This is a genomic window from Lentzea sp. NEAU-D7 (assembly GCF_026242055.1).
Classification (GTDB): Bacteria; Actinomycetota; Actinomycetes; order Mycobacteriales; family Pseudonocardiaceae; genus Lentzea.
In genome coordinates this window covers 1-113476 of the sequence record NZ_JAPJDL010000031.1, presented here as the reverse complement: position 1 = coordinate 113476, position 113476 = coordinate 1, and the positions used below count along the sequence as shown (strand labels likewise).

The window sequence follows — 113476 nt, the reverse complement described above, 5'->3', positions numbered from 1 at the left end:
GCCTAGTCGGACCGCGAATCGGAGATCGTCTCACCCGTCCTATCGACGATTTTTCCACCGGTTCCGCCGGGCCACGAGATCCGGCGGCCTGGTCTCCGGCGGTTCCGTCCAGCAGTTGCCGGACCACGTCGAGGTGCGCGAGCACCCGGTGGACCGAGACGGTCCGGTCACCCGGAACGGCACCTCGGCGTCGCGTCGACGTCCGGGAGGCCCTCGACCTCCAGCCCGATCGCGGCGTTCAAGCAGGTCCAACGGGGCCGCGCACGTCGCACGTTCATCAGCGACGAAGGGCGGTACAACCCCACTGCCTGTCGCACCTCAACCGTCCCTTGTGGACGTTCAGGCGACCCTGGAGTACTTCCTTCGGGTGACAACGACCGATCCGGCTAATACCGCGAGTGGCTGTCCGATGAGCACGGTAGTCGTTCATCACCAGGAGGCATGTCTTGGCACCCGCACCCGCGTCCGTGCGTTCGCTCGTCGTCGAAGCGATCGTCCTGGAACTCGTCACGAGCAGGCTGGGCAGCCTCGTCGTGCGGGTCGCGATGGCGCGGCTGAGGCCGAACGGCTAGCACGACACCCAGGAGAACCCCTTGTGCTCCCAACCGATTCATCGGTCCTCGAACCGGCGGTCCCGCCGGCTCCCCACGCCGTCACGGCCACCGGCACCACGGCGATGACGAGCACGACCTCGAACTGAAGGACCTCAGTGGAAACTCTTCCACCGGTAGTGACCATCGGACCGGAGTCGCCGCCGAAGCGCCGGCCACCGTGGCTCGCGATCGGGTTCACCGTGGTGGCGCTGACAGCGGGCGGGCTCGGCTTCGGCCTGGGCAGGGCCACCGGTCCCGACCTGCTGCGCTCCGGCGGCACGAGCCCGGCCTCCACCTCGTCCTCGCCGAACGTGTTCACGATCAGCGGGTCGATGACCGTCAACGGCCGGTGCGGTGCGGGTGGCTACACGGACATCACGCTCGGCGGGCAGGTTGAGATCGTGAACCAGGACAACGAGGTGCTGGGCGTCGGCACGCTGCAGGGCGGCACCGGCTCGTGCTCCTTCAGGTTCACCGTGAGCGGCATCCCCGAGGGGGAACGGCTCTACGGCGCGAAGATCGGCAACGCCAGCCGCGGCGTCATCTGGCACTCCGAGCAGGACGCGAAGCACCAGGGCTTCCACCTGACGCTCGGCTGAGCGCCAGGCCGCGCCTAGGAAACCGTGGCCAGGTCCGGCGACGACACGTCGTAGGTCGTGCCTGGCCGCGAGAGCAGCACGAGCAGCACGGCCGCCTTGCGTGCCGTGTCGTCGGAGCTGCCCCACTTCACCACGCGGTTCCCCGACAGCGTCAGCTTCACGTCGGCACCGGTCGTCGCCGCCACCGACACCACGTCGGGCCGCAGCTTCTCCGGCAGCTCGTTCAGGACCCCGACCACGGCGCGAGTGGCCGGGTCCGAGGACGACGGCAGCGTCAGCACCAGTTCGGGCACGCCCGGCGCGGCGGCCGGGAGGACCGCGTAGTCCTTGCCGGTCGAGTCGACGAGGTGGAAGCCGTCGGGCAGCTTCACCGAGCCGATCGGGGCGCGTTCGGTGAGCAGCAGCCGGACCGTGCCCGGGAGCTGGCGCTCCACCTCCACGGCGGCGACACGGGGAATGCCCGCCACGCGGTCGTGGATCTCCTTGAGGTCCAGGCGGATCAGCGGTGAGCCGGCCTCGATCGCCGCGACGGCGCGGACCTCGTCCTCGGTCAGCACGCCGTTGCCGCGGACGTCGACCTGCCGGACGCCGAGCAACGGGGTGAAGAAGACGCAGTAGGCCAGCCCCACCACGGACAGCACTGTCAGCAGCGCCACCAGGCGGCGGCGCAGGATCACCCTGCGCCGCGCCCGGTACTCAGCGCTCTTCGGTCTCCGGTTCGCGGAGCGAGCTCGCGTGGACCTGCCACGAACCGGTGCGCTCATGACAGCGCGCTGACGATCTCGGGACCGAGCATCGTCACGTCACCGGCGCCCATGGTCACCACCAGGTCGCCCTCCCGCGCCAGCGAGGCCACCAGCCCCGGCACGCGGTCGAACGACGGCTCGTAGTGCACGGACGCCGTGACCTGCTCGGCGATCAGCCCGCCGGTCACACCGGGTTCCGGCTCCTCGCGGGCACCGTAGACGTCCAGCACCACGACCTCGTCCGCCAGCGACAGGGCGGCGGCGAACTCCGTGGCGAACGTGCGCGTCCTCGAGTACAGGTGCGGCTGGAACACCACGATCACCCGGCCAGCACCGGCGACCGGACGCGCGGCACGCAGCTGCGCGTCGACCTCGGTCGGGTGGTGCGCGTAGTCGTCGTACACCGACACGCCCTTGCCGCGGCCCTTGAACTCGAACCGCCGCCGCACGCCACCGAACGCCGCGAGGCCTTCGAGCAGCCCGGCCTGGTCCGCGCCGAGCTCCAGACCGGCCAGCAGAGCGCCGATCGCGTTCAGCGCCATGTGCTCGCCCGGCACCGCGACCCGGACCTCGACGGCCACGCCGTCGATCTCGACGGACGCCAGGCCGCCGGACTCCAGCGGCTTGTAGTCGACCAGGCGCGCGTCGGACGCGGTGCGGCCGTACTCGCGCACCCGGATACCACGCGCCCGCGCCTCGGCGATCAGGCGAGCAGCGCCAGGATCGTCCACACAGGACACCAGCACGCCGCCCGGCACGATCCGCTCCAGGAACGAGTCGAACACGGCCGTGTAGGCCTCGACGGTGCCGTGGTGGTCGAGGTGGTCGGCCTCGACGTTCGTCACGACGGCGACGGACGGCGAGAAGAACAGGAACGAGCCGTCGGACTCGTCCGCCTCGGCCACGAACACGCCGCCGGTGCCCTGGTGGGCGTTGGCGCCGGACTCGTTCAGGTCACCACCGATCGCGAACGACGGGTCGACCCGGCAGTGCTGCAACGCGACGGTGAGCATCGACGTGGTCGACGTCTTGCCGTGCGTGCCGGCGACGCACACGACGCGGTGGTCTTCCATCAACGCCGCGAGCGCCTCGGCCCGGCGCAGCACGGTGATGCCGCGCTCACGGGCCGACGCGTACTCGGGGTTCGTGTCCTTGATCGCGGTCGACACGACGACCTCGGTCGGACCGCCCACGAGCTGGTCCAGGTTCGAGGCGGCGTGACCGACGGCGATCCGCGCGCCCTGGGCCCGCAGGGCCAGCACGGTCCGCGAGTCCTTGGCGTCCGATCCGGACACCTGCACGCCGCGCGCCAGCAGGATGCGGGCGATACCGCTCATGCCGGCACCACCGATGCCGACGAGGTGAACGCGTTCGAGGGTCATTTCTTGATCACATCCAGGACGGAACGGGCCAGGATCTCGTCCGCCTCACGACGGCCGGTGCCGAGCGTCGCGCGGGACATCTGCGCGAGCCGGTTGCGGTCCGCCATGAGCGGCACCACCAGCGATGCGACCTTCTCCGGCGTGAGCTCGGCGTCCGGCACCAGCAGGCCGCCGCCCGCGGAGACGACCGGGCCGGCGTTCAGCGCCTGCTCACCGTTGCCGATGGGCAGCGGCACGAACACCGCGGGCAGGCCGACGGCCGACACCTCGGCGACGGTCATCGCGCCCGAACGGCACAGCACGGCGTCCGCGGCGGCGTACGCCAGGTCCATGCGCTCCAGGTACGGCACCGGCACGTACGCCGGGGCGCCCGGGATCTGTTGCACCGCAACCGAGTTCTTCGGCCCGTAGGCGTGCAGCACACCCACGCCCGCACGGGCGAACTCCGCCGCGACCGGCGCCACGGCCTCGTTGATCGAACGCGCGCCCTGGGAACCGCCGAACACCAGCAGCACCGGAGCGTGCGGGTCGAGGCCGAAGAACCGGCGGGCCTCGTCGCGCAGCGCGGCGCGGTCCAGCGACGTGATCGACTGGCGCAGCGGGATGCCGATGATCTGCGCGTCCACCAGGCCGGAGTCCGGCACGGCCGCGGCGACGTGCGCGGCGAACTTGGCGCCGACCTTGTTCGCGAGACCGGCCTTGGCGTTCGCCTCGTGCACCACGATCGGGATGCGGCCGCGCGCGGCGAGGTAGGCGGGCAGCGCCACGTAGCCGCCGAACCCGACGACGACGTCCGCGCCGACGCGCTCGAGCACCTCACGGGTCTGCTTCACGGCGCCGCGCACGTTCAGCGGCAGCTTCAGCAGGTCCAGGGTGGGCTTGCGCGGCATCGGCACCGGCGGGATCAGCTCCAGCGGGTAACCGCGGGCCGGCACGATCTTGTTCTCCAGGCCGCGTTCGGTGCCGAGCGCGACGACACGCGCGTCCGGTCGCAGCCGCATGACCGCGTCGGCCAGCGCCAGTGCCGGCTCGATGTGGCCCGCGGTACCACCGCCGGCGACCACGACGCACGGACCACTGGGGGCAGGGTGCCCGGTCAAGACTTCTCCCAAGTTTGTGTCGGCTGGTCAATCACGTCAGTTCGATCGCCCGCGACCGCGGGTCGACCGGCCAAGCTCAGAACGGCCCTGTGTGCGCCGCGAGTCGCGGCGACGGTACTCCGAGGGCGGAGCGGACCTTCCAGCCATACGACGTTCGTCCATGACCGGAAGTTGCTGCGTGCGTGAACGGCCTGGTGCGCGGGGAGGCGTGGACGGGCGGACCGGCTTGCGCTTGGCCGGTGGCCGGTACGCCTCGGGCGCGGGCAGCCTGAGCAGTCCGCCGACGCGGCCGGGACCGAGCGAACGCAGCGCCGACACGGCCTCGGGCTCGTGCCGGGCGCAGTTCGCCAGGATGCCGAACACGATCATGGTCGTCACGATCGAGGTACCGCCGGAGGAGATCATCGGCAGCGTGAGGCCCGTGACGGGCAGCAGCTGCACGACGTAGCCGATGTTGATCGCGGCCTGTGCGACGAGCCACACCGTCAGCGTCGCGGCCACGATCCGGATCCACGGGTCGGTGTTGCGCGACGCGATCCGCAGGCCGACCCACGCGAGACCGCCGAACAGCACCAGCACCAGCCCGCACCCGACGAACCCGAGCTCCTCGCCGATGACGGCGAAGATGAAGTCCGACTCGACGTTGGGCAGGTACCGCCACTGCGAGCTGCCCCGCGCGAGTCCCTTGCCGAACAGGCCACCGTCGGCGAGCGCGAACATCGCCTGCCGCGCCTGGTGACCGGCTCCGTCGGGATCGGCGTCGGGGTTGAGGAACGACGTGACGCGCTGCAGGCGGTACGTGGCACCGATCGCGAGCACTACGGCACCCGCCACCGCGCCACCGGCGATCACGCCGAACAACCGCATCGGCGCGCCCACGAACCACAGCAGGCTGATCAGCACGACGCCGAGCGTGATCGTGCCGCCGAGGTCGGGCTGCAGCATGACCAGCGCGAACACCAGCATCGCCACCGGCACGACGGGGACCAGCAGGTGCCGGTACTGCGACAGCAGCGCCCGCTTGGTGACCAGGACGTGCGCACCCCACAGCGCCAGTGCGAGCTTCACGGCCTCGATCGGCTGGAACGAGATGGGCCCGAGCGTGAACCACGACCGCGCGCCACCGCGGACGTCACCGAGCGGCGTCAGCACCAGCGCCAGCAACAGCACGCCGATGCCCATCGCGGCCGTCGAGAAGTGCCGCAGCTTGCGCAACGGGAACCGCAGCATCACCCAGAACAGCACCGCGCCGATGCAGACGTAGATCAGCTGCTTCTGGAACACGCTGTACGCGGACACGCCCGACGCGACCTGCCCCGGCGCCGACGCCGACAGCACCATCACCAGGCCGAGCACGGTGAGCATGCCGAAGATCGCGAGCAACAGGTGGAAGTCGGCGAGCGGGCGGCTGAGCCACGAGGTCATACCGCTGCGCAACGACGCGACACGGCCCGCGGGACGAACCTTCCGCTTGTTCCTCGGCTTGTCGGCGACGACGGTCACCGGATCATCGTCTCCTGTGTCAAGCGCTCGAACGGGGATTCCTGGGGCGTGTCGCCCCTTTCGCTGGAGCGTGCCGCCCTTTCGAACCCTACCGGCCACCCGTGAGGCGCTTGACGGCGTCCGTGAACGCCTGCCCCCGGTGCGCGTAGTCGGTGAACATGTCCATCGACGCCGCCGCGGGCGCGAGCAGCACCGTGTCACCGGGCTGTGCGAGCTCCTGGGCGGCGCGGACGACGTCGAGCATCGGGTCGTCGGCGTCGGCGAGGTCGAGCGAGCGCACCGGCACGTCCGGCGCGTGCTTCGCCAGCGCGTCCGCGATGACCTGCCGGTCCGCGCCGATCAGCACAGCGCCCCGCAGCCGGCGGGCCTCGGTCCGCACCATCTCCTCGACCGACGCACCCTTGAGCAGTCCGCCGGCGATCCAGACGACGCTGTCGAACGCCCGCAGGGACGCCACGGCCGCGTGCGGGTTCGTCGCCTTCGAGTCGTTGACGTACTTCACGTCGGCGGCGTCCACGGTGACGAGCACGGCGCGGTGCGCCGCCGGTTCGAACGCCTCCAAGCCCTCGCGCACGGCCTCGGACGGCACGCCGTAGGCGCGTGCCAGGGCCGTGGCGGCCAGTGCGTCCGCGATGCCGGGAGGGCCTGCCGGACGGATCTTCGCGACCTCGACCAGCGCCTCGTCGTCGGCGAACGCCCGGTCGACCAGCCAGCCGTCGCGCACGCCGAGCTGGCCGTCCTCGGGCTCGTCGAGCGTGAAGCCGATCCGGTCCCGTGCGGGCGAACCCTCCAGCAGGTCGCCGACCAGCTCGTCGTCGAGCCAGCCGATCGCCACGTCACCGGTGAGGATCTGGGCCTTGGCCGCGGCGTAGGCCTCCATGCCGCCGTGCCAGTCGAGGTGGTCCTCGGCGAGGTTGAGCAGCGCACCGGCCTGAGGGCGCACCGACGGCGCCCAGTACAGCTGGAAGCTCGACAGCTCCACCGCGAGGACCCGGCGTCCGGCCAGCAGCGCGTCCACGACGGGCAGGCCGACGTTGCCGCAGGCCACGGCGTCCGCGCCGGCGGCGTGCAGGATCGACTCCAGCATGCCGACCGTCGTGGTCTTGCCGTTCGTGCCCGTCACCGCGAGCCACACCGGCGGGTCGGCGAGCTCGGTGCCCATCCGCCAGGCCAGCTCGACCTCGCCGATCACCTCGATGCCCGCCGAGGCGGCGGCCGCGAGCAGCCGGCTCGACGGCTGCCAGCCGGGGCTCGTGACCACGAGGGACGTGCCGGCCGGCGGTTCCGTCAGGCCGGGCACCAGTTCCACGCCTTCGAGCAGGGTCTCCAACGCCGCGAGGCGTTCCGGCGACGAGTCCGTCACCACGACCTCGGCGCCCGCCGCGAGCAACGCCTCCGCGGCGGACCGGCCGGTCACTCCAGCACCGGCCACCAGCACCTTTGAACCGGCCAGCTTGGTCATAGCTCTAGAAACCGCCCGTCAGCCACTCGCTGTAGAACACACCGAGCCCGAACATGCAGCAGATGCCCGCCATCAGCCAGAACCGGATGATGACCGTGGTCTCCGCCCAGCCCGCGAGCTCGAAGTGGTGGTGGAACGGGGCCATGCGGAACAGGCGCCGTCGCGAGGTGCGGAAGACCGCGACCTGCAACGCCACCGACAGGGCCTCGACCACGAACAGACCACCGATGACGATCATCAGCAGCTCGGTGCGGGTCGCGATCGCGAGACCGGCGACGAGGCCGCCGAGCGCGAGCGACCCGGTGTCACCCATGAAGATCTTGGCCGGAGCGGCGTTCCACCAGAGGAAGCCGATGCAGCCGGCCATCGCGGCCGCGGCGATCACGGCCAGGTCCAGCGGGTCGCGCACGTCGTAGCAGCCCGCGACGGCGTAGCTGGAGCAGTTGTAGCGGAACTGCCAGAAGGAGATCACCACGTAGGTGCCGAACACCATCGCCGACGAGCCGCCGGCCAGGCCGTCGAGGCCGTCGGTGAGGTTCACGGCGTTCGACCACGCGGCGACCATGCCGTAGCAGAAGACGATGAACCCGACGACGCCGAACGAGACCACGGTGATGTCGCGGACGAACGACAGGTTGACCGACGCGGGCGTCAGGCCGTCCTTGTTCGGGAACTGCAGCACCAGGATCGCGAACGTGATGGTCGCGATGAACTGGCCGACCAGCTTCGCCGTCTTGTTCAGGCCCAGGTTGCGGGCCTTGCGGATCTTGATGAAGTCGTCGAGGAAGCCGACGACGCCGAGCGACGTGGTCAGCATCAGCACGAGCAGGCCGGACGCCGACGGGGTCTGCCCGGACGCCGAGGCCGACATCGAGTTCACGAGGTGCGTGCCGAGGTAACCGGCCCACATCGCGACCAGGATGGCGAGGCCACCCATGGTCGGCGTACCGCGCTTGGTCTTGTGGTGCTGCGGACCGTCCTCGCGGATCTCCTGGCCGAAGCCCTGGCGAGAGAAGATCTTGATCAGGTAGGGCGTCAGCAGGATCGACACTGCCAGTGCGATCGCTGCGGCGATCAGGATGCTCTTCACTTGGTTCCTGCCTCCAGCAGGGCCTCGGCAATGCGCCACAGGCGATAGGCGTTGGATGCCTTGACCAGCACTACGTCACCGGGCCGGACTTCCCCCTGCAGCAACTCGATCGCCGCGTCCGCGTCCGGCACCCTGACGGATTCGTCTCCCCAAGATCCTTCCAGGTGCGCACCCTGGTGCATCGCGCGGGCCGCTTCACCGACGACGACCAGCTTGCTGATGTCGAGGCGCACCACCAGACGGCCGATCTCGTCGTGCTCGCGCACCGCGTCGTCGCCCAGTTCCGCCATCGGGCCGAGGACGGCCCAGCTGCGGCGGGCGGGCGTGGTGGCGCGCGAGATCGACGCGAGTGCCTTCAGGGCCGCCCGCACCGAGTCGGGGTTCGCGTTGTAGGCGTCGTCGATGACCGTCACGCCGTCCGCGCGGTCGGTGATGACCATGCGGTGTGCGGAGACCCGTTCCGCCGCGCCGAGCCGCTGCGCGACCTCGGCCGGCGTGGCGCCCAGTTCGAGGGCGATCGCCGCGGCGACCAGCGCGTTGCCCACCTGATGCGTGCCGTTGACCGCGAGCTTGACCTGGGCGTCGCCCTGCGCGGTCTTCAGCGTGAAGCTCGCGCGGGCCTGCTCGTCCAGCTCGATGTCGACGGCGCGGACGTCCGCGTTCGGGTTCTCGCCGACCAGGACGACCTTGGCCTTCGTGCGGCTCGCCATGCCCGCGACCAGCGGGTCGTCGGCGTTGAGGATCGCGACGCCGTCCTCCGGCAGCGACTCGACGAGCTCGCCCTTGCCCTGCGCGATGCCCTCGCGCGAACCGAACTCGCTGAGGTGCGCGCTGCCGACGTTGAGCACGGCACCGAAGCGCGGCGGCGCGATCTCGCAGAGGTGCGCGATGTGGCCGATGCCGCGCGCGGACAGTTCCAGCACCAGGAACTTCGTGTTCTCGGTGGCCCGGAGCGCGGTCCACGGGTGGCCGAGTTCGTTGTTGAACGAGCCGGGTGGCGCGATGGTCTCCCCGACCGGCGCCAGCACCTGCGCGATCAGGTCCTTGGTGGACGTCTTGCCCGCGGAGCCGGTGATGCCGACGATCGTCAGGGCCTCCAGCCGGTCCGTGACGTGGCGGGCGAGCTTGGCCAGGGCCTCCAGCACCGCCGCGCCCTCGCCGCCGCGGTCGCCCGCGAGCACGTAGGCGTTGGCGTGCTTGGTCTCCACCGGCGGCGCGATGACCGCGGGGGCGTCGACCTCGCGGCCCGCCAGCACACCGGCCGCGCCCGACGCCACGGCCTGCGCGGCGAAGTCGTGGCCGTCCACGCGTTCGCCGGGCAGCGCCAGGAAAAGACCCCCCTCGGTGACCTTGCGGGTGTCGAACTCGATGGTGCCGGTGACCACCGGACTGCCATCGGTCGCGTGCAGGCGTCCGCCGACGATCTCAGCGATCTCGGCGAGCGTGAGTGCGATCAACGGTGCGCCTCTCTGATCGCGGCGGTCAGCGTCTCGACGTCCGAGAACGGATGGACCACGCCGGCGATCTCCTGTCCCGTCTCGTGCCCCTTGCCCGCCACGACGACGACGTCACCCGGACGGGCCAGCTCCACGGCCTTTTCGATCGCGAGCCTCCGGTCGCCGATCTCGAGCACCTCGCCCCGGTTCGCGGTGGCGAGGGCGCCCTCGAGCATGGCGGCCCGAATGGAGGACGCGTCTTCGGTCCTGGGGTTGTCATCGGTGATGATCAACACCTCGGCGCGTTCGGCGGCGGCCTCGCCCATCATCGGCCGCTTGGCCCGGTCGCGGTCGCCACCGCAGCCGAGCACGACGATCACCCGGCCGTCGGTCTTGGCGCGCACGGCGTCGAGCGCGAGCGCGACGGCGGCGGGCTTGTGCGAGTAGTCGACGACGGCCGTGAAGGGCTGGCCCTCGTCGACGCGCTGCATGCGGCCGGGCACCTGGACGTTCTTCAGGCCTTCGGCGATCGCGTCCGCACCGATGCCCTCCAGGTGCAGGCAGGCGATGGCCAGCAGGGCGTTCGCGATGTTGAAGCTGCCCGCGAGCGGGAGGTGGATCCGGATGTCGCCGCCGGGGCCGTGCGCGGTGAACGTCTGCTCACCGGTCGGGCTCACCTCGACGTCGCTCGCGGTCCAGGTGGCGGGCTTGGTCGTGGCGACGGTGGTGGTGCCGGGCTTGACGAGCCGCTCGCCCCAGTCGCCGTCGACGCAGACGACCTCCTTGCGCGCGCGGCCGTCGAACAGCTGCGCCTTGACCTGGAAGTACTCCTCCATGTCGGCGTGGAAGTCGAGGTGGTCCTGGCTCAGGTTCGTGAAGGCGCCGATCTCGAACTCGGTGGCGGCGACGCGGCCCATGTGCAGCGCGTGGCTCGACACCTCCATCGCCACGTCGGTGACACCGCGTTCGGCCATGACCGCGAACAACGCCTGCAGGTCCGGAGCCTCGGGCGTGGTGTGCGAACTGCCGAGCTGCTCGGTGCCGATGCGGGTGCCGACCGTGCCGATCAGGCCGGTGTTCTTCCCGGCGGCGCGCAGCACCGACTCGATCATGTAGGTGGTGGTGGTCTTGCCGGACGTGCCGGTGACCCCCCACAACCTGATCTTCGTCGACGGCCGTCCGTAGACGTGCGCGGCGAGCAGGCCCACGACCTCACGGGGGCGCGGGTGGATCAGCACGGGCACGTCCTTGAGGGAGTCGCGCGCGGCTCCGGCCTCGTCCGTCAGCACGGCGACGGCACCGTTCGCGATCGCCGTCTCGGCGAAGTCGGCACCGTGGACGTGGGCACCGGGCAACGCGGCGTACAGGTCTCCGGGGACCACGTGCTGTGCACGCAGAGTCACCCCCGTCACCTGGACGTCGGCATGCGCTGGCCTGGTCAGGTGCACGTCGGCGACCGCGGCGAGAGCAGCCACGGAAGCAGGGCGAATGGCGTTGGGGCGGGGCGGGGCGGTCGCGACCTTGCCCTCGAGCTTGGCAGGCACGGGCAAGAGGCTACCGGCGTGCACGGAGTGGCCGAGCGGCGCGTTGGCGTTCGGGTGATGATCGGCGGATCTGGGCCGTTCGAGTGGCCCGCCGCGCTGGTCTTCGTGGGCGAGCCCGTCCGGCCGCACAAGTTCCTGCCCGCTTCGTGACTTAGTGCCCTGTGAGCGCTCGTGCGGCTGCGGTGAGGTGGAAGGCGGCAGGAGGCGGCGATGAGAACCAGCTCGGCGGTGCAGCCCAGGAGGTTTTCCTTCTGGGCACCGGATTTCAGTCGTTCCGTGACGGTCGGGGTGGACGCGTCCGAAACCGCGTACCACGCGTTCGAGTGGGCCGCGCGGCACGCGTGGTCGCTCAGGACGGATCTGCAGGTGTTCCTGGCGGACCCCGGCGACACGACGGTCCAGCGGGTCCTGGAACGGCTCCCGATGCTCACCGCCCACTTCCGCCCGAGCGGAGACGACCCGGTGGCCGCACTGGTGAGGGCGTCGGACTCCAGCGCGACCTTGGTCTTGGGGTGCAAAGGCGAACAGCACCGCAGCCTGGGGCTGGGTTCCCTCGTCCTCCCGGTGTTGCGCCGCGCGCGGTGCGGAGTCGTGGTGGTGCGCGGCCGTCCCAAGGCGATCCGCGGCGAACACGGCTGGATCACCGCTGCCGTCGGCGGGTGCGAGGACCCGGTCGTGCTGCGGCGCGCGGTCGAGCTCTGTCGCACCCGCCGAGCGAGGCTGCGTCTGCTGCACGTCCACCCGCCGGCCCAGCACGGCGCGACCGTGCCGCGGGACGAGGCGGCGGTCCGCCGGGCCGTGCTGTTCCTGCGCACCACCGCTCCCGAGCTGACGCCCGAGGTGCTGGTGGAGTCACGGCATCCGCACGAGGCCTTGGCCGAACTGGACTCGGACCTGGTGGTCGTGGGACGCGGCGGGCAGCACGACGGCGTCGGTCTGATCACGCGGGCGGCGCTCTACCACTCGTCCTGCCCCGTGCTGGTGGCCCGGCCGGAGCCGTTGCAGGACGACCGCGCGACGCTCTAACAGGCCTTGCGCAGCACTGTTCCCGTCGTGCCCGGCAAGGCCACGGAGGTCACCGGCGCGCCCGTCTCGTTGGTCTGCGTCTCGTCGAGCCTGATCGTCACGGGCGCGCTACCGGTCCTGTTGGCGTTGACGATCACGGTGCCGCACTCGAAGTCGCGCTGGTGCACGTTCTTCGCGATCTCGTGGTGGGCGCCGAGCGGGGTGCCGAGGTCCCAGTCGTACTCGGTGCGCCACTGCGAGGGGTTGTCGTAGCGGTCGATCTCCGAGATCGCCGCGTGCTCGCCCTTGGCCAGCAGGTAGCTCGCGAAGGCGTAGCGGAACGGCTGCTCGGCACCGCTGTGGTGCGGCTGGACCCAGGTGATCTTGCCCTTGGCCTCGTTGGCGGTGATCTCCTCGATCTGCCTGCTCCAGCCCTGCGGGTACTCGGAGAGCAGGTCCTCGTCGCCGAAGGTCAGCCACCACTCGTCGAAGCCGCCGTCGAGGTGCTCGACGTAGGAGTTCCAGGCGCCGTCGTGCAGACGGGCGTTCGACATGTTCGCGACGGTCTTGAGGCCCGCGTCCACGAACTTCTGCCGGGTGCCGGCGAGCATCGAGCGGTAGGCCTCGCGCATCGACTCGTCGGTCGGGTACGCGGCCGGGCAGACGCCGTCGTGGTAGGTGTCGCAGGCGAACAGCGCGTTGTCCATCAGGACGCCGTCGAAGACCTCGGCCGAGGACGCGATCACGTTGTCGGCCCAGGCGTTCTGGTACGCGGTGTTGCCGACGTCCATCTGCCAGTGGCCCTTGTAGCCGTCGTACTCGAGGCGGTTGCCGGCGGAGTCGCGCAGGAACCACGACGGGTCGGCCGCGCAGTAGCCGACGCCGGTGGGCAGGTCGGCATCGTCGACACCGTTCGAACACGCGTAGCTGCGCGTCGACGAGAGATCCTTGTAGACGAAGGTCTGGATCTTCGGATTGGCCTTCTTGAACTTCGCGGCCAGATCGCTTTCCCAGGCGTTCAGCACCACGTACGAACGGCGTCGCGCTTCGGTTTCGATCATTTGATCGCTTACGGGGGTGCTGTTCATGTGGAGCCAAAACGACTCAGCCGTCAATTCGTTCTCACCTGCTTGACCTGCGGGAACCATGGTCACCGCCAGAACTCCCGCCAAGATCGAAATGCTGGATGAACGCACGCCGAACCCCATCTCGCCTTGCCACTCCGGTTTGGGAGCATTAGACGTGATGGATTGCGTCTCATTACGAAAAGTTTTTCACTGTCAAAACAGAAATGCCTTGTGTCACGCCTGGGCGTGGTTTACATCACTTGCACGACAGGCGCTTCCTGCCGACAATGCGCTTCCGCCGCGCCCAGCTACATCTGCAGCTGGACGAACGGGGTCTGCTCGACTGACATCGGCACCTGGAACCGCTGGGTCAGGTAGGTCGCGATGTCGTGGAACAGCGGCGCGGCCGACCCGCTGAACGGGGTGCCCGTCGGCGCGTCGAGCATGATGCCGACGACGTAGCGCGGGTTGTCGGCGGGGAGGATGCCCGCGAACGTGATCCAGTACTGGGACTGGGAGTAGCACTTGCAGTTCTGGTCGATCTGCTGCGCCGTGCCGGTCTTGCCCGCGATCTGGTAGCCGGGCAGGGCGGCCTGCTTGCCGGTGCCGTTCTGGTTCGCGTCGCGCGGGTCGGACTGCGTGACCGAGCGGAACATGTCACGCACGGTCTTCGCGGTCTCCGGCGACACGACGCGCACGCCCTCGGGCCGTTGCTTCTCCGACCGCGCGCCCTCCTCGCCGATCTCGGCGCGGATGAGCCGCGGCGGGATGCGCACGCCGTCGTTGGCGATGGCCTGGTACATGCCGGTCATCTGCAGCAGCGTCATCGAGAGGCCCTGGCCGATCGGCAGGTTGCCGAAGGTGGAGCCGGACCACTGGCCGAGCGGCGGGACCTGGCCCGCCTCCTCGGCTGGGACGCCGGAGTTGGTGCGGCGGCCGAGACCGAACTTCTGGAGCATCTCGGCGTAGCGCTCCTTGCCGACCTCCTGGGCGGCGATCAGCGTGCCGACGTTGGAGGACTTCGCGAAGACGCCGGTGAACGACATCGGCACGGTCCCGTGGTTCCACGCGTCCTTGATCGTCCGGTCGGCGACCTTGATCGACCCCGGCACCGACAGGACGTCGTCCGGCTTGAACAGGCCGTACTCGACGGCCGCGGCGGCCGTGACGATCTTGTTCACGGAGCCGGGCTCGAAGCTGTAGGCGACCGCGGTGTTGCGCTTCTGGTCCTCGGAGGCCTGACCGAAGTCCGTCGGGTCGTACGTCTTGTCGTTGGCCATCGCGACGATCTCGCCGGTGCGGCTGTCGAGCACGACGGCGGAGCCGTTCTTGGCACCGGACTTCTTGGTGTAGTCGCTGACCATCCGCTGGACCGCGTACTGCGTGTCGATGTCGATCGTCAGCTCGAGGCTCTTGCCGGGCTGCGGCTTCACCAGCTCGCGCTCGGTGTTCGGGATGACGAGGGTGTCGTCGCCCGACATCGTGTCGACCACGCGGCGGCCCGTCCGGCCCGCCAGCACGTTGTCCTGGGCGTTCTCCAGGCCGAGGATGCCCTGGACGGTCGGCGGCTTCTCCTCCTGGCGCCAGTTCGCCGCGCCGATGATGTTCGACGCCAGGTCGCCGTTGGGGTAGATGCGCTTGGAGCGGTACTCCGAACCGATCTCCGCCGGGTACTTCGCGACGATCTTCGCGGCCTTGGCGGGCTCGGCCTCGCTGACGAGGACCTCGTAGGAGATGTCCTTCACCAGCTGCTGGTAGACGGTCTCCTCGTCGGTCTTCTCCCCGTTGACCTCGGGTCCCAGCGTCGACGAGATGAACTTCGCCATCTCGCGTGCGCGGTCCTCATAGGTGCCCGGGTACTTCTTCTCGTCCTTCTTGTGGGCGTCGTCCCAGTTCTTCCGCGCACGCTGCGGAAGGATGTAGAGCGCGCGCACCTCGATCGAGAACGCGAGCTGGTTGCCGTTGCGGTCGAGGATCGAGCCGCGCTCGGCGGGGATGTCGATGGGCGTCGTGCGCTGCTTCTGCGCCTGCAGCGAGAGCTCCTGCGCCTGCAGGCCCTGCACCTGCACGAGCTTGACGCCCGCGATCACCAGGGCGCCGATCAGCAGGACGCGGCCGACTCCGATGCGCAGCCTGCTGTTGCCGCCCAGCTTTGCGGCAGGGCGGGAGCCGCGCACCGACAGCGGGCGGCGCGGCCCCCTCTGCTGCGGACCGGGCATCAGCCACCCGCCGGAGGAGTCGTGCCGGCGGGAGGCTGACCGGAGGCCGGGGGCTGGCCGGACGCCGGCGGCGCGGGCGGCTCGGAGGACGGCGGTGGCGGAGGCGTCGACTTGGTCGGCGCGCTCGGCTTGCCGAACTCCTCGATCGAGCCGTCCGGGTTCTGCCGCAGCCGTGCCGGGTTCGACGGCTGGACGAGGCCCATCTCGGTGGCGCGGCGCGCGAGGTCGGTCGGCGACTCGAGCAGCGCCACCTCACGGCGCAGCTGCTCCATCTGCAACGTCAGCCTCTCGGCCTCCGCCCGCGCCTCCTGCAGCCGGTAGGTGTCGGCGGCGGCCTGGGTGGAGAAGTACATGATCCCAGCGACGCCCGCGCCCAGCACGAGCATCACGAGCACGACGAAGGGCGCCTTGGAGGCGGCCTTCTGCTGCGGGTTCGCGGAGCCGCCCCGCAGGTTCGAGGCGCGCTGGGCCCGCCGCGCGTAGGCGCGCTCGGCACCGGCGGTCCGCCGCCGGGCCTTGTCCTTCTGCGCGGCCTTGTCCTTCGAGGGGTCGCGGGGCGACGGCCCGCCGACCCGTGCGGGTGCCGTCATCGCGGTGCTCCGATCCGCTCCGCCGCGCGCAGGCGCACCGGCGCCGCACGCGGGTTGTCCTCGATCTCCTGCTCGTTCGCGACTTCCGCGCCCCTCGTGAGCAACTTGATCTCGGGCCCGTGGCCCGGCAGCTCGACCGGCAGGCCCGGCGGCGTCTTGGACTTCGCCAGCTCCGCGAGCGCCTGCTTCACCATCCGGTCCTCCAGGGACTGGTACGACTCCACGACGATCCGCCCGCCGACGGCCAGCACGCCCAGGGCGGCGGGCAGCGCGAGGCGCAGGGACTCCAGCTCGCCGTTGACCTCGATCCGCAACGCCTGGAACGTGCGCTTCGCGGGATGTCCGCCGGTGCGCCGCGACGCCGCGGGCACGACGGCGTAGAGCAGCTCGACGAGCCGGCCGCTGTTGGTGAACGGCTCCTTCTCGCGCTCGCGCAGCACCGCGGAGGCGATCTTGCCCGCGAACCGCTCCTCGCCGTAGGTGGAGAGGACCCGCGCGAGGTCGCCGTGCGAGTACGTGTTCAGCACGTCCGCCGCCGTCATGCCGGTGCCCTTGGACATCCGCATGTCGAGCGGCGCGTCCTTCGAGTACGCGAACCCGCGCTCCTCCTCGTCGAGCTGCAACGAGGACACGCCGAGGTCCATCAGCACACCGTCCACGTGCGAGTAACCGAGGTCTTCCACGGCTTCGTCGATGTGGTCGTAGGTGACGTTGACGAGGTGGACGCGGTCGCCGTGGCGCGCGAGCCGCTCACCGGCCATCTCGATGGCCTGCGGGTCGCGGTCGAGCCCGATGAGCGTCAGCTCGGGGTGGGCGCTCAACAGCGCGTCGGAATGGCCGCCCATGCCGAGCGTCGTGTCGACGACGACGGCGGGCTTGCCGGAGAGCGCTGGAGCGAAGAGTTCCAGGACGCGGTCCAGCAGCACCGGAACGTGCCGCGGCTGATCCATCGTCCCTCTACTCCCCTGATGCGCGTTTCGGGTGACGTCAGGTCCCCGCCCGCCCGTCGAACCTGGCGCCGGGGAAGGTGCGCCAGGGCCGATAGTCGAGCGGACCGAGGCCTCACGGCACCCGAATCGCGTGTGGAACATCCGGCCTGTTGCTCGGCTGACCGCCATCAGAAGACGCCCGGTATGACCTCCTCGCGAGCGGTGGCGTAGCCGTCCTCGTGCTCGTCGAGATAGGTCTGCCAGGCCGCCGCGTCCCAGATCTCCATCCTGGTGAACGCGCCGACGACCACGCACTCCTTGGTCAGCCCGGCATACCGGCGCAGTTCCGGTGCGATCAGGACGCGGCCCTGACCGTCCGGACGCTGCTCGTCCGTTCCTGCGAACAGATAACGCTGATAGGCGCGTACGGCGTCGTTGGTGAACGGCGCCTCGGCGACCTTCTTCGCCATCTGCTCGAACTCCGCCCGGGGGAACACGTACAGGCAGTGGTCCTGGCCCTTGGTGACCATGAGACCTCCCGCCAGTTCGTCCCGGAACTTCGCAGGCAGTGTCAGCCGGCCTTTGTCGTCGAGGCGCGGGTAGTGAGTGCCCAGGAACACGGCAACCACCTCCCTTGCCGGACGACGCGACCGGCAGTGGAGCCCCCGTCTGCCCCACCGGCCGCCACAGTACCCCACTTTTCACCACAGTCAACGTTGAAACAGGTGTCCGCACACCATGTCGCGACCTGTTTGCCCTGGTAGACGCCTTGTGATGGCGTGGGGGGACGGTGGGGGAGCTGGTGCGTCACCACCTTCGCGGGTGAGTGTTCAGCCCCGAATAAGCACTCGAACGGCCTAGAAAATTCGGCGAAAACAGCGCGTGACGGCGAGATGGTGGGGGAAGGTGGAAACTGGTGACGCGAACCCGATGTAGCCCGCAGGTGTAGGGCACTTAGCCGTGGTTTGACACACTGCGTGAAACGCTCACACGTCCGTGTTCCGGACACGGCTGCTGGAGGTTTAGTGACGCCGGGAAGCCCAAGCGCGAACAGTCACGCGCCGGTCGATCAGGTTCTGGGTGAGTTGCACGGCGCCGTCCAGCGGATCGCCGCGAACGTCGAGCGCGTGCTCGTCGGCAAACCCGACGTGGTCCGCCTCGCCCTCGTGACGCTGCTCGCCGAAGGGCACCTGCTGGTCGAGGACGTGCCGGGTGTCGGCAAGACCTCGCTGGCGAAAGCGCTTGCCCGCTCGATCGACTGCACCGTGAGCCGCGTGCAGTTCACGCCGGACCTGTTGCCGAGCGACATCACCGGCTCGTCGATCTACAACCGGCAGGAGAACGACTTCGAGTTCCGGCCAGGTCCGATCTTCGCGAACATCGTCGTCGGCGACGAGATCAACCGCGCCTCCCCCAAGACGCAGTCCGCGCTGCTGGAGTGCATGGAGGAGCACCAGGTCACGGTCGACGGCAACACGTACCCGCTGGGTTCGCCGTTCATGGTGATCGCGACGCAGAACCCGATCGAGATGGAGGGCACCTACGCCCTGCCGGAGGCGCAGCGCGACAGGTTCACCGCGCGCGTGTCGATCGGGTACCCGGACCCGCAGGCCGAGCTCGCAATGGTCGACGAGCACGCGGGCCACAACCCGCTCGACGACCTGCGGCCCGTCTCGGACGCCGCGCAGATCCTGCGGCTGGTCGAGGCCGTGCGCCGGGTGCACCTGACCCCCGAGGTCCGCAGGTACGCCGTCGAGCTGGTCTCGGCGACGCGCCGCCTGCCGGAGCTGCGGCTCGGTGCCTCCCCGCGGTCGACGCTGCACCTCGTCCGCGCCGCACGCGCCCAGGCCGCGCTGGCCGGCCGTGACTTCGTGGTGCCGGACGACATCCACGCGGTGGCGATCCCGGTGCTGGCCCACCGGCTGGTGCTCACGGCCGAGGCGCAGGCCGCTCGCCGGTCCCCCGCCGAGCTGATCAGGGCGCTGCTGCAGCGCGTGCCGGTGCCCACCGCGGCACTCGACCCGAGCGCGGCGTTCGTCCGCAGCATGAACAACAACAACGCAGGGACGCCACGCTGAGATGCGCACCGCACTCTCCGGTCTGACCACACGCGGAAGATGCTTGCTGGCCGCGGGGTTCGCAGCCGGAGTGTGCGCCGCGGTGCTGAACGAACGCGACCTGCTGCGGGTCGCCGCCTTCGTGATCGCGCTGCCCCTGCTGGCCGCGTGGCTCGCGACGAGGGCTCGGGTGGGGTTGCACGCCGCCCGGTTCCTCGCCCCGAGCCGGGTGCCGGTGGGTGCGGCGTCCGAGGTGAAGCTCGACCTGCGCAGCACCGGCCGGCTGCCCACGGGCGGGCTGATGCTGGAGGACACCGTGCCGTACGCCCTGGGCGCGCGGCCGCGGTTCCTCGTGGAGCGGTTGCCCCGCAACACGCCGACGTCGTTGCGCTACCCGCTCAAGCCGGTGATGCGCGGCATCCAGCAGGTCGGCCCGCTGATGGCGCGGATCACCGACCCGTTCGGCCTCGCCGAGTTCGACCGCGAGCTCGCGGGCCGTTCCCGGCTGGTCGTGGTGCCGCGGGTGGTGCGGCTGGCGGGTCTGCCCGGCGGGTCCGGCATGGGCGCGGGCGACGACGGCTCGGTGCGGCTGCGGGCCGGTCAGGGCGAGGACGACGCGGTCGTGCGGCCGTACCGCCAGGGCGACGACCTGCGGAAGGTCCACTGGCGGTCCACCGCCCGGCGCGACGAGCTGATGGTGCGCGTCGAGGAGCGGCCGTGGCGTGGCGGCACGACGGTGCTGCTGGACCACCGGGTGTACGCGCACCGCGGCAGCGGGCCCACGGCGTCACTGGAGTGGGCCATCTCGTTCGCGGCGTCCATCTGCCTGCACCTGCACCACTTCGGCCACCAGGTGCGCCTGGTCTCCGAGGACGGGCGGGTGCTCGCGGGCGGGTCGTCCGACGGCGGGCACAGCGACCACGTGGTGCTGGACGCGCTCGCGGCCCTGCAGGGCTCGCACCGCCGTGAGCTCAGCGGCGGCGTGGACCCCGGCGCGGGTCAGGAGGTCATCGCGGTGCTCGGCGGTCTCTCGCCGGCGTCGGCGGAGGAACTGGTCCGGTACCGGCCGCGCGGCACCCGCAGCCTCGCCGTGCTGCTGGACGTGAACGCGTGGTCGGGCGGTACCGACGCCGCCGCCCCGGATCCCGAGGACGCCCGGCGGTTGCTGAGCGGCGCGGGCTGGGGCGTGGCGATCGCGAAGCCGTCCGCCTCGATGCAGCAGGTGTGGCAGGAGCTGTGCGCCTCGGCCGGAACCCGGGGCCCGTCATTTCGCTCGGAGGTGGGCTGATGGGGTCCCGTTCCGCTACTTCGAAGGGCACCGAGCCCGAGTGGTTCACCTCGGCGACGCCGTGGATCGCGGCGCTGGCCGTGCTCTGCGCGTCCACCGCGCTGTCCGGCGTGATCGAGGGCGACCTGTGGCTGGTGCGCATCGGCGTGGTGATCGTCGCGATCACCGTGACCGGCGCGTTCCTGCGGGCGACCCGGCTGACCCCGCCGCTGGTCGCGATCGCCCAGGTCTTCGTGCTGTTGTGCCTGCTCACGGCCCTGCACACGCGGTCGGGCATCTTCCTGTTCCTGCCCGGTCCCGACGCGCTGAGCGAGCTCGGCGACGTGCTCGCGGACTCCGTGACGCAGGTGCAGACCGGGGTACCGCCGGTGCACGCGTCGCCGGCGATCCAGGCGCTGGTGGTGCTGGCGATCGGCCTCGTCGCGGTGCTGGTCGACACGCTGGCCGTGGCCGCGGCGGCTCCGGCCGCGTCCGGCCTGGTGCTGCTGTGCGTGTTCGCGGTGCCCGCGTCGCTGGCCGACGAGATGCTGCCGTTCTGGACGTTCGTCCTGGGCGCGGCGGCGTTCGCGATGCTGCTCGCGGTCGACGGCCAGCACCGGCACGAGGCGTGGCGCGGCAGGCTCGGTTCCGGGTCGGCCAGCGGGTCCGGCGGGTCCGCGACCTCGGTGGCGGCGATCGCGATGGTGATCGCGCTGGTCGTCGGCGCGGGCTTCACGCTCGTCGGCACCGTCGGCAGGCTGCCCGGCAGCGGTGGCGGTGGAGGTGGCAAGGGCGGCATCGGCCTGAGCGAGATGACGTCGTTGCGCGGCATGCTCAACCGCGGCCGCAGCGCCGAGGTGTTCTACGTGCGCGGCATGACCGACCCGATGTACATGCGGGCGTCCACGCTCGCCCAGTACGTGCCGAACAAGGGCTGGGAGCGCGGCACTCCTCCCGGCGGCCAGCCCGCGCGCGGTGAGCTTCCGCCGCAGCCGGGCGACCGCGGCGAGGGCAAGACCACCCGGATCAACATCGAGCCGCGCGACTGGCGGAGCTTCTGGCTGCCGACCTACGGCGCCGTCCGCCGCATCGACACCCCGGACGACGACTACCAGTTCGACCCGAAGAAGGGCGTGATCTACACCCAGCGGGAGCGCGAGCCGGAGGCGTACGAGATCGACACGGTGATGACCACCCCGTCGAAGCAGGCGCTGCGGCTGGCACCCACCCAGGCGAACGCGGTCGATCGCGAGTACTACAAGTTCGACGGGGTCGAGCAGCCGATCGTGGACCTGGCCAAGAAGGCCGTCGAGGGCGCCACGAACGACTTCGACAAGGCGGCCGCGCTCACGGCCTTCTTCAACGGCCCCACCAGCGGGTTCACCTACGACCTCAAGACCGGCGGCGACGTCACCACGGACGCGCTGACCGACTTCGTGCTGCGGGGCAAGGTCGGCTACTGCGAGCAGTTCGCGTCCGCGATGGCCGTGATGGCCCGCGTGGTGGGCCTGCCGTCGCGGGTGGCGATCGGCTTCACCGCCGGCGTCCCGTCCGGGGACGGCTCCTACCGCGTGATCAGCACCGAGGACGCCCACGCGTGGGTCGAGATCTTCTTCCCGAACTACGGCTGGATGACGTTCGACCCGACCCCGGTCAACGACGGCCGCGGGATCGTGCCGCCGTACCTGCGCGAGACCGCGCCGGGCCAGGAGGAGGTGCCGACCGCGAACACGCAGACCGAGTCGACCTCCCCCTCCACGACCGGGTCGGCCCAGGCCTCCACGTCGGCTGACGGCACGGACGGCGACCAGGGGCTGCCGGCGGCGAGCTCCGAGGGACCGCCGTCGTGGCACCTGTGGGCGCTGGGCATCGTGCTGGTGCTGGCCGCGCTGCTGTCGCTGCTGCTGGTGCTCGCGTTGCTCGGGGTGGTCAGCGCGGGCCTGCTGGGCGTGTCGTGGGCCCGCAAGCTGCTGATACCGGCCGCGGCCGGGCTGTGGCTGATGGGCGTGGGGCTCGCGGCGGCGTTGCTGTCGTGGTGGCTCGCGGCGCTGCTGGTGATCGCCGGGGTGGTGCTCACGCCGATGCTGATCCGGGGCGTGCGGCGGCGGAACAACCTGCACGCGGTCATGGCGCTCGGTCCCGGCGCGGCCTCGGCCGCCTGGAAGGAGCTCATGGCGGAGTCGATCGACCGCGGTGCGCCCGTGCCGGCCGCCGAGACGATCCGGATCGCCGCCCGCCGGTTGGCGCGCGAGCACAACCTGGACGACGCGGGCAAGGACGGCCTGCGGACGGTGATCGGCGCGATCGAGCGGTCCTGGTACAGCCCGAACCCGGCCGCTGACCCGTCGCTGCCCGGCGCGGTGGCCGCGGTGCGGCAGTCGTTGCGGCAGAACGCGCCGCTGTCGTTGAAGGCGAAGCTGTTCCCCAAGTCGGTGGTCAAGCCGTCGCCCGCGCCGGCGGCGGCCACGCCCGAGCGGGAGCCCGTCGGGGTGTAGGTGCGAGACAGAGCGAAGGGCCCGCTCCCATCCGGGAGGCGGGCCCTTTCGCTTCGAAGCTCTGGTCGGGTTACTGCTCTTCGTCGAAGCGACGGCGGAAGCGCTCTTCCATCCGTTCGGAGAACGAGCTGCGGCTGCGCGCTGGCTTGCCGTCCTCCTGCGCTCCCTCGGCGACCTGGTCACCGCGACGCAGCGTCGTCAGGGTGATGAGGGCACCGAAGAACATGAGCAGGAAGCCGAAGACACTCACCACGGGGATGCTGGCGATCGAGAGCTGCGGGAGCATCACGCCGGTGATGAGCGCGGCCACGCCGACCACGAACAACACGATGCCCTGCACGCGGCGTCGCTTGGACGGCCGCCGCAACTTGGCGCCCCGTACGGTAGATGCGAACTTCGGGTCCTCGGCGTAGAGCGCGCGCTCGATCTGGTCGAGCAGTCGCTGCTCGTGCTCGGAGAGTGGCATCGTTCCTCCTCCGGCACAGCGGTCGCGGGCGCCGGGTGTTTTCGGTTTCCGCCGAACCCGGCGGACGACCCACCCTGGGGACGTCACCTTCCAGGATACGATCCACACGCCCCGGCGACTAGCCAGTCGGCCTTCTCATACGGTCTGTTCTGTCACCATCATCCTCCTGGGGCAGTGGTGAGGCCTTCGTGAGGCTCGTTCCAGCCCCTTGTGGCCTTCCGTTCACACCTCGTTCGGCCGTGCGCCCCGTCCGCGACAGCCCCGCTTGCTCGGATCAGCCGCATGACCGAACTCATCGTCAACGGCGCCGCCGAGCAGGGCCTGAGCGGCTGGCGCGTCGTCGCGGGCGCCCCCGTCGTGCTGCGGTACGACACGGGCCAGGGGTATCCGGGGCCCGGTGATCCCGGCCCGGCGCAGCGCGGCTCGTCGTTCTTCGGCGGCGGCGACACGCCCCTGAGCACGCTGCGACAGAGCGTGACCCTGCCGCGCCGATCGTCTCAGTTCGCGGTGTCGGCGTGGCTCGGCGGCTACGCCTCGCAACAGGACGGCGCCCGGCTGTCGGTGGAGTTCCTCGACGCCGGCGGCACCCCGCGCGGCCTGGTGGTGCTCGGCCCGGTGACCGCGGAGGAGCGCTCCGGCCGCACCGGCCTGCTCGAACGGTCGGCACGAGGCACCGTGCCGCCGGGCAGCCGCACCGCCGTGGTGACGCTGCAGATGACCCGATCCGTTGGTGGTACGTCGAACGACGGCTACGCGGACAACATCTCGTTCACGGTCGGAGGCCGCTGATGCTGAACCGACGTGATCTCCTGCGCGCCGCGGCCGCCGCCGGCGCTCTCGGCACCGTGTGGCCGCTGTCGGCAGGCCTGTCCCCCGCCGAGGCCCACGCGGCCGCCCTCGACCTCGGCGCGTCGTGGGACCCCGCGCCGTTCACGCTGGGCGTCGGCTCCGGGGACCCGTTGCCGGACAGCGTGGTCCTGTGGACGCGCCTGGCCCCCGAGCCGCTCGCGTTCGAGCAGCCGCTGCCCGAGATCGTCGAGGTCGAGTGGACGATCGCACTGGACCGCACGATGCGCTCGCGCGTGGCGAGCGGAAGCGTCGCTGCCTCGAACCTGTTGGGGCACAGCGTCCACGTGCCCGTGCAGGACCTCCGGCCCGGCCGCACCTACTTCTACCAGTTCTCGGCTCTGGGCAAGCGTTCTCGCGTGGGCCGCACCCGCACGGCCCCTGTCGGCCCGGTGTCCCGCGTCAGGTTCGCGACGGCGAACTGCCAGGCGTTCCACGACGGCTTCTACGCCGCACACCGCGGCATCGCCGCCGAGAACCTGGATTTCGTCGTGCACCTCGGCGACTACATCTACGAGCACGGCCAGGTCGGCGGCGCACACGTGCGTGACCACGAGGGCCCCGCCGTGCTGTCCCTTGCGGACTACCGGCGCCGCCACGCCTTGTACAAGGGCGACCCGTCACTGCGCGACGCCCACGCGGCCCACCCCTTCTACCTCACCTGGGACGACCACGAGGTCGTCAACGACTACAGCGGCACCGAGGGCGCGGCACCGTTCGTGAAACGCCGAGCCGCCGCCTACCAGGCCTGGTACGAACACCTGCCGATCCGCTCCGGGAGCGCTCTCGAACCGCAGATCCACCGCCGCCGCCAGTGGGGCTCCCTGGTCGACCTGACCGTCCTCGACCTGCGCCAGTACCGCTCCGCGCAGAACCTGCCCGGCGGCACGATCCTGGGCGCGGAACAGAAGAAGTGGCTGCTGGACGGCATCTCCGGCGCCCGCGAGGCGTGGCAGGTGTGGATCAACTCGATCATGCTGTCCCAGCTCGCCCGCACCGGCGGCGGCTACTACTTCACCGACCAGTGGGACGGCTTCCTGGCCGAACGCCGCGAGGTGCTCGGCCACGTCGCCGCCGAGGGCATGAAGGACCTCGTCGTGCTGACCGGCGACTGGCACTCGGCGTTCGTGGACGACATCCGGCCGGACTTCGACGACGTCTCGTCGCCGGTCATCGGCACGGAGTTCACCGCGCACTCGGTCACGTCGGGCGCGTACTCGCCGGAGTGGAACGCGGTGAACGGCCCGGTGATGGGAGCGGCGAACCCGCACCTGAAGTACTTCGAGGGCAACAGGTACGGGTATGACGTGTACGAGGTGACGCCCGAGCGGTTCACCACGCACATGAGGGTGATCGGGGACCGGCGGGACGCCTCGTCGCCGGTGTCGACGCTGACCACGTTCCACGTCGATCGGGGGAAGGCGGGGAGCTACGAGGACCCGGCCACCGTTGGGTCGCCTGCGCAGTACCGGCGTCCCTGAACTTGTCGGACCTGGTGAGTACGCTCGGATTCGGGGGGCCTTGGGGCCTGTGGGCCGGAGGGTGGATCCCCCGAATCCGATGCTACTCAGCGGGTCTGACAGTTTTGGCCGGTCGGTGTCGGCCGGTCGGTGTCGGCCGGTCGGTGTCGGCCGGTCGGTGTCGGCCGGTCGGTGGTCAGCTTGGCTGGTCGGTTCCAGCAGTCTGATTTGGCCGCTCGTCTCGGCCCTGCGGTTCGGCCGCACCTCTCGGGCTGCCAGTTCCAGCCATCGGTCGGGCCGCACAGCTCTTGGTGGTCAGTTGCGGCCGTCGGCTCGGGCCGCTCGGTTCGGCCGTCAGTTCTGACCGTCAGTTCTGACCGTCAGTTCTGACCGGCAGGTCTGACCGGCAGGCTGGTCGTCGGTGCCAGCCGGTCAGTCGTGCCGCCGTGACGGCCGGACCTGGCCGTCAGTTCTGACATTCAGGTCCGGCCGTTACTTCCAGCCGGTCAGCTCGCGATCTTGTAGGCGCTGATGATCGTGACCTCGCCGGTGTTGCCCGCCGCGTCCGTCGTCTTCGCGCGCAGCGAAGCGGACTTCGCGCCCTTCGGGTGGTGCAGGACCACCTTGTCACCGGCGACCTGCGCCTGCTTCCAGGTCCTGCCGTCGTCGTAGGACACCTCGACGGTGAGGCGCTTGACCTTCGGCGTGTTCTGGGCCTGCTCGACCTTCAGCGGGACCAGTTGCACCCGGCCGTGCGCGGTGTCCTGCGCGTCGAGCTTCGGCAGGAAGCGGACCACCGTGAGCGGGAGGTGCGTGATCTCGTTGCTGTGCTTGGACTTGAAGGTCCAGGCGCCGCTCACCTTCTTCGACAGCTCCGCGTCGCGGCTGTGCTCCATCTCCGCCCGGTAGGTGCCTTCCTCTGCCGGGACGTCGAAGACCGCGGCGGGACGGTTCGACTCGCCGAGCTTGGTGCCGTTGTGGGACAACGAGGTCTTCGCCGTTCCGGTGCTGACCCTGCCCTCGCCGCCGTTGCTGTCGGTGAAGAGCGGCACCCTGACGGCGATCTGGTCCTCGAGCCTCGCCAGGCCGAAACCGGGCGCCGACGGGACGGACGGGCCGAGGATCGCGGCGCCGAACGTCTGCGAGTACTTCTTGCCGCCCTTGAAGGAACGTGCGGGCGTCTCGGTCGTGTACTCGTTGTTGTTGTCCGGGCCGACTCGGTCGTAGACCCAGCTCCACTGGCCGGTGGCGGTCGAGACGTGGTCGACCGCGCGGCCGCCTTCCGGCACCTGCGTGAACCAGCCGAAGCCGCCGCTGCCGTCGACCGGGTGCGGCAGCACGGCGATGCCGTGCTGGCGGCCCTCACCGGCGTTGCGGAAGCTCGTCGTCATCTCGGCGAGCTCGTTCGCCTTGGCGGTGCGCTCGTAGCCGGTCGGCATGCCCTTCTCGGTGTACATCAGGCGGTAGCTGACCGGGGTCTTCTCGTCGCGTGCCGTGCCCTGGAACTGCTCGGCGATCGTCGTGGAGAAGCCCGGTGCGTCCGGTCCGATCTGGGCCGTGGACACCTGGCCCGCCAAGCCGTCGAAGAACGCCCAGCCGTGCCCGGTCGTCCTTCCCGCGATCGGGATGGAGTAGCTGACGGTGCCGATCATGCTCTTGGCCGCGGCGTCCGGGGTCTTGAGCGCGACCGGCTTGGCGTTGCGCGCGTCGATCGTGATCGAACCCTTGCCGGTCACCTGGAACTTCGGCTGCACCTGGAACGCGACCTTGAAGTCCGGGCTGATGACGCCGCTGTCCACGAGGTACTCGCCCTTGGGCAGGCGGACGTTCTTGGCCAGGCCCGAATACGACCTGCCGGTCGTGGTGTTGACGAAGACCGTGCTGTGGGACTCGGCCGGGTTGCCGTCGGCGCCGAGCACCGTGACGGCGGTGTCGTAGCTCTCGACCTCGCGGTTGACGCTGACGAGCGTGCGCAGGCCGTTCGACGCGACGATCGCACCGCTGTAGGCGCCGTCCGGCGCGTTCACCTTGGTGTCAGCGGTGACCGTGGCCTTCGCCTCGCCGCCGGCGGGGACGGTGATCTTCGCCGGGGACACGGTGAACAGACCGGCGGGCGAGGGCTTGCCGTCCGGTCCCTTGACGTCCGCGCTCAGGTCCAGCGTGACCGGTTCCTTGCCGGGGTTGCGGTAGGTGACCTCGCGAACGATCTTCTGGTCGTCGTCGTGCGGCCACTGCTGCAGTCCGAAGTTGATGTTCGCCGGGTCTGCGATCACCTGCTGCGCCAGCATCTTCGGCACGTCGACCCGCCCTGCGCCCTGGTCGAACGCCGTCAGGGCCGGGTTCGCCGTGGCCGACGCCATGACGGTCGCCTTGAGCCGGGTACCGGTCCAGTCCGGGTGCTGCTGCTTGAGCAACGCGACAACGCCCGCGACGTGCGGCGTCGCCATCGACGTGCCGTCCATCGCGACGTGGCCCTGAGTGCCGGCCTCGGCCGCCACGATGCCGACGCCGGGTGCGGTCACGTCCGGCTTCACCGCGCCGTCCGCGGCCGGGCCGCGGCTGGAGAACGGCGCGATGCCGTCGTTGCGGTCCACCGCCCCGACGGTCAGCGCGGACTCGGCGCTACCGGGTGAGCCGATCGTCTCCGGCCGCCCGGAGTTGCCCGCCGCGATCACGAACAGCGCGCCGGTCTCCTGGGAGATCCGGTTGACGGCCTCCTCGAGCGGGTCGATCTCCGGCGTGTCACCGCCGCCCAGGCTCATGTTGATGACGCTCGCGCCCTGTTCGGCCGCCCACTGCATGCCGCCGAGGATCGCCGACTCGCTGCAGCCACCCGGCTGGCAGACCTTGCCGTCGAGGATCTCGGCGTCCGGAGCGACACCGCGGTACTGCTCCCCCTTGCTGGCGATGGTCGACGCGACGTGCGTGCCGTGCCCGACCTCGTCGGTGTTGTCGGGTGACTCGGTGAAGTTCTTCTCGGCGATCTGCCTGCCCTGCAGATCCGGGTGCTTCTCGTCGACGCCCGTGTCGAGCACCGCGACCTTCACGCCCTTGCCCGTGACACCCGCCTGCCACGCTTGCGGAGCGCCGATCTGCTTGGTGCTCCGGTCGAGCGACACCTTGCGAAGGCCGTCGAGCCACACCTTCTCCACCGCACCGCCGCGCAGCGACTCCCAGGCGCTGCCCGACTTCTCGACCGTGCCGGTCACCAGGTCGTCGACCGACCCCTTCGCCGCCAGCGCCGTGATGCCCGATCGCGCGCCCGCCGCCGGCCGCACGATCACAGGAACGGTGCTGCGCCGCGAATCGTCGTAGCCGAACTCGGCCAGCGACGTCACGTCGAACAACCGCGGGTCGAGCTTTCCTCCGTCCACCAACGCGATCGCGTCAGCGGGCACCACGTGCTGATGCCCGTCCCGCGTGAAGGTGCGCACCGGGATCCCTCCACGCCCCGGCCCCGGCACGACCCGCACGACGCGGTTGCCGGCCAGCTCCACCCGGTCACCGGTGATCAGCGTGACGCTCCGCTCCCCCTGCCCTGTTGCGTGCTCCTCGGCATGCGCGGCAGCCGTTGTCACCGTGATCGTTCCCGTGGTGACGAGACCTGCCGACAGCGCGAGCGCGGTGATCCCCCGACGGGCACCTCGCTGTCCTGCTCTCACTGGTTACCTCCAGTGCTCGATGAGGTGTTGCGCCAGTGACCGTAGGGACACCGAGCGTCACCTCACCTCCGCCTGAAGGCCGGAGCTGCACAGGCGGATGTCATCCCGCAGAGGTACCCGCACTGGCCGATCGGCTGGTTGACACACCCCGGCCGGGTCGGGCCGGCCGTCTTTCGGGATTGAGTCGGGACCGGGTTCTCGTGCACACTTCGTGCTGCCGTCATCTGGGGGCGGCGCTGGGGGAAGGTCGCTCTGCTCATGCGTGTTTCGTTGCGTGCTGCCATTTCGGTGACGATGCTCGTCGGTTTCTACGCCTTGGCCTTCGGGTTGATCGGTGGCCTGCTCGCGCTGGAGACCTACGCCCTCGTCGAGCGCCCGTTCGTCGGCGTGAAGCTGGCCCTGTTCGTCGCGCCGGTGGTGTACGCGCTGGTCAAGGGCCTGATCTCGCTGGAACGCCGCACGCGCGACGAGGTGCCGGGCACCCTCGTCACGCCCGAGCAGCAGCCCGCGCTCTGGGACCTCGTCCGCCGCCTGGCGGCCGACGTCGGCACCCGCCCGCCGGACGAGATCCGGATCCTCGCCGCGGTGAACGCCGGAGTCGCCGAGGACACCCGCTTGCTGGGGCTGCGCGTCCTCAAGCGCAGGATGTTCATCGGCGCACCTCTTCTCACCTCCTTGACCGAGAAGCAACTCATCGCCGTGCTCGCCCACGAGCTCGGGCACTACGCCAACAAGGACACGCGCCTCGCCGGCGTCGTGGTCTCCGGCCGTGACGCCGTGCTGCGCGCCGGTTCCCACATGAACGCCGAGCACTGGTTCCAGCGCATGATCGCCAAGCTGTTCCGCGGTTACGCCAAGCTGTACCTCCGTGTCTCCCAGGCGATCAGCCGTCGCCAGGAGTTCGCCGCCGACCGCGTCGCCGCCACGCTGGCGGGCTCGTCCGCCGCCGCGTCCGCCTGGCGCGAGCTGCCGGTGATCGACGCCGCGTGGGACCTCTTCACCAACCGCCACCTGACCGTCGCGTGGGAGCTCGGCTACCTCCCCACGACGTTCTTCGACGGATTCGCCCGCCTGCGCACCTCCCCCGAACTCCACGAGGAGCTGGAGGAGATCCGCCAGAACCCGCACGACCCGGACCGCGGCCCGTACGACTCCCACCCACCGCTGCAGGACCGCATCGCCGCGATCGAGGCCATGGCCCTCGAACCGGAGTCGGGCTGGGGCGACCGCCCGGCACTGGAACTGCTCGCCGACCCGATGCCGCTGCTCGACGCCGCCGTGCTCAACACGCTCGTCTCCGACGCCGCCTCTAAGGAACGCGTCGACTGGGCCACGCTCAGCCACATCGGCGCCCGAGCCCGCGTCGTGCGCGGCACCGAACGGCTGCTGCAGGCATCCGCGGCGGTGATGAACCAACCGCCGTCACTGACCACCGTGCTCGACGCGCTGGACGCGGGACACCTGGCGGGCCTCGCCTCTCACCTGCCCGGCAACAGGAACGCCGGTGCCCGGGCCCGCCGCGAGATGGCTCGCGGCGAGGTGCTGCCCGAGCTGTCCGGCTTGGTGGCACTGGCGTTCTCCGACGCGGGCCTCGCCCACTGGGAACTGGACTGGCTGGGACGAACCACGTTCGTCACCTCCTCTCACGACTTCGACATGGCCGAACACCTCGAGGCCGCGGTCGCCGACCACGGCAGGACCGAAGGACTCCGCGCCGCGCTCGCCACCGCCGGTGTGGCCCCTGACTACCGCCCCGCGCGCTGAGCGTTCAGGAGGAACCCCGTGGTGCTCTCACTTCTGTTCAAGCCCAAGCAACTCATCACCGTCGTCCGCCTGATGCGCGAGGCGAAGCGGCTGGGCGTGGAGATCGACGACCTCCCTTCCGACGTGGTGGCGTCGTACGTGCTGCCGAAGACCCACCCGGAGCGCTACGGCCTCGTGCCCGACGCCGAGGTGACCACCACCTCGCCGATCGAGGACCTGGCCCTCGCCGCCGTGAAGGACGACGTCCGAGCCGGCAACTGGGAGAACGCGGCCGACCTCGTCACGTCGACCCACGGCGACTGGGACCGCCGCCAGCGCGTCGTCTGGGCCCTGGCCGACCTCGCCGCCAAGGACGACGCCTGGATGGACGCCTGGCAGACCGCCCGCCCAGGCGACCCGCACTGGATCGTCGTGCACGCGATGGCGCTGGTCGCCCTCGCCTGGGACATCCGCGGCAGCGCCACCGCGTCCCAGACCACCCGCGAACAGTTCGAGGGCTTCCACCGCGTCCTGTTCGAGGCTCGCGAGGCAGCGGGCATCGCCGCCGCCGTGCTGCCGGACGACCCGACGCCGTGGACCACGATGCTGACCCTCGCCCGCGGCCTGCAGGTAGAGCACGACGAGTTCCGCGCGATCTGGGCGGAACTGATGTCGCGCGATCCCCTGCACCACAACGGACACACGCAGGCACTGCAGTACTGGTGCCGCAAGTGGCACGGGTCGGACGAGATGGCTTTGGCGTTCGCGGTCGAAGCCGCTGCCAAGTCGCCCAAGTTGCTGGCCCTGCCGTTGCGGGCTGCCTACGAGGCTGAAGCAACCTCGCCTGACGTGTGGAAGTCGCCCGCCGTTGTCGGGGCCCTGGACGCGCTGCTGGATCGGCTGGCGGACGAGGGTGCCGACACCTGTGCGCTTCGGGACGACCGCGGGTATGCGATCTACGCTTTGCTTGAGCTGCAACGGTTCGAGGAGGCTGTGGGGCAGTTCCGGGCTTTGGGGGCGTTGGCGGACGCGGGGCCCTGGAACTACTTCGAGGAGCCTCGGCTGAAGTTCTTGAGCCTGCGGGGAATCGCGGTCAAGGCTGCGGCCAAGGGCAGAGGGGTCAAGGCTCCGGTTCGGTAGTGGCTCCTTTCGGTGTGGTGGCTGGATTTGGGTGCCGCACCCGGTGGGGGTGTGGTGCGGGTGCCAGGTGCGCGTGGGATGTGGTGCGGGGCCCGGTGCGCGTGGGTGCGGTGCCACCGGGCGCGGTGGGGCTGCGGTGCCGGGTGCCGGGTGGGATGCGGGTGCAGCACCAGGTGAGGTTGCAGCGGTGAGGTTGCAGCGCCAGGTGGGTTGCAGCGCCAGGTGGGTTGCGGGTGCGGTGCCGGGTGCGGTGCGGGTGGGATACGGGTGCGGCGCCAGATGGGGTGCGGCGCCAGACGGCTTCGGGTGCGGCACGGCGCTGGGTTGGCTGGTGTCCGCTACGGGTGGGCGGGTCCAGGTTGGGGCGATAGTTGGTGGATGTGGGCGATGGGATGGGTGTTGGCACCGCTGCCGGACTCCTGTGCGGCGCTGCCGCAGGGCTGTGAGTTGCAGACCGAGGCCGTCCGCCCCCGCGGCTCGGCCCATGAGCCGTGGCGCTGCCGAACACCGTTGCGGGGCAAGGGTCTTGGACAGAGCTGGTGGTCTGGCTGCTGAACACGGTGCTGGGCGAGATTGTTGAGCGGAGCGGTTGGCCGGTTGCCGAACTGCCTTGCGGCAACACTGCGGGACCGGGCCGGGCGACGCTGCTGGAACGACGTCGCCGGCGCGGCTGTCTGGACGATGGGTCGGCGTGAGGCGAAGCCGCTGCGGGGCGGGCTCGCCCTGCGGAGAGCACGAGGCAGTGCGCGGCCGTGCCTGGATGCCTTGTGGGCCCGGTGGTCAGCCGACTGGTTGTGGGGTTCGGGCCTGTGGGACTGACGGTGGGCGGTGGTCCATCACGGCCAGTTCCAGCTGGCGGGCCGGGGAGTCGCCCAGGAGTTTGCGGGCCAGGGTGGTGCCCTTGCGCGGGGCCATGGCCAGTTCGGCTCTGAGGGCCTGGATGCCGACGTAGTGCGACACCTCGTCGAGGATGGCCTTGGTGTCCGGGATCGAGCGGGTTCGGCGGATCGCGTCCACCGCCGCGCGTTCCAACGGGGCCACGTGGAAGCCTCGGCGGAGGGCTGGTTTGGGCAGGCGGTCTGTCCGTTCCAGGCGCAGGGTGCCGTGGCCCCAGGCGCTGGAGTGGCGTGGGGCCAGGACGTGGATGGCGTCCGCCGTCGGCAGGACCGACCTCATGCCGTGCAGGTAGAGGGCGTCGAACGCGGTGAGCACCGCGCCCTCACCCGCGTAGAGCAGGGCCGCCTGCACCAGCTGTTCGCGGGAAGGGCCTGCTCTGGACAGCAGGAAGATGCCGGGGAACAGGCGCTGCCAGGGGCCGCCCGGGCGGGAGCGCTGGTCGATCAGGGACGACGACAGTCCGATGTGGATCAGGGCTGCCACTGGGGCCACTCGGTGGAGGAAGAGGGTGCCCAGTGCTTCCAGGTCGATGGGGTGGCGCATGGGTCAATGGTGGGGCTGGGGATGGCGGGGGATTTCGGGGGTGCGGGGATCTGTGGACAAGTCGGTGGCTGTGGACAAGTCGCGATCACTCGGGCTTCGGTTCGAAGTCCGCTGTCCTTTCTGGACTGTCGCGGAGCAGTGAAGCCGGACGGACGGCTAGCGAGCCGAAGCGGGAACGGGCCTGGTCGGCGGCTTGTTCGGCTTCGCGCCAGCCTCGCTCTGGGGCGTCGAAGATCAGTTGCTGGGCGGAGTCGGCGTTGTCAAGGCCCTCTATCCGGACGCCGATCAGGCGAACGTCGCCGGGCGGGACCTGGGTGTCCAGCAGCTCGGCGGCCACCCGGTAGACCTCCTGGGTCACGTCCGTCGACACCGGCAGGGTTCGGGAGCGGGTGATCGTCGTGAAGTCGGAGAAGCGGACCTTGATCGACACCGTCCGGCCGTGCAGACCCTTGGCCCGCAACGAACCCGCCGAGCGCTCCGACAGCCGCAGCAACTCGCGGCGCAGCAGCGCGCGGTCGGCGACGTCCACCTCGAAGGTCTCCTCTGCGCCGATCGACTTCTCCCGCGACTCCGGCACCACCGCGCGGTCGTCCACCCCGGATGCCAGCGCGTACAGGTGCTCCGCCAGCGCCACGCCGATCTTGCGGCGCAGGCGCGGGAGAGGCATGGCGGCCACGTCGGCGACGGTCTCCAGGCCCAGCGCCTCCAGCCTCGCCGCGGTCTTCGCGCCCACGCCCCACAAAGCGGAGACCGGCAGCGGGTGCAGGAACTCGAGAGAAGCAGCAGCGGGGACGACCATCATGCCGTCGGGCTTGCACATGCCCGAAGCGAGCTTCGCGAGGAACTTCGTCGACGCCACCCCGACCGAACAGGACACGCCCTGGTCGGCCAGCACACGTGACCTGATCAACTCGCCGATGCCGCCGGGTGTCAGGCCGAGCCGGCGGAGCGCGCCACCCACGTCGAGGAAGGCCTCGTCCAGCGACAAGGGCTCCACCAGCGGGGTGATGTCGCGGAAGATCGCCATGACCCCGCGCGAGACCTCCTGGTAGAGATCGAACTGCGGCGGCAGGTACACGGCGTGAGGCGCCAGACGGCGGGCGTGCGCGGTGGGCATCGCGGAACGCACGCCGTACTCACGCGCGAGGTAGTTCGCGGAACTCACGACGCCCCGCCCACCGACGCCACCGACCACGACGGGCACGGACTCAAGCTCAGGACGTTCGCGGATCTCCACCGACGCGTAGAAGGCGTCCATGTCGACGTGCAGCATCCGGCAGCCCGTGTCGTCAGGCCAGACGCCATCACGCGCACGGAACCGGTCGACCAGGCCGCGTGGCAGGTTCGCACTGCGACCCATGAACACCCCTTTCGAACGTGAGTTCGACGCAAATCCTACAGTTTGTACACCCGCGAGGCGTTCTCCGACGCTATGAGCCGTGCGATGCGATGCGCGTCGTCGTCCGCAAACGCATCACTCCGCAACCCATCGGCCAAGAAGTCCGACAACGCGCGCCGGAACATCAACGCGCCGAGGTAGTACAACTCGGGCAGAGCGAAGGCATCAGAGGAGAACAGGAACTTCCCGTACGGCACGATCTCCAACGCCTCAGCGAACACCCGCGAAGCCTGATGCCCCAGCCCGTGCGTCGCCAGCCCGAGATCGCAGAACACGTGCGGGAACACCTGCGCGAGGTACCCGGCCTGCCGGTGGAACGGGTAGTTGTGCAGCAGCAACACCGGAACACCAAGAGCAGCGGTCGCCCGCAGGAACGGCGTCAGCAACGACGGATCGCACAAGTGCAGATCGAGGTCCGAGTCGCCGTACCCCACGTGGAACTGCAACGGCAGCCCGGCGTCCAACGCCTCCCAGGCCAGCCAGGCGATCACCACCGGGTCCTCCAGCCGACCGGATGACCACGCCGCCACCGCGCGCTCCACCTCCGCGTCGGCAGGTCGCACACCGGGAAGACCCAGCCCGATCCGGTACGCCGCAACGGACTTCGCCCCCACCGCCGACGACGAGGCGAGCCGCGAGCGGACGAGGTCGACGAACTCCGAGGGCGAGACCGAAGGCCTCACCGCCTCCGCCAGCGCCTCCAGGCGCACGATGTCGTGCGCGACACCCCCGCCCAGCGCGGCCAGCTCGGTCGCCGACAGCAGCCGATCGGGCTGGAACCCGCCGTCCACCAGGAACGTGTGGATCCCGGACGCCATCAGGAACGTGCGCGACACTTCGGCGATGTGCAACGAGTTCCGCCGTTCGAGGTACTCGTCGGCGGACGCGTGACGGGGCAGGTCCAGCAACGGCGCGCACCAGCGCCGCACCGCGAACCCGAGGGCCGAGTCGAAGAACGACCCGCCCAGCGGGGACACCGCATCGGCCTCCAGCAACAACGACTCGAACTCCGGACGAGCGCTGTCGGTGCGCAGCACACCGTGGCAATGGTGATCTATCAGCCCGAGTTCGGCGACGAACGGCAAGATGCCCATAACCTCAGGATCGTGGACTCTGCGGAACGGGACCAGCGGTTCGATCGGGCGACGGAGCTCTTCGACGGGCTCAACGCGCGGGACGTGAGCGTCGTGGCGCTCACCTGGGTCGACAACAGCGGCATCCTCCGCACGAAGTCCGTCCCCCTGCGCAGGCTGGCGCACGCGGCGGCGCACGGCGTGGGCGCGTCACCGGTGTTCGACGTCTTCCTGTTCGACGACTTCATCATCCAGGGCCGGTTCGCCGGCGGTCCGGTCGGCGACCTGCGGCTGCACCCCGACCTCGACCGCCTCACCGTGCTCGCGGGCCAGCCGGGCTGGGCGTGGGCCCCCGCCGACCGCCACTTCCAGAGCGGTGTCCCCTACCCGATGGACCAGCGCCTGCAGGCCCGCAAGGCCGTCCAGAACCTCGCCGACGCGGGCCTCACCGCCCAGGCGGGCTTCGAGATCGAGTGGTGCCTCGGCAGGACCGGCACCGACGACTGGGTCCCCGCGACCAGCGGGTCCGCGTACGGCCACGCCCGCCAGGTCGAGCTGTCCGACTACTGCGTCGACCTCCTCGAAGCCCTGGACCAGCAGGACGTCGAGGTCCTCCAGTTCCACCCCGAGTACGCCGCCGGCCAGTTCGAGGTCTCCACGGCGCCGGAGGACCTCGTGGCCGCCGCGGACACGGCCGTGCTCGTCAAGGAGACCATCCGCGCCGTCACCATCCGGCACGGCATGCGCCCGTCGTTCTCCCCCAAGGTCGTCAACGGCGGTGTCGGCAACGGTGGTCACCTGCACCTCAGCCTCTGGCGCGACGGCACGAACCTCTTCGACGGCTTCCAGGACGAGGCGAAGCAGTTCAGCGCGGGCGTCCTCAACCACCTCCGCGCGTTGTGCGCGATCGGTGCCCCCTCTCTCGCGAGCTACCTCAGGCTCGTGCCGAACACATGGGCCGCACCGTTCGTGGCGTGGGGCGAGGAGAACCGCGAAACGGCGCTGCGCCTGATCCGGGACAACCTGGAAATCAAGTGCTTCGACCTGACCGCGAACCCCTACCTCGTCGTCGCGGGTGTGGTCGCGGCCGGTCTGGACGGCATCGCCACCCAAGCCGCGCTGCCCGAGGGCCTCAACGTCGACCCGGCGCTGCTCGGCGACGTCCAGCGCCTGCCCACGTCGCTCAGGGAGGCCGTCGACGAGTTCGAGAAGGACGCCGTGCTGACCCAGGCGTTCGGGCAGGAGCTGGCGGGCACGATCGCCGACGTGCGGCGCGGCGAGATCGAGCGGTACAAGGACGCGAGCCCGCAGGGCATCGCCAACATCACTCGCTGGCGGTATTGAGCTCCTTGCGCAACCGCGACAGCGCGCGGTGCTGGGCCACCCGGACCGCACCCGGCGTCGACCCGACCGCCTCGGCCGTCTCCTCCGCCGACAACCCCACCATCACGCGCAGCACGACGATCTCGCGCTGCTTCTCGGGCAGCACGCGCAGAAGCGTCGCCATCTGCTCCGAGAGCTCTCCTTGCATCGCGCGCTGCTCAGGCCCGGCCGCGGTGTCCATCGACTCCGGCAGCTCGGACACGGCCTCGGCGCGGTTGCGCGAGAAGCTGCGGAACGAGTCGGCCACCTTGTGCGCCGCGATCCCGTAGACGAACGCCAGGAACGGACGCCCCTGGTCGCGGTACGACGGCAACGAGGTCAGCACGGCCAGGCACACGTCCTGCGCCACGTCGTCCGCCGACGCGAACGATCCGACGCGCGCACGGCAGTACCGCACGATCAACGGCCGGATGGTGCCGAGCAGCCGTTCGACGGCGGCGCGATCACCGGCGACAGCGCGCGCGACGTGCTCGTCCGCTGTCTGCGGGCGGCTCGAGTAGTAGGAGGGTGCCGGCGGGTCGACCGGCTCCTTGACGCCACCGGTGGTCCGCTCGACCAACGCGTCGAGGGTCCCCCTGGAGGCAGAGACCGGCCCACCCACGGACGAGCCCTGCACGGCTTCCGCGGGCACCTTGCGGTGCAGGCCGGGTGTGAACTCCACGCAGATCACCGTTCCTCTTCTGGACGCCGGCGCACCGCGTGACGCGCCCGCCGGATCCGTCCTTCGACCGCGCGCGGGGTGAGTCGCATCAACTCGCCGATCTCCGCATGCGAATAGCCCTGGTCATGAAGGAAGAGCAACCGCTTGCTGTCCTCGCTCAGCGTGGCGAACGCGGCGTTCGCCGCCGCCTGCTCGATGACCGCGTCCTCGGGATTCCCCTCGGCCACGACGTTCTCGAGCGAGGCCAGCGTGTCCACGAGCCGTACGTCCTGCCAGCCGTGTGCATGCGTCTGCCAGCGGCGGTACACGTTCGGGAACGCGAGCACGCAGGCGTTGACGAAGTACTCGTTCAACGGCTGCCCGTGCTCGACCGACCACTCCCGGCCGAGCAGACCCCGGTCCCGGAAGTAGACGAACCCCTCGTACACCGCGTCGCTCGCCAGTTCCTCGGCCTCCTGCCGCGAGATGTCCTGCTGGTGCAGGTAGCGGCCTTGCCGCCCGCAGCGGGAGAAGATGGCGCCGGACCACACGAGCTTCGTAACGATCGTGAGTCCGTGCCCGAGAAGCTGACGGTGGAACTGGTCCCAGCGAGGCCCGGACAGCCCTGACTCGCGAAAGTGCTGAACCAGCACCCCATCGATGCGCAGCCGGTCGGCGGCAAGCGCTGAGTCCGAACTTCCCATGCCCCCTGGTCCCTATGTCGGTGTCTTCCTGCCCTCTAGGTATGTCGTTTGGGTGCGTCCACCCCACGCACTCGCCACGACTCGTAACAAACGCAAACGAATGTCACCCGATCGGGACAGCCATCGACGCGATTTCCTTGCGAAGGCGACTGAGCGCCCGGTGCTGGGCGACACGGACCGCACCCGGCGTCGAGCCCACGGCTTCCGCGGTCTCCTCGGCGGACAGACCCACCACGACGCGCAGCACGAGGATCTCGCGCTGCTTGTCCGGCAGGACGTGCAGCAGCCGGCCGAGCGTGCCGTTCAGCTCGTCGTGGAGGACGAACTCCTCCGGCCCGACACCCCGCACGGCTTGATCGGGCACCTCGGCCACCGGCTCCGCTCGGTTACGGGCAAGCGCCCGGTGAGCGTCGGCGACCTTGTGCGCGGCGATGCCGTAGACGAACGCGAGGAACGGCCTGCCTTGCTCCCGGTACTTCGGAAGGGCCGTCAGCACGGCCAGGCAGACCTCCTGCGCGACGTCGTCCGCAGTTGTCGCCGAGCGACCCACACGCGCGCGACAGTACTTCACAACCAGCGGTCGCAGGTAGCGAAGTAGCTGGTCAGTGGCCCTGCGCTCGCCTTGCACGGCCAGGCTGACCAGTTCTGCGGATAAAGCCGAACTCTCCATTCGAAGCGTCCCCTCGTCGACGTCCCGTGGAGGAGACGTGCGACGCGTCACTCCTTATGCGGAAAGTAGGGAGAAACTTCAAACGTCACCCGTTTGCAGCAACGAGCAGCGGCGGGTGATAGGCGCGGAGCGACCACTCCACGTAACCGAAACCCGCGCGTTCCGCCAATTCGGTGATTTCATGACGAGCAACCACCCAATACCGTGCCTTGCCCACCACGACGCGCCACGAGCCGGCCTCCTGGCCGCAGGACCCGCGTGGTGGAAGGCACCGGTCAGATCAACTCCTCGACCCCCACGGACGTGCGGAGCTTGGCCAGCGCACGGTGCTGAGCCACCCTCACGGCACCGGGCGTCGACCCGATCGCCTCAGCCGTCTCCTCCGCCGTCAGCCCGACCACCACGCGCAGCAGCAGGATCTCGCGCTGCTTGTCCGGCAGGCCCCGCAGCAACTGACCAAGCCGCACCGAGAGCGACCCGAGCAGTGCGTTCTCCTCGGGGTCGGCGGCCAGCGACGGACCGTCCGGCACCTCGGCGACGGGCTCGGACCGGTTGCGCGCCGAGACCCGGTGCGCGTCCGCGACCTTGTGCGCGGCGATGCCGTAGACGAACGCGAGGAAAGGTCTTCCCTGCTCGCGATAGGTGGGCAGTGCCGTGAGCACCGCCAGGCAGACCTCCTGCGCCACGTCGTCCGCCGACGCGTACGCCCTTTCGTTGCGACCGACGCGCGCACGGCAGTACCGCGCCACAAGCGGGCGCACGGAGGCCAGCAGCCGTTCGACGGCGTGCCGGTCACCCGCAACGGCCTCGTTGACCAATGAGGCCAGCAGGTCGGAACTTTCCATCGCGTTGGTCCCTACGTCGGCAGCGAAGACATTATCTTTCGCCGCCGAGTTGTTTGGGACCACTCATCAGGGTCATAAAAGTCCCGATTGCAAAGGGTTTCACGCGGTACGGCGGGCGAGCACGTGCAGGCGGGCGGCGACGTCCCGGAGCGGGGAACGCGTGGCGGCGGCCAGTTCCAGCTCGGCGAGTGCGTCGGCGGCACCCGGATTCGCGTCCAGCACCACACCGGGCACGAGATCAGAAACTACCCCGTGACCTTGCAGGATCTCCACGGACAGTCCGGCTTCGAGGACGAGCTTCTCGAGTCCGGCGACGTCGAACCGGCGCTGCAACGGATCGCGCGTGCCCGCGAGCTGCCCCGCGTCGTCGTCCAGCAGCCTGCGCGCGTCGACGATGCGGCCCGCGATCGCGCGGTGCAGAATCGCCGCGAACCGGTTCGCGACCAGCACCGACACCGCACCGCCGGGCGCCACCGCGGCGGCCAGCGAGGCGAGCGCTGCGGGAGCGTCGTCCACCACCTCCAGCAGCCCGTGCGCCAGCACCAGGTCGGCCTCACCGGCGGCAACGCCCAGCGAGTCCGTGTCGCCCTGGACTGCGTTGATGGTCACACCGGCTTCGCGCGCACGGGTGCTCAGCGTGGCCAGTGCGTTCGGCGAAGGCTCCACGACCGTGACCGCGCATCCCGCTGCGGCTAGGGGAACGGCCCAGACACCGCTGCCACCACCAACGTCGAGCACACGGGGCTGTTCTCCACCCCTGCGCTCGCGTGCGGCGGCCAATTCGGCGTCGAGCACCCTCTGTACGGCGTCCGGTCGCATGTCCAACAGAGTAGGAGACCCTAGAGTAGGTCTGTGCATACGGTGTCCGTGCTCAGCCTCAAGGGAGGCGTCGGCAAGACGACGGTGGTGCTCGGCCTGGCCTCTGCCGCTCTCCGCCGTGGTGTCCGCACTCTGGTGATCGATCTCGATCCCCAGTGCAACGCCACGTCGACGCTGGAGCCAGAGGAGTCCAAGGCCAGCATCTACGACGTCCTGCAGGACCCGTCCGAGGAGAACCTGGAAGAGGCGATCCGCCCGAGCAGGTGGGGCGACGGCATCGACGTGCTCTCGGGGTCCGAGGACGCCGAACTGCTCAACCACCCCGATCCGAACGAGTCGCGGCTGCACCGCCTGAAAGACGCGCTGCGCACGTTGCGGGACATGTACGACGAGTTCCCCTACCACCTCGTGCTGCTCGACTGCCCGCCGTCGCTGGGCCAGCTGACCCGCTCGGCGCTGGTGGCGGCCGACCGCGCGTTGCTGGTCACCGAGCCGACGATGTTCGCGGTGGCGGGTGTGCAGCGCGCGTTCGAGGCGGTGCAGAACGAGCGGGAGAGCAACAACGCCGACCTGCAGCCGCTGGGTGTCGTCGTGAACCGCGTGCGACCGCGTTCGCACGAGCACCAGTTCCGCATCGAAGAGCTGCGGGACATCTTCGGGCCTTTGGTGATGCCGGTGGCGTTGCCGGACCGTCTCGCCGTGCAGCAGGCACAGGGCGCGTGCATGCCGATCCACGAGTGGGGTACTCCCGGCGCACGAGAGGTGGCGCTGGCGTTCAACCTGCTGCTCGCCCGAATCCAGCGCATCTCGCGGAGCCGGCGCCGCGCCGTGCACCAAGACTTCGACGACGACGAGATCCAGGAAGCGGTGGATGCCTGAAGGGGACACGGTCTTCCTGGCCGGTCATCGCATGCACGAGGCGTTGGCCGGGAAGACGCTGCGACGCGGGGAACTGCGTCACCCCCGGCTGGCCGCGCTGGACCTGACCGGTCTGGACGTGCTGGGCGTGCGCACGTACGGCAAGCACATGTTCACCCGGTTCTCCGACGGCAACAGCCTGCGCAGCCACTTCCGGATGGACGGCTCGTGGCACCTCTACCGGCCCGGTGAGCGCTGGCGCCGCCCCGCGCACCAGGCCCGCGCGGTGTTCGAGGTGGACGACCGGCAGGCCATCGGATTCGCGCTGCACGACCTGGAGTTCCTGCCGACCACCGACGAGGACAGGCTCATCTCGCATCTCGGACCTGATCTTCTGGCACTGGACTTCGACGCCGCTGAGGCCGTTCAGCGGTTGACCGCCGATCCTTCCCGGGCCATCGGGCTCGCATTGTTGGATCAGCGGGTCATGGCCGGCGTCGGCAATCTCTACCGCGCGGAAGTCTGTTTCCTGTTGCGCGTTCTGCCGACCGCCCCGGTGTCATCTGTGGACGCCTCACGTGCGGTTGCGCTGTCGCGCAAGCTCCTGCAGGCCAACCAGTGGCGGCCCGAGCAGAGCACCACGGGCGACCTGCGCGTGCAGCACTACGTTTTCGAGCGGACCGGCAAACCCTGTTTGCGTTGCCGCACAAGAGTCCGATCGGACGAGATCGACGGCAGATTCGTGTACTTCTGCCCAAAATGTCAATCAGGTTGAACCGAGACGCTCTTCCAGCCGTGTGCCCCAATATGGCGGTCAATCTGGATGCGTTGCGCCCCGGCTTCACCGACGACCCGTACGCGGTGCTGAAGAGCCTGCGCGACGCAGGTCCCGTGCACCGGGTCGAGACCTTCGGCGTGCCGATGTGGCTCGTGACCCGCTACCCCGACGTCCGCGCCGCGCTCGACAACCCGCTGCTGTCCTCGCACGGCTCCGCGCTCGCCGAACCCCTGCGCGGCCACCCGCACTTCGCGTCGTGGTGGTTCGGCGACCTGTCGGACCACATGATGAACAGCGACGGCCCCGACCACACCCGGCTGCGCCGCGCGGTGTCGAGCCAGCTCACGCCGCGACGCATCGCCGCACTGCGCCCCCGGATCGAGCAGGTCGCCGCCTCCCTGGCCGAGCAGTTCGCGGACTCGGGACGCTGCGACCTGATCGCGGACTTCGCGGCACCGCTGCCCATCACCGTGATCATGGAACTGCTCGGCGTCCCCGCCGTCGACCAGGAGAACTTCCGCTACTGGGCGGACGTCGTCACCGGACTGGCCGACGGCGACGCGACCTCGGCCCGCGAGGAGACCTCCGGCTACCTGCGCGACCTCGTCACCCACAAGCGGACCTCCGGCGACGACGACCTGATCGGCGGCCTGGCCCGCGCGACCGGCGAGGCCGCGCTGTCGGACAGCGAACTGGCCTCGCTGGCGTTCCTGCTGCTCGTGGCCGGTTACACCACCGCCGTCGACCTCGTGGGCAACGGTGCGCTGGCGTTGCTGCGCCACCCCGAGCAGCTCGAACTGCTGCAGCGCTCGTCGTCGCTGCTGCCGGGCGCCATCGAGGAGTTCCTGCGGTTCGACGGCCCGACCTCGCACCTGCTGCGGTTCGCGACGCGGCCGCTGACGATCGGCGGCGCGCAGATCCAGGCGGGTGACGTCGTGCTGCTGTCGCTGGCCTCCGCCGAGCACGACGGCAACCGGTACCCGCGGGCCGACCAGCTCAACATCGAGCGGGCGGACCGCCAGCACCTGGCGTTCGGGCACGGCATCCACTTCTGCCTGGGCGCGCCGCTGGCCCGGCTGGAGGGCGAGGTGGCGTTCCGGACGCTGCTGGGGCGGTGCGCCGGGCTGGCCCTGGACACCTCGCAGCCGCTGTCCTGGCGCGTGTCGCTGGGCAGCCGCGGGTTGCGGGGGCTGCCGGTGACGTTCCTGGCCAAGCCTGCGATGCCGCTGGACGAACAGGCGACGATCAAGGTGCCGAAGCCGCTGTAGCCCTTCCGTCGACCAGGGCCGTGAGGCCGTCCTGAGCTGGCGTTATAGGGTAAGCGCGTGGTGTACAAGCAGGTGGTTCGCAAGGCGTTGTTCGGGATGCACGGCGGCGACGCGGAGCGGGTCCACGAGACCACGCTCGACCTCATGGCGCGGCTGAGCCCGCTGGCGAGGTTCGCCCGCAACCAGAACAACCCCCGCACCGTGTTCGGCGTCCGCTTCCCGAACCTCGTGGGACTCGCGGCGGGCCTCGACAAGGACGGGCGGGCGTTGCCGGCGTGGGGTGCGCTCGGGTTCGGGTTCGTGGAGGTCGGCACCGTCACCTGGCACGCGCAGCCCGGCAACCCGAAGCCCCGGCTGTTCCGGCTCCGCGAGGACGAGGCGATCATCAACCGGATGGGCTTCAACAACGCGGGTGCGCAAGCGCTTGCCGCGAAGCTCGACAAGACGCCGCTCAAGACACCGCTGGGCATCAGCCTCGGCAAGTCCAAGATCACGCCGGTCGAGGACGCCGTGCAGGACTACCTGAACTCGCTGAACGCGCTGAAGAGCCACGGCGACTACTACGCGATCAACGTGAGCTCGCCCAACACCCCCGGTCTGCGCAGCCTGCAGGACAAGGGGGCGCTCACCGAGCTCGTCGCGGCCCTGACCGCGGCGACGGACAAGCCGATGCTGGTCAAGATCGCGCCGGACCTCACCGAGGACGCCATCGCCGAGGTCATCCAGGTGTGCGTCGACAACGGCATTAAGGGCCTCATCGCCACGAACACCACTCTCAGCCGTGAAGGTCTCACGAGCGAGCACAGGAGCGAGACCGGCGGGCTCAGCGGCAAGCCACTCACCCAGCGCGCGAACGACGTGGTCCGGTTCATCACGAAGAACAGCGACCTGCCGGTCATCGGTGTCGGCGGCATCGCGTCCGCGGACGACGCCAAGCGCATGATCGACGCTGGCGCGAGCCTCGTGCAGATCTACACCGGGTTCATCTACGAAGGCCCCGGACTCGTGTCGAGGATCAACCGCGCGCTGAGGTGAGTCAGGTGTGGCGCGCGGCCCTGAGCCAGCGCATCACCGGGTGCAGGATCACGACGAGCAGCGAGCCCCAGACCATGCCGCCCATCTCGAGGTCGCCGATCTCGATGGTGAGGTCGCCCACGCCGGCCACCAGCGCGGCGCCTCCGACCAGCGCGTTCGCCGGGTTCGCCAGGTCGACGCCGCGGTCCATCCAGATCCGCACGCCCACCAGCACGATCAGGCCGTAGAGCACGATCGTGCAGCCGCCGAGCACGCCCGGCGGGATGGTGCCGAACAGCGCGATGGCCTTCGGGGAGAACGCCAGCAGCGTGGCGAACACACCGGCGAACGCGAACGCCGCCGTCGTGTAGACGCGGGTCACGGCCATGACACCGATGTTCTCGGAGTACGTCGTCGTCCCGGCGCCGCCGCCGAGGCCGGACAGCGCGGTCGACAGGCCGTTCGCGATGATCGCGTCACCCGCGCTGCCGTCGAGGTTGCGCCCGGTCAGCGCGGCGACCGCCTTCACGTGCCCGACGACCTCGGCCACCAGCACGATCACGACGGGCAGCATCAGCAGCACCACGGACGGCCGCAGTTCGGGCTGGTAGAGCTTCGGCAGGCCCACCCACGCCGCGTCGCGCAGCGCCGCGAGCCGTTCCGACGACACGGCACCGAACGCCAGGCCGCCCATCCAGATCGCGATGAAGCCGATCAGGATCGAGAACCGGAACACCAGGCCGCGGCCCAGCACTCCGGCCAGCAGGATCACCAGCGTGGTCAGGCCGGCGAGCAGCGGCTGCTCGCTGAAGTTCGAGGTGGCCTGGCGGGAGAGGTTCAGCCCGATGAGGATCACGACGGCGCCGGTGACGACCGGCGGCATGACGGACTCCAGCAGCCGCACGCCGAGCGCCTTGACCGCGATGCCGACGACGATCACCAGCAGGCCCGCGGCGACGACACCGCCGAGCTGCGCCGCGATGCCCTGTTCGCGCGCGGCCACCAGCGGGGCCACGAAGGCGAAGGACGAACCGAGGTAGCTCGGCACGCGGTTCTTGGTGATGACGAGGAAGAGCAGCGTGCCGAGGCCGGAGAACAGCAGAGTGGTGGCGACGGGAAGACCGGTGGCGGTGGGAACGATCACCGTCGCGCCGAACATGGCGACGAGGTGCTGCACCCCGAACCCGATGGTGAGGGGCCAGCTCACCCTCTCCTGGGGTGCGACGGTTTCACTGTCGGTGATCCGACCGTCCCCGTGCACGGTCCACAACGCCAACGCACTGCCTCCCGGCAATTCAGCCGGACTTCCCGCAGACCGGCCCCGGAATCCTGCCACGCCATGTAGCGGCCACGGCTAGATAACGGTCCGATAATCACACGATTGCCCTAAAGATCTCCATAGAGAACCGCCGAATAGGCGCAGGCAACTACGGAGCGTTACTTCTAATGCGCTGAATAGCCTGAGACATCGCGCATTGCGGACGCAAGACCGGCCATGTGGTCCGTGGCGTCGTCCAGCACCTCGCGCGGGTCCTGGAACTGCGTGCTCGCCGCCAGCGCATGACCCGCCGCGGCCACCAACGCACAGTAGCGGTCCACGCCGTCGGCCAGTTGGATCCTGAGCACCCGCACACCCTCGACCAGCGCCGCGCGCTCCAGGGGCGGTGCGGTGTCGCGGGCCCGTTCGACGGCCTGGAGCTGTGCCGACACCGCGCGGATGGCCGTCGAGGCCTCCTGGGCGGTCTGGCGGGCGTGCTGGACGGACTCGGTCGGCATCGACGTGAGCGCGGGCGAGTCGAGCTGCACGAGCAGCTGGTTCATCGTGTCCTCGGCGCCGTGGAGCTTCTCCATCGGTACGCGCGCGGACGACGCGTGCGCGGGCAGCGGCGGCCTGGGCGGTGGCGGCGGGGACAGTTCCAGCCGCACCTTGTCCGCCTTGATCTCACGCAGCTTGAACCCGCTGCGCACGGCGAGGACGGTGGGCACCGCTGTACCGATCGCGCCGGTGACGGCGGCCCACGTGCCGAGCACACCGGTGAAGCCCAGCACGGCGAGCGTGCCGAGGATCGAGATCACGATCAGCCAGAACGTGAGGACGGCGTTCGTGCGCTTGCGCTTGCGCTCCAGCTTCGCGCGCGGGTCGTTCCACTTCTGCATCCGGTAGCGCGCCTGCTCGGCCAGCGGGTGGCCCTGGAGCGACGCACCCAACTCGTTGACGACCTTGCGGACGATCTCGTTGTTGGGACGGTTTCTCCAGGGCTCCATGATCACCTGCTGACTCCTCCTGCCCCGACGCCCAGTGTCAGTTCTGGGCGGGTGGGACCTGCTGCTGCGTGGTCTTCTGCTCCTGCTGGACGCGCTGCGCGATCTCGGCCTGGATCTGCGCGGCGGCGCTGTTGCCCGCGGTCACCTGCTGCGGCGTGTTCGCCTGACCGCCGTGCATCGAGGCGCGGATCTGCTCGAGGCGCGACGAGCCGGCGAGCTGGGTGGTCGAGGCCTGCACCTCGAGCATCCGGCCCTGCACCGAGTTCTGGGCGAGCTCGGCGGACCCGAGGGCCGTCGAGTAGCGCTTCTCGATCTTGTCGCGAACCTCTTCCAGCGACGGTACGTTGCCCGGCGCGGCGAGCTCGCTCATCTGGTTCAGCGATGCGGAGACCTGCTCCTGCATCTTGGCCTGCTCCAGCTGGCTGAGGAGCTTGGTGCGCTCGGCCAGCCTCTGCTGCAGCATCATCGCGTTGCGCTCGACCGCCTGCTTGGCCTGGGCGGCGGCCTGCAACGACTGGTCGTGCAGCGTCTTGAGGTCCTCGATGCCCTGCTCGGCGGTGACGAGCTGGGTGGCGAAACCCTGCGCGGCGTTCTCGAACTGCGTCGCCTTCTGCTCATCGCCCTTCGAGCGCGCCTCGTCGGCGAGCACGAGCGCCTGACGCGCGGAGGCCTGCAGCTTCTCCACATCGCCCAGCTGGCGGTTCAGCTTCATCTCCAGCTGGCGCTGGTTGCCGATGACGGCCGCAGCCTGCTGCGAGAGGGCCTGGTGCTGCCGCTGCGCCTCCTCGATGGCCTGCTGGATCTGCACCTTCGGGTCAGCGTGCTCGTCGATCTTCGACGAGAACGACGCCATCAGGTACTTCCAGAACTTCACGAACGGACTGGCCATCTCCTACGCCTGCCTTCTCGGTGCCGGTGTTGGATCCATCGTCTCAATTGTTCGTCGGCGTATCCACCGACATGGGGAGATATCCGGGAACACCCTGACCCACCCCGGGACTTAGGAGTACACGCCTGACGACGTGCCAATCCTGCCCGCACCCGCGTCCGGAGACGCGGTGACCCAGCGTGCCGATGCCAAGCCGTTGCCTGCCGTTCAGCGCGCTGCCGTCGTTGTCAGTTGAACGTCCGAGGACGCAATCTTGTTGCAGACCGTCACGTGGCAGGGGCCACAGACGGGTGGGATCACCCGAATGCAGGCGGCCCCGCTCGCCATCGGGCGAGCGGGGCCGGCTGAGCACATGGGGTTATGCCGCGACGACTGCTTTGGGAGTCTCGCCGATCTTGCTCGTGAGCCTGTGACTGAGCATGGGTTGCAACCGCAGGTCGGACAGGTCGTCCGACAGCGTGGACGGCAGCACGCGGCCACCCTCCAGCTTGCCCCGCTCGGTTCGTCCGTCCGGGACGGTGTCGGGCACCGTGTCCGGCGTCTGCTGAACGGCGCCGATGTCGGAGGCGACGTGGTGCAGCAACTCGGACAAGGGCAGTTCCAACGCGTCACAGATGGCCGCGAGGAGCTCGCTGGACGCCTCTTTGCGGCCGCGCTCCACCTCGGACAGGTACCCCAGGCTCACGCGGGCGGTCCGAGAGACCTCGCGCAGCGTGCGGCGTTGGTTGGTGCGGGCATGGCGAAGTCGATCACCGATCGCCTCGCGTAGCAGCACGGTCATCGCGCGCCTCCTTCCGGCCGGCCGTGTCCCTACGTTACCGATCGACACCGACAACGGGCACTGACTTCCGAACACGTCCGCCAAGGGCGAACGAACGCGGAGTCATCATTAGTTCCCCTCTTCGGTCATCAGCAGGTGATCCGACAGCAGGACCAGGGCTTTTTCCACGGCTTCCGAACGCACCGCTCTGCGGTCGCCACTCACCGTGATTGTCCGCACTGTGGACACTCCAGGCCCGCTCAAGCCGATGTGCACCGTCCCCGGAGCGACACCGTCCTGCGGATCGGGGCCGGCGACCCCGGTGAGCCCGATCCCCCAGTCCGAACGGCACCGCTCGCGGGCACCCTCGGCCAGTTGGATCGCGACGTCGGGGTGCACGGCACCGTGCTCGTCGAGCAACTGCTGATCCACGCCCGCGAGCTCGTGCTTGAGCTCGGTCGCGTAGACGATCAACCCACCGCGGACCACGGCACTCGCCCCCGGTGTGTCGACGATCGTCGCGCACAGCAGACCCGCGGTGAGCGACTCGGCCGTGGCAACGGTCTGGTTCCTCGCTTTGAGCAGTCCGACGACGTCTGTCACAGCACGGCCCGGCCTGCTCTTGCCTTCATCTTGAACGCCCGGATGACGTAATCGATTCCCGTGACGATGGTGAGCACGAGCGCCACGGCCATGATCGCCCAGGCGATGAGCTGCAGCACGTCGTTCTGCGGGAGCACGAACAGCCCGATCGCGATGACCTGCGCCAGCGTCTTGGCCTTGCCGCCGCGGCTGGCCGGGATGACGCCGTAGCGGATCACCCAGAACCTCAGCAGCGTGATGCCGACCTCGCGCACGGCGATGGTGATCGTGATCCACCACGGCAGCACGTCGAGGATGCTCAGGCCGACCAGCGCGGACCCGGTCAGGGCCTTGTCCGCGATGGGGTCGGCGATCTTGCCGAAGTCGGTGATCAGCCCGTGCTTGCGCGCGAGCGTGCCGTCGATGTGGTCGGTGAAGCTCGCGACGGCGAAGATCCCGAAAGCGATGAGGCGCCACGTCGTGTCGAAGCCGCCCGCTTCGAACAGGGAGAACAGGAAGACCGGAACGAGCGCCAGCCGCGCCATCGTGAGGATGTTCGCGACGTTGAGCAGCGGGACCTTCCGGGCTTCCGTCATGTCGGGAGTACCTCGACGATCAGGTCCACGCCCTCGGAGTCGACCACGCGGCAGCGCACGAAGTCGCCGCGCTTGAGCCCTTCGGCCTCCAGCACGATGCACTCGCCGTCGACCTCGGGCGCCTGGTGCTCGGCCCGGCCGACGCAGTCGCTCTCCTCGTCCTCCTCGTGCTCGATCAGCACGACGACCTCGGTGCCCACGCGGTCCTCGGCGCGCTGGCTCGTCAGCTCCTCGACGAGGTTGCCGATCCGCTGCACCCGCTCCGCGATGGTGTCCGCGTCGAGCTTGCCCTCGAGGTTCTCGGCCTCGGTGCCGTCCTCGTCGGAGTACCCGAAGATGCCGACCGCGTCGAGGCGCGCCTCGGTGAGGAAGCGCTCCAGTTCCTGCAGGTCGGCCTCAGTCTCGCCGGGGAAGCCGACGATGAAGTTGCTGCGGATGCCGGCCTCGGGCGCGTGCTCGCGGATCTGCCACACGAGCTTGAGGAAGCTGTCCGTGTCGCCGAACCGGCGCATGCGCCGCAGCACGTTCTCGCTGGAGTGCTGGAACGACATGTCGAAGTAGTTCGCGACCTTCTCGGTCTTCGCGATCGCGGCGACCAGCGACGGCTTCGTCTCGGCCGGCTGCAGGTAGCTGACCCGCACCCGCTCGACGCCGGGGATGGACGCGAGCCGCGGGAGCAGCTGCTCGAGGGCGCCCTGCTCGCGGGGCAGGTCCTTGCCGTAGCTGGTGGAGTTCTCGCTGACGAGGAACAGCTCCTTGACGCCGTTCTCGGCGAGCCACATGGCCTCGGAGACGACCTCGTCCGGGTGCCGCGACACGAACGCGCCGCGGAAGCTCGGGATGGCGCAGAAGCTGCAGCGCCGGTCACAGCCCGACGCGATCTTCAGCGGCGCCACGGGGGCGTCGTCGAGCCGCTTGCGCTGGACCTTGGTAGGGCCCCAGCCGTGGCCGGGAACCTGGACGCCGTCCTTGGCCTCCTGGCGCTTGACCGGCGTGATGGGCAGCAGCGTGCGGCGGTCCACGGGCACGTGCGACTCGACCGGCTTGCCGTGCAGCACGTCCTGCAGGCGCTCGGCCAGGTCGTTGTACTGGTCGAAGCCCAGGACCGCGGCCGCCTCGGGGAGGCTGTCCGCGAGCTCCTTGCCGTAGCGCTCCGCCATGCATCCGACCGCGACGACCTTGGCGCCGGTGTCGGAGGCGGCGAGCAGCGTGTCGACCGAGTCCTTCTTCGCCTGCTCGACGAAGCCGCACGTGTTGACGACGACGACGTCGGCGCCCTCGTCCACCAGCTCCCAGCCGCCCTCGCCGAGGCGCCCGGCGAGTTCCTCGGAGTCGACCTCGTTGCGGGCACAGCCCAGGGTCAGCAGCGACACGCGTCGCGGAGTGGTGGGAGAAGACACGGCGCTCAGAGTAACCGGGTCGGGCTGTCAGACCGGAATCGTGCCCACCTCATACTTGACGGTTGTGACCAGTGGGGTAGTCGTGCGGCGTGCCCGCACCAGCGATGTGCGCGCCATGAAGGCGTTGATCGACGGGTATGCCGGCAAGGTTCTGCTGACCAAACCGCTGGTCACGCTGTACGAGGCGGTCCAGGAGTTCTGGGTGGCCGAGCAGGACGGCGAGCTGCTGGGCTGCGGCGCCCTGCACGTGATGTGGGAGGACCTGGCCGAGATCAGGTCGGTCGCCGTGTCGCCGATGGCGCTCGGCCGCGGCGTGGGGCACCGGATCGTGGCGCAGCTCATCGCCACCGCCAGGGAGCTGCAGCTCGGGCGGATCTTCGTGCTGACGTTCGAGACCAAGTTCTTCAGCAAGCACGGCTTCGTCGAGATCGAGGGCACGCCGGTGAGCCCCGAGGTCTACGAGGAGATCATGCGATCGGTGGACGAGGGCGTCGCCGAGTTCCTCGACCTGAGCTACGTGAAGCCGAACACGCTCGGCAACAGCCGGATGCTCCTGGAGTTGTAACTCTTCGAGTAAATACTCGAAGAGTCTTGACTCGACTAACGGCGCGGCGCCAAGATCTGAGCCGTGCCCGAATCGCTCACCATCGACGAGCTCGCCGCCCGGATCGGCCTGCCCAGCAGCACCATTCGCATGTACCAGACGAAGGGTGTGCTGCACGCGCCGAGACGGCAGGGGCGCGTGGCGTACTACGACGCCTCGCACGTCGAGCGGTTGACGTTGGTGCAGCGGTTGCAGCAGCGGGGGTTCTCGCTGCCCGCGATCGCCGAGCTGATCTCGGCACGGGAAAAGGGCGAGTCGGTCGCCGCGGTCCTCGGCTTCAGCGAGGCCGAGGGGCCCGACGACTGGGTTCGGATCAAGGTGCGCGACATCAAGCACCTGATTCCGACAGGAGACGTCCAACCGCGACTCCTCCTCCGGGCTATGCGGTTGGGCTTGGTGCGGTGGAAGTACGGCTGGCCGCACACGCGTCGCTGGGCACTCGAAGCGGGCGGCAGGCTCGCCGGCCTCAGGGTGCCCAGCGATGACGTGATGGACAGCTTCACCCGCCTGCGCACGGCGACCGACGCGATCGCGGCGGACTTCGTGCGGTTGTTCGAGCAGCAGTTCTGGCCGGAGCTGGCCCGCAAGGCCGGTGACGAGAACCAGCTGGAGAACGTGCGGGCGTTGCTCGTCGAGCTGACGTACACGGCGGAGACCGCGGTGGTGGGGACGCTGCGGGAGTCGATCCGCGACGCGGCGGAGGAGTTCGCGTCACGGCACGGATTGCTGCCCAGCGACGACTTCCAGCCCGCGTGGGCCGAGCAGCCGTTGCCGCCGATCGCCGAGAACCTCATGGACCCGGCGGGCGATCTGCCGAGCGAGCAGGAGATCGAGAACTTCCTGAAACGGGAGGACGAGGATGAGCCTGGTCGCTGATCCCGCCTGGCACGCCCAAGTTCGCGACGAAGGACTCGTCGTCTACGCGGGAGCCGATCTCATTTACCTGATTCCAGACCTGCCCAGGGCGGTGGCCGTGGCGCTGGCCGGCCTGTTCGAGCCGATGTTGAGGGGCGTGGCTCGAACGGTCGACGAGAGCCGGTTGGGGGAACCGGTTCGCCGGCACGTGGCCCAGCTGAGGACCCTGGGCGCTCTCCGCCCGGCCGGGTTGCCCACCGAGGACGTCAAGCCGATGGGGGTCGGCACGCGCGTCGTCGGGGAGGCACCCGCCGGGCTGGCAGAGCTGTTGCCGCACCACGACGATCCGGACCTCCTGCTCGTCGTGCGGACGACCGGCACGCTGGCCGACCTGATCGAGGTGGCGCGCGAGACGGAGGTGCCGCACCTGTTGCTGGACCTCGCCTACCACCACACCGCCGCCGTCGGGCCCTTCGTGGTGCCCGGTGCCGGTGCGTGCCTGGCGTGCCTCGCGGTGCGGGCAGGGCGGCGGTGGGGGGATCCGCCGCCTCCTCCGCAGCCCGCGGCCATGTCCCACGAGTTTCCGATTTCCCTTGCCCTGCAAGCGGTTCAGAACATCCGGAACGGTTCGCTCGCCCTGCTGGACACGGTCGTGACCGTCAACCTCGACGAGTTCACGACGACGCGCGAGAGCGTGCTGCCCGCGGCCGGCTGCGAGATCTGCCCGACTGTCGAGTTCGGGCGCGTGTCACTTCCTTGGGGGGACCATGAACGCGACGGCAGTGCGGTTACCTGACCAGTTCTCACCCGGTGCGGCCGCCGCGAACGCCGCGACACCCACCTGTTGCTGTTGTTGTTGCTGTTGCGCGATCTCCTCGGTCGGCGCGGCCGTGCAGATCCCGGCGGCGCTGTACGAGGAAACCAAGGATCTCCCCCGGCCTCGCAGCCTGCTCGTCCTGCCCGCCGCGATCTTCCCGTTGCTCGTCGTCGTCCTGCCGTTCGCCACGATGGGCGCGGTCTTCGACGTCCACTGGGGCTGGTGGCTCGGCGGTTTCGCGGCGGCGCTCGCGTGGGCCACCGCCTCCGGTTTCATCGCCCGGTCGCCGAACCCGGTGGGCAGCGTGGTCCGGTTGCTTGGCTGGGCTGTGCTGTGGTGCCTGGAGCCGTTCGTTGTGCTGTTCACTCTCGGGCCGATCGCCGGCGTCGACGAGGGGGCCGCGGCGGTGGCCGGCGTGCTCTACGTCGGCGGGGCGCTGGGGCTCGGGTACTGGATCTTCCGGCGCTACCGGGGGAAGCGGTGAGGACCGTCGCGGAGGCGCTGGCCGAGCGCGCGGTCGGCTGGCGGCAGGGAGTGGTGTCACAGCTGCACCCCGTGCCGCACAGCCTGTCCGATGTGGACGTCGAGGGCTGGGCCGCGGTGCCGGAGCCGTTCGCCACCGGCGGCACGTCCGGCGGTACGAGCAAGATCGCCGCGATCGCCGAGGCCCTGGAACGGCACGCCGCCGCACGGGCGCCGCTGGAGATCGTCACCGACGGCGAGTGCTGGCCGTTGGAGCACTTCAGCCTGCACACCGTCGAGCAGCGGGTGGCCCCCGGCTACCGCTACCGCAAGGGATACGTCGACACCCCGTACACGCGGGCGTGGACGTTGCCCGGCAACGAACCGATCCGCGTGCCCGCCGGTCTCGTCGGCCTGGACGCCTCCTACGGGCTGCCCGCGACGTCCTCGGGGCTGGCGGCCGGTCCGTCCACGACCAGCGCGTTGCTGCGCGCCGTCCAGGAACTGGTCGAGCGCGACGCGTTCACCACGATCTGGCTGCACTCCGTTGCACCGCAACGGTTCGCCGCCGACCTGCCGCACGGCGCGATGGCGTTCGACCTCACGCCCGCCTACAGCCCGCACCCGGTGGTCGCCGTCGCGGGTTCGCTGCCGATCGCCGGCAAGCCGAGGCCCACGCTCGGCCTCGCGTGCCGCGCCACGGTCGCCGAGGCCGTGCGGAAGGCCTACGAGGAGTGGGTCCAGGGCACGGTCTTCATCGAGGTGTGGCTCGCGCGCAACGGTGATCGGCCCGTCGAGGACGTCACCGACTTCGACGAGCACGCCGTCTACTACGCCACGCGCCCGGACGAGTGGGACGCGCTGCCGTGGTTCGCAGGCTTCGAGACCGACCCGCCGCCTGATGCCGAATCCCGTGGCACAGCGGCGGAACTGACCGAACTCGTGCACGCCCTGGACCGCGCGGACGTCCGGCTCGCCTACCGCGAGCTCACCACGCCGGAGCTGTCGGCCGTCGGACTGCACTGCGTCCGCGTCCTGTCTCCGGACCTCGCGCCGCTGCACTCGGACCACCGCTGGCCGCACCTCGGCGGCCGCGCCCGCGAACTCGGCTGGCGCTACCCGCACGCCTCACCCGGCGTGTTCCCCAATCCCGCACCGCATCCGCTGGGGTGACACCGATGTTCGACGACTTCTGGGCCGCGAGCCGGTACTCGCCACTGCACCAGCGCAGACTCGGCGACCGGCTGCGGGACTTCCGGCCTCAGCCGGAGCTGATCGACCCGCTGGAGCTGCCCGCGGCGCCGCTCCCGCTCCCCCGTCCGAACGACCGCTTGCAGAAGCTGTTCCGGGCGCGCAGAAGCACGCGCGAGTTCTCAGACAGGCCGCTGACCGACAAGCAGCTCGGCACGGTGCTGGGCGCCCTGTCCGACAACAGCTGTCCCTCCGCGGGTGGCCTCAACCCGTTGCGCTGTTACGCGTTCGTGCACGACCGGGCGGTCCGCTACGACATCCGCCGCCACGCGTTGCAGGACATCGGCCAGGCACCGGCGAACCTCGCCGAAATCCTCGGCACGCCGGAGGTGCCGCCGCTGACGATCGTCCTAATGCTGATGGACAGGGACTCGTTCGAGAAGTACGGCGAACGCGCGGGCCGCTTCGGCCTGATCGAAGCGGGAGCCGCCGCGCAGAGCATCTGCCTCCGTTTGGCGGAGCAGAAGCTCGGCGGCTACCTGCTGGGCGGCGTAGCGGACAACGAAATGCTCCACGCGCTGGGCCTGCCCCGAGACCTCCGCGTGGCCACCGCGATCGCGTGCGGGCACATGATCACCTGACGTTCACCAGATCGTGTCTACCGAGGACAGTCGATCACCCGCTACAACTGGCGAGACCCTGCTCACACTCCGAGGAGCTCGCCATGTCGACGAAGACCCTGCGCTCGGCATTCGTGGGTGCCACCGCCTCCATCGCCCTGATCTTCACGGGCACCCCGGCACACGCCGTGGACATCGTCGCGGTGACCGACGACTACCTCTACTCGAAGACCATCGGCCAGTTCACAACACTGCGCGCGCAGCAGCCCTACGCGGGTCAGCTCGACTGGTCGTCCGACGGCTGCTCGTACTCGCCCGACAACCCCTTCGGCTTCAAGTTCCTGCCGACCTGTCACCGGCACGACTTCGGCTACCGCAACTACAAGCGGCAGGGCCGGTGGAACGAGACGAACCGCCTGCGCATCGACAACAACTTCAAGTCCGACATGTACCAGCAGTGCGGCTCCAACTGGGCCTGCAAGCGCACCGCCGACCTGTACTACGCGGCGGTGCGGGAGTTCGGCGGCAGCGCCAGCTCCACGGCCACCAGCATCCAGAACGCCGGCCTGAAGTAGATCGCCACGCACTGTCAGACCTCCCGAGTACGTTGAAACGCAGGGGTTCCCAGCTCAGGGGGACCCCTGCGTCAGCACGGGGGGACGACGAATGACCACGAGAACCGACGCCTGGGCAAGGCCTTCGGTGCGCCTGCACCCGCGGCCCGGAGCACCGTCTGTGACCGACAGCCACATCGGTGGTCCGGTGCTCTGGCCGCGGGACGAACCGTGGCCGTACTGCGACGGATCCACCCACACCGACCATGGCTTCGACGTCGGAGACGGCCGGGGCGTGCACAACGCCTTCACCGCACCGGTGCAGCTCTACCGCAGGGACTTCCCGGAGCTGCCGTTCCCGGACGGCACCGATCTGTTCCAGCTCCTGCTCTGCCCGCTGTTCCACGAACCGGACGCCGACACCTTCTGGCCGGACGTCCGCCTGGTGTGGCGCGACTCGAGAGCGGTCGCGGACGTGCTCGCCGCCCCGCCGGAGCCCGCGCTGTCCGAGCCGATCCACCGCGCCCGGCCGTGCGTGCTCAGCCCTTGCCGGCGTGTGGAACACCCGACGCCGCACGAGACCCCGGAGGGCGTCTCCCGCGACGGCTGGGCGGAGGTCGCGGTGTCCACCAAGGTCGGAGGCTGGGCGTTCTGGTACGCGAGCGGACCAGGCGACATGGAGTGCCCTGAGTGCGGCGCCCGCCGCGAGCTGCTGCTGGCGTTGCACACGTACGAACGCGCCGAGCCGGAGTTCTGCTTCGAACCCGAGGCCAGGCCTGTCGGCTGGGACTTCTCGGACGGCGCGCTGAACGTCTGGGTGTGCCCTGGCGACGTCCGTCACCCGATCAAGGTGAACACCGACTAGTCCTCGTCGTCGGCGGGGCCGCCTCCGCGCATCAGGTAGATCACGGACTCCAGCTCGTCCGGCTTGATCAGCACCTCGCGTGCCTTCGAGCCCTCGGACGGGCCGACGACGCCGCGGGTCTCCAGCAGGTCCATGAGGCGCCCCGCCTTGGCGAACCCGACGCGCAGCTTGCGCTGCAGCATCGACGTCGAGCCGAACTGCGACGTCACGATCAGCTCGGTCGCCTGCACCAGCAGTTCGAGGTCGTCGCCGATGTCGGCGTCGATCTCCTTCTTCTCGCCGGCCTTCTGCGCGGTGACGCCGTCGGTGTACTCCGGCTGCGCCTGGTTCTTGGTGAACTCGACGATCGACGAGATCTCCTCGTCGCCCACGAACGCGCCCTGGATGCGCACCGGCTTCGAGGCGCCCATCGGCAGGTACAGGGCGTCGCCCATGCCGATCAGCTTCTCGGCTCCGGGCTGGTCCAGGATGACCCGCGAGTCGGTCAGCGAGGAGGTCGCGAACGCCAGCCTCGACGGCACGTTCGTCTTGATCAGGCCGGTGACGACGTCGACGGACGGCCGCTGCGTCGCCAGCACGAGGTGGATGCCCGCCGCACGGGCCTTCTGCGTGATGCGGACGATGGCGTCCTCGACGTCGCGCGGCGCGGTCATCATCAGGTCGGCGAGCTCGTCGACGATCGCCATGATGTACGGGTAGGGCCGGTAGACGCGCTCGGAACCGGGCGGCGCGGTGATCTCGCCGGACTTCACCTTGCGGTTGAAGTCGTCGACGTGGCGCACCCGGTTGACCTGCATGTCCTGGTAGCGCTGCTCCATCTCCTCGACGAGCCAGGCCAGGGCCGCCGCCGCCTTCTTGGGCTGCGTGATGATCGGCGTGATCAGGTGCGGGATGCCCTCGTACGGCGTCAGCTCGACCATCTTCGGGTCGATGAGGATCATCCGGACCTCGTCGGGCGTCGCGCGGGCCAGCAGCGACACCAGCATCGAGTTCACGAACGACGACTTGCCGGAACCCGTGGAGCCCGCCACCAGCAGGTGCGGCATCTTCGTCAGGTTCGCGGTGACCATGTGGCCCTCGATGTCCTTGCCGAGGCCGATCACCATCGGATGCGTGTCCTTGACCGTGGACGGCGCGCGCAGCACGTCGCCCAGCCGCACCATCTCGCGGTCGCTGTTGGGCACCTCGATGCCGACCGCGGACTTGCCGGGGATCGGGGCCAGCAGGCGGACGTTGTCGGTCGCCACGGCGTACGCGATGTTCTTGGTCAGCGCGGTGATCTTCTCGACCTTCACGCCGGGGCCGAGCTCGACCTCGTAGCGCGTGACCGTCGGGCCGCGGGTGAAGCCGGTGACCTGGGCGTCGATCGAGAACTGGTCCAGCACGCCGGAGATCGCCTCGATCATGAGGTCGTTCGCCTTGCTGCGGGTCTTCGGCGCGTCGCCGTCCTTCAGCACGTCCGGCGGCGGCAGCTGGTACTCGCCCTCGACCGCGCGCACGACCATCGCGGGAGCGGCGGCCTTCTTCTCCTTCGCGGGCTTCGGGGCGGGCTCCGCGGGCTCCTCCAGCGGGAGCTCGGCCTGCGGCTCCTCCTCGACCGGCTCGACGGCCTGGCGCCGGCGGGACGGGCGGCGCAGGCGGACCGGCTTCGGCTCCTCGACCGGCTCCTCCTCCGGCGACTCGTCGTTCGCCGGCGTGCCGGGGTGCAGCAACGAGCGGATGCGTTCGGGCGCCTGGCGGATCGGCGTGTGCGTCACGACCAGCAGGCCGTAGCCGAAGATCAGGAACAGCAACGGCCCGGCGACCCACGGCGTCAGGCCCTGGGCGAGGAACCCTCCGGCCAGGTATCCCAGCGCACCGCCGGCGCTGCGGCGTTCCAGCGGGTCCATCGGCAGGCCGCCGATGAGGTGGAACATGCCGAGCACGCCGATCATCATCAGCAGCGAGCCGATGATCAGCCGCGGGCGCGCGTCGGGCTTCGGGTCGGTGCGCATCAGCGTGACGCCGATGCCGAGCAGCACGACCGGCACGATCACCGCCGGGAACCCGACGGAGCTGCGCACGGCGACGTCGACCCACTGCCCGACCGGTCCACCGGCCTGCCACCACACCCCGGCGCCGGTGATGACCGCGAGAGCGATCAGCAGCAGGCCCAGGCCGTCACGGCGGTGTTCGGGATCAAGGTCCTTGGTACGGCTGACGGTGCGCACGAGACTGCCGACGCCACGGCCCAAAGCACCCCACACGGCGCTGATAGCACCGCCGCTCTTCTTGCGCGGTGCGGGTTTTCTGGACGCGCTGGACCGCGCCCGCGGCTTGGCTGGTGCTTTGCCGCGTGACGTGGTCTTTCTCGAAGTCCCTGTGCGCCCGGCCATGTCTACAAGGTAGTCCCTCGTGCCTCACCAGCCACGTCTGCAACTGGGACGCGTGCGAAACCTCATGGTTCACCCGTTCGGGCACGGAGTCGTTCCGACACGCCGTACGCTGCCCCGCGTGTCCACACCGCTTTTCTGGCGCGTGCTCATGGTGGTCGACCGGGGCCTGATCGCGCTGACTGGCAAGCTCGAGGTATCGGGCGACATCCCGCCGGAGCTGCTCGGCAAGCCGTTGCTGCTCGCCTCCAACCACATCGGCAACCTCGACCCGATGGTGCTCATCGCGGCCTGCCGCAAGATCGGCGTCAACCCGCGCTTCATGCTCGCGGGCGGCCTGCTCGACGCGCCGATCATGGGCCCGGCCCTGAAGGCCTGCGGTCACCTGCGCGTCGACCGGCGGTCGGCGAACGCGGGCGAGGCCATGCACCGCGCCGTCGCGGCGCTGCAGAAGGGCGGCGACCCGATCGCCGTCTACCCCGAGGGCAAGATCAGCCTCGACCCCGGCCTGTGGCCGGAGCGGGGCAAGACCGGTGTCGCCCGCATGGCTTTGGGCGGCGGCATCCCGGTGATCCCCATCAGCCAGTGGGGCGCGCACGAGGCCGTGTACTGGGGCAACCTGCACGTCAGCGGCTGGAGGGACTTCCTGCCGTACCTGACGTCGTGGCTGCGCGCGGTGCGCAAGCGGCCGACGTTCAAGGTCCACTTCGGCAAGCCGGTCGAGCTGTCCGACCTGAAGGCGGAGACGATGGGCGACGCCCGGCGCGCGCACGAGCGGATCATGATCGCGATCACCGAGGGCTTGGCGCCGTTGCGCCTCGACGAGCCGGACCTGCCGCGCTTCCACGACCCGACGCGGCCGACGACCGGCGTCTCGCCCTGGCGGCCCGCCTGATCGAGTAGGCGATCACCGTGATCAGCATGAGCAGGGGCATCGGGTTGCCCCGCCACAGGCTGATCGCGAAGTCGATCACCGGGACGACCAGCGCCGCGACGAACGTGGCCGTGCTCGCCGTGGGCAGCTTGACCTTGGGGTCCGTCCACGGCGTGCGGCCCCACGGCTTCGCGACGCTGAGCCACGCCTGGAACGCGATCGCGCTGATCATGAGCGCCGTGCCGACGGGCATCCAGGCCGTCACGTGCCCGTCCACGGCCTCTTGGAGGTTGCCGCTCAGGATGAAGACGCCGATGTAGAGCTGGCTGACGGTGATCACGAACTTGGCGAGCACCCACCAGTGCCGGAAGTACCCCCACGGCGTCGTGGCGCTGAGCATGAACCCGCTGAACGCACTGGTGTTGGCCATGATAGCCAGCACCTCGTGGTCGAGGTAGCGCGCCATCTTGAACGCGTTGAGGTCGCCCGTCTTCATGCCGTAGAGCACCAGCGCGAGCAACGCCACGGCCTGGCTGAGCCAGCCCACGGACGTGACGACGTGCAGCCACACCAACAGGGTCCGAGCGCGCTTCTGCATGACATGTAGTTTGCCTACGCATCAGGCCGCGCACATCAGGGATCTCCCCTAGGCGAGTTCGTGCAGCCTCGTGTGGATCTCCGGCGTGAGCGGGTGGTCGTAGTCCTCGTAGATCGTCAACGCTTCCAGCAGGTGCGTCCGCGCCACCTCGGGCTGCCCCGTGCTCGTCTCCCCCAGGCCGTGCAACGCCTCCGCGAGGCTCTTGCGGTCGCCGAGCACCCGCAGGAACTCGATCGCGCGCCGGAACGACTCCCGCGCCTCGCCCCGGCTGCCCAGCTTCGCCTGCGCCCAGCCGATGCTGACGAGCGCCATCGCCTTGCCGTGCACCGCGTCGTGCGCGTCCATCAGCTCGAACGCCGTCCGCGCCGACACCAGCGACGCCTCGAACTGGCCCGCCGAGCGCAGGATGTCGCTCAGGAACAGCCTCGTGCCGCCCTCGCCGAACCACGAGCCGGCCTCGGCGTGCCTTCTCAGCGCCTCGCCGAACCTGTCGACGGCGAGGTCGAACTGGCGCAGGCCGCCGTACGCCATGCCCAGGCCCGTGAGGCTCCAGGCGGCACCGACGGCGTCGCCGATCTCGTGCCGGATGGCGAGCGCGCGGTCGAAGAGCTCCAGCGCGTCCGCGAACCGCTGCCCGCGGAACGCCGACAGCCCCTGGCCGTGCACCGCCCACGCGCGGGCCGCCTGGTTGCCGTCACGGGCCGCGGCGCGTTCGGCGACGCGGTACGTGCGCGTCCACTCGTCCAGCGCGCTCGACACGACGAAGTAGTTCCACAGCGCCACCGGGATCTGCCACGCCGTCGGCGAGTGCTGTTCCTCGGCGAGTCTCGCCACGGCCAGCAGGTTCGCGGACTCCGTGCGGCACCAGGTGAAGGCGTCGTCGTGCGAGATGAAGTCCTGAGTGGACAGTGGTGGGAGCAGGAACGCCGGGTGGTCCGGCGGCGCGATGACGGTGCCGGCGGCGTTCGCGGTGTCGAAGTACCAGCCCAGCATGCGCGCCACGGCCTCGCCGCGGCCGTCCGACGACTCCTCGGTGGCGCTGAGTTCGGTGGCGTACAGGCGAAGCAGGTCGTGCATCCGGAACCGGCCGCGCGCGACCTCCTCCAGCATGTGCCCGCCCGCCAGCACGTCCACCAGCGTCCGGGCCCGCGACACCGGCACACCCGCGAGCGCCGCCACGGCGTTCAGGCTGATCTCGGCGCCGGGGTGCAGGCCGATCAGCCGGAACGTCCTGGCCGCGTCGGGTTTCAGGGCGAGGTAGGACCACGAGAAGGCGGCGCGCACGGCCGTGTCCTCGTCGTCGCCCGTGGCCAGCACGTTCAACCGGTCGTGCTCGTCGGCGAGATCGCTCGCGAGGTCGGCCAGCGTGAGGTGCGGCCGCGTCACCACGCGTTCGGCCGCGATCCGCACCGCCAGCGGCAGGTGCCCGCACAGTTCGACGAGCTTCGCGGCGGCGCCGGGCTCGGCGGCGACCCGGTCCGAGCCCACCGCGGCCGTCAGCAGCGCCAGGCCCTCGTCGCGGGTGAGGGTCGACAACGTCATCGAGTGCGCGCCGTCGCGGGCGACGAGCCCGCCGAGGTGGTTGCGCGACGTCACGAGCACCATCGACGTCGACCGGCCCGGCAGCAGCAAACGGACCTGCTCGGCCAGCCGCGCGTTGTCGAGCAGCACCAGGACCCGCTTGCCCGCGAGGACGCTGCGGTACAGCGCGGACTTCGCCGGCAGGTCCTCCGGGATGCGTTCGGACGGCACGCCGAGGCTCTGCAACAGCTGGTGCAGCGCGGCGCCGGGCTGCACTGGCGGTGCCGACGAGTCGAACCCGCGCAGGTCGACGTGCAGCTGGCCGTCCGGGAACCGCGAGGCCACCTGGTGCGCGAACCGCACGGCCAGGGCCGTCTTGCCGACGCCGCCGGTGCCGGTGATCGCGACGAGCACCGGCGAGTGGTCGTGCGGGACCACCTCGGCGAGCTTCGCCAGCTCCTTCTCGCGGCCGGTGAAGTCGCGGATCTCGTGCGGCAGCTGGACGGGCACCAGCGCGGGCGCCACCGGTTCCGGCTGCGGGTCGGGCCGGCCCACGAGCAGCTGTTCGTGCAGCTGGCGCAGTTCGGGACCGGGCTCGATGCCGAGCTCCTCGATCAGCAGCCGGCGCAGATCCGCGTAGACGGCCAGCGCCTCCGCCTGCCTGCCACCGCGGTACAGCGCGGACATCAGCAGACCGTGCAGCCTCTCGCGCAACGGATGCGCACTGACCAGCGTCGTCAGCTCCGCCGCCACCTCGGCCTCACGCCCGACCGTCAGCATCAGCGCCGCACGCTGCTCCACGGCCGTGAGCCGCAGCTCGGCCAGACGCGCGCGCTCCACCGCCGCGAACGGGCCCGGCACGCCCTCCAGGGCGATCCCCCGCCACAGCCCCAGCGCGGCGTCGAAAGCGGCGACGGCCTCGACGGGCTTGTCCCGCAACCGCCCGGCCTCGTCGAGGTGGGAGCGGAACACGGCGGCGTCGGAGCTGCCCGACGGTAGTCTCAGCAAATATCCAGCGTCCGTGGAGAGCAGCACGGAACTCGGCGCCCGCGACGCCCTGTCCGGCTCGAAAAGCCTGCGCAGCCCGGCGACGTAGGTGTGGATGCCGTTGTCGGCACTCGCGGGCGGATCGTCGCCCCACACGGCGTCGATGAGCTCACTGCGAGACACGACGTGGTTGGCGCGCAACGCGAGCACCGCGAGCACAGCCCTCTGCCGCGGCGGACCGAGCGTGAGCTCCTCGCCGTCCACCGTGGCCGCGAGCGCGCCCAGCAAGCTGACGCGCAACTCGTTCTGCACCTGTGTTCTCACTTCGTCGCTGTCCGCGTTCACCTAGCAACCTACCGTCAGTTTTCGTCCAGAAGCCATCCAGAAGGCGTGCAGAGAGCTTCTCCACACTTCACTCAGGTGGATTGGGTCGAAATGAGGGGCGGGGAAATGAACGCGGCCGAGGTATTCGACACGCTCGGGCTGGAATACCAACGCGCTTGGTCGCACCAGCCGGCACTGCACGGCACCCTCGCCTGGTTCGCCGCGACGCAGCCCTCGGGCTCGCGCGTGCTGGACATCGGCTGCGGCACGGGCGTTCCCGTCGCACGCACCCTGGCCAAGGCGGGCATGAAGGTCACCGGCCTCGACGTCTCCCCCGTCATGGTCGACATCGCGTCGGCCCAGGTCCCCGAGGCGACCTTCCACAAGATCGACATTCGCGACTTCGAGTCACCCCCTGGCTCGTGGGACGTCATCTGCGCCGTCTTCTCGCTGCTGCAGATGACCCAGGCCGAGATCATCGCGACCCTCGGCCAGATCTCGACCTGGCTGCGGCCCGGCGGTCACTTCTTCCTCGCCACCGTGGCCGTCGACGTCGAACAGGTCACCCTGCCCTGGATGGGCCAGGAGATCGAGGTGTCGTCGTTCTCCGAGGCCAACTTCGAGGCGCACCTGGCCGAGGTCGGCCTGCGGGTCGTGCGCCGGAGCCGGCCGGTCTTCACCCCGTCCTACCCCGGCGCCATGCCCGAGGAGTCGCTGCACCTGGTGTGCCAGCGCCCCTAGCGGGCGAACCCGCGGACCCGGCGGGTGCCGCACCCTCGTGCACGTCGCCGTCCCGCACGGTCCACGCGGTCGCCTCCTGCCGTTCGCCGGTCAGCAGGAAGAACCCGACCGGCCGGTCTCCGTCGGCGTCCACCAGCCGCGCCAGTTCGGCGACCTGCGCGCGCAGCCAGTCGACGGACTGCTCGCGGATGTCGCCGCGGTAGAACCGCGCACGCCGACGTACATCCCCATCAGTGCTGTTCAGCCAGCGCGCGACCGATGAAGTGCGCCGACAGCAGAGCGAAGATGTACGCCTGCAGCACCTGCACCAGCGCCTCCAGGAAGAACAGCGCAATGGCGAGCGCGAAGCCCAGCACCGACACCGGCTTGAGGTAGATCGGCGCGTTGAACAGCAGGAACTCGCTGCCGAGCGTGAACACCAGGATCAGCAGGTGCCCGGCGAACATCGCCGCGAACACCCGGATCGCGAGGTTCACCGGGTCGAAGAAGAACTTGAGGATGACCTCGGTCGGGATCAGCAGCCCCCACAGCACGGGCTTCGGCACGTCCTTGATGATGAACTGGTTGCGCAGGTAGCCCTTGAGGCCGAACTTGCGGATGCCCACGTAGTGGTAGAGCGGAAAGATGATCAGCAGCGCGACGGCCGCCGGGAACCCGCTGTGCGTGAACGTCGGGAACTGGATGAACGGGATCAGCCCGTAGACGTTGTTCACGAGCACGAAGCAGAAGATGCTGACGATCAGCGGCACGTACGGCGCGAATTCCTTGGCGCCGATCTGCTCGCGCGCGATGGTGTTGCGGCCGAAGTCGTAGAGCGACTCGGCGGCGAACTGCCAGCGGGTCGGCACGATCTTCATGCTCCTGGTCGTGACCAGGAAGAACGTCATGATGATCGCCACCGACAGCACCAGCAGGGCCTGCGGTTTGGTCACCGAGAAGTCGAACGGCAGGCCCAGCGGCTCGTGCCAGGTGAAAATCGGCGGGAGAAGAATGTCGTCTTTGCCCGGTGGGCTGAAAACGTCGTTACCGGCCATTGGGCGAACCCCCTCGTCCATGGTCTGGGATCAAACCTTATCGGACGAGGGGGACGCAGATCACAGCAGGGTCACGTTCACACCGGAATGACCGTGGGGACGATCATCGGCCGGCGGCGGTAGGTCTCCGCCACCCAGCGCCCCACGACGCGGCGCACGGCCTGCGCCACGCGGTGCGTGTCGGTGATGCCCTCGGCCTCGGTGCGCGCCAGCTCCATCTCCACGAGCGGAACGACGGCCTCCAGCGCCTTCGGGTCGTCGGAGAAGCCGCGGCCGGAGATCGTCGGCGCCGTCACGGCCCGCCCGCTCGCCCTGTCGATGGCGACCGAGATCGAGATGAAGCCGCCCTCCCCCAGCACGAGGCGGTCGGACAGCGTCGACTCGCCCACGTCGCCCACGGACAGGCCGTCGACGTACACGTGGCCGACGACGACGCGGCCGGAGACCGCCGCCTTGCCGTCGACCAGGTCCACGACGACGCCGTCCTCGGCGATCACGACGTGGTCCTCGGCGACACCGGTGGCGACCGCGAGGGCCGCGTTCGCGCGGAGGTGCCTCCACTCGCCGTGCACGGGCATCACGTTGGACGGCCGCACGGCGTTGTAGAGGAACAGGAGCTCGCCGGCCGGTGAGTGGCCGGAGACGTGCACCTTGGCGTTGCCCTGGTGCACGACGGTCGCGCCGAGCTTGGCGAGACCGTTGACGACGTTGAAGACCGCGTTCTCGTTGCCGGGGATCAGCGACGACGCGAGGATCACCGTGTCGCCCTCGCGGATCGAGATCTGGCGGTGGTCGCCGCGGGCCATGCGCGACAGCGCCGACAGCGGCTCGCCCTGCGACCCGGTGGAGACGAAGATGACCTCGTTCTCCTCCATCCGCATCGCGACGTCGAGGTCGACGAACAGCCCGTCGGGCACGTTCAGGAAGCCCAGGTCGGACGCGATGCCCATGTTGCGGACCATCGACCGGCCGACGAACGCGATCTTGCGCTTGTACTGCACGGCGACGTCCAGCACCTGCTGGACGCGGTGCACGTGCGAGGCGAAGCAGGCCACGATGACCCGCTGGTCTGCCTTGCGGATCACGTTCTCCAGCACGGGGCCGATCTCGCGCTCGGGCACCACGAAACCGGGCACCTCGGCGTTGGTCGAGTCGACCAGGAAGAGGTCGACGCCCTCGTCGCCCAGCCGCGAGAAGCCCGCGAGGTCGGTCAGCCGGCCGTCCAGGGGCAGCTGGTCGAGCTTGATGTCACCGGTGTGCAGGACGAGCCCCGCGGAGGTGCGGATGGCCACGGCCAGCGCGTCCGGGATGGAGTGGTTGACGGCGAAGAACTCGAGCTCGAACGGCCCGTACGAGCGCCGCTCCCCCTCCTTCACCTCCACCAGGCGCGGGGTCTGGCGGTGCTCGCGGCACTTGGCGGCGAGCAGCGCCAGCGTGAAGCGGGAGCCCACGACCTGCACGTCGGGGCGCAGCTTCAGCATGAACGGGACCGCGCCGATGTGGTCCTCGTGGCCGTGCGTCAGGACGATGGCATCGATGTCGTCGAGCCTGTCCTCGATGGCCCGGAAGTCGGGCAGGATCAGGTCGACGCCCGGCTGGTCGTCTTCGGGGAACAGAACGCCGCAGTCGACGACGAGCAGCCGGCCGGCGTGCTCGAAGACGGTCATGTTGCGGCCGATCTCGCCAATTCCACCGAGAGCGACGACGCGGAGGCCGCCTTCCGGCAGTGCGGGCGGCAGTTCGGTCGAGTGGGTCACGCGTTAACTCCCAGTTCGGCCGCGATGGCCTCGATGTCTTCGGCGGCGGCAGGTACCAGCGGCAGACGGGGTTCCCCCACGTCCAGTCCGCGCAGGCGCAGCGCCGCCTTCGTGTACGTCACGCCGGGAACCCGGCGGAAAGGTCGCAGCAGCGGCAGCAGCGACTCGTGGATCTCCTTCGCGCGCACCACGTCACCGGACTCGTAGGCGTCGGCCATGTCGCGGAGGCGGTCCGCGGCGAGGTGGCCGATGACGCTCACGAACCCGACGGCGCCCACGGACAGCCACGGCAGGTTCAGCGGGTCGTCACCCGAGTAGTAGGCGAGGTCGGTGCTCGCGATCACCCTGCTGCCCGCGTGCAGGTCGCCCTTGGCGTCCTTCACGGCCAGGATCCGCGGGTGTTCCGCCAGGCGCAGGAGCGTGTCGACCTCGATCGGCACGACCGCGCGCGGCGGGATGTCGTAGAGCATCACCGGCAGCTCGGAGGCGTCGGCGATGGCGGTGAAGTGCGCGAGCAGGCCTTCCTGCGGCGGCCGTGAGTAGTACGGCGTCACGACCAGCACACCGTGTGCACCGGCCTTGGAGGCCTGCTCCACCAGGTGGATGCTGTGCGCGGTGTCGTACGTGCCCGCACCGGCGATCACGCTCGCGCGGTCGCCCACGGCTTCGACGACGGCCGTGATCAGCGCGGCCTTCTCCCGATCGGTCGTCGTCGGGCTCTCGCCGGTCGTGCCGTTGACGACCAAGCCGTCGTTGCCCAGGTCCACCAGGTGTTTCGCCAGTTCCTGCGCCTTGGGGAGATCGACCTCGCCGCGCGAGTCGAAAGGCGTGACCATGGCGGTGAGTACGCGGCCGAACGGGCGGTCCGTCCCTGCGTAGGGGCTTCCTGGCATGGGCAGAAACTACCCGAGTTCACACGCTTCGGTTCAACGACCGCACACGTTGCACCGCGTCGGCGTCGCCGCTGTATTCCACTCGGGCCTCGTCGCGCCCGAACGCCAGCATCACCAGCTCGGCCACCTCGCCGGTGATCACCACTCCGTTCGCGCCCTGCTTGGCGACGACGTGCTCACCGTCGGGGCGCACCAGCGTCACGCCCACGGGCGACGACTTGTACGTCATGCGCGCGGTGAACGGCAGCAGCTTCCACAGCGTCGCCTCGCGCCGGGCGTCGTACGGACGTGGCTCCCAGCCGGCCTGTGCGCGGCGCACGTCCTCGTGGTGCACGAAGTACTCGCCGGTGTTCATGAGCTCGTCGATCGGCTGGATCCAGAACGGCGGCGTGCGCACCAGGTCCAGGAGCTCGCTCCACGCCTTGTGCGTGTAGTCCTCCTGGACCTTCTCCGTCCACTTCGCGAACACCGGCAGCACGATGCCGGGGGCGGTGTCGGGGCGGCGCTCGCGGATCGCGAGGTGCGCGGCCAGGTCCTTCGTCCGCCAGGTCCCGCACAACGTCGGCGCGTCGGGGCCGAGCTCGGTCATCAGTTCGACCAGCGCTTTGCGCTCGTCACGGGCGAGGCTCACACCCCCATTGCACCACAACCCGACCTCAGGCCTCGTTCGGCTTATAGCAGCTCTTGAAGCCGTCCGGCTTGGCCGAGTTGTCGCCGAGGAGCTTGACCACCTGGTCGCGGTTCAGGTTCTCCGGGTAGCCGGGCCAGTCCGGTTCCTGCCCGTTGACGTGCAGCTCGTCGAGCCAGTAGCCGGACTGGCCCGAGATCTTGGCGAACTCCAGGTCGCAGCCCTTCACCCGCACCACGACCTCGATCGTCTTCTCCGAGGACTTGACCGTGCGCTTGCCGATCTTCTTGGACTTCTTCTCCTTCTCCGTGCTGGGCTCACCGGGGTTGCTGAACCCGGCGGCCTTGAGCTCGGAGACGAACTTGTCCTCGTTGTTGCCGCAGGCCGTCAGGGCCGCCGCGCAGCCGAGGGCCAGGAGGGCGGGAACGATCCGACTCTTCACGTTCAGTTGTCCTTCTTCGCGCTGATGGTGCCGTCGAGTTTGCTGCCGTCCTTGGCGCCGGCGAGGCACCAGATCTTGCGCTCCGCGTTGCCGTCCTTGTCCTTGGTCCACGCGCTCTCGCTCGGGATCAAGGTCGTCAGCTTGAGCTTCTCACCGTCCTTGACCCACCCCGAGTTCAGCGTCATCTCGCAGCGGGAGACGCCGAGGCTCTTCAGCGAGTCGACGCCCGGATACGCGGCGTCGGGGAGGTTCGACTGGAGCGGCAACGTGTCGATCACGTCGAACACCTCGAAGTCGTGCGGCTTGTCGCACTCCTCGCGGGTGTCGGAGTTGAGGAGCTTGGTCGGCGCGACCTCACCGATGCCGCAGGTGTTCTCGTAGAGACCGAATACCGGGATCTCGGCGCCCTCGCCGTAGGTGAGCGCCTGGCTGCCGGTGCTGGCGCCGGGCGTCGTGAAGGCCTTGTGCACGAAGATGCCGCCGGTGAACGCCGCCGCGGCGATGGCCACGGCGCCGACCAGCGCGAGAATGCGGTTGCGCTTCTTCTTCGCCGGGTCGGCGGCGGGGGTCTGCCGGTACTGCTGGGTCTGCGCCGGCGCGATCCCGGTGGGCGGCGTCGGCTGGTTGCCGATGCTGGCGAGCATCGCGCGGGCCTGCGGGCCGGACAGCCGGGCGTTCGGGTCGGCGATCAGCAGACCGGTGATGACGGCGCCGAGCACGCCCGTGGCACGGGTCAGGCGCGGGGTCTCGCTCATGATCGCGTGCAGCGTCGAGGCCGTGGAGGAGCGCTCGAACGGGCTCCAGCCCTCGACGGCGTAGCAGAGGGTCGCGCCCAGCGCCCACAGGTCGGACGCGGGACCGGCCTCGTGGCCGTGGATGCGTTCCGGCGCCATGTAGGCGGGAGAGCCGATGAGGCTGCCGCTGGTCGTCAGCCGCGGGTCGTCGACGGCCTGGGCGATGCCGAAGTCGGTGAGCTTGAGCTTGCCGTCCGGGCGCACCATCAGGTTGCCGGGCTTCACGTCGCGGTGCACGATCCCGGCCTGGTGCGCGGTCTCGAGCGCCGACAACGCCTGCAGCGCGATCGACACGACCTGGTTCGGCGGCATCGGGCCGTGCGTGCTGATCAACGTCGACAGCGTCGCCGCGTCGACCAGCTCCATGATGATGTAGGTCAGGCCGTTCTCGTTGATCGCGTCGTAGACCGTCACGACGGCGGGGTCGTTGAGCTTGCCGGCGGTGCGCGCCTCACGCAGAGCGCGCTCTTCGAGCACACGGCGTTCTTCGTGCGCGATGCCGTCCGGCAGGTGCAGTTCCTTGATCGCGACGAAGCGTCCGATGTGGCGGTCCTGGGCACGCCAGACGATGCCCATGCCGCCACGGCCGAGCTCCGCGAGCAGGGCGTACCTGCCCGCGATGACACGTGGTTCGACAGCCTGTCCGTGCAACGTGCGCTCCTACGAACCTCGGAAACCGGGGGCGTTGACGGTACTTGAGACCCGCCACACGCAGGATCGGTTCCTAGGCTTCCGGCGCTACAACCAGTTCGTGACCTGCGGCACGCAACGCGAGCACGGCACGTCCCAGATCGGTGTGCTTCACCAGCAGGTGGTCGGTGTCGTAAGTGGACAGCGCGAACAACGAGACGCCCGCTGCCGCCAGTTCACCCGCCAGAGCGGCCATGATGCCGGTGAGCGTGAACTCCAGGGGTCCCCGCACGGTCAGCAACCGCCAGCCCTTCTCCGCCGTGTCGGAGTCCACTGCGAACGATGCGGGCGCGATGATCGACAGCTCGGCCGGGGTCCTCGTCACGGAGACCAGGACGCCGGTGAGGTCGAGCAGCCCGCTGGGAACGGGAGCGTCCGGCGCCAGGCGCGTGACCGCGTATTCGCCGGGCCGGACGTCCACGATGAGCCGCTTCATGGCGTCAGCCTTCAACCACCAGTGGGCTGGAGGCAACTTCTGTGCCGTCCGGGAGTGTCGAGATGACGAAGTCCGCGAACGCGTTGGGCGCCGCCTTCGTCAGCTCCCGCAGGCACGCGACGGCGAGCTCGCGCAGCTCGACGTTGATGTGCTCGGTCGCGCGCATCGCGATGAAGTGCCGCCACGAGCGGTAGTTGCCCGTCACGACGATTTCGGTGCCCGTGGCGTTGGGCAGCACCGACCGTGCGATCTGCCGCGCACGCCGGCCGTTCACGGTCTTCTCCAGGCTCTGCACCAGGTCCTCGTACGCCTTGAGACTCGCCTCGGTCGCGGCGACGAACCGCGCGTGCAGCTCGGGGTCCCGCGCGATCAGGTCCGGCTCCACGACGTCGGTCGGGTCGGTGCGCTGGGAGAGCTGCGAGTACGAGAAGTGCCGGTGCCGGATCAGCTCGTGGGTGAGCGAGCGCGGCAGCTCGGTCAGGTAGAGCGAGGCGCTGCCGTGCTCGAACGCGGCGAGGTGCCCGACGTCGAGCAGGTGGTGCAGGAACGTCGCGTTGGTGTTCGTCATGGGGTTCGAGCGGTCCCACGACTGGTAACAGGCCCGGCCGGCGAACTCGACGAGCGCCGCGCCGCCGTCCGCGTCGGTCGTCCACGGCACGTCGTCCGGCGCGATGAACTCGGTCTTAGCCACCAAACGCACTCTCGGCATGGAGCCGACATTAGCCCTGACATCATGCGGTGGTTGCACGATGTCGGAAGTGACGTCATAGTGGTGTCATGGATCTGTCGCCGTACATCGCGTCACTGCGCGAGGACCTGGCGACGGCCGCCTCCGCGGGGGACGACAACACCCGTCGAACGGCCGCCGCACTGTCCGCAGCGCTCGAGCCAGCCGCGCGACTGGCGATCATGAACGCACTGTCCGACCTGGCCGCGGAGGTCACCGCCTCCCTGGACGGCCAGGTCGTGGACGTTCGCCTGTCCGGTCGTGACGTCCAGGTGGTCGTCACGGGATCGGCGGAACCGGAGCCGGAGCCCGCTCCGCGTCAGGAGATGCCGAACTTCGGCATGGGTGACGCCACGGGTGACATCAGCCGCATCACGCTGCGCATGATCAACGAGCTCAAGTCGAAGGCCGAGGCCGCCGCGGCGGCTCAGGGCGTGTCGCTGAACTCGTTCATCCAGCAGGCCGTGGGTGGCGCGGTGCACGGCAAGCACAAGCATCAGCACAAGGGGTGGAGCGGAAACGCCGGCTCGGGCTCGCGCGTCCGCGGATGGGTGCAGGGGTGAGCGGGATGAGCGAACCGACTTCCGAACCGTCCGGCGTGGTGCGCCAGCAGAGCTTCGAGTTCGCGGGCATCGCCGAGATCGACATCTCCCTGCTCAGCGGCCGGGTGCAGGTGCAGCTGGTCGACGGCCCCGGCGTGCACGTCGAGGTGCGGCACGACCCGAACGCGGGCAACTCGTGGACCGAGGGCCTGTCCAGCGTGCTGAGCTGGGTCAGCGGCCAGTTCGGCCCGGACAAGACCGCGCCGTCGGCAGGTCCGGAGGAGGCCGTGCGCGACGCACGCGTCGAACTGCTGGGCAACCGTTTGCGCATCGAGTCGTCCAAGGCGTTGCCGTTGCGCGCCGTGCCCCTGTCAGTGGTGGTGACGGCTCCCGTGGGGTCGCACGTGTCATCACGGACCGGCGCGGCTGACGTCGTCGTGACGGGCGGTGCGGGGCGCCTGGACCTGAACACCGGCACGGGCAGCGTGTCCGCGGACCGCGCGACAGGCGAAGCCAAGGTCAACTCGGGCGCCGGCACCGTGCGCCTGGGGACGATGCTCTCGTCGCTGAAGGCCAAGACGGGCAGCGGCGACGTCGAGGTGTCGTCGGTCGGGGGCACGAGCACGCTGATCACCGGGACCGGCGACGTGTGGCTCGGCGCGGTGCAGGGCAACGTCCAGGTCCGCACCGGCAGCGGCGACCTGACCGTGGCCGACGCGGCCTCCGGCGAGATCCAGCTCGGCACCGGCTCGGGACACATCCGCGTCGGCATCCGGCAGGGCACGCTCGCCCGGATCGACCTGGTGTCCACGTCCGGCACCGCGCGCAGCGACTTCGACGTCTCGTCCGAGCCGCTGGGTGACGCCGCCCTGACGGTCACGGGCCGCACGGGCAGCGGCAACGCACTGGTGACCGCCGCTTCGAACTGACCGGGGGGTCGGGAGAGGACACGTCCCCGGCTAGGGCTCCTGGAACGGTTTGGAGCCGCCGGGGACGTCGTCCGGGAACAGCGGGCAGCGCAGCTCACCGGTCAGGAACTTCCTGATGAAACTGGAGAAGCTGCCGTCGTAGGACCACTTCTGCCGCAGGTCCGTGATCATCACGGTCCACTCGTCCGGTTCACCGCCGGTGTACCAGAGGCAGTGGTCGCCGTTCACCGTCATGCCCCAGGGCAGCAGGCCGGGCGAGTCCGGGTGCACCCGCAGGCCCGGCTGGCGCCGCAGTGCCCGCATCATCTTGGGCGCCGTTGACATCCAGTTCATGAAACCTGCACGTGCCGTTGGGTGCAGGATGCGGACGTAACCGCCGACTATGAGTGGTGGATAGGCATCGGCGAGATGCACGAAATCACTGGGCAGCGCGGTGCCCACCCGTCCCTTGACCGCGTCCCAGTCAACGGGGTCAGGACGCCGTTCAGGCGCTCCCAGCAGGTCGATCCACTCGTCAGGCGGCACCGTTCACCTCCGTGACCCTCAAGCATCGCCTGTGGCACTAGGGATTCGGTTGTACCGCAGTCCGGCGACGACCAGTGAGACGACGGCGTCGAACGCGTCCTGAAGGTGAGGATTCCCCCACTCCTGGGCGTGAGCCGGGTGGTGGAAGATCTGCGTCGCGTCCCAGACCGCCTGTGCCGTCCTCTGGATGTCGTCGGTCACGAACTCGTGGGTTTCCACTCCGGACGAAATGATGCGCGTGAGGTGCCCCACGAGGTGGCCGAGGTGGTACTCGACGATCGCGGGGCTCTCGCTCACCAGCACCTTGAACGTCGCGAACAGCTCGGGCTCGTCGACGTGTGAGAGCCGCTTGCGGTCGAACAGGTGCTGCAGCCAGGCCCTCAGGTTGTCGGCCGCGCTCGCCCCGGTGTCGAGGACCGACTCCATCTCGGCGTGGATCGCGTCGAGCCAGCGCCGCGTCACGGCCTCGCGCAGCGCGGCCTTCGTCGGGAAGTGGCGGTAGACGCTGCCGTGGCTGACCCCGAGTGCCTTGGCGACGTCGACGACCGTCGCCTTGGCCGGGCCGTACCTGCGCAGCACCTCTTCGGTCGCCACGAGGATCGCCTCGCCGGTCAACGCCTCCGCCACGTCATCTCACCTCTCGCTGTCCAGCATCGCCATCTGCGCGGCCGCGTAGCGCGTGCCCGCGGCGGCCCCGACGGGAACGACGGCGTCGATCTCCTGCAACTCCTGCTCGGAGAACGTCACGCCGACGGCACCGATCGCCTCGTTCAGCCTCGCACGCTTCGTCGTGCCGACGAGAGGCACCACGTCCTCACCGCGTGCCGCGACCCAGGCGATCGCGAGCTGCGCGACCGTGACGCCCTTGTCCGCGGCGATCTCGCCGAGCTTCTCGACGAGGGCGGCGTTGCGGGTCAGGTTGTCGCCCTGGAACCGCGGCGCGTGGCCACGCCAGTCGCCGGCGTCGAGGGTCAGCGGAGTGGAGGAGATCAGTCCGCGCGACAGCACGCCGTACGCGGTGATGCTGATGCCGAGCTCGCGGGTGACCTGCAGGATCTCCCGCTCGACACCGCGCTCGAGCAGGCCGTACTCGATCTGCAGGTCCGCGATCGGGTGCACGGCGTGGGCGCGGCGGATGGTCTCGGGCCCGACCTCGCTCAGGCCGATGTGCCGGACGCGGCCCTTGTCGATCTGCTCGGCGATGGCGCCGACGGTGTCCTCGATCGGCACGTTCGGGTCGAGCCGGGCGGGCCGGTAGATGTCGACGTGATCGGTGCCGAGGCGTTGCAGCGAGTACGCAAGCGAGTTGGCGACCGCGATCGGCCTCGTGTCGAACCCGAGGAACGCGCCGTCGGCGTCCCGCATGCCGCCGAACTTGACGCTGAGCTGCACCTCGTCGCGACGGCCCTTGATCGCCTCGGCGATGAGCATCTCGTTGTGGCCCTGACCGTAGAAGTCACCGGTGTCGAGCAGGGTGACGCCCGCGTCGAGGGCGGCCTGAACCGTCGCGATGCTCTCGTCCCGGTCTGCCGGGCCGTAGGCGTTGGACATGCCCATGCAGCCCAGCCCGATGGCGGACACGACCGGGCCGGTGGCTCCGAGCTGACGCTTCTGCATTTCGAACCCCTTCGTCTCTTCGATGTTTCCAGCCTGCCGCATCAGCTGACAGATTTCAATATCTGTCAGTCCATTGTTGTCCGCCCGATTGACAAATATGTTTTGAACGTTCAAAGTCTTTTTTGCGATGAGAGACGTGATCTATCTGGACCGGATGGAGCAGGCCGAGACCCTGCTCAAGCCGCAGCGCGTGGAGGTGCTGCGGCAGCTCGCCGCGCCGCGGTCGTGCACCGAGGTCGCCGAGGTGCTCGACCAGACGCCGCAACGCGTGCACTACCACGTCAAACAGCTGGTCAAGGCCGGTCTGGCGGCCCAGGTGTCCGAGCGCAGGGTGCGCGGCGTCCAGGAAGGCCTCTACCAGGCGGTGGCGCGGTCGTACTGGCTGTCACCGCGCCTGGTCGGCCGGATCGGGTCACGCGACGAGCTGGCGCTGGGCCACCTCGTCGACCTCGCCGAGCAGATCCAGGTCGACGTGGCGGCACTGGACCGGTCGAGCGAGCTGCCGTCCGTCGGCGTGTCCGGCGAGATCCGGGTGCCACCGGAGGAACGGCAGCGGTTCCTGGCCGAGCTGCAGACGACGTTGCAAGAGCTCTTCACCCGTTATGGCGGCGCGGAAGGGGATGCGTTCCGCATCGCGCTCGCCTGCTACCCCAAAGGAGACGATCGATGAGCACCGGAACGGTCCGCGTTCGCACGTCCGCCACCCCCGCCCGCGTCTACCAGGCGCTCACCACCGCCGACGACCTGCGGGTGTGGCTGGCGGAGCACGCGCACGTGGACCTCGAAGGCGGGGAGTTCGAGTACTGGGGGCGCTACACGCCGGAGGGCGAACGCCACCGGCAGAAGCTGCTGGGCTTCGACGACAGGTCGGTGCGCTACTCGTGGTCCCTGTACGGCACCGAGTACGTGGTCGAGCTCGCCGTGGAGCAGCGTGACGGCGAGACGCTCATCGCGGCGACGCAGTCGCCCTACCCGAAGTGGGGCCTGGGAGAAGACCGGGACGAGGTCCTCCAGACGTTCTGGCCGCTGGTGCTCGGGAACCTGGTCGAGCACGTCGAGGGCCGGCCCGTGCTCGGGTTCTGCGACTTCACGACACCCGAGCAGCGGTTCGAGTTCGACATCGCGGCGACGCCTGCGGCCATCATCGACGCGCTGACCGACCCCGACGTGTTCGCGCGGTGGTTCGGCGCCCGGATGGAGATCGAACCGCACGTCGGCGGCCGCTGGTCGATGGGGAGCCTGGCGGACGAGCCGAACCCCGCGAAGGTCGTCGCGCTGGACGAGGAGAACCTCGCACTGGAGTTCCCCGGCGGGATGGTGACGTCCTGGGAGCTGAAGGGCTCGGAGGGCAGGACGCGGCTGACGTTCGTGCAGAGCGGGTTCGACCCGGCGAGCCCGCCGCGGGGGCCGTGGATGGGCTGGCTGTCCGGGTTCGCGGACCTGCGCCGGATGCTGGAGCTGCCGGACTGGCGCCCGATGTGGCACTCGTACGACATCCCGGGTTTGCCCGATGGTGTCCTCGTTCTTGAATAAACGGGCGTGAAACGGGCGGGTGAGAGCCAAATCATTCGGCTCTCACCCGGTTGCGCCTGGCATTCGTCGGCGGAGCCTCGATAAATTCGGGGCCGTGCTTGAGTCAGCGCGCATCACCGTCGCCGCAGTCCTGATCGCCTTCTCCGTGACGGCGTCGATCTTGTTCAGCTACTAGAACCACGCCATGACCACGGCCGGCGAGGCCGCGAGGAAGCTGAACCTCGCGAAGCGGCCCACCATGCCGGTCACGACGAACATGGTCGTGGACATGCCCGCGAGCCCGGCGAGCACGCTCGTCGCCATGAACGGCGGCACGCCGACCAGCGCGCTCACCCCGTGCGTGCCGGCCATCCAGTTCGGGTGCGCCTTGCACTTCACGTGGATCCAGTCGCCCCAGCGGTGGATGCGCGTGCCGGGGCCGAACCAGCGGCTGAGCTTCGAGGGCTTGCCGCTCGGCTTGCGGTGCAGGAACTTCGGCAGGTGGATGTCGCCGCGCGCCGCGTAGAAGTACAGCAGCTTGCCCAGCACCTGGCCGACGGCCACGGCGAGGCCGACGATCCAGAACGAGACGTCCGGCCAGCGCGCGCAGAGTCCCAGGACGAACATCTCGATGCTGATCAGGGGAACCACGGCTGAGCCGAGCGCGACCCCGAAGGTGAGGCCAACCAGGGCTAGCACCCGGCCGAGGTTACACAGATCTCAGTCGGCGAGTCGGATCTCGAGCGGACCGGACACCCGGACCTCGCGCAACGGACGCCCGCCCGCGTCCAGCGTGCGCACCGTGCCGTCACCCGTCCAGCCCAGTCGTTCGTAGAAGTTCCGCGACGCCTTGTCGGCCTCGGGCACCCAGGCGATCCCTCGCGTGGCGCCCGTGTCGCGGAGCCGCCTCACCGCCTCCGCGACGAGCCGCGTGCCGTGCCCGCGGCGGCCCCAGCGCGGTTCGACGAGGACGCTGAGCAGCGCGGTGGTGCCGGCGTCCTCCGGCAGCGAACCGTCCGCCCTGGCGACTTCCTCGTCCGGGGCCTTGCTCGCCACGACGAAGCCCACGACCCACTCGCCCTCGGTCGCCTTGAGCACCGCGCCGCTCTGGACGGCCAGCGCCCAGGCCTCGTCGGTGTCGAGCGCGTCGAGGACTTCGGGCGGCAGCAGTTCGGCGTAGGCGAGCCGCCACGTCTCCCGGTGGATGCGGACGATCTCCGAAAGATCAGCAGCGGTGGCGGTGTGCACGCCGGCGTCGGCCATAAACGCAGCTTATCGACGCCGTGTCGCGGAATTGTCAGGGGTGCGTGGCACCATCGGCGACGTGCAGAGGATGAGTGCGGACGTGGCCCGTCGAATCGCGCTGGGTGCTCAGGGCTTCACCGACCCGCGGCCGTCCGCGGCCACCCGCAGGCACCTGCAGCGCGTCCTGTCCCGCGTGCAGCTGCTGCAGATCGACTCGGTGAACGTGGCCGTGCGCGCGCACTACATGCCGCTGTTCTCCCGCCTCGGCTCGTACGAGCCCTCGCTGCTGGACGAGGCGGCCTGGACCCATTCCGCACGCAAGCCCCGCATGCTCGTGGAGACGTGGGCGCACGAGGCGTCCCTGGTGCCGGTGGCGGACTGGCCGCTGTTCCACTCCGGAGCCAAGAAGCGCGGCTGGTGGCAGAACTACCAGACGATCCTCGAACGCTCGCCGCAGCTGGTCGACGACGTGCTCGCCGCCGTGAAGGAACTGGGCCCGATCGGCGCCGGAGCCCTGGAGAAGGCCCTCATGGGCGACCGGGGCCGTGCGAAGGGCCCGTGGTGGGACTGGTCCGAGGTCAAGCGCATCTGCGAGGTCCTCTTCGGCGTGGGCGTCCTGACGACCGGCACCCGGCGTTCGTTCGAGCGCCTCTACGACCTGACCGAGCGCGTCATCCCGCCCGACGTCTTGGCCCAGAGGTGGACCGCCGACTCCGGTGCGCGCGAGCTGGTCCTGCGTTCGGCGGTGGCTCTCGGCGTGGCGACCGAACCCGACCTGCGCGACTACTACCGGCTCGACCCGCGCCGCTCCCAGGCCGCGGTGGCGTCGCTGGTGGAGGACGGCGTCCTGGAGCCCGTGGCGGTCGAGGGCTGGAAGGCCGTCGGCTACCGGCACGTCGAGGCGAAGGCCCCGCGCCGCGTGGCCGGGCGCGCGTTGCTGTGCCCGTTCGACCCGTTGATCTGGGAGCGGGCGCGGACCGAGCGCATCTTCGGCTTCCGGTACCGCATCGAGATCTACGTTCCGGAGCCTCGCCGGGTGCACGGGTACTACGTGTTCCCGTTCCTGCTGGACGGTGAGCTCGTGGCGCGCGTGGACATCAAGGCCGACCGCGCGGCCGGGGTGCTGCGGGTGCAGTCGGCGTGGGCCGAGGAGGGCGTGGACCGGCCTCGCGTGGCGGCGGAGCTCGCCGCGGAGCTGCGGCACATGGCCGACTGGCTCGGGCTGGAGGACGTGCTGGTGGTGCAGAAGGGCGACCTGGCGGCGGAGCTGATCGCGGCGGTGCTCAACGGATAGCGAAAGACCCCGGGGCGGCGCCCCGGGGTCTCGTTCACGCGTGCAGTTCGATGGCCTTGCGCATCGTCTCGCGCGCACGCCCGCGGTCCCCCGCGACGTCGTACGCGTAAGCGAGCCGGAACCAGGCTCGCCAGTCGTCCGGCGACGCCTCGACCTCGGCGCGCCGCTCCTCGAACCACGAGTCCGCCGCGTCCCGGTCCACCCGGCCGGACGGCCGGCGTGGCAGGTGCGAGACGTCCGGTAGCAGGCCGTCCGCGTCCAGCTCGCGGGCCATCTTCTCGGTCTCCCACCCGAACCGCAGGTTGGAGTACACGAGCCAGACCCCGAGCAGCGGCAGGATCAGCACACCGACGCCGAGCAGCACACCGACCGGCTCACCGGTGCGCAGCAGCGCGAGAGCGCGACCGGTGAGCAGGACGAAGTAGACCGCGAGAGCCGCGATCAGCACGCCTACGGTGATGCGGACCTTCACAGGTCGAGGTACTTGTCGAGGCCGACGGCGAGGCCGGGGCGGCCGACGATCTCCCGCACACCCAGGACCACACCGGGCATGAAGGACGTGCGGTGCAACGAGTCCTGACGGATGGTCAGGGTCTCGCTCTCGCCACCGAACACGACCTCCTGATGCGCGATCATCCCGGAGATCCGCAGCGAGTGGACCCGCACACCGTCGACGACGGCGCCACGGGCACCGGGCTCTTCCTGCGTGGTCGCGTCGGGCATCGGGTCCATGCCCTCACGCGCGGCGGCGATCAGGCGCGCGGTGTGGGCGGCCGTGCCCGAGGGGGCGTCAGCCTTGCGCGGGTGGTGCAGCTCGATGATCTCGGCCGACTCGTAGTAGCGGGCGGCGATCTCCGAGAAGCGCATCAGCAGGACGGCACCGATGCCGAAGTTCGGCGCCACCAGCACGCCGACCTCCGGACGGTCCGCGAGCAGCGCCGCGACCGCGTCCAGCTTGGCCTGGTCGAAGCCGGAGGTGCCGACCACGCAGTGGATTCCGTTGGCGACGCAGAACTCCAGGTTCCCCATCACCACGTCGGGGTGCGTGAAGTCGACGACGACCTGGACGCCGGCGTCGACGAGCGCGGACAACGGGTCGTCGGCGTCGATCGCCGCCACGACCTCCATGTCCTTCGCGGCCTCGACCGCGCGGACCACCTCGGAACCCATGCGGCCCCGCGCGCCGAGAACTCCGACGCGAATCATGCAATCACCTCGTGTACCTGGTCCGGGAGATCGTCGGCGTGATCGTAGGGGCCCACTACCGCCGCGGCGACGGGCCTGCGCAGCAGCTCACGTGCGAGCAACGCCACTTCGTCGGACGTGACGGCGTCGATGCGCGCCAGCGTCGCCTCAACGCTCAGGTGGTCGCCGTAGTTCAGCTCGGACTTGCCGATGCGCGACATCCGGGAACTGGTGTCCTCCAGTCCCAGGACGAGTGCGCCGCGCAGCTGACCCTTGCCGCGCGCCACTTCCGCGTCCGACAGGCCACCGCGCGCGACGTCCACGAGCACCTCGCGGATGACGCCGGCGGTCTCCCCCAGCCGATCCGGCTGGCAGCCCGCGTAGACGGCGAACGTGCCGGTGTCCGCGTAGAGCCCGACCGACGAGTACACCTGGTAGGCCAGGCCCCGCCGCTCACGCACCTCCTGGAACAGCCGGGAGCTCATGCCGCCGCCGATGGCCGCGTTCAGCACGTTCAGCGTGAAGCGGCGCTCGTCGTGGCGGTCGAGACCGCGCATGCCGAGCATCAGGTGCGCCTGCTCGGTGTCGTCGGTGTGCAGCACCAGCTTGCGGGCGTCGGCGATGCGCGCGCGACCCGCTCGTGGCGCCACCGCGCTGCCCTCCCGCGACAGCCGGTCGCCGACGGCCTTGCGCACCAGGCGCATCACCTGCGTGTGCTCGATGTTGCCCGCGACGGAGAACACCATGCGCGGCAACGTGTAGCGCTTCTTGTAGAACGAGTAGAGCGCGTCGCGGTCCATGTCCTGAATGGACTTCTCGGTGCCGAGAACGGGACGCCCCAAGGCATGCCCGCCGAACAACGCCTCGATGAACGCGTCGTGCAGCAGGTCCTCGGGGTCGTCGTCGCGCATCGCGATCTCCTCGAGCACGACACCGCGTTCGGTCTCGAAGTCACGCGGACCGCAGAGGGCCTCGAACACCACGTCCGCCACCAGGTCCACCGCCAACGGCAGGTCCTCGTCCAGGACGTGCGCGTAGTAGCAGGTGTGCTCCTTCGCGGTGAACGCGTTCAGCTCGCCGCCGACCGCGTCGATCTCCTCCGCGATGGCCGCCGCCGTCCGCCGCGCGGTTCCCTTGAACAGCAGGTGTTCCAGGTAGTGCGCGGCACCCGCGACCTCGGGCCGTTCGTCACGGGACCCGACCTGCACCCACAGCCCGACCGAGGCGGACCGCACGCTCGGGATGCGCTCGGTGATGACCCGCAGGCCCGAGGGCAGCATGCTGCGCCGCACCTCGGACCCCGCGGACATCTCCAGCACCCGCGTGCTGCCCGGCCGCTGGAGGTGTCCAGGAGTTCCGGTACGCGGACGGCCGCGGGTGGATGCACCCGCGGCCGTCACGTTGTTGTCAGTCGTGCTCACTGCGCGGGAGCCGCCTCAGTGGCCTCGGTGGCCTCGACGGCCTCCGGGGCGTCAGCCGGCTTCGCGGCGTCGTCCTCGTTCACGACGACGAGGCTGATCTTGCCGCGCTGGTCGATGTCGGCGATCTCGACGCGGAGCTTGTCGCCGACCTTGACGACGTCCTCGACCTTCGCGATGCGCTTGCCGTTGCCCAGCTTCGAGATGTGGACGAGGCCGTCCTTGCCGGGCAGCAGCGAGACGAACGCGCCGAACGCGGCCGTCTTCACCACGGTGCCCAGGAAGCGCTCGCCGACCTTCGGCAGCTGCGGGTTCGCGATCGCGTTGATCATGCCGATCGCGGCCTCGGCCGAGGGGCCGTCCGCCGCACCGACGTAGATCGTGCCGTCGTCCTCGATGGAGATGTCGGCACCGGTCTGCTCGGTGATCGAGTTGATCATCTTGCCCTTCGGGCCGATGACCTCGCCGATCTTGTCGGTCGGGATCTTGACCGACGTCACGCGCGGAGCGAAGGCGCTCATCTCGTCCGGGTCGGAGATGGCCTCGGCCATGACCTCCAGGATGGTGTAGCGCGCGTCGCGGGCCTGGCCCAGCGCCGCCGCCAGCACCTCGGACGGGATGCCGTCGAGCTTCGTGTCGAGCTGCAGCGCCGTCACGAACTCCTTGGTGCCCGCGACCTTGAAGTCCATGTCGCCGAACGCGTCCTCGGCACCGAGGATGTCGGTCAGCGCCACGTAGCGGGTCTCACCGTCGACCTCGTCGGAGACGAGACCCATCGCGATGCCGGAAACCGGCGCCTTCAGCGGGACACCCGCGTTGAGCAGCGACAGGGTCGACGCGCAGACGGAGCCCATGGACGTCGAGCCGTTGGAGCTCAGCGCCTCGGACACCTGGCGGATCGCGTAGGGGAACTCCTCGCGCTTGGGCAGCACGGGCATGATCGCCCGCTCGGCCAGCGCGCCGTGGCCGATCTCGCGGCGCTTCGGCGAGCCCACGCGGCCGGTCTCACCGGTCGAGTAGGGCGGGAAGTTGTAGTGGTGCAGGTAGCGCTTGTGCGTCTCCGGGGCGAGCGAGTCGATCTGCTGCTCCATGCGCAGCATGTTCAGCGTGGTGACACCCAGGATCTGGGTCTCGCCGCGCTCGAACAGCGCCGAGCCGTGCGTCCTCGGGATCACGGCCACCTCGGCACCGAGGTCGCGGATGTCCGTGAGGCCACGGCCGTCGATGCGGACCTTGTCGCGCAGGATGCGCTGGCGCACGAGCTTCTTGGTCAGCGAGCGGAACGCCGCGCCGATCTCCTTCTCGCGGCCCTCGAACTGCTCGGCGAGCTTCTCCAGCGTCGCCGCCTTGATCTCGTCGAGCTTGCTCTCGCGCTCGGCCTTGCCCGCGATCGTCAGCGCCTGGGCCAGCTCGGCCGAAGCGGACTGCTCGACGGACTCGAACGCGTCGGCCTGGTAGGCCGGGTACGTCGGGTACTCGCCGGTGGCCTTCGCGGCGACCTGGGCGAGCTGCGCCTGGGCCTCGCAGAGGACCTTGATGAACGGCTTGGCGGCCTCGAGGCCCGCGGCCACGACCTCTTCGGTCGGGGCGGTGGCGCCCTCGGCGATCATGTCGATCACGTTGTCGGTGGCCTCGGCCTCGACCATCATGATCGCGACGTCACCGGAGTCGACCACGCGGCCCGCGACGACCATGTCGAACACGGCCTTCTCGAGCTGCTCGTAGGTCGGGAACGCCACCCACTGGCCCTCGATCAGAGCGACGCGGACGCCACCGATCGGGCCGGAGAAGGGCAGACCCGCGAGCTGCGTCGACGCGGACGCGGCGTTGATCGCCACGACGTCGTACAGGTCCTTCGGGTTCAGGCTCATCACCGTGATGACGACCTGGATCTCGTTGCGCAGGCCGTCCACGAAGGACGGGCGCAGCGGACGGTCGATCAGGCGGCAGGTGAGGATGGCGTCCGTGCTGGGACGGCCCTCACGCCGGAAGAACGAGCCGGGGATGCGGCCCGCGGCGTACATGCGCTCCTCGACGTCCACCGTGAGGGGGAAGAAGTCGAAGTGCTCCTTGGGGTGCTTCGACGCCGTCGTGGCGCTCAGAAGCATGGTCTCGTCGTCCAGGTACGCCACCACGCTGCCGGCGGCCTGACGCGCGAGGCGCCCGGTCTCGAAGCGGATGGAGCGCGAGCCGAACTTGCCGTTGTCGATAACGGCAGTCGCCTCGTGGACCTCGATGTCCGTCATTTACTTGTTACTCCTCGTCTTTTGGACGCCGCTCACGCGATTTTGACGAGGCCGGTCTTCGATCGAAGTCCCCTGGGGCGTTTCCACCAGGAGGCCACTACCGAGGACCGGCGCGGAAACTGCTTCGCGCGTCGCGGGCCCTGATGTTTCGTTCCTCTTTACAACCAGGGGTCTGTATACACCCGGTTGTACGCCGAGGGGGAGTGACCGGCCGGTCACTCCCCCTCGGCAAGTATCACCTGCGCAGACCGAGGCGCTGGATCAGCGCGCGGTAGCGGTTGATGTCCACCTTGGTCAGGTAGTTCAGCAGACGGCGGCGACGGCCGACCATCAGCAGAAGACCACGGCGGGAGTGGTGGTCGTGCTTGTGCTGCTTCAGGTGCTCCGTGAGGTCAGCGATGCGCTTGCTCAGCAGGGCGACCTGCGCCTCGGTGGAGCCGGTGTCCGAGTCGTGCAGACCGTACTCACCGAGGATGGACTTCTTCTGATCCGTGGACAGTGCCACTGGGTGGTTCTCCTACTTGTTCAGGTCCGTGCGGCCCCGTCCGCCGAATTGCTGGCCGGGGTAGCCGGTACTGGCCGCCACGGACCGCAGCCAGACCCAACTGCGAAGGCTATCAGGCACACTGCTCAGCGGCGCGCTGACGTGCGCAACCCCACCCGGTCCACGGGTGTGTGCACGCCGTCTGCGCTGCTCACGAGCACGGCTTCGGACGGCTGCCACGGGCTGCTCAGGAACTCCGGCATCGCCTGCCCCTTGTACCCGTAAGCCACCGTCAGGTGCGCGAACCAATTGTCGTTCGCACCCGCCGCTCTTGCCAACCGATTTAAGTCCCCGTCTATTCCGGCCCACAGCACCTTGCCCCGGAAGTCGCCGAAGTTCCTCAGCCGCAGTGGCGGGACCTCGTGGCCCTCAAGAGCCCTGAAGCGTTCCTCATCTGCGGTTTCGCCGTGGAAGCACAACGTGATGTGCCACTTCTCCGGCTTGGTCCACTCCAGGTCGAGACGTCGGTCCAGCACCTCGTCGAGCTCGTCGACCACGTGCCGGGGCGGGTACAGCGCCGTGAAGAACTTCACCCTCTGTTCGCGGCCCGGATGGCCCGGCGGAACAGTTCGGCGATCGCCGGGAAGTCCTCGTGCAGGAGGTCGGCGGCCTGCTGGAGCTCGACCCGGCCGGCGACGCTGCGCAGCACCGGGTACGCGACGCTCTCGTCCCCGTTGACCGGCAACGAGTCGCGCGACACCGTCGGCTTGGACTCGCGCACGTCGTCGAGCGCGCGCTGCAACGCCTCCGGTGCCCCCGTCGCGACGTCCGGCGTGAGGACCTTGCGCTCCAGCATGATCATCCGGGCGAGCACGGAGGGGTTGCCGATCTTGGCACGGCGGCCGCTCATCACCTGGCTGAGCATCGGCGCGCTGATCCCCAGCACGTCCGCGAGCTGCGCCTGGGAGACGTTGAAGGCCACGACCAACCGCCGCACGCGGTCACCCAGCGGTTCCCCGTACCACTCCCGTTGCAGGGCGAGGTTGCGCTGAACGATCTTGTGGTCCTCCACCTTGGCCTCTCCGGTAGCCCTGACTCCGACCCGCATCCTGCCAGGCCGCGGACGCACGGACGCCCGCTTCGCTCAATCTGACGGTCACGACTCCGTCAGCAGTTCCCTCGTTCGGTCTACATCTCGATGCATTTGTTCGAGCAGGGCTTCGACGGAGTCGTACTTCTCCATCTCGCGCAGCCTCTCGACGAAGTCGACGGCGACGCGCTGGCCGTAGTAGTCCTCGTCCACGTCGAGCACGAACGCCTCGACGCGGCGCTCCCGGCCGGAGAACGTCGGGTTGGTCCCCACCGACACGGCGGCCTTGAGCGTCTTGCCCTTGGCGTCGGTGAACCAGCACGCGTAGATGCCGTCCGCCGGCACCGCCGCGAACTTGGGCGTGGACAGGTTGGCCGTCGGGAACCCGAGGTCCTTGCCGCGCCCGTCGCCCTTGACGACGATCCCCTCCAGCCGGTGCGGCCGGCCCAGCGCCTCGGCCGCCGCCTTCACGTCGCCGGCGTCGATGCACGCGCGGATGTAGGTGGACGAGTACGTCACGTCGTCTGCGGACACCAGATCAGCCCCCTCGGTCACGAATCCGAACCGCTGCCCCAGCTGACGCAGCAGCGCGACGTTACCGGCCGCCTTGTGCCCGAAGGTGAAGTTCTCCCCCACCACGACGGCGGCGGCGTGCAGCTTCTCGACGAGCACCTCGTGGACGAACTCGTCCGCGGGCATCCTGCTGGTCTCGAGGCTGAACGGCACCACCACGAAGTGGTCGACGCCGAGCTCCTCGACCAGCTCCGCCCTGCGCCGCAGCGTCGTGAGCTGCGCGGGGTGGCTGCCGGGCCGCACCACCTCGGACGGATGGGGGTCGAAGGTCATCAGCACACCGGGCAGGCCGCGCTGCTCCGCGAGTCCGACGGCGCGCCCGATCAAGGCCTGATGGCCTTTGTGGACACCGTCGAACACGCCGATGGTCACGACGCAGCGGCCCCAGCCGCCGGGAAGGTGGTCTAGTCCGCGCCAGCGTTGCACGTGATCAGCCTACGACGGCCCGCGTGCTCCGCTGCACCGCCTCGCCACCCTGTGAGGAGATCGGACGGGCGGCGGCCGGGAGCTAGTCCGCGGGGCTCAGCACCACGACGGGCTTGCAGGCGGCACCCTCGTCCTTGACGAGCGCGATGACGTGCCCGTCCGGCCCGAACACCCCGTAGGTGCCCTCGATCCCGCCGGCTCGCAGCCGCTGCCCGTGCGACAACGCCGACGCCTCGGCCGGGTCGATCTCGCGGCGCGGGAACGCCGTGGCGACCGCGGCGTCCAGGTCGAGCGACAGGCCGGGCGTCTCCTCCAGCTGCTCCAAGGTCTTGGCCACGCGGAGGTCGAACGGACCGACCCGCGTGCGCCGCAACGCGCCCAGGTGCCCGCCGACGCCCAGTGCGGCCCCCAGGTCGCGGGCCAGCGCGCGCACGTAGGTGCCGGACGAGCACTCGACCATCACGTCGAGCATCACGGTCTTGTCCTCACGGCGCGAGAACAGGACGTCGAACCTGTGCACGGTCACCGGCCGTGCGGGGATCTCGACGGCCTCACCGGCGCGCACACGGGCGTAGGCGCGCTTGCCGTCGATCTTCACGGCGGAGACGGACGACGGCACCTGCTGGATCGGGCCGGTCAGCTTCGCGACCTCGGCGGCGATCGCGTCGTCGGCGACACCGGAGGCGTCCTCAGTGGACAGCACCTCGCCCTCGGCGTCGTCCGTGGTGGTGGACGCGCCGAGCACGATCGTCGCGAGGTAGGCCTTGCTGTCGAGGGCGAGGTGGCCGAGGAGCTTCGTCGCCCGCTCGATGCCGAGCACGAGCACGCCGGTCGCCATCGGGTCCAGCGTGCCGGCGTGCCCGACCTTGCGGGTGCCGAGAATCCTGCGCACACGCGCCACCACGTCGTGCGAGGTCATGCCGTCCGGCTTGTCGACGACGACCAGGCCCGGTGCAACAGAGGGTTTCACGGCGCAGAAGCTTAAGCGACGTGCAACGCGTCCCAACGACGACGCCGGATCTGTACCGGCACGGTCTCCCCGCGCTCCTCCGCCTCGAACACGGCGGCACGCGCGCGACGCCACCACACGAGCATCCGCCAGCCGCCCAGGACCAGCGCCAGCACGCAGAAGCTCAGCGCCACGCGGAACGCCGTCTGCGGGCTGAGCACGCCCTCGACGAGGTCCAGCAGCACACCGACGCCCAGCGCGGTCACGGTCACCGCGAGGAAGCCGCCGACGTTGACCAGGCCGCTGGCCGTGGACTGCCGGTGCGACGGGTTGTAGTCGCGGGCGAGGGCGAACGCCACGCCCGAGATCGGCCCGCCCACGGTGAGCACGAGGAACACCACGGCGATGACCGGCGTCGGCACGTGCCCGCCGGGCCACAGCAGCAGCACGCCCCAGCCGGTGAGCGCGAACGCCAGGAACCCGACCGAGATCGGCATGCGCCACTCGGGGTTGCGCGAGAACAGCCCGCCGATGATCGGGCTCGCCACGATCGCGCCGATGACGAGCAGCCCGAGCGTGGAGGACGCGGCGCGCGGCGACATCCCCTGCGCCTGCACGAGGTACGGGTACCCCCACAGCAGGCCGATGACGGCGGGCGTCGACATGGTGCTGAAGTGGGCCCAGAACCCGAGCCGGGTGCCGGGCACGCTCCACGCCTGCCGCACCTTCGGCCAGATCTTGCGCAACGGCACGGGTTCCGGCTTCGGCGCGACGAACCCCGCCGGCACGTCGCGCACCCGCAGGAACGCCACGACCGAGTAGAGCGCGGTGACGCCGCCCGCGACGAGGAACGCCCACGTCCACCCGATCGAGCCGAGCATGAGCGTCAACGGCACCGTGGCGACGAGGTTGCCGACACCGCCGATCGCGGCCGTGACGGCGACGACGAGCGAGTACTGCCGCGGCGGGAAGTGCGTCGCGACGAGGCGGATCACGCTGATGAACGTCATCGCGTCGCCCATGCCCAGCACGGCCCGTGCGGCGAGCCCGAGGCCGTAGGAGTCGGCGACGGCGAAGAGCACCTGGCCGGTGCCCATGAGCAGGGCGGCGACGGTGAGCACCCGGCGCGGCCCGTAGCGGTCGACGAGCAGGCCGGTGGGGATCTGCATGAGGGCGTAGACACCGATCTGCAGCACGGTGAACACACCGAGCTGAGCGGGTCCGAGCCCGAAGCGCTCGCTCGCCTCCAACCCGGCCACGCCGAGCGTGGTGCGGTGGAAGAGGGCGGCGAAGTAGACGAAGACGGCGGTGGTCCAGATCAGCCACGAGGTCCGGGTGGCGCTGCCAAAATCATTTTGGCCGACCGGCGGCAAGGCGCACTCTCCCAAGCTGGAGGTAGGCAGACATTAGTTACATCGCCTAAACAACCTTCTTGGTAACGATTTCATGCCGTGAGGTCCGACACAGCGCTAACGGACCGCCCCCTCGACCGCCCACTCCCCCGACCGCGCGCGCCACACCACGGCCACGAGCCGCAGCACCATGAACGCCGACAGCCCCGTCCAGATGCCGGCGAGCCCCCAGCCGAACGCGTACGAGGCCCACACGAGCGGCAGGAACCCGATCACCGCGGACCCGAGCGTCGCCGTCCGCATGAACTTCACGTCGCCCGCGCCCAGCAGCACGCCGTCCAACGCGAACACCACACCCGCGATCGGTTGCAGTGCGACGAAGAACCACCACGCGTTCGGGATCTCGGCCAGCACGCCGGCGTCCGTCGTGAACGCCCGCGGCAGCACGGTGAACAGCGCTGCGAACACGAGCCCGAGGCCGATGCCGAACACCAGCCCGTACCGCGTGATCTGCCAGGCGAGCTTCTGCGCCTGCCCGCGCCTCGACGCCCCCAAAGCCGCGCCGACGAGCGACTGCGCCGCGATCGCCAGCGAGTCGAGCACGAGCGCGAGGAACGTCCACAGCTGCAACACGACCTGATGCGCGCCCAACGCCCCGACGGACGTCCGTGCCGCCACAGAGGCCGCGCTGATGAAGCACGCCTGGAACGCCAGGCTCCGCAACACCAGGTCGCGCCCCATGCCGAGCTGCGCGCGCATGGAGGCCCAATGCGGCTTCAACGACACCTGTTCCGCGAACAACGCCTTGAAGAAGAGACCGGCCGAGAGCAGCTGCGCCACGACGTTCGCGATGGCCGAGCCCTCGAGCCCCCAGCCCGCGCCGTAGACGAGCGCGGGACACAACACCGCGCTGATGCCGTTGCCGATCAGGATGTACTTCAGGGGCCGCTTGGTGTCCTGAACACCGCGCATCCACCCGTTGCCGGCCATCGTGACGAGGATGAACGGCGCACCGAACAACGCGATGCGCACCCACTCCACCGCCGCGTCCGCCACCGCGCCGGGCCCGGCGAGCAGCTCCGCCAGAGGCCGCGCGAACAGCTGTCCCAGGACCACCACGAGCACGCCGGCTGCCAACGCCAGCCACGTCGCCTGCACGCCCTCCTCGACGGCCTCCTGACGCCGCCCAGCCCCGTGCAACCGAGCCGTGCGCGCCGTCGTGCCGTACGAGAGAAACGTCAGCTGCGTCGACACCTGCGTGAGCAGCACACCGCCGAGAGCCAGGCCAGCGAGCGGTAACGCCCCCAGGTGCCCCACGACCGCCGTGTCGACGAGCACGTACAACGGCTCCGCCGCCAGCACCCCCAGGGCGGGCACCGCCAGCCCGATCACCCGCCGTGCGGGAACCCGATCCTCCACCAGACGAACTTAGGCGCCCGCGGGCGCCTGCGTCCGGTGACGGCGGCCACTCACGACCGTTGCGGCAACCCGAACACCTGCTCGCGCGCCACGGCCAGGGCCGAGTGCAACGCGCCCGACCGCACCGGGTTCGCGGTGATCTGCGCGAGGTGCACCGGCGTGCGCGGCACGACGAGCTTCAGCAGCTCCGACGCCACCAGGTCGCACAACGTCTCGCCGCCCGCGTGCGCCACCCCGCCGGACAGCAGCACCAGTTCGGGGTCGAGCACGCACACGACGTTCGCCAGGCCGAGCGCGATCCGGTGCGCCAGTGCCGTGAGGAACGCACGGCCCTCAGTCCCGGCGTTCAGCGCGTGCGCCACGGCCTCCAGGCCGGACGACTCGTTGATGCCGTGCTCGGCCGCCAGCGCGATGATCGCCTCGTTGTCGACCTGGTCGCCGTAGCGCCCGCCGGGCACCTGCATCGAGTCGATCTCACCCGCACCGCCCGTGACGCCGCGCAGCAGCACGCCGTTGACCACGACCGCCGAGCCGATCTCGTCCGCGGGCCAGAACAGCACGAAGTTCCGCACGCCGACCGCCTTGCCGGAGCTCATCTCCTCCAAGGCGGCGAGGTTGATGTCGTTCTCGATCGACACCGAAGTGCCGAGCAGCTCGCGCAGCGTCGACGGCAGGTCGACGTCCACCAGGCCCGGCAGGTGCGGCGCGAACCCGAGGTGGCCGGTGGACGGATCGACCGCGCCCGGCGTGCCGACGACGACGTGCGACAACGCGTCGAGCGACAGCCCGGCCAGCACCGCCGTCTTCTGCACCGTCTCGCGGAAGACCTGGAGCGAGTTCTCCTTCGGCATCGGCGCGCTGTGCTCGGCCAGCAACGACCCGGTGATGTCCGCGATGGCCACGTCGATCAGCTCGGCCGTCAGCGCCACCGCCGCGACGTACCCGACACCTCCGTTGACGGCCCACATCTGCGCCCGGGGCCCGCGGCCGCCGCCGCGCAGCCCGGTGCGGACGACCATGCCGTCCTCTTCGAGCCGCGCCAGCAGCTGCGCCGTGGCGGGCTTGGAGAGTCCGATGACCTCTTCCAGCTCCGCGCGCGTCATCGCCCCGCTGGCCAGCAACGTCTCGATCGCGGCCCGGTCGTTGATCTCCCGCAGCAGCCGCGGGCTTCCTGTCCGTGTCATGACCCCACCCGCTCCAACGCGCCCTTCAGCGCGGCGACGACCTGCTCCGCGGGGCCCTCAAAGGTGAACCCGGCCGCCAGCCGATGCCCGCCGCCTCCGAGGACCTGCGCCACCTCACGAACGTCGACCTCGCTCACGGCCCGCAGCGACACGGACCAGTACCCCGGCTTGAGCTCCTTCAACACGGCCGCGACCTCGGCCTCGGCGGTGGAGCGCACCACGTCGATCACGCTCTCCACCTCTTCGCTGCGCACCCCTTGAGCGTCCTCAAGGCTCACGACCGCGTGGGCGAGCCCCATGCCGTGCGCGGCTTTCTGGTCAAGCTCCGCTTTGGCCAGCACGCGCGACAACATGCCGAGATACGCGAACGGATGTGCGTCCATCAACGGTCGCGTGACGGCATACGCGTCCACACCGGTCTCCAGCAGCCGCGCGGCCGTGTGGTGCGCCTGGGGCCCGGCCTTGCGGAAGCCGCCGGTGTCGGTCACGAGCCCGGCGTAGATGCAGCGCGCGATCGGCTCGTCGACCTCGGCGTCCATCTCGTCGAGCAGCTTGAGGGCGATGAGCGCCGTGGCCTCCGCGCGGTCGTCGATGCAGTGCACCGTCCCGTACCGCGTGTTCGACACGTGGTGGTCGACGACGATGACGGGCCCGCGGCAGTTCGCGACGCGGTTCTTCAGGGGCCCGAGCCGTTCCAGGCTGCCCGTGTCCATGACGACCAGCAGCTCCGGCGCTTCGGGCACCTCGTCGCGGTGGACGAGCAACCCGGCCGTGTCCAGCGCCTTCAGGCTCTCGGGCACGGACTCCGGGTCGCCGAAGGCCACCCGCACCGCCACACCGCGCCGGTGCAGCGCGAGCCCCACCGCCAAGGCGCTCCCGAGCGTGTCGGCGTCGGGGTTGATGTGACTCAGCAGGGTCACATCGCGGGCGCCGGCCAGTAACCGCGCGGCCTCGGCAATGGTCGTGCTCAGGTCGTCTGCCACAGGGAGACGTTAGCTGCTAACCGTCTCGATGTGCTGTGCGGCACCCTCGGACAAGACAGTTTCCATCCAGTTTCGGCGGCGAAAACCACAGGGCGGACACGATGATCGTGTCCGCCCTGTGGTCTTGCGTGAAGTCCGTCGAGGACTCAGTCCTCGTCGTCGTCCTCACGAGGCGCCTTGTACGGGTCGGCCTCCCCGGCGGGAGTCGCCCCCACGGACCGCCGCGCCACTTCGGCGTCGGCAGCCTGAGCCTTGGCCAGCAGCTCTTCCATCTTCCGCGCCTCGTCCGGCACGGTGTCGGTCATGAACGTCAGCGTGGGCGTGAAACGAACCCCCGTCTGAGCTCCGACCATGGAGCGCAGCACACCCTTGGCCTTCTCCAGGGCCAGCGCGGCCCCGGCGAAGTCGGGTTCGACGTCCAGCCGCTCACCGAGAACGGTGTAGTACACGGTCGCGTCGTGCAGGTCCCCGGTCACCTTGGTGTCGGTGATCGTGACCCGGGCCAGCCGCGGGTCCTTGACTTCGTGCTCCAAAGCCGAAGCGACGATCTGCGAGATCCGCTTGGCGAGCTTGCGGGCACGTGCCGTGTCGGCCACGAGCCTCCCCTTCCTAGTCGTCCTCCGGCCCGACGAATCGAGTCCGGGCGGAGAGCAGTTCGAGTTCGGGCCGTCCCGCGACCAGCCTTTCACAGCCGGCGAGAACGTCCCTGACGTGCTCCAGGTCGGCGGCGACGGCCGCCACCCCGATCAAGCTGCGCCGATGCAGGTCCAGATGACCGGCCTCGGAGACAGCGACCTCGAAGCGCTTGCGCAGTTCGGCCACGACGGGCCGGACGACCGAGCGCTTCTCCTTCAACGAGTGGACGTCGCCGAGAAGCAAGTCCAGTTCCAGAGCACCCACGTACATGGGCAAGATCCTCCAGAAGAAAAGGGTGCGGAGCCACCGGTTAAACGGCTCCGCACCCCTCACCTACCGACTAGGCGCGCGGCTTCTCGCGCATCTCGAAGGTCTCGATGATGTCTTCCAGCTTGAGGTCGCTGTAGTTGCCGAGCGTGAGACCACACTCGAAACCTTCGCGGACCTCGGTGGCGTCGTCCTTGAACCGCTTGAGCGAGCTGATCGGGAGGTTCTCCGCGATCACCTTGCCGTCGCGGAGCAGGCGAGCCCTGGCGTTGCGACGGATCTCGCCCGACAGGACCATGCAACCCGCGATCGTGCCGACCTTGGAGGACTTGAAGACGTCGCGGACCTCGGCGCGGCCGAGCTGGACCTCTTCGTACTCCGGCTTGAGGAGACCCTTGAGGGCCGCCTCGATCTCGTCGATCGCCTGGTAGATGACCGTGTAGTAGCGCACGTCGACGCCCTCGCGGTTCGCGAGTTCGGTCGCCTTGCCCTCGGCCCGGACGTTGAAGCCCAGGACGATGGCGGAACCGGCCACGGCGAGGTTGATGTCGCCTTCGGTGATGCCACCGACACCGCGGTGGATCACGCGCAGCTCGACGTCGTCGCCGACCTCGATCTTCATGAGCGCGTCCTCGAGGGCCTCGACGGTACCCGAGTTGTCACCCTTGATGATCAAGGTGAGAGCGCTGGTTTCCTTGAGCGCCGCATCCAGGTCTTCCAGGCTGACGCGCTTGCGCTTCGCCGCGTTGGCGGCGTTGCGGGTGCGGGCCTGACGACGCTCGGCGATCTGGCGGGCGACGCGGTCCTCGTCGACGACGAGGAACGAGTCACCGGCGCGCGGCACCGAGGTCAGACCGATGACCTGCACCGGACGCGACGGGGTCGCGACGGTGACGTCATCGCCGTGCTCGTCGACCATGCGGCGGACGCGACCGTACGCGTCACCCGCGACGATCGAGGAGCCGACGCGCAGCGATCCGCGCTGGACCAGCACGGTGGCGACGGGACCACGACCGCGGTCGAGGTGCGCCTCGATCGCGACACCCTGGGCCTCCATGTCCGGGTTGGCCCGGAGGTCCAGCGAAGCGTCGGCGGTCAACAGGATGGCCTCGAGGAGGTTGTCGATGTTGATGCCCTGCTTCGCCGAGATGTCGACGAACATCGTGTCGCCGCCGTACTCCTCGGCGACGAGGCCGTACTCGGTCAGCTGCTGACGGATCTTGGAGGGGTTCGCACCCTCCTTGTCGATCTTGTTGACCGCGACCACGATCGGCGCCTGAGCGGCCTGCGCGTGGTTGATCGCTTCCACCGTCTGCGGCATCACGCCGTCGTCAGCGGCGACGACGATGACCGCGATGTCGGTCGCGTTCGCACCACGGGCACGCATGGCGGTGAACGCCTCGTGACCGGGGGTGTCGATGAAGGTGATGAGCCGCGGGTTGCCCTCGAGCTCGGTCTGCACCTGGTACGCACCGATGTGCTGCGTGATGCCACCGGCCTCGCCCTCGTGCACCTTCGCCTTGCGGATGGTGTCGAGGAGTCGCGTCTTACCGTGGTCGACGTGACCCATGACGGTCACGACCGGCGGGCGGACCTGCAGGTCGTCCTCGTCACCGGCGTCCTCGCCGTAGGTGATGTCGAACGTCTCGAGCAGCTCGCGGTCCTCCTCCTCGGGGGACACGACCTGCACGACGTAGTTCATCTCGGTGCCGAGCAGCTCCAAGATCTCGTCGGACACCGACTGGGTCGCCGTGACCATCTCGCCCAGGTGGAAGAGCACCTGCACGAGCGACGCCGGGTTGGCGTTGATCTTGTCGGCGAAGTCGGTCAGCGAGGCACCGCGCGGCAGGCGGATCGTCTCGCCACTGCCCTTGGGCAGGCGGACGCCACCGACCGAAGGCGCCTGCATGTTGTCCATGTACTCCTGGCGCTTCTGCCGCTTGGACTTGCGTCCACGGCGCGCCGGACCACCCGGACGACCGAAGGCACCAGCGGTACCGCCGCGACCAGCGCCGCCACCGCCACCGGGACGACCGCGGAAACCGCCGCCGCCACCGGCAGGGGCACCGCCGCCTGCGCCGCCGCCACCGCCGGGACGGAAGCCACCGCCACCGCCACCGCCGCCACCGGGACGGAAGCCACCGCCACCGCCACCGCCGCCACCGGGACGGAAGCCGCCACCGCCGCCACCGCCACCGCCGCCTCCGCGGAAGCCGCCGCCACCGCCACCGCCCCCACCGGGACGACCGCCGCCACCGCCGCCACCACCGGGACGGCCACCGCCGCCACCGCCGGGACCAGGACGGTTACCGGCCGGGCGGTTGCCCGGCATCATGCCGGGGTTCGGCCGCGGGGGCATGTTGCCCGGGTTCGGACGGGGACCGCCCTGACCGGGACCGCCGGGACGAGGACCGCCCTGGCCGGGGCCGGGACGACCGCCACCCTGCGCGGCGGCCGGACGCTGACCACCCTGACCGGGCGCACCGCTCGGACGGGGGTTCGCCGGACGCGGGTCGCCGGGCTTCGGGCCACCTGCGGGGCGGTCGCCGCCCTGCTCGGGACGCGGGCCGGGACGAGGTCCGGGACGCGGCGACGGAGCGTTGCCGCCACCGACGCCGAAGGGGTTGTTGCCCGGACGCGGGGCACGCGGGCCCGCGGGCTTGGGAGCCTGCGTGCGCGGCGGCACCACGGACTGGGGCTGTGCACCAGCGGCCGCGGCCGGAGCCTCGGGCTGCTGGGGCTGTTGAGGCTGCTGCGGAGCCGGGCGCGGGCCCGGACGCGGACCGCTGCCGGGCTTGGAGCCGGGAGCCGGGGCGGCCTTGGGCGCGGCGGGAGCCTGCGCCGCCGGTGCCGGAGCCTCGGACTGGACGGGTGCCGGTGCGGGCGCCGCGGGAGCCGGGGCCTGCGCGGCAGGAGCTGCCGGAGCGGGCTTCGGGGCCGGCGGGCGCGGGGCGGCCGGACGAGGTCCGGGCATGCCCTTGGGCGCAGCGGGCTTGTTGTTGTCGGCCGCCGGCTTGGCGTCCGCCGGTGCGGCGGGTGCTGCGGCGGCAGCGGGTGCGGGTGCCTTCGGCTTCGGAGCGGACGGCTTGGGAGCCGGCTTCGAGGACTTGGCTTCGTAGGCGTCACGAAGCCGCCGGGCCACGGGGGCCTCGACGGTCGAGGACGCGGACTTCACGTACTCGCCCTGTTCGGCGAGCTTGTTGAGAACTTCCTTGCTCGTAACACCAAGCTCTTTTGCGAGCTCGTGCACGCGGGCCTTGCCTGCCACTGCTCTCCTAGGTCGTGAGGCCGGCGGGCAAGTCCCATCGACCTCGTCTTAACGTCGCGCGTTCATGTCTTCAGCTTCACGGCTGACTCATGACGGGTCGACCTGCTTCCTTGTTTCCTGCTGGCCGCGGGGCTGTCCCGAGACCTGTTTCCCTTGCCGCTCGAAGTGCTCGCGCAGCGAAGCGACGTCGAGTGCTCCCTGGACCCGTAGGGCCCGCGAGAACGCCCGTCGCCGCTCGGCGTTGCGGAGACATTCGAGATCGAAATGCAACCAAGCACCCCGACCCGGAAGCCGCCGATGGACGTCCGGAACCACCGAACCGTCCACCGCGACCACTCGCAGCAGCTCAGAGGGCAACGTCCGTGTGCGGCATCCGATACACGTACGAACAGGGCCGATGTGCTGGGAAACCGCTCCCGACGTTGAACCGTTGATAATTCTATCCCCTGGAGCTCATTCAGCCGAACCGGATGTGACCGCACCGGCGGCCGGAGCCTCCGCGTCACTGCGGATGTCGATGCGCCAGCCGGTCAGGCGGGCGGCCAAGCGGGCGTTCTGGCCCTCCTTGCCGATCGCCAGCGAGAGCTGGAAGTCCGGCACCACGACACGCGCCGTCTTGGCACGCTCGTCGAGCACCCGCACGGACACAACCTTGGCCGGGGACAAGGCATTCCCGACGAACGTGGCCGGGTCGTCCGAGTGGTCGATGATGTCGATCTTCTCGCCACCGAGCTCGTGCATGACGTTGCGCACACGGGCACCCATGGGGCCAATGCAAGCGCCCTTGGCGTTCACTCCGGCAACGGTTGATTTCACCGCGATCTTCGAACGGTGACCTGCCTCACGTGCCACCGCGGGGATCTCCACGGTGCCGTCCGCGATCTCCGGGACCTCGAGGGCGAACAGCCGCCGCACGAGGTTCGGGTGGGTGCGCGAGAGAGCGATCTGCGGCCCACGGGCACCGCGCGACACGCTCACGACGTAGCACTTGATGCGCTCGCCGTGGTTGTACTGCTCGCCCGGCACCTGCTCGGCCGGCGGGAGCACACCCTCGGTGTCGCCGACCTGCACGACGACCATGCCGCGGGCGTTCGCGCGGGCGTCGCGCTGGACGACACCCGCGATGATCTCGCCCTCCTTGGCGGCGAACTCACCGAACGTGCGCTCGTGCTCGGCGTCGCGCAGGCGCTGCAGGATGACCTGGCGCGCCGTCGTGGCCGCGATGCGGCCGAAGCCTTCCGGAGTGTCGTCCCACTCCTCCCGAACCGCACCGTCCGGCGCCAGGTCCTGCGCGATCACGCGCACGACACCGGTCTTGCGGTCGATCTCCACCTTCGAATGCGTGGCATGCCCTTCGGTGTGCTTGTAGGCGGTCAGCAGTGCTGACTCGATCGCCTCCAGGACCGTCTCGAAGGGGATGTCCTTTTCACGTTCGATCGCCCTCAGGGCGGCGATGTCGACGTTCACCTCGGCTCCTCCTTCGGTGCTTTCCGAGTGAGCCGAGCCAGTTCCTCGACCGGCGGCTGCTTGAACTCGATCTCCATGACCGCGCGTTCGATGTGTCGGTACTCCACGCGTCGCAGCTCGTCCTTGTGCAGCAGCTCGACCCCGGTCTCGTCGCACTCGCCGACCCGGCCGAACCACTCGGGCTGATCGGGCTGCTTGATCTTCACGAGACGCAGGTGAGCGCGCTTCCAGTGGCGCGGGCGCGTCAGGGGCCGGTCGACACCCGGCGAGGTGACCTCGAGGGTGTACGGCCCGTTGATGATGTGGTCGTGCTCGTCGAGTGCGGCGGAGACCACACGGCTCGCCTCGGCGACCTCGTCGAGCCCGATTCCGTCTTCGCCGTCCACGACCACCTTGACCAGACGGCGGCGCCCAGCCTGATTCACGTCGAGCGCGTCGAGGTCGAAGCCCGCGGCTTCGAGAGCTTCCCGCACAACGGGTGCTAGCTGCGCGGAAAGCTCTCCGCGCGGCGGGCTGGACACGTGGTGTCTCCTTCAGTTCGAACGCATGAAAACCCCGGCCGACGGTGTTTCGGCGGCCGTGGACGACCAGACTATCTCGTTCGCCCGGCTCCCACCGCGCCGCACGGCTGCTGGCAACATGGGTCGCGTGATCTCCGAAACGGTCAGCCGCCGCCGGGTGCTGTTCGCGGTGGCCGCCGCGCCGCTCGCCGTCGCGTGCACCGCAGAACCGCCGCCGCCACCGCCGCCGGACCCGCTCTCGGCCCTCGCGGCGCAGGCCCGCGCGGACGCCAAGCTGGCCCAGTCGCTGACGACGGTGCCCGCGGCCGCGGAGATCGCCAAGGCCCGTGAGACGCACGCCTCGCTGCTGCAGGCCGAGGTCGACCGCGAGCGCCCGCCGCTGTCGTCCACCGCGCCGCCCGCCCCCACCGCGCCGCCCACGCCGCCGGACCCGCTGGCCGCGTTGCGCACCGCGCTCGACGAGGCCGTCCGCGAGGCCTCGGCCACCGTCGCCTCGCTGCCCTCCTACCGCGCCGGTCTCGTCGGCTCGGTGGCCGCCGGCTGCGCGTCGCTGCGGGAGGTGCTCGCATGAGCGTGGAGGCGGTGCAGACCGCGCTCGGGACCGAGCACGCGGCGTTGTGGACCTACGGCATGGTGTCGGCGTTCCTGAGCGACCAGGCGGCCGCCGTCGCGGAGGGCTCGAACCTGCACCGCGCGCGCCGGGACACGACCGAGCGGTGGCTGCGTGACCACGGCGCGACCCCGAACCCGCCCGCGGCGGCCTACCTGCCGCCCTCACCGGTGTCGGACGGGCCCTCCGCGCTGGCCGCGCTCGTGGCGGTCGAGCAGGACACCTGCGCCGCGTGGCGCGGTGTGCTGGAGCGGACAGACGATTCCGGTCTGCGGACGTCGGCGCTGGAGGCGCTGACGACGGCGGCGGTGCGGGCGACGCGCTGGCGCAAGGCCGCGGGGTCCACCCCGGCATCGATCACGATGCCGGGTGTCGCCTCGGGCTGACGCTAGCCGCCGAACGACGACGCGAGTCTGATCGCGTCGTTGGAGACCTTCTTCATGTCCTTGTTGTGCGCGAGCGCGTCGGCTCCCCTGGTCGGCGAGTCGGACTCGACGATCACGACCAGCTGGTCGCGTTGCTCGGAGGCGTACCCGCCGTTGGCCAGCGTGGTCAGCGGCGGCACGCTGATGGCCTTGTCGAGCACCAGGTCCTTGACGTTGCCGGTGCCGTCCTTCTGGGTGAGCTCCCGCAGCTGCCGCGCCTCGTCGGCCGTCTTCATCTTCACGACCGACACCGACGAGTACACGGTGCGCCCGTCGGGCAGCTTGGCCGTGTAGAAGGCCCGCGTCAGCTGCAGGCACGGCGTGGTCTTGAAGAACGCCTGCGTCTGGCTCGTCGAGTGGGCGGCGCAGTCGCTGTCCTTCACCGGTTCCGGCAGCTCCGGCACGGTGGTGAACTCGTACTCCCCCGCGGTCTTCTGCGGTTTGGCGACCGGCTGGTCGACCGGGTCCGACGGCTGCAACACCCACCACACGAACCCCGACACCACCGCGACGCCGACGAGCGCCAGCGCCTTGCCCACCCACGTCGACTTGCGCTGGGGCGGAGGCGGCGGCGGGGGCAGCTGCCCCTGGCGGTTGTCCATGATCGACTGCAGCTTCACGAGCTCGTCGGCCGGGTACAACGGCGCGGTGTCGGTGGGCCTCGGTGGGAAGCGAGGCAGGTTCTGGGTCACCTCTTCAGGTGACTGGCGTGGTTCCGACACAAGGACCCACGGTAACGGACGGCAGTCACGCGAGCGCTTCGAGCACCCGGTCAACGTCCTCGATCGTGTTGTACAGGTGACACGCATACCGCGTGCGACCTGCACGAACCGAGGACACGACCCCCTGAACGGGTGGACGGCCGACTGAGACGATCGCCGAGCCGTTGGGCGGCAGCCCCAGACCGGTCAGAAGGCGGTCCGTCAGGCTCACGCAGTGCGCGCGCACGGCTTCGAGGTCAAGAGAAGCCACCCACGGCAGCGCAACCGCCGCACCGACGTGCGAGAACCACGTCGGCGAGAGGTCGAACCGCCGTGCGTCCGAACGGAGCACGAGCTCGGTGCCGTAGTTCTCGCCGGTGCTGTACCAGTTGGCCGCCAACGGCTTGAGAGACGCCATCCGGTCGGGACGCACCGCCATCCAGGCCGCGCCGCGCGGTGCCATCAGCCACTTGTAGGCCACGCCGACGACGAAATCGGCCCACTCCAACGACAACGGACGCCAGCCGGCGGCCTGCGACACGTCGAGCAGCACGGGTTTGCCCGAGGCGCGCAAGGCATCGAGGTCCGCGATCTTCCCGTCGGCCGACTGGACCACGCTCACGGCGACGAGATCGGCTTCCTCCACCGTGGACACGATCTCGTGACCGGCCGCGACGAACGGCAGCGTGACGCTGGTGAACTCGCCGGGGTCGCCGAAGACCTTCGAGCCGGCCGGCAGGGACTGCGCGACGAGGGACACGAACTGCGACACCGTCGCGCCGCAGGCGACCGACTCCGCGGGCACCCCGACCAGCTGCCCGAACGCCGCTCGCGAGGTCTCGACGACCTCGTTGAACGTGGACGACGTGTCCTGGCCGCGCCGCCACCGTTCATGGGAGGCCGCCACCGCGTCGGCGACGTGCCGGGGCGGCACGCCGATGGACGCCGTGTTCAGGTAACCGGGCTCGACGTCGAAGACCGCTCCGAAGGCCTCACGCATGTGCGAGCTGCTTGTCGCGCTTGCGGCGCGCGTAGACCTGCTTCTTCACCCGTGCGATCACGGCCCCATCCTGCCCGACGACGTCCGTCTCGAACCAGATCAGCGCCTTGTCGCCGTCCCTGGTCCGGTCCAGGACCTCGGCGACGTGCTCGTCGGTCAGCCGGAACTCGGCGTGCACGGTGCCGCGGCCGGGCGCGACGAACTCGATCTCACCGGCCCGGTCCCACACGACGTGCTCGCCCTTGAGCTGGTTGAACAGCAGCAACACCCAGAACGGGTCGGTCATCGCGAAGAGCGATCCGCCGAAGTGGGTGCCGAAGAAGTTGCGGTTCCACGGGCGCAGGCGCATCCGCACCCGCGCGTACCGGTAGTCCGGCGAGATCTCCACGACGCGGATGCCGGCGAACAGGAACGGCGGCCACAGGTTCATCCCGAAGCGCAGGCGGCTTGCCTTCATAAAAAACAGTGTTACACAACGTCCGCCAGACTGTCCGCAACTTCCTCCGGCGAGGGCGTGTGACGTATCTCCCGAGCTATCTGACCAGCGGCTTCCCGGTAGGACGAGTCAGCGAACAGCCGCCGCACGCAGTCCGCGATCGGCCCGGCGCTGAACGCGCCCGGCCGCAGCGCCGCACCGGCCGCGACGAGCGCGTCCGCGTTGCCGAACTGGTCGGCTCCCTGCGGCAGTACGACCTGGGGCACGCCGGCGGCGAGCGCGCCCAGCATCGTGCCGCTGCCTCCGTGGTGCACGGCGACGTCCGCGTACCGGAGCACCTCGGCCTGCGGCAACCACGGGTGGACCGTCACGTTCGGCGGCAGGCGGTCGAGCGAGACGTGCGGGGCGGCCACGACCACCTGCGCCTCGCGGATCTTGCCGAGCCCCACGACGGCCTCGGCGAGCAGTTCCCGCGTGCCGAACGCGGTGCCGAGCGTGAGGTAGACCAGCTTCCCGGCGGTGCGCACCGGCACGTCACCGGGCGGCGAGAACGGCACCGGCCGCAACGGGATCCGCTCCTCGGTCAAGAAGTCCGCGTCCTGCAACGAGGGCGGGCAGATGTCGAGGTGCCGGCCGCCGGTGGGCCGCACGAGGCCGATCCCGTCCGGGAACATCCGCCCGAACCCGTGCCACAGCGCGGGAAACCCGCGGCGCCGGGCCTCGGAGACGACCTCGGGCACCGCCCACCCGCCGATCACGAGATCGGGCAGCAACCGCTCCAGCTCCTGCGCGATGTCCTCGGCGTAGATCTCGCCGAACACCAGCCCCGGCCGGAACGGCCGCAAGCCGAGCTTGCCGAGCACCGGGTGCATCTCCTCGCCGACCGCGTAGTGCACCTCGTGCCCGGCTTTGCGCAGGGCCTGCGCCAGCGGGATCAACGGGTACGTGTGGCCCGGGGTGGCCATGCTGGCGAAGAGCACGCGCATGCCGTGACGATACTGAGTCCTCATGGGAACCAACCGCGAGAAGATGATCAACGGCGAGCCCTATCTCCCGGCGGACCCCGAACTGGACGCGGACCGGCGCCGCGGATGGCGCGAGATGGCCCGGTTCAACGCGCACGACCCCGAGGACCTCGGCGGGATGTACAGCATCCTCAAGGGGTTCGTGGCGGAGATCGGCGAGAACTCGACGTTCCTCCCGCGCCTGCAGATCGAGTACGGCTACAACACCCGCATCGGCGCGAACACGTTCATGAACTACGACGGGATCATCCTCGACTGCGGCCCGGTGACCATCGGCGACCACGTGATGATGGGCCCGCGCGTGCAGCTGCTGACGGCGTTGCACCCCGTCGAGGACCACGACGCGCGCATCGAGGGCTGGGAGACGACCGCGCCGATCGTCATCGGGGACAGGGTGTGGTTCGGCGGCGGTGTGATCGTGTGCCCCGGTGTCACCATCGGCAACAACACGGTGGTCGGCGCGGGCAGTGTCGTGACGCGCGATTTGCCTGCTCACGTGCTTGCGGTCGGCAACCCCGCACGGGTGGTTCGTAAGATCTGAGGTCATGCGCAGCGAGGAGATCCAGATCCGCACCGGTGCCGACGAGGTCGTCCACGACCTGACGCGGGAGTGCCAGCGATTCCTCGACAGCGAGAGCGGCGACGGCCTGCTGCACGTGTGGGTGCCCCACGCGACGGCGGGCATCGCCATCATCGAGACGGGCGCGGGCAGCGACGACGACCTGCTGACCGCGCTGGAGCGCATCCTGCCCCGTGACGTGAAGTGGCGGCACCGGCACGGCACCCCCGGCCACGGCCGTGACCACGTGATGCCCGCTCTGGTGCCGCCCTACGCGACGATCCCCGTTCTAGGCGGTGTGCTGACGCTCGGCACCTGGCAGTCCATCTGCCTGGTGGACACCAACGTCGACAATCCCGTCCGCACGGTCCGCCTGAGCTTTCTCGCCGGCTAGCCCGGCCTTCTTCACGGCCAGCAACACGAGCCCGATGAGCGCGACCCCGCCGAACACCCACCACTCGGTGCCGACGGAGCCGCCGTACATGAGGCTGCGCAGGCCTTCCGCCGAGAACCGGAACGGCGTCCACGACCACAGGACCGCCCTGTAGACGGGGTTGAGCAGCTCGGGCACCTGGCCCGCGACCGCCGGCGCCATCAGGTAGAGGACGCCGAGGACGCCCATCGCGCGGACGCCGAGGTGCTTGAACAGTCCGGCCTGCAGCAGCGCGAACGACACCGCGACGGCGAGCAGGAACGCGAGCGCCTGCGCGCTGAACGTGACGCCCCACCACGCCAGCAGCCCCGCGGTCGAACCGGTGACGAGGACGGCTGCGGTCACCGCCGACAGCCACCTCAGCCTCCCGCCCTTCAGGACCACGAACAGCAGCCCGGCGATCATCCCGCCGACCCACAGCAGCGCGGACGCGGCGAGCGGCGCGGTGCGTTCGGCGGCGGTCGGCGTGACGGCCTCGACCTCGACCGGCAGTCCGGCGCCCTGCGCGACGCCGGTCAGCACCTGCTGGGCGACCTGCGTGCCGGACGGGTTGACCGCCGGGTTCAGCCGGATCGTCGCCTGGCCGGGCGCGATCTCCAGCACCCCGTAGACCTCCTTGTCCCGCAGGAGGTTCCGGGCCTCGTCCGCGGACACGACCCTGATGTCGATCTCGGCCGAGTCGGCTCTCGCGACGCGTTCCGCCATCGGCGGAGGCGCCACCACGGCGAGCGGGACGTCGTGCGGGTGCACTGTGGCCTGCACGCCGAACGTCAGCAGCCCCAGCAGGAACGCCACCCCAGCACCTGCGACGGCGGTGATCAGCACGGTGCGCATCGTCGACCCCTTAGTTCATCAAGCGTTGAATTTAGTGGGCACGCTACGCCCCGGTCGTCACAGAAGTCAACGCGCGATGAATTAAGTCGCTGTCAGACCCACCAGGTACCGTTTCCCCGTGACTTACCCAGGTGGCGGCGGACAGGGCGGCTGGAACGACCAGCAGGGCTGGGGCCAGCAGCAACAGGGTGACCACCAGAGCGGTGGGTACCAGACGGGCGGCTACCAGACCGGCGGGTACCCGCAGACCGGCGGTTTCCCCCAGCAGGGCGGATTCGGGGACCAGGGCCAGTTCCCGCAGCAGGGTTACGGCGGGTACGGCGGCCTGGGCGTGTACGGCGGCTTCGACGACGAGCCGCCGAAGAAGGGCAAGAAGACGCTCTGGCTGGTGCTCGGCACCGTGGTCCTGGTGCTGCTCGTCGGCGGCGGCCTCACCTGGTTCCTGCTCTCGCGCCAGGACAGCACGACGGCGACGACCGACCCGTCCCCGTCGCCCAGCACCTCCGCGCAGCCGACCGACGCCGCCTGCCCGAAGGACGAGGCCCGGCAGTGCGTCGAGACGGCGCTCGGCTTCAACTACGAGGTCCCGAAGAACTGGGACATCATCGCCGACGCCAAGATCCCGGTGGAGGGCTTCGCGGGCATCTCGCTGTCCGGCGTCACCACCTACGGCGACTACACCTGCGAGGGCAAGTCGTTCACCAAGGGCACCAACGGCGGCACGCTGCTCCCGAAGAGCGACATCAACACCACGGCCACCGAGTTCACCAAGGCCCTCGCCACGCAGTACTACTCGTCGGGCGGCGACCCGAAGGTCACGACGACGACGCCGAAGCCGGTGAAGATCCAGCACACCCAGAAGGACGGCAAGAAGGTCACCATCGAGGGTGTGCAGGTCGACGCCACCGTCACGCAGACCGGCAACAAGTGCCTGGCGAGCAAGGGCATGGTGAAGGTCGTGGTCCTCAACGGCACCAACAAGCTGCACGTGCTGGCCGTGAACGGCGACCTGGAGGGTGGCGGTGGCGGCGCCACCCCGCCGCTGCCCAAGGAGTCCGACCTGCAGAAGATGGTCGACTCGCTGGTGCCGACCTCGTAGGACCTGCCGCGCCGCCGTCCGATGTGGACGGCGGCGGGCACTCCGCCGCTCGCCGCTGTTCGACATGACAGCTGCCGCGACAACGTGATCGCGTCGCGCAGACGTTCCTGGCACTTCACCAGTGCCCGCACGGGATGACGTCCGCGGACCACTCCCGCTCCGCGACACCAACTTCACGAGGCCTGGCCGGATCCCCGCGGGTTCCTCGCGCGAGGCTCAGCAGGCGTTCGGCCTTGCCGAACGCGGACACAACTCGGCGCTCTTTCCGCACAACGCCGAACGCCGGGCCCCGCGCCCACTTCCAGCGCGGTGCCCGGCGTTCAGTTCCTGCTTCAGCTGGTGACGACCTGCACCAGGTGCTCGACGGCCTCGGCGACCGGCACCTCGACGCGCTCGCCGGAGCGGCGGTCCTTGACCTCGACCGTGCCGTCCTTCAGGCCGCGGCCGACCACCAGGATCGTCGGGATGCCGACGAGCTCGGCGTCCGCGAACTTCACGCCGGGGCTCGCCTTGCGGTCGTCCAGCAGCACCTTGAGGCCCTTGGCGCTGAGCTGCTTCGCGAAGTCCTCACCGGCGCTCATCAGCGTCTCGTCCTTGCCGGCGACCACGACGTGGACGTCGGCGGGCGCGACGTTGCGGGGCCAGATCAGGCCGCGGTCGTCGTGCGACTGCTCCGCGATGGCCGCGACGAGACGCGAGACGCCGACGCCGTACGAGCCCATGGTGATGCGGACGGGCTTGGAGTCCGGGCCGAGGGCGTCGAGCGAGAACGCGTCGGCGTACTTGCGGCCGAGCTGGAAGATGTGGCCGATCTCGATGCCGCGCGCGGCGACCAGCACGCCCTTGCCGTCCGGGGAGGCGTCGCCCTCGCGGACCTCGGCGACGTCGATGACGCCGTCGGGCGTGAAGTCGCGGCCCACCACCAGGTCGACGACGTGGTGGTCGGCCTTGTCGGCGCCGGTGACCCACGCGGTCCCCTTGACGACGCGGGGGTCGGCGAGGAAGCGGATGCCGTTGGACTGGATGGCCCCCGGACCGATGTACCCCTTGACCAGGAACGAGTTCTTGGCGAAGTCGGCCTCGTCGACCATCGCGACCTCGGCGGGTTCCACGGCCGCTTCGAGGCGCTTGAAGTCCACCTCGCGGTCGCCGGGGACGGCCACCGCGAGCAGCTCCCAGTCCTTGCCGGGCTGCTTGACCTTCACGAGGACGTTCTTCAACGTGTCGGCCGCGGTGAACTTGCGGTCGGTGTTGGCGTTGAGGAAGTCCACCAGCGTCTCGATGGTGGGGGTGTTCGGCGTGTGGTGCACCTGCGCGGCGGGCTTGTCGTCGATCGGCTGCTCGGCGGGCGCGGGCGTGGCGACGGCCTCGACGTTCGCCGCGTAACCCGACTCGGTGCTGCGCACGAACGTGTCCTCGCCCGTCTCGGCGACGGCGAGGAACTCCTCGGACGCCGAGCCGCCCATCGCGCCGGACGTGGCGGAGACGATCACGTACTCCAGGCCGAGCCGGTCGAAGATGCGGATGTAGGCGTCGCGGTGGTTCTTGTACGACTCGCTCAGGCCCTCGTCGGTGAGGTCGAACGAGTACGAGTCCTTCATCAGGAACTCGCGGCCGCGCAGGATGCCCGCGCGGGGACGCGCCTCGTCGCGGTACTTGGTCTGGATCTGGTACAGCGTGACCGGGTAGTCCTTGTAGGAGCTGTACTCACCCTTCACGGTGAGGGTGAACATCTCCTCGTGCGTGGGGCCGAGCAGGTAGTCGGCACCCTTGCGGTCCTTGAGGCGGAACAGGTTGGGGCCGTACTCCTCCCACCGGTTCGTCGCCTCGTAGGGCTCCTTGGGCAGCAGCGCGGGGAACTGGATCTCCTGCGCGCCGAAGGCGTCCATCTCCTCGCGGACGACGGCCTCGATGTTGCGCAGGACCTTGAGGCCCAGCGGCAGCCAGGTGTACCCGCCCGGCGCGACGCGGCGGACGTAGCCGGCGCGCACCAGCAGCTTGTGGCTGGGCACTTCGGCGTCCGCCGGATCCTCGCGAAGGGTGCGCAGGAACAGCGACGACATCCTGGTGATCACGGTGGGTGCTCCTCGTTCACGGGCAGTTGTAGCAGCGTACTGGTTGGACGTTCCCCGAAATCGCGCGCGGTGCTCCGGTCCGGCCCTGACCTGCGGTGACCGCAATTGTCAGACCCCCTGAGTAGCGTCCGTCCCATGCCGCTGACCATTGACATGATCACCATCGACACGGGCGACGCGCGCAAGCTCGCGGAGTTCTGGACGGCTGCCCTGGGCACCACGATCCAGAACGACTGGGGTGAGTTCATCGTGCTCGCTCCGTCGACCGAGTCCGGTCCGGCGCTCGCCTTCCAGCAGGTGCCGGACGCGACGCCGGGCAAGAACAGACTCCACTTCGACTCGCACGTGCCGGACCGCCTGGCGGAGGTCGCCCGCCTGGTCGAGCTCGGCGCCGCGGAGGTCGCGGTGCACAGCGTTCCCGGCCTCGTGTGGTCGGTGCTCGCCGACCCGGACGGCAACCAGTTCTGCGTCGGCCAGTCGGGCGAGGAGCTCTAGAGCTCTTCCGCCCGCCCGTAGTCGATCCAGGTCCGCGCCACCTCGAACCCGGCGCGCTCGTACACGCCGAGCGCACGGGTCGAGTTGGCCGAGTCCACGGAGAGCCCCGCTCGGTGGTAGCCCTTCGCCCTGGCCTGAGCCAGCGTCCAGCTCAGCAGGGCGGAGGCCACACCGCGCCCGCGGTGCTCCTCCAGGGTGCCGACGTCACCGATCCACAGCTCGCGGACGCCGGTCATCTCCTCGACGACCGGGTAGTGCCGCGCGAGCACGAACCCGACCACCGCGTCGTCCTCCGACAACGCCAGGAAGGAGGATTCTGGAACGAACCGCAAGCTGTTGGTGAACGACGCCGCCCATTCCTCGGGGCTGCGTTCGACCGACCCCCCAGTGCTGCGCGAACGCCGCGTTGCTGACCAGGCGGACCTCTTCGTCACGGGCCGCGGAGAACGGCACGATCTCGTAGCCGGCCGGGACCGGGACCTGGGCGAGTGACTCGCCCAGTGCCACCTCCAGCTCGTAGAAGTGGCGGTCGGCGCCGAAGCCGAGCTTCTCGACCAGTGCGACGTGCCCCTCGGACCGGCTCTCGACCATCGTGCACACCGCTAGAGGCAGAGCCGGGTGCCGTGCGACGTGGAGGTCGCGCGCGAGTGCCGCGAGGCGGGGCAGGAGCCGCAGCCCGATGCCCGCACGCCGGTGCTCGGGGTGCACCATCCCGTCGAGCCGGACGCGGTGCGTGCCCACGGGGTTGTCGCGCAACGCGACCAGCCCGTAGGCCACGAGCCGTCCGTCCGCGAGCACCGCCAGCGAACCACCGGGCAGGTCGGAGTCGCCGAACGACTGGGCGAAGTCCTCTTCGGACAACAGTTCGCCGGTGTCGTCGACCGCCTCGGCCGCGTTGTAGAGCGCGGCCACCGCCGGGATGTCCGCCATCGTGAGCGGGCGCCACACGAGTTCCACGTCGATCGACGCTACGGAAAGGAGACGGACCCAACAACCGAATAACGCGTTGCCCGAGACGTGCCGCCAGCGCCATCCTGCGTGCGATGACATCTCCAGAGATCACACCGCTGTACGAGGACGTGACGTTCCACGGGCCCCTGTCCGAGGAAAGAGCGGCCCGCCTCATCCGTTCGCTCATGCCGCTGGACGGCGCCCACGTGCTCGACCTCGGCTGCGGCTGGGCGGAGTTCCTCCTGCGCACCCTGGAGGCCGCCCCCACGGCCAGCGGCACCGGCGTGGACCGGAACGCCACGGACATCGCGCGAGCCCAAGCCAACGCCGACGCCCGAGGCCTGAGCGACCGCGTCAGCCTGCAGGTGGCCGACGTAGCCGAATGGCGCCCGACCAGGCCGGCCGACGTGGTCATCGTCAACGGCGCGACCCACGTGTGGGGCGGAGACCCGTTGCAGCACACGGTGAACGCACTCACCGAGGCCAGGAAACTGCTCGCTCCGCGCGGCCGGCTCCTGCTCGGCGAGGGCTTCTGGGAACGCGAACCCACCGAGGCCCAGCTCGCCGTCATGCCGGTCCCGCGAGACCAGTACGGCTCGCTGGCCGACCTCGTGGACCTGGCGCAAGCCCACGGCTTCCGCTTGCTAGCCGCGGAACAGGCGAGCCTCGACGAGTGGGACGTGTTCGAGAACGGCCACGGCCTCGCCTGGGAACGCTGGCTGCGCGACAACCCGGACTCCGAGCACGTCGCGGAGATCAGGGCCAAGGCCGACAAGGCCCGCAACTACCGGTTGCGGGGATGGCGCGGAACGATGGGCCTCGCCTACCTGACGCTGCTGGCGCCCTAGAGACCGCGGCCTGGGCGACGCAGGCGCTCCGCGACGCAGGCGCCGCGCGACCCCTGCACGGCGTGACCCGCGGCTTGCGCGGTCCGCGCAGCCCAACCACCGCGCAGCCCAACCACCGCGCAGCCCAACCACCGCGCAGCCCAACCACCGCGCAGCCCAACCACCGCGCAGCCCAACCACCGCGCAGCCCACGCGGCACGGCCGGCACAGCAGCTCCGGCTGGCACGCCTCAACGCTCGCCCACGACGCCCTCAGGACGCAGCCAGGCATCATGGGCGAGCGACGCGGACGGCCGAGCGCGTCCACGTCGCGCCGAAGACCACGCAGGTCCAGCGGTTTCCGTCCACTGCCCTACCCTTTGACCCGTGCTGGTGCTGCTTCCCCCGTCGGAGACCAAGGCGATCGGCGGCGAGGGCGCGCCGCTCGACCTCGACGCGCTGTCGTTCCCCGAGCTCAACCCGGTGCGCGACAAGCTGGTGTCCGCGCTGGCCGATCTCGCGAAGGACGTCCCGGCGAGCCTCAAGGCGCTCGACATCTCCGAACGCCAGGTCGACGAGGTGCACCGCAACGCGTCGCTGCGCACGTCGGAGACCACACCGGCGCTGTTGCGCTACACCGGCGTGCTCTACGACAACCTGGACTTCCCGTCGCTCAAGAAGGCCGAGAAGGAACGCGCCTACGAGCGGCTCGCGGTCGCCTCGGCGCTGTTCGGCGCGGTCCGCGGTGGTGACCCGGTGCCCGCGTACCGGTTGTCCGGCGGCAGCACGCTGCCGTCCCACGGCAGCCTCCGCACGGTGTGGAAGCCGGCGCTGGAGCCGGTGCTCGAGGAGGCCGACGAGTTCGTCGTCGACCTGCGTTCCGGCGCCTATTCGAGCCTCGCGCGGATGCCGCACGCCGTCGTCGTCCGGGTGGTCACGAGCGAGGGCAAGGTCGTCAGCCACTTCAACAAGGCGCACAAGGGTCTGCTCGCACGGGCCATCGCGAAGTCCAGCGCGGAGCCCGCGGACCTGAAAGGCCTGGTCAAGCTCGCGCGCAAGGCCGGGCTCACGATGGTGCCGACCGGCGAGAAGACTGCGGACCTGATCACCGGTTAATTCGGTTGCGCGCACGAAACGCGCGCGGCAAGCTTCTCCCCGAAGCGTGACAACGGAGCTGGATCGAGGAGGTGCGACATGTCAGAGCCTGTCTTTGGGCGCGGCACCGCACTCGCGACCCGTCCAGCCGCCCTTCGCGCCTGATCAGCACCGTTTGATCGCAGAGCGCCAGTAGGGCGGTCACCTTCATCTCTTGGGAGACCCCACCGTGCGCGAGCACGATCTTTTCGAACGTTACGAATCTGCTTTCGACGGCGCCGACGACACCATGCGGCGCAAGGGAAAGCGCACCAACCGCAGGGCCGACGACGCGGAACCCACGCGTCGCGGCCGCATGACCGAAGAAGAGAAGCTGCGCGTCGCACGAGTGCGCGAGGACCAGCTCAGCTCGGCGGACACCCCCGAGGACGGCGATCGCTGGTCCACCTGGGGTGACGCCGACCAGGGGCCGAAACCGCACCCGGACTGGCTCATCACGGAACTCGCCGCGGTCGACCGCGAGCTGGGCATCGTGAAGACCGGTAAGGAGGCGGACGTCTTCCTGCTGGAACGCGCGATGGGCGACAGGTCGTGCCTGCTCGCCGCCAAGCGCTACCGCAGCAACGACCACCGGATGTTCCACCGCGACGCGGGGTACCTCGAGGGTCGTCGCATGAAGAAGTCCCGCGAGACGCGGGCGATCGCGAACCGCACCGCGTTCGGGCGCAACCTGATCGCGGAGCAGTGGACGGTCGCGGAGTTCGCCGCGCTCTCCAGGCTGTGGCAGATCGGCGCCCCGGTGCCGTATCCGGTGCAGCGCAGCGGCACCGAGCTGCTGCTGGAGTTCATCGGCGACGCCGAGGGCAACGCGGCACCGCGGCTCGCGCAGACCCGTCCCGACGAGGACGAGCTGCTCGACCTGTGGCGTCAGCTGGTCTCGACGCTGATGACGCTCGCCGAGGCGGGCATCACGCACGGCGACCTCTCGGCGTACAACCTGATGGTGCACGACGGCAGGCTGGTCGTGATCGACCTGCCGCAGGTGGTCGACCTCGTCGCGAACCCCCGCGGCGTGGAGTTCCTCGACCGGGACGTCCGCAACATCTGCGGCTGGTTCGCCTCGCGCGGACTGCCGCCGGAGATCGGCGACCCGTCCGCGCTGGTGACGACGCTGCTGGACGTGGCGGGCATGGGGTGAGACAGGGCGTCG

General features: G+C 69.9%; 112 protein-coding genes. 39 read left to right on the top strand and 73 right to left on the bottom strand.

The window, feature by feature from the left end; translation table 11 throughout:
- Positions 1–446 precede the first annotated feature (446 nt).
- Both ORI60_RS40820 and ORI60_RS40815 read left to right on the top strand, forming a co-directional pair.
- Positions 447–572: a hypothetical protein gene (locus ORI60_RS40820; RefSeq protein ID WP_266043356.1), complete on the top strand. Its 126-nt coding sequence runs from the start codon at positions 447–449 to the stop codon at positions 570–572.
- Positions 573–730: 158 nt separating this feature from the next.
- On the top strand, positions 731–1192 hold the full coding sequence (locus ORI60_RS40815; RefSeq protein WP_266043355.1) for a hypothetical protein: 462 nt from the start codon (positions 731–733) through the stop codon (positions 1190–1192).
- Positions 1193–1206: 14 nt separating this feature from the next.
- Here ORI60_RS40815 and ORI60_RS40810 read toward each other — a convergent pair whose 3' ends face one another.
- The 8 genes from ORI60_RS40810 to ORI60_RS40775 form a co-directional block, all read right to left on the bottom strand.
- Positions 1207–1956 carry a cell division protein FtsQ/DivIB gene (locus ORI60_RS40810; RefSeq protein WP_266043354.1) on the bottom strand — a complete coding sequence of 250 codons (750 nt, stop codon included), beginning with the start codon at positions 1954–1956 and terminating at the stop codon, positions 1207–1209.
- A complete protein-coding gene (gene murC, locus ORI60_RS40805) occupies positions 1953–3320 on the bottom strand; it encodes a UDP-N-acetylmuramate--L-alanine ligase (protein ID WP_266043353.1) in 1368 nt (455 codons plus the stop codon). Before murC ends, ORI60_RS40810 begins: the two co-directional genes overlap by 4 nt.
- A complete protein-coding gene (gene murG, locus ORI60_RS40800) occupies positions 3317–4420 on the bottom strand; it encodes an undecaprenyldiphospho-muramoylpentapeptide beta-N-acetylglucosaminyltransferase (RefSeq protein ID WP_266043352.1) in 1104 nt (367 codons plus the stop codon). The genes murC and murG overlap by 4 nt, the downstream gene beginning before the upstream one ends.
- A 36-nt stretch (positions 4421–4456) precedes the next feature.
- The gene (gene ftsW, locus ORI60_RS40795; RefSeq protein ID WP_416234580.1) at positions 4457–5923 is read right to left on the bottom strand and encodes a putative lipid II flippase FtsW; all 1467 of its coding nucleotides are present in this window, start codon (positions 5921–5923) and stop codon (positions 4457–4459) included.
- A gap of 88 nt (positions 5924–6011) precedes the next feature.
- Positions 6012–7385: a UDP-N-acetylmuramoyl-L-alanine--D-glutamate ligase gene (gene murD / locus ORI60_RS40790; protein WP_266043351.1), complete on the bottom strand. Its 1374-nt coding sequence runs from the start codon at positions 7383–7385 to the stop codon at positions 6012–6014.
- Between the two features lie 4 nt (positions 7386–7389).
- Positions 7390–8475 (bottom strand): phospho-N-acetylmuramoyl-pentapeptide-transferase, encoded by a 1086-nt coding sequence (gene mraY, locus ORI60_RS40785; RefSeq protein ID WP_266043350.1) that lies wholly within the window; start codon positions 8473–8475, stop codon positions 7390–7392.
- A complete protein-coding gene (locus ORI60_RS40780) occupies positions 8472–9932 on the bottom strand; it encodes a UDP-N-acetylmuramoyl-tripeptide--D-alanyl-D-alanine ligase (RefSeq protein WP_266043349.1) in 1461 nt (486 codons plus the stop codon). Before ORI60_RS40780 ends, mraY begins: the two co-directional genes overlap by 4 nt.
- A complete protein-coding gene (locus tag ORI60_RS40775; protein ID WP_416234579.1) occupies positions 9929–11455 on the bottom strand; it encodes a UDP-N-acetylmuramoyl-L-alanyl-D-glutamate--2,6-diaminopimelate ligase in 1527 nt (508 codons plus the stop codon). The genes ORI60_RS40780 and ORI60_RS40775 overlap by 4 nt, the downstream gene beginning before the upstream one ends.
- 276 nt (positions 11456–11731) lie before the next feature.
- On the opposite strand from ORI60_RS40775, the gene ORI60_RS40770 reads away from it, so the two are divergent.
- Complete coding sequence (locus ORI60_RS40770; protein ID WP_266043348.1) at positions 11732–12481, top strand: universal stress protein; 750 nt, start codon at positions 11732–11734, stop codon at positions 12479–12481.
- On the opposite strand, the gene ORI60_RS40765 is transcribed toward ORI60_RS40770, so the two are convergent.
- The 5 genes from ORI60_RS40765 to mraZ form a co-directional block, all read right to left on the bottom strand.
- Complete coding sequence (locus ORI60_RS40765) at positions 12478–13521, bottom strand: putative glycoside hydrolase (RefSeq protein ID WP_266043347.1); 1044 nt, start codon at positions 13519–13521, stop codon at positions 12478–12480. The two genes, ORI60_RS40770 and ORI60_RS40765, sit on opposite strands and share 4 nt — an antisense overlap.
- 314 nt (positions 13522–13835) lie before the next feature.
- Entirely contained in the window at positions 13836–15746 is a 1911-nt protein-coding gene (locus tag ORI60_RS40760; RefSeq protein ID WP_266043346.1) for a peptidoglycan D,D-transpeptidase FtsI family protein, read from the bottom strand.
- A complete protein-coding gene (locus tag ORI60_RS40755) occupies positions 15746–16336 on the bottom strand; it encodes a hypothetical protein (protein WP_266043345.1) in 591 nt (196 codons plus the stop codon). The genes ORI60_RS40760 and ORI60_RS40755 overlap by 1 nt, the downstream gene beginning before the upstream one ends.
- The gene (gene rsmH, locus ORI60_RS40750; RefSeq protein WP_266043344.1) at positions 16333–17286 is read right to left on the bottom strand and encodes a 16S rRNA (cytosine(1402)-N(4))-methyltransferase RsmH; all 954 of its coding nucleotides are present in this window, start codon (positions 17284–17286) and stop codon (positions 16333–16335) included. Before rsmH ends, ORI60_RS40755 begins: the two co-directional genes overlap by 4 nt.
- A 167-nt stretch (positions 17287–17453) precedes the next feature.
- Positions 17454–17885, bottom strand: a complete 432-nt coding sequence (gene mraZ / locus ORI60_RS40745; protein WP_030479478.1) for a division/cell wall cluster transcriptional repressor MraZ — start codon at positions 17883–17885, stop codon at positions 17454–17456.
- 405 nt (positions 17886–18290) lie between these two features.
- On the opposite strand from mraZ, the gene ORI60_RS40740 reads away from it, so the two are divergent.
- The 3 genes from ORI60_RS40740 to ORI60_RS40730 are packed head-to-tail and all read left to right on the top strand — an operon-like array spanning position 18291 to position 23084.
- Positions 18291–19343, top strand: coding sequence for an AAA family ATPase (locus tag ORI60_RS40740; RefSeq protein ID WP_416234578.1), 1053 nt, complete (start codon positions 18291–18293; stop codon positions 19341–19343).
- 1 nt (position 19344) lies between these two features.
- The gene (locus ORI60_RS40735; protein WP_266043343.1) at positions 19345–20610 is read left to right on the top strand and encodes a DUF58 domain-containing protein; all 1266 of its coding nucleotides are present in this window, start codon (positions 19345–19347) and stop codon (positions 20608–20610) included.
- On the top strand, positions 20610–23084 hold the full coding sequence (locus ORI60_RS40730) for a transglutaminase TgpA family protein (RefSeq protein WP_266043342.1): 2475 nt from the start codon (positions 20610–20612) through the stop codon (positions 23082–23084). The genes ORI60_RS40735 and ORI60_RS40730 overlap by 1 nt, the downstream gene beginning before the upstream one ends.
- 70 nt (positions 23085–23154) lie before the next feature.
- Here ORI60_RS40730 and ORI60_RS40725 read toward each other — a convergent pair whose 3' ends face one another.
- The gene (locus tag ORI60_RS40725; protein ID WP_090073948.1) at positions 23155–23550 is read right to left on the bottom strand and encodes a DUF3040 domain-containing protein; all 396 of its coding nucleotides are present in this window, start codon (positions 23548–23550) and stop codon (positions 23155–23157) included.
- A gap of 282 nt (positions 23551–23832) precedes the next feature.
- On the opposite strand from ORI60_RS40725, the gene ORI60_RS40720 reads away from it, so the two are divergent.
- Both ORI60_RS40720 and ORI60_RS40715 read left to right on the top strand, forming a co-directional pair.
- Positions 23833–24339 carry a hypothetical protein gene (locus ORI60_RS40720; RefSeq protein WP_266043341.1) on the top strand — a complete coding sequence of 169 codons (507 nt, stop codon included), beginning with the start codon at positions 23833–23835 and terminating at the stop codon, positions 24337–24339.
- On the top strand, positions 24339–25877 hold the full coding sequence (locus ORI60_RS40715; RefSeq protein ID WP_266043340.1) for an alkaline phosphatase D family protein: 1539 nt from the start codon (positions 24339–24341) through the stop codon (positions 25875–25877). Before ORI60_RS40720 ends, ORI60_RS40715 begins: the two co-directional genes overlap by 1 nt.
- Positions 25878–26362: 485 nt before the next feature.
- On the opposite strand, the gene ORI60_RS40710 is transcribed toward ORI60_RS40715, so the two are convergent.
- Positions 26363–29518, bottom strand: coding sequence for a S8 family serine peptidase (locus ORI60_RS40710; protein ID WP_266043339.1), 3156 nt, complete (start codon positions 29516–29518; stop codon positions 26363–26365).
- 258 nt (positions 29519–29776) lie between these two features.
- Between ORI60_RS40710 and ORI60_RS40705 the strand changes: the two genes are divergently transcribed.
- Positions 29777–31282 (top strand): M48 family metalloprotease, encoded by a 1506-nt coding sequence (locus ORI60_RS40705; protein ID WP_266043338.1) that lies wholly within the window; start codon positions 29777–29779, stop codon positions 31280–31282.
- Between the two features lie 18 nt (positions 31283–31300).
- Positions 31301–32401 carry a DUF4034 domain-containing protein gene (locus tag ORI60_RS40700; RefSeq protein WP_266043337.1) on the top strand — a complete coding sequence of 367 codons (1101 nt, stop codon included), beginning with the start codon at positions 31301–31303 and terminating at the stop codon, positions 32399–32401.
- Between the two features lie 780 nt (positions 32402–33181).
- On the opposite strand, the gene ORI60_RS40695 is transcribed toward ORI60_RS40700, so the two are convergent.
- The 3 genes from ORI60_RS40695 to ORI60_RS40685 all read right to left on the bottom strand — a co-directional run bounded on the left by ORI60_RS40695 (position 33182) and on the right by ORI60_RS40685 (position 36334).
- Positions 33182–33841 (bottom strand): hypothetical protein, encoded by a 660-nt coding sequence (locus ORI60_RS40695; protein WP_266043336.1) that lies wholly within the window; start codon positions 33839–33841, stop codon positions 33182–33184.
- Between the two features lie 85 nt (positions 33842–33926).
- Positions 33927–35201, bottom strand: a complete 1275-nt coding sequence (locus ORI60_RS40690) for a DNA polymerase IV (RefSeq protein WP_266043335.1) — start codon at positions 35199–35201, stop codon at positions 33927–33929.
- Between the two features lie 35 nt (positions 35202–35236).
- Positions 35237–36334 carry an amidohydrolase family protein gene (locus ORI60_RS40685; RefSeq protein ID WP_266043334.1) on the bottom strand — a complete coding sequence of 366 codons (1098 nt, stop codon included), beginning with the start codon at positions 36332–36334 and terminating at the stop codon, positions 35237–35239.
- A 12-nt stretch (positions 36335–36346) separates the two neighbouring features.
- On the opposite strand from ORI60_RS40685, the gene ORI60_RS40680 reads away from it, so the two are divergent.
- Entirely contained in the window at positions 36347–37657 is a 1311-nt protein-coding gene (locus ORI60_RS40680; protein ID WP_266043333.1) for a glutamine synthetase family protein, read from the top strand.
- On the opposite strand, the gene ORI60_RS40675 is transcribed toward ORI60_RS40680, so the two are convergent.
- The 5 genes from ORI60_RS40675 to ORI60_RS40655 all read right to left on the bottom strand — a co-directional run bounded on the left by ORI60_RS40675 (position 37638) and on the right by ORI60_RS40655 (position 41374).
- Positions 37638–38255: a sigma-70 family RNA polymerase sigma factor gene (locus ORI60_RS40675; RefSeq protein WP_416234581.1), complete on the bottom strand. Its 618-nt coding sequence runs from the start codon at positions 38253–38255 to the stop codon at positions 37638–37640. The two genes, ORI60_RS40680 and ORI60_RS40675, sit on opposite strands and share 20 nt — an antisense overlap.
- A gap of 107 nt (positions 38256–38362) precedes the next feature.
- A complete protein-coding gene (locus ORI60_RS40670; RefSeq protein WP_266043331.1) occupies positions 38363–39040 on the bottom strand; it encodes a sigma factor-like helix-turn-helix DNA-binding protein in 678 nt (225 codons plus the stop codon).
- 103 nt (positions 39041–39143) lie between these two features.
- The gene (locus ORI60_RS40665; protein WP_266043365.1) at positions 39144–39710 is read right to left on the bottom strand and encodes a sigma-70 family RNA polymerase sigma factor; all 567 of its coding nucleotides are present in this window, start codon (positions 39708–39710) and stop codon (positions 39144–39146) included.
- Between the two features lie 275 nt (positions 39711–39985).
- Positions 39986–40555 (bottom strand): sigma-70 family RNA polymerase sigma factor, encoded by a 570-nt coding sequence (locus ORI60_RS40660; RefSeq protein WP_266043330.1) that lies wholly within the window; start codon positions 40553–40555, stop codon positions 39986–39988.
- Positions 40556–40654: 99 nt separating this feature from the next.
- On the bottom strand, positions 40655–41374 hold the full coding sequence (locus ORI60_RS40655) for a class I SAM-dependent methyltransferase (RefSeq protein WP_266043329.1): 720 nt from the start codon (positions 41372–41374) through the stop codon (positions 40655–40657).
- Positions 41375–41407: 33 nt separating this feature from the next.
- On the opposite strand from ORI60_RS40655, the gene ORI60_RS40650 reads away from it, so the two are divergent.
- Genes ORI60_RS40650 through ORI60_RS40635 form a run of 4 tightly spaced genes read left to right on the top strand, consistent with a single transcriptional unit; the run spans position 41408 to position 45313 of the window.
- A complete protein-coding gene (locus tag ORI60_RS40650; RefSeq protein WP_266043328.1) occupies positions 41408–42253 on the top strand; it encodes a ParA family protein in 846 nt (281 codons plus the stop codon).
- Positions 42246–43007, top strand: coding sequence for a DNA-formamidopyrimidine glycosylase family protein (locus ORI60_RS40645; RefSeq protein WP_266043327.1), 762 nt, complete (start codon positions 42246–42248; stop codon positions 43005–43007). Before ORI60_RS40650 ends, ORI60_RS40645 begins: the two co-directional genes overlap by 8 nt.
- Positions 43008–43039: 32 nt before the next feature.
- A complete protein-coding gene (locus tag ORI60_RS40640) occupies positions 43040–44278 on the top strand; it encodes a cytochrome P450 family protein (protein WP_266043326.1) in 1239 nt (412 codons plus the stop codon).
- 57 nt (positions 44279–44335) lie between these two features.
- Entirely contained in the window at positions 44336–45313 is a 978-nt protein-coding gene (locus ORI60_RS40635) for a quinone-dependent dihydroorotate dehydrogenase (RefSeq protein ID WP_266043325.1), read from the top strand.
- A 1-nt stretch (position 45314) separates the two neighbouring features.
- Here ORI60_RS40635 and ORI60_RS40630 read toward each other — a convergent pair whose 3' ends face one another.
- From ORI60_RS40630 to rimO, 7 genes are all read right to left on the bottom strand, one after another.
- Positions 45315–46568 (bottom strand): solute carrier family 23 protein, encoded by a 1254-nt coding sequence (locus ORI60_RS40630; protein ID WP_266043324.1) that lies wholly within the window; start codon positions 46566–46568, stop codon positions 45315–45317.
- A 167-nt stretch (positions 46569–46735) separates the two neighbouring features.
- The gene (pspM, locus tag ORI60_RS40625) at positions 46736–47557 is read right to left on the bottom strand and encodes a phage shock envelope stress response protein PspM (RefSeq protein WP_266043323.1); all 822 of its coding nucleotides are present in this window, start codon (positions 47555–47557) and stop codon (positions 46736–46738) included.
- Between the two features lie 37 nt (positions 47558–47594).
- Positions 47595–48446, bottom strand: coding sequence for a PspA/IM30 family protein (locus ORI60_RS40620; protein ID WP_266043322.1), 852 nt, complete (start codon positions 48444–48446; stop codon positions 47595–47597).
- Positions 48447–48804: 358 nt separating this feature from the next.
- The gene (locus ORI60_RS40615; RefSeq protein WP_266043321.1) at positions 48805–49227 is read right to left on the bottom strand and encodes a helix-turn-helix domain-containing protein; all 423 of its coding nucleotides are present in this window, start codon (positions 49225–49227) and stop codon (positions 48805–48807) included.
- A gap of 108 nt (positions 49228–49335) precedes the next feature.
- Positions 49336–49809 carry a CinA family protein gene (locus ORI60_RS40610; protein WP_266043320.1) on the bottom strand — a complete coding sequence of 158 codons (474 nt, stop codon included), beginning with the start codon at positions 49807–49809 and terminating at the stop codon, positions 49336–49338.
- Positions 49806–50384, bottom strand: a complete 579-nt coding sequence (gene pgsA / locus ORI60_RS40605; protein WP_266043319.1) for a CDP-diacylglycerol--glycerol-3-phosphate 3-phosphatidyltransferase — start codon at positions 50382–50384, stop codon at positions 49806–49808. The genes ORI60_RS40610 and pgsA overlap by 4 nt, the downstream gene beginning before the upstream one ends.
- Entirely contained in the window at positions 50381–51784 is a 1404-nt protein-coding gene (gene rimO / locus ORI60_RS40600; RefSeq protein ID WP_266043318.1) for a 30S ribosomal protein S12 methylthiotransferase RimO, read from the bottom strand. Before rimO ends, pgsA begins: the two co-directional genes overlap by 4 nt.
- Positions 51785–51848: 64 nt before the next feature.
- Between rimO and ORI60_RS40595 the strand changes: the two genes are divergently transcribed.
- From ORI60_RS40595 to ORI60_RS40560, 8 genes are all read left to right on the top strand, one after another.
- Positions 51849–52349: an amino-acid N-acetyltransferase gene (locus tag ORI60_RS40595; protein ID WP_266043317.1), complete on the top strand. Its 501-nt coding sequence runs from the start codon at positions 51849–51851 to the stop codon at positions 52347–52349.
- Positions 52350–52412: 63 nt separating this feature from the next.
- Positions 52413–53264 (top strand): MerR family transcriptional regulator, encoded by an 852-nt coding sequence (locus ORI60_RS40590; RefSeq protein WP_266043316.1) that lies wholly within the window; start codon positions 52413–52415, stop codon positions 53262–53264.
- Positions 53248–54039, top strand: coding sequence for a hypothetical protein (locus ORI60_RS40585; protein ID WP_266043315.1), 792 nt, complete (start codon positions 53248–53250; stop codon positions 54037–54039). The genes ORI60_RS40590 and ORI60_RS40585 overlap by 17 nt, the downstream gene beginning before the upstream one ends.
- Complete coding sequence (locus ORI60_RS40580; protein WP_266043314.1) at positions 54011–54544, top strand: hypothetical protein; 534 nt, start codon at positions 54011–54013, stop codon at positions 54542–54544. The genes ORI60_RS40585 and ORI60_RS40580 overlap by 29 nt, the downstream gene beginning before the upstream one ends.
- A complete protein-coding gene (locus tag ORI60_RS40575) occupies positions 54541–55695 on the top strand; it encodes a YcaO-like family protein (protein WP_266043313.1) in 1155 nt (384 codons plus the stop codon). The genes ORI60_RS40580 and ORI60_RS40575 overlap by 4 nt, the downstream gene beginning before the upstream one ends.
- 5 nt (positions 55696–55700) lie before the next feature.
- Complete coding sequence (locus tag ORI60_RS40570; protein WP_266043312.1) at positions 55701–56354, top strand: nitroreductase family protein; 654 nt, start codon at positions 55701–55703, stop codon at positions 56352–56354.
- Positions 56355–56437: 83 nt separating this feature from the next.
- Positions 56438–56908: a phospholipase gene (locus tag ORI60_RS40565; protein WP_266043311.1), complete on the top strand. Its 471-nt coding sequence runs from the start codon at positions 56438–56440 to the stop codon at positions 56906–56908.
- Positions 56909–57068: 160 nt separating this feature from the next.
- Positions 57069–57752 (top strand): hypothetical protein, encoded by a 684-nt coding sequence (locus ORI60_RS40560; RefSeq protein ID WP_266043310.1) that lies wholly within the window; start codon positions 57069–57071, stop codon positions 57750–57752.
- Here ORI60_RS40560 and ORI60_RS40555 read toward each other — a convergent pair.
- Complete coding sequence (locus ORI60_RS40555) at positions 57749–60127, bottom strand: FtsK/SpoIIIE family DNA translocase (protein WP_266043309.1); 2379 nt, start codon at positions 60125–60127, stop codon at positions 57749–57751. The genes ORI60_RS40560 and ORI60_RS40555 overlap by 4 nt on opposite strands.
- A 118-nt stretch (positions 60128–60245) precedes the next feature.
- Between ORI60_RS40555 and ORI60_RS40550 the strand changes: the two genes are divergently transcribed.
- Positions 60246–61019 (top strand): lysophospholipid acyltransferase family protein, encoded by a 774-nt coding sequence (locus ORI60_RS40550; protein WP_416234576.1) that lies wholly within the window; start codon positions 60246–60248, stop codon positions 61017–61019.
- Here the strand turns inward: ORI60_RS40550 and ORI60_RS40545 are convergent.
- Both ORI60_RS40545 and ORI60_RS40540 read right to left on the bottom strand, forming a co-directional pair.
- Positions 60916–61596 (bottom strand): hypothetical protein, encoded by a 681-nt coding sequence (locus ORI60_RS40545; protein WP_266043308.1) that lies wholly within the window; start codon positions 61594–61596, stop codon positions 60916–60918. The genes ORI60_RS40550 and ORI60_RS40545 overlap by 104 nt on opposite strands.
- A gap of 48 nt (positions 61597–61644) precedes the next feature.
- Positions 61645–64449: an AfsR/SARP family transcriptional regulator gene (locus ORI60_RS40540; protein ID WP_266043307.1), complete on the bottom strand. Its 2805-nt coding sequence runs from the start codon at positions 64447–64449 to the stop codon at positions 61645–61647.
- 105 nt (positions 64450–64554) lie between these two features.
- Here ORI60_RS40540 and ORI60_RS40535 point away from each other — a divergent pair, with 105 nt between their 5' ends.
- Entirely contained in the window at positions 64555–65169 is a 615-nt protein-coding gene (locus ORI60_RS40535) for a class I SAM-dependent methyltransferase (RefSeq protein WP_266043306.1), read from the top strand.
- Positions 65170–65399: 230 nt separating this feature from the next.
- On the opposite strand, the gene atpB is transcribed toward ORI60_RS40535, so the two are convergent.
- From atpB to thyX, 8 genes are all read right to left on the bottom strand, one after another.
- Positions 65400–66203 carry a F0F1 ATP synthase subunit A gene (gene atpB / locus ORI60_RS40530; RefSeq protein ID WP_266043305.1) on the bottom strand — a complete coding sequence of 268 codons (804 nt, stop codon included), beginning with the start codon at positions 66201–66203 and terminating at the stop codon, positions 65400–65402.
- A gap of 77 nt (positions 66204–66280) precedes the next feature.
- Positions 66281–67960 (bottom strand): ribonuclease J, encoded by a 1680-nt coding sequence (locus tag ORI60_RS40525; RefSeq protein ID WP_266043304.1) that lies wholly within the window; start codon positions 67958–67960, stop codon positions 66281–66283.
- The gene (gene dapA, locus ORI60_RS40520) at positions 67957–68853 is read right to left on the bottom strand and encodes a 4-hydroxy-tetrahydrodipicolinate synthase (protein WP_266043303.1); all 897 of its coding nucleotides are present in this window, start codon (positions 68851–68853) and stop codon (positions 67957–67959) included. The genes ORI60_RS40525 and dapA overlap by 4 nt, the downstream gene beginning before the upstream one ends.
- Positions 68854–68872: 19 nt before the next feature.
- Entirely contained in the window at positions 68873–69484 is a 612-nt protein-coding gene (locus ORI60_RS40515; RefSeq protein WP_266043302.1) for a TIGR03085 family metal-binding protein, read from the bottom strand.
- Between the two features lie 25 nt (positions 69485–69509).
- Positions 69510–69923, bottom strand: a complete 414-nt coding sequence (locus ORI60_RS40510) for a hypothetical protein (protein WP_266043301.1) — start codon at positions 69921–69923, stop codon at positions 69510–69512.
- 2 nt (positions 69924–69925) lie between these two features.
- Positions 69926–71368 (bottom strand): serine/threonine-protein kinase, encoded by a 1443-nt coding sequence (locus tag ORI60_RS40505; RefSeq protein ID WP_266043300.1) that lies wholly within the window; start codon positions 71366–71368, stop codon positions 69926–69928.
- 73 nt (positions 71369–71441) lie between these two features.
- Entirely contained in the window at positions 71442–71843 is a 402-nt protein-coding gene (locus ORI60_RS40500; RefSeq protein WP_266043299.1) for an ACT domain-containing protein, read from the bottom strand.
- A 4-nt stretch (positions 71844–71847) separates the two neighbouring features.
- Entirely contained in the window at positions 71848–72552 is a 705-nt protein-coding gene (gene thyX / locus ORI60_RS40495; RefSeq protein WP_266043298.1) for an FAD-dependent thymidylate synthase, read from the bottom strand.
- 68 nt (positions 72553–72620) lie between these two features.
- Here thyX and ORI60_RS40490 point away from each other — a divergent pair, with 68 nt between their 5' ends.
- Together ORI60_RS40490 and ORI60_RS40485 are read left to right on the top strand one after the other, a co-directional pair.
- Positions 72621–73133 (top strand): toxin-antitoxin system HicB family antitoxin, encoded by a 513-nt coding sequence (locus tag ORI60_RS40490; RefSeq protein WP_266043297.1) that lies wholly within the window; start codon positions 72621–72623, stop codon positions 73131–73133.
- Positions 73134–73138: 5 nt separating this feature from the next.
- Positions 73139–74041: a DUF4097 family beta strand repeat-containing protein gene (locus ORI60_RS40485; protein WP_266043296.1), complete on the top strand. Its 903-nt coding sequence runs from the start codon at positions 73139–73141 to the stop codon at positions 74039–74041.
- Between the two features lie 30 nt (positions 74042–74071).
- Here the strand turns inward: ORI60_RS40485 and ORI60_RS40480 are convergent, their stop codons facing one another.
- The 3 genes from ORI60_RS40480 to ORI60_RS40470 form a co-directional block, all read right to left on the bottom strand.
- Positions 74072–74365: a hypothetical protein gene (locus ORI60_RS40480; protein ID WP_266043295.1), complete on the bottom strand. Its 294-nt coding sequence runs from the start codon at positions 74363–74365 to the stop codon at positions 74072–74074.
- A gap of 219 nt (positions 74366–74584) precedes the next feature.
- Positions 74585–75193 (bottom strand): TetR family transcriptional regulator, encoded by a 609-nt coding sequence (locus ORI60_RS40475; protein ID WP_266043294.1) that lies wholly within the window; start codon positions 75191–75193, stop codon positions 74585–74587.
- 6 nt (positions 75194–75199) lie between these two features.
- On the bottom strand, positions 75200–76183 hold the full coding sequence (locus ORI60_RS40470) for an aldo/keto reductase (RefSeq protein ID WP_266043293.1): 984 nt from the start codon (positions 76181–76183) through the stop codon (positions 75200–75202).
- A 127-nt stretch (positions 76184–76310) separates the two neighbouring features.
- On the opposite strand from ORI60_RS40470, the gene ORI60_RS40465 reads away from it, so the two are divergent.
- Both ORI60_RS40465 and ORI60_RS40460 read left to right on the top strand, forming a co-directional pair.
- The gene (locus tag ORI60_RS40465; RefSeq protein ID WP_266043292.1) at positions 76311–76853 is read left to right on the top strand and encodes a winged helix-turn-helix domain-containing protein; all 543 of its coding nucleotides are present in this window, start codon (positions 76311–76313) and stop codon (positions 76851–76853) included.
- Positions 76850–77716: an SRPBCC family protein gene (locus ORI60_RS40460; RefSeq protein ID WP_266043291.1), complete on the top strand. Its 867-nt coding sequence runs from the start codon at positions 76850–76852 to the stop codon at positions 77714–77716. Before ORI60_RS40465 ends, ORI60_RS40460 begins: the two co-directional genes overlap by 4 nt.
- A gap of 171 nt (positions 77717–77887) precedes the next feature.
- On the opposite strand, the gene ORI60_RS40455 is transcribed toward ORI60_RS40460, so the two are convergent.
- Both ORI60_RS40455 and ORI60_RS40450 read right to left on the bottom strand, forming a co-directional pair.
- Entirely contained in the window at positions 77888–78394 is a 507-nt protein-coding gene (locus tag ORI60_RS40455; RefSeq protein WP_416234575.1) for a hypothetical protein, read from the bottom strand.
- A gap of 21 nt (positions 78395–78415) precedes the next feature.
- On the bottom strand, positions 78416–78958 hold the full coding sequence (locus ORI60_RS40450) for a GNAT family N-acetyltransferase (protein ID WP_266043290.1): 543 nt from the start codon (positions 78956–78958) through the stop codon (positions 78416–78418).
- A 70-nt stretch (positions 78959–79028) separates the two neighbouring features.
- Between ORI60_RS40450 and ORI60_RS40445 the strand changes: the two genes are divergently transcribed.
- Entirely contained in the window at positions 79029–80234 is a 1206-nt protein-coding gene (locus tag ORI60_RS40445) for a winged helix-turn-helix domain-containing protein (protein ID WP_266043362.1), read from the top strand.
- Between the two features lie 34 nt (positions 80235–80268).
- On the opposite strand, the gene ORI60_RS40440 is transcribed toward ORI60_RS40445, so the two are convergent.
- The 19 genes from ORI60_RS40440 to rimP all read right to left on the bottom strand — a co-directional run bounded on the left by ORI60_RS40440 (position 80269) and on the right by rimP (position 99702).
- A complete protein-coding gene (locus ORI60_RS40440) occupies positions 80269–80706 on the bottom strand; it encodes a hypothetical protein (protein ID WP_266043289.1) in 438 nt (145 codons plus the stop codon).
- A complete protein-coding gene (gene dapB, locus ORI60_RS40435) occupies positions 80703–81440 on the bottom strand; it encodes a 4-hydroxy-tetrahydrodipicolinate reductase (protein ID WP_266043288.1) in 738 nt (245 codons plus the stop codon). The genes ORI60_RS40440 and dapB overlap by 4 nt, the downstream gene beginning before the upstream one ends.
- Positions 81437–82729 carry a M16 family metallopeptidase gene (locus tag ORI60_RS40430; RefSeq protein WP_266043361.1) on the bottom strand — a complete coding sequence of 431 codons (1293 nt, stop codon included), beginning with the start codon at positions 82727–82729 and terminating at the stop codon, positions 81437–81439. The genes dapB and ORI60_RS40430 overlap by 4 nt, the downstream gene beginning before the upstream one ends.
- 107 nt (positions 82730–82836) lie before the next feature.
- The gene (locus ORI60_RS40425; protein WP_266043287.1) at positions 82837–85083 is read right to left on the bottom strand and encodes a polyribonucleotide nucleotidyltransferase; all 2247 of its coding nucleotides are present in this window, start codon (positions 85081–85083) and stop codon (positions 82837–82839) included.
- A gap of 235 nt (positions 85084–85318) precedes the next feature.
- Positions 85319–85588 carry a 30S ribosomal protein S15 gene (rpsO, locus tag ORI60_RS40420; protein ID WP_045318466.1) on the bottom strand — a complete coding sequence of 90 codons (270 nt, stop codon included), beginning with the start codon at positions 85586–85588 and terminating at the stop codon, positions 85319–85321.
- 125 nt (positions 85589–85713) lie between these two features.
- A complete protein-coding gene (locus ORI60_RS40415) occupies positions 85714–86160 on the bottom strand; it encodes a 2'-5' RNA ligase family protein (RefSeq protein WP_266043286.1) in 447 nt (148 codons plus the stop codon).
- Positions 86157–86639, bottom strand: a complete 483-nt coding sequence (locus ORI60_RS40410; RefSeq protein ID WP_266043285.1) for a helix-turn-helix domain-containing protein — start codon at positions 86637–86639, stop codon at positions 86157–86159. Before ORI60_RS40410 ends, ORI60_RS40415 begins: the two co-directional genes overlap by 4 nt.
- Positions 86640–86723: 84 nt before the next feature.
- The gene (locus ORI60_RS40405; protein WP_266043284.1) at positions 86724–87656 is read right to left on the bottom strand and encodes a bifunctional riboflavin kinase/FAD synthetase; all 933 of its coding nucleotides are present in this window, start codon (positions 87654–87656) and stop codon (positions 86724–86726) included.
- Between the two features lie 82 nt (positions 87657–87738).
- Entirely contained in the window at positions 87739–88626 is an 888-nt protein-coding gene (gene truB, locus ORI60_RS40400) for a tRNA pseudouridine(55) synthase TruB (protein ID WP_266043283.1), read from the bottom strand.
- A gap of 11 nt (positions 88627–88637) precedes the next feature.
- Positions 88638–89978, bottom strand: a complete 1341-nt coding sequence (locus tag ORI60_RS40395; RefSeq protein WP_266043282.1) for an MFS transporter — start codon at positions 89976–89978, stop codon at positions 88638–88640.
- 96 nt (positions 89979–90074) lie between these two features.
- Complete coding sequence (locus ORI60_RS40390) at positions 90075–91379, bottom strand: MATE family efflux transporter (protein ID WP_266043360.1); 1305 nt, start codon at positions 91377–91379, stop codon at positions 90075–90077.
- 47 nt (positions 91380–91426) lie between these two features.
- Positions 91427–92560 (bottom strand): ROK family transcriptional regulator, encoded by a 1134-nt coding sequence (locus tag ORI60_RS40385; RefSeq protein ID WP_266043281.1) that lies wholly within the window; start codon positions 92558–92560, stop codon positions 91427–91429.
- Positions 92557–93543 carry a DHH family phosphoesterase gene (locus ORI60_RS40380; protein ID WP_266043280.1) on the bottom strand — a complete coding sequence of 329 codons (987 nt, stop codon included), beginning with the start codon at positions 93541–93543 and terminating at the stop codon, positions 92557–92559. Before ORI60_RS40380 ends, ORI60_RS40385 begins: the two co-directional genes overlap by 4 nt.
- A gap of 146 nt (positions 93544–93689) precedes the next feature.
- On the bottom strand, positions 93690–94139 hold the full coding sequence (rbfA, locus tag ORI60_RS40375) for a 30S ribosome-binding factor RbfA (protein ID WP_266043279.1): 450 nt from the start codon (positions 94137–94139) through the stop codon (positions 93690–93692).
- A gap of 13 nt (positions 94140–94152) precedes the next feature.
- Entirely contained in the window at positions 94153–94449 is a 297-nt protein-coding gene (locus ORI60_RS40370) for a DUF503 domain-containing protein (RefSeq protein WP_266043278.1), read from the bottom strand.
- A gap of 70 nt (positions 94450–94519) precedes the next feature.
- A complete protein-coding gene (gene infB / locus ORI60_RS40365) occupies positions 94520–97714 on the bottom strand; it encodes a translation initiation factor IF-2 (RefSeq protein WP_266043277.1) in 3195 nt (1064 codons plus the stop codon).
- A gap of 87 nt (positions 97715–97801) precedes the next feature.
- The gene (locus tag ORI60_RS40360) at positions 97802–98092 is read right to left on the bottom strand and encodes a YlxR family protein (RefSeq protein WP_266043359.1); all 291 of its coding nucleotides are present in this window, start codon (positions 98090–98092) and stop codon (positions 97802–97804) included.
- Positions 98093–98167: 75 nt separating this feature from the next.
- Complete coding sequence (gene nusA / locus ORI60_RS40355) at positions 98168–99181, bottom strand: transcription termination factor NusA (protein WP_266043276.1); 1014 nt, start codon at positions 99179–99181, stop codon at positions 98168–98170.
- The gene (gene rimP / locus ORI60_RS40350; protein WP_090009504.1) at positions 99178–99702 is read right to left on the bottom strand and encodes a ribosome maturation factor RimP; all 525 of its coding nucleotides are present in this window, start codon (positions 99700–99702) and stop codon (positions 99178–99180) included. Before rimP ends, nusA begins: the two co-directional genes overlap by 4 nt.
- 127 nt (positions 99703–99829) lie before the next feature.
- Here rimP and ORI60_RS40345 point away from each other — a divergent pair, with 127 nt between their 5' ends.
- Together ORI60_RS40345 and ORI60_RS40340 are read left to right on the top strand one after the other, a co-directional pair.
- Positions 99830–100273 carry a hypothetical protein gene (locus tag ORI60_RS40345; RefSeq protein WP_266043275.1) on the top strand — a complete coding sequence of 148 codons (444 nt, stop codon included), beginning with the start codon at positions 99830–99832 and terminating at the stop codon, positions 100271–100273.
- A complete protein-coding gene (locus ORI60_RS40340) occupies positions 100270–100698 on the top strand; it encodes a ferritin-like domain-containing protein (protein WP_266043274.1) in 429 nt (142 codons plus the stop codon). The genes ORI60_RS40345 and ORI60_RS40340 overlap by 4 nt, the downstream gene beginning before the upstream one ends.
- Before the next feature lie 2 nt (positions 100699–100700).
- Here the strand turns inward: ORI60_RS40340 and ORI60_RS40335 are convergent, their stop codons facing one another.
- Genes ORI60_RS40335 through ORI60_RS40320 form a run of 4 tightly spaced genes read right to left on the bottom strand, consistent with a single transcriptional unit; the run spans position 100701 to position 103860 of the window.
- Positions 100701–101429, bottom strand: coding sequence for a hypothetical protein (locus tag ORI60_RS40335; RefSeq protein WP_266043273.1), 729 nt, complete (start codon positions 101427–101429; stop codon positions 100701–100703).
- 55 nt (positions 101430–101484) lie between these two features.
- Positions 101485–102438 (bottom strand): aminotransferase class V-fold PLP-dependent enzyme, encoded by a 954-nt coding sequence (locus tag ORI60_RS40330; protein ID WP_266043272.1) that lies wholly within the window; start codon positions 102436–102438, stop codon positions 101485–101487.
- Complete coding sequence (locus ORI60_RS40325; RefSeq protein ID WP_266043271.1) at positions 102431–102895, bottom strand: DUF4442 domain-containing protein; 465 nt, start codon at positions 102893–102895, stop codon at positions 102431–102433. The genes ORI60_RS40330 and ORI60_RS40325 overlap by 8 nt, the downstream gene beginning before the upstream one ends.
- Before the next feature lie 11 nt (positions 102896–102906).
- Positions 102907–103860, bottom strand: coding sequence for a glycosyltransferase (locus tag ORI60_RS40320; RefSeq protein ID WP_266043270.1), 954 nt, complete (start codon positions 103858–103860; stop codon positions 102907–102909).
- 22 nt (positions 103861–103882) lie between these two features.
- Here ORI60_RS40320 and ORI60_RS40315 point away from each other — a divergent pair, with 22 nt between their 5' ends.
- Together ORI60_RS40315 and ORI60_RS40310 are read left to right on the top strand one after the other, a co-directional pair.
- On the top strand, positions 103883–104440 hold the full coding sequence (locus ORI60_RS40315) for a sugar O-acetyltransferase (protein WP_266043269.1): 558 nt from the start codon (positions 103883–103885) through the stop codon (positions 104438–104440).
- A 4-nt stretch (positions 104441–104444) separates the two neighbouring features.
- The gene (locus ORI60_RS40310) at positions 104445–104852 is read left to right on the top strand and encodes a secondary thiamine-phosphate synthase enzyme YjbQ (protein WP_266043268.1); all 408 of its coding nucleotides are present in this window, start codon (positions 104445–104447) and stop codon (positions 104850–104852) included.
- On the opposite strand, the gene ORI60_RS40305 is transcribed toward ORI60_RS40310, so the two are convergent.
- Positions 104748–105725, bottom strand: a complete 978-nt coding sequence (locus ORI60_RS40305) for an ABC transporter permease (protein WP_266043267.1) — start codon at positions 105723–105725, stop codon at positions 104748–104750. The genes ORI60_RS40310 and ORI60_RS40305 overlap by 105 nt on opposite strands.
- A gap of 118 nt (positions 105726–105843) precedes the next feature.
- Between ORI60_RS40305 and ORI60_RS40300 the strand changes: the two genes are divergently transcribed.
- Positions 105844–106824: a hypothetical protein gene (locus ORI60_RS40300; RefSeq protein WP_266043266.1), complete on the top strand. Its 981-nt coding sequence runs from the start codon at positions 105844–105846 to the stop codon at positions 106822–106824.
- 332 nt (positions 106825–107156) lie between these two features.
- On the opposite strand, the gene ORI60_RS40295 is transcribed toward ORI60_RS40300, so the two are convergent.
- Entirely contained in the window at positions 107157–108899 is a 1743-nt protein-coding gene (locus ORI60_RS40295; RefSeq protein WP_266043265.1) for a proline--tRNA ligase, read from the bottom strand.
- A 135-nt stretch (positions 108900–109034) separates the two neighbouring features.
- Between ORI60_RS40295 and ORI60_RS40290 the strand changes: the two genes are divergently transcribed.
- On the top strand, positions 109035–109394 hold the full coding sequence (locus ORI60_RS40290) for a VOC family protein (protein ID WP_266043264.1): 360 nt from the start codon (positions 109035–109037) through the stop codon (positions 109392–109394).
- Here ORI60_RS40290 and ORI60_RS40285 read toward each other — a convergent pair.
- Together ORI60_RS40285 and ORI60_RS40280 are read right to left on the bottom strand one after the other, a co-directional pair.
- The gene (locus ORI60_RS40285) at positions 109391–109699 is read right to left on the bottom strand and encodes a GNAT family N-acetyltransferase (RefSeq protein WP_266043358.1); all 309 of its coding nucleotides are present in this window, start codon (positions 109697–109699) and stop codon (positions 109391–109393) included. The genes ORI60_RS40290 and ORI60_RS40285 overlap by 4 nt on opposite strands.
- The gene (locus tag ORI60_RS40280; RefSeq protein WP_266043263.1) at positions 109599–110351 is read right to left on the bottom strand and encodes a GNAT family N-acetyltransferase; all 753 of its coding nucleotides are present in this window, start codon (positions 110349–110351) and stop codon (positions 109599–109601) included. The genes ORI60_RS40285 and ORI60_RS40280 overlap by 101 nt, the downstream gene beginning before the upstream one ends.
- 86 nt (positions 110352–110437) lie before the next feature.
- On the opposite strand from ORI60_RS40280, the gene ORI60_RS40275 reads away from it, so the two are divergent.
- From ORI60_RS40275 to ORI60_RS40265, 3 genes are all read left to right on the top strand, one after another.
- Positions 110438–111193, top strand: a complete 756-nt coding sequence (locus ORI60_RS40275) for an SAM-dependent methyltransferase (protein ID WP_266043262.1) — start codon at positions 110438–110440, stop codon at positions 111191–111193.
- A gap of 365 nt (positions 111194–111558) precedes the next feature.
- On the top strand, positions 111559–112287 hold the full coding sequence (gene yaaA, locus ORI60_RS40270; protein WP_266043261.1) for a peroxide stress protein YaaA: 729 nt from the start codon (positions 111559–111561) through the stop codon (positions 112285–112287).
- Between the two features lie 208 nt (positions 112288–112495).
- Positions 112496–113464: a serine protein kinase RIO gene (locus tag ORI60_RS40265; RefSeq protein ID WP_416234574.1), complete on the top strand. Its 969-nt coding sequence runs from the start codon at positions 112496–112498 to the stop codon at positions 113462–113464.
- Positions 113465–113476 lie beyond the last annotated feature (12 nt).

Excerpts from the sequence above, each read along its gene's own strand:
- ORI60_RS40580 (WP_266043314.1), top strand. The coding sequence starts at position 54,011 with ATGAACGCGACGGCAGTGCGGTTACCTGACCAGTTCTCACCCGGTGCG.
- ORI60_RS40290 (WP_266043264.1), top strand. The coding sequence starts at position 109,035 with ATGCCGCTGACCATTGACATGATCACCATCGACACGGGCGACGCGCGC.
- ORI60_RS40545 (WP_266043308.1), bottom strand. The coding sequence starts at position 61,596 with ATGCAGAAGCGCGCTCGGACCCTGTTGGTGTGGCTGCACGTCGTCACG.
- ORI60_RS40665 (WP_266043365.1), bottom strand. The coding sequence starts at position 39,710 with ATGGAGAGTTCGGCTTTATCCGCAGAACTGGTCAGCCTGGCCGTGCAA.
- ORI60_RS40570 (WP_266043312.1), top strand. The coding sequence starts at position 55,701 with ATGTTCGACGACTTCTGGGCCGCGAGCCGGTACTCGCCACTGCACCAG.
- dapA (WP_266043303.1), bottom strand. The coding sequence starts at position 68,853 with ATGCCAGGAAGCCCCTACGCAGGGACGGACCGCCCGTTCGGCCGCGTA.
- ORI60_RS40385 (WP_266043281.1), bottom strand. The coding sequence starts at position 92,560 with ATGACACGGACAGGAAGCCCGCGGCTGCTGCGGGAGATCAACGACCGG.
- ORI60_RS40555 (WP_266043309.1), bottom strand. The coding sequence starts at position 60,127 with ATGGCCGGGCGCACAGGGACTTCGAGAAAGACCACGTCACGCGGCAAA.
- ORI60_RS40535 (WP_266043306.1), top strand. The coding sequence starts at position 64,555 with ATGAACGCGGCCGAGGTATTCGACACGCTCGGGCTGGAATACCAACGC.
- ORI60_RS40450 (WP_266043290.1), bottom strand. The coding sequence starts at position 78,958 with ATGGCCGACGCCGGCGTGCACACCGCCACCGCTGCTGATCTTTCGGAG.
- dapB (WP_266043288.1), bottom strand. The coding sequence starts at position 81,440 with ATGATTCGCGTCGGAGTTCTCGGCGCGCGGGGCCGCATGGGTTCCGAG.
- ORI60_RS40330 (WP_266043272.1), bottom strand. The coding sequence starts at position 102,438 with ATGCGTGAGGCCTTCGGAGCGGTCTTCGACGTCGAGCCCGGTTACCTG.
- thyX (WP_266043298.1), bottom strand. The coding sequence starts at position 72,552 with ATGCCGAGAGTGCGTTTGGTGGCTAAGACCGAGTTCATCGCGCCGGAC.
- ORI60_RS40325 (WP_266043271.1), bottom strand. The coding sequence starts at position 102,895 with ATGAAGGCAAGCCGCCTGCGCTTCGGGATGAACCTGTGGCCGCCGTTC.
- ORI60_RS40720 (WP_266043341.1), top strand. The coding sequence starts at position 23,833 with ATGACCGAACTCATCGTCAACGGCGCCGCCGAGCAGGGCCTGAGCGGC.
- ORI60_RS40370 (WP_266043278.1), bottom strand. The coding sequence starts at position 94,449 with ATGTACGTGGGTGCTCTGGAACTGGACTTGCTTCTCGGCGACGTCCAC.
- ORI60_RS40670 (WP_266043331.1), bottom strand. The coding sequence starts at position 39,040 with ATGGGAAGTTCGGACTCAGCGCTTGCCGCCGACCGGCTGCGCATCGAT.
- ORI60_RS40645 (WP_266043327.1), top strand. The coding sequence starts at position 42,246 with ATGCCTGAAGGGGACACGGTCTTCCTGGCCGGTCATCGCATGCACGAG.
- murD (WP_266043351.1), bottom strand. The coding sequence starts at position 7,385 with ATGACCAAGCTGGCCGGTTCAAAGGTGCTGGTGGCCGGTGCTGGAGTG.
- ORI60_RS40705 (WP_266043338.1), top strand. The coding sequence starts at position 29,777 with ATGCGTGTTTCGTTGCGTGCTGCCATTTCGGTGACGATGCTCGTCGGT.
- pspM (WP_266043323.1), bottom strand. The coding sequence starts at position 47,557 with ATGGAGCCCTGGAGAAACCGTCCCAACAACGAGATCGTCCGCAAGGTC.
- ORI60_RS40315 (WP_266043269.1), top strand. The coding sequence starts at position 103,883 with ATGGGAACCAACCGCGAGAAGATGATCAACGGCGAGCCCTATCTCCCG.
- ORI60_RS40480 (WP_266043295.1), bottom strand. The coding sequence starts at position 74,365 with ATGTCAACGGCGCCCAAGATGATGCGGGCACTGCGGCGCCAGCCGGGC.
- ORI60_RS40755 (WP_266043345.1), bottom strand. The coding sequence starts at position 16,336 with ATGACGGCACCCGCACGGGTCGGCGGGCCGTCGCCCCGCGACCCCTCG.
- ORI60_RS40460 (WP_266043291.1), top strand. The coding sequence starts at position 76,850 with ATGAGCACCGGAACGGTCCGCGTTCGCACGTCCGCCACCCCCGCCCGC.
- ORI60_RS40565 (WP_266043311.1), top strand. The coding sequence starts at position 56,438 with ATGTCGACGAAGACCCTGCGCTCGGCATTCGTGGGTGCCACCGCCTCC.
- ORI60_RS40690 (WP_266043335.1), bottom strand. The coding sequence starts at position 35,201 with ATGGGTCGCAGTGCGAACCTGCCACGCGGCCTGGTCGACCGGTTCCGT.
- ORI60_RS40310 (WP_266043268.1), top strand. The coding sequence starts at position 104,445 with ATGCGCAGCGAGGAGATCCAGATCCGCACCGGTGCCGACGAGGTCGTC.
- ORI60_RS40485 (WP_266043296.1), top strand. The coding sequence starts at position 73,139 with ATGAGCGAACCGACTTCCGAACCGTCCGGCGTGGTGCGCCAGCAGAGC.
- ORI60_RS40275 (WP_266043262.1), top strand. The coding sequence starts at position 110,438 with ATGACATCTCCAGAGATCACACCGCTGTACGAGGACGTGACGTTCCAC.
- murC (WP_266043353.1), bottom strand. The coding sequence starts at position 3,320 with ATGACCCTCGAACGCGTTCACCTCGTCGGCATCGGTGGTGCCGGCATG.
- ORI60_RS40810 (WP_266043354.1), bottom strand. The coding sequence starts at position 1,956 with ATGAGCGCACCGGTTCGTGGCAGGTCCACGCGAGCTCGCTCCGCGAAC.
- ORI60_RS40725 (WP_090073948.1), bottom strand. The coding sequence starts at position 23,550 with ATGCCACTCTCCGAGCACGAGCAGCGACTGCTCGACCAGATCGAGCGC.
- ORI60_RS40305 (WP_266043267.1), bottom strand. The coding sequence starts at position 105,725 with ATGCGCACCGTGCTGATCACCGCCGTCGCAGGTGCTGGGGTGGCGTTC.
- ORI60_RS40715 (WP_266043340.1), top strand. The coding sequence starts at position 24,339 with ATGCTGAACCGACGTGATCTCCTGCGCGCCGCGGCCGCCGCCGGCGCT.
- ORI60_RS40660 (WP_266043330.1), bottom strand. The coding sequence starts at position 40,555 with ATGGAAAGTTCCGACCTGCTGGCCTCATTGGTCAACGAGGCCGTTGCG.
- pgsA (WP_266043319.1), bottom strand. The coding sequence starts at position 50,384 with ATGACGGAAGCCCGGAAGGTCCCGCTGCTCAACGTCGCGAACATCCTC.
- ORI60_RS40465 (WP_266043292.1), top strand. The coding sequence starts at position 76,311 with ATGAGAGACGTGATCTATCTGGACCGGATGGAGCAGGCCGAGACCCTG.
- ORI60_RS40615 (WP_266043321.1), bottom strand. The coding sequence starts at position 49,227 with ATGACCGTGCTGCTACGCGAGGCGATCGGTGATCGACTTCGCCATGCC.
- ORI60_RS40500 (WP_266043299.1), bottom strand. The coding sequence starts at position 71,843 with ATGAAGCGGCTCATCGTGGACGTCCGGCCCGGCGAATACGCGGTCACG.
- rsmH (WP_266043344.1), bottom strand. The coding sequence starts at position 17,286 with ATGGATCAGCCGCGGCACGTTCCGGTGCTGCTGGACCGCGTCCTGGAA.
- ORI60_RS40585 (WP_266043315.1), top strand. The coding sequence starts at position 53,248 with ATGAGCCTGGTCGCTGATCCCGCCTGGCACGCCCAAGTTCGCGACGAA.
- ORI60_RS40470 (WP_266043293.1), bottom strand. The coding sequence starts at position 76,183 with ATGCAGAAGCGTCAGCTCGGAGCCACCGGCCCGGTCGTGTCCGCCATC.
- ORI60_RS40735 (WP_266043343.1), top strand. The coding sequence starts at position 19,345 with ATGCGCACCGCACTCTCCGGTCTGACCACACGCGGAAGATGCTTGCTG.
- ORI60_RS40620 (WP_266043322.1), bottom strand. The coding sequence starts at position 48,446 with ATGGCCAGTCCGTTCGTGAAGTTCTGGAAGTACCTGATGGCGTCGTTC.
- ORI60_RS40685 (WP_266043334.1), bottom strand. The coding sequence starts at position 36,334 with ATGGGCATCTTGCCGTTCGTCGCCGAACTCGGGCTGATAGATCACCAT.
- ORI60_RS40340 (WP_266043274.1), top strand. The coding sequence starts at position 100,270 with ATGAGCGTGGAGGCGGTGCAGACCGCGCTCGGGACCGAGCACGCGGCG.
- ORI60_RS40695 (WP_266043336.1), bottom strand. The coding sequence starts at position 33,841 with ATGCGCCACCCCATCGACCTGGAAGCACTGGGCACCCTCTTCCTCCAC.
- ORI60_RS40445 (WP_266043362.1), top strand. The coding sequence starts at position 79,029 with ATGAGTGCGGACGTGGCCCGTCGAATCGCGCTGGGTGCTCAGGGCTTC.
- ORI60_RS40320 (WP_266043270.1), bottom strand. The coding sequence starts at position 103,860 with ATGCGCGTGCTCTTCGCCAGCATGGCCACCCCGGGCCACACGTACCCG.
- ORI60_RS40655 (WP_266043329.1), bottom strand. The coding sequence starts at position 41,374 with ATGCGACCGGACGCCGTACAGAGGGTGCTCGACGCCGAATTGGCCGCC.
- ORI60_RS40430 (WP_266043361.1), bottom strand. The coding sequence starts at position 82,729 with ATGTCCGCGGGGTCCGAGGTGCGGCGCAGCATGCTGCCCTCGGGCCTG.
- ORI60_RS40425 (WP_266043287.1), bottom strand. The coding sequence starts at position 85,083 with ATGACGGACATCGAGGTCCACGAGGCGACTGCCGTTATCGACAACGGC.
- atpB (WP_266043305.1), bottom strand. The coding sequence starts at position 66,203 with ATGGCCGGTAACGACGTTTTCAGCCCACCGGGCAAAGACGACATTCTT.
- ORI60_RS40730 (WP_266043342.1), top strand. The coding sequence starts at position 20,610 with ATGGGGTCCCGTTCCGCTACTTCGAAGGGCACCGAGCCCGAGTGGTTC.
- ORI60_RS40640 (WP_266043326.1), top strand. The coding sequence starts at position 43,040 with ATGGCGGTCAATCTGGATGCGTTGCGCCCCGGCTTCACCGACGACCCG.
- ORI60_RS40765 (WP_266043347.1), bottom strand. The coding sequence starts at position 13,521 with ATGATCGAAACCGAAGCGCGACGCCGTTCGTACGTGGTGCTGAACGCC.
- ORI60_RS40490 (WP_266043297.1), top strand. The coding sequence starts at position 72,621 with ATGGATCTGTCGCCGTACATCGCGTCACTGCGCGAGGACCTGGCGACG.
- ORI60_RS40760 (WP_266043346.1), bottom strand. The coding sequence starts at position 15,746 with ATGCCCGGTCCGCAGCAGAGGGGGCCGCGCCGCCCGCTGTCGGTGCGC.